The organism is Nocardioides terrae (assembly GCF_900112345.1).
In the GTDB taxonomy this organism is placed as follows: domain Bacteria; phylum Actinomycetota; class Actinomycetes; order Propionibacteriales; family Nocardioidaceae; genus Nocardioides; species Nocardioides terrae.
Genome location: NZ_FOLB01000006.1, coordinates 1 through 115343 on the forward strand (window position 1 = coordinate 1; position 115343 = coordinate 115343).

101 protein-coding genes, 2 tRNA genes and 1 riboswitch (1 of these 104 running past the window's edge) are annotated in these 115343 nt (G+C 71.5%); of the genes, 79 read left to right on the forward strand and 24 right to left on the reverse strand.

Translation table 11 applies throughout. The features are described 5' to 3' along the window. The 4 genes from BM236_RS09375 to tig all read left to right on the forward strand — a co-directional run. The coding region (locus tag BM236_RS09375) for an integrase core domain-containing protein (protein WP_139230071.1) at window positions 1-351 on the forward strand (351 nt) is incomplete at its 5' end. 103 nt (window positions 352-454) lie between these two features. Beyond that, window positions 455-525 (forward strand) — tRNA-Gly (locus tag BM236_RS09380). Between the two features lie 33 nt (window positions 526-558). Then, window positions 559-635, forward strand: a tRNA-Pro gene (locus tag BM236_RS09385). 37 nt (window positions 636-672) lie between these two features. Beyond that, window positions 673-2079, forward strand: coding sequence for a trigger factor (gene tig, locus BM236_RS09390; protein WP_175507626.1), 1407 nt, complete (start codon window positions 673-675; stop codon window positions 2077-2079). Window positions 2080-2154: 75 nt separating this feature from the next. Here tig and BM236_RS09395 read toward each other — a convergent pair whose 3' ends face one another. Beyond that, entirely contained in the window at window positions 2155-2895 is a 741-nt protein-coding gene (locus BM236_RS09395) for a GntR family transcriptional regulator (RefSeq protein ID WP_091123309.1), read from the reverse strand. A gap of 124 nt (window positions 2896-3019) precedes the next feature. Here BM236_RS09395 and BM236_RS09400 point away from each other — a divergent pair, with 124 nt between their 5' ends. The 17 genes from BM236_RS09400 to BM236_RS09480 all read left to right on the forward strand — a co-directional run bounded on the left by BM236_RS09400 (window position 3020) and on the right by BM236_RS09480 (window position 20914). Then, window positions 3020-4024 carry a Gfo/Idh/MocA family oxidoreductase gene (locus BM236_RS09400; RefSeq protein WP_091122893.1) on the forward strand — a complete coding sequence of 335 codons (1005 nt, stop codon included), beginning with the start codon at window positions 3020-3022 and terminating at the stop codon, window positions 4022-4024. Continuing rightward, complete coding sequence (locus BM236_RS09405) at window positions 4021-4905, forward strand: TIM barrel protein (protein WP_245750232.1); 885 nt, start codon at window positions 4021-4023, stop codon at window positions 4903-4905. Before BM236_RS09400 ends, BM236_RS09405 begins: the two co-directional genes overlap by 4 nt. After that, on the forward strand, window positions 4902-5864 hold the full coding sequence (gene iolC, locus BM236_RS09410) for a 5-dehydro-2-deoxygluconokinase (RefSeq protein ID WP_281247639.1): 963 nt from the start codon (window positions 4902-4904) through the stop codon (window positions 5862-5864). Before BM236_RS09405 ends, iolC begins: the two co-directional genes overlap by 4 nt. 68 nt (window positions 5865-5932) lie before the next feature. Further along, window positions 5933-6769: a Cgl0159 family (beta/alpha)8-fold protein gene (locus BM236_RS09415; protein ID WP_091123317.1), complete on the forward strand. Its 837-nt coding sequence runs from the start codon at window positions 5933-5935 to the stop codon at window positions 6767-6769. Then, entirely contained in the window at window positions 6769-7647 is an 879-nt protein-coding gene (gene iolB, locus BM236_RS09420; RefSeq protein WP_091122895.1) for a 5-deoxy-glucuronate isomerase, read from the forward strand. The genes BM236_RS09415 and iolB overlap by 1 nt, the downstream gene beginning before the upstream one ends. Further along, a complete protein-coding gene (gene iolD / locus BM236_RS09425; RefSeq protein ID WP_091122898.1) occupies window positions 7644-9539 on the forward strand; it encodes a 3D-(3,5/4)-trihydroxycyclohexane-1,2-dione acylhydrolase (decyclizing) in 1896 nt (631 codons plus the stop codon). The genes iolB and iolD overlap by 4 nt, the downstream gene beginning before the upstream one ends. 17 nt (window positions 9540-9556) lie before the next feature. Further along, window positions 9557-11050 (forward strand): CoA-acylating methylmalonate-semialdehyde dehydrogenase, encoded by a 1494-nt coding sequence (locus BM236_RS09430; protein WP_091122900.1) that lies wholly within the window; start codon window positions 9557-9559, stop codon window positions 11048-11050. Window positions 11051-11091: 41 nt separating this feature from the next. Next, the gene (locus tag BM236_RS09435) at window positions 11092-12054 is read left to right on the forward strand and encodes a sugar ABC transporter substrate-binding protein (RefSeq protein ID WP_091122902.1); all 963 of its coding nucleotides are present in this window, start codon (window positions 11092-11094) and stop codon (window positions 12052-12054) included. A 68-nt stretch (window positions 12055-12122) separates the two neighbouring features. Next, window positions 12123-13157 (forward strand): ABC transporter permease, encoded by a 1035-nt coding sequence (locus BM236_RS09440; protein WP_091122904.1) that lies wholly within the window; start codon window positions 12123-12125, stop codon window positions 13155-13157. After that, entirely contained in the window at window positions 13154-14182 is a 1029-nt protein-coding gene (locus BM236_RS09445; RefSeq protein ID WP_091122906.1) for an ATP-binding cassette domain-containing protein, read from the forward strand. Before BM236_RS09440 ends, BM236_RS09445 begins: the two co-directional genes overlap by 4 nt. Further along, window positions 14179-15171, forward strand: a complete 993-nt coding sequence (locus tag BM236_RS09450; RefSeq protein ID WP_091122909.1) for a Gfo/Idh/MocA family protein — start codon at window positions 14179-14181, stop codon at window positions 15169-15171. The genes BM236_RS09445 and BM236_RS09450 overlap by 4 nt, the downstream gene beginning before the upstream one ends. A gap of 1 nt (window position 15172) precedes the next feature. Then, window positions 15173-16342 carry a phytanoyl-CoA dioxygenase family protein gene (locus BM236_RS09455; RefSeq protein ID WP_091122912.1) on the forward strand — a complete coding sequence of 390 codons (1170 nt, stop codon included), beginning with the start codon at window positions 15173-15175 and terminating at the stop codon, window positions 16340-16342. Continuing rightward, window positions 16339-17115 carry an SDR family oxidoreductase gene (locus tag BM236_RS09460; RefSeq protein ID WP_091122914.1) on the forward strand — a complete coding sequence of 259 codons (777 nt, stop codon included), beginning with the start codon at window positions 16339-16341 and terminating at the stop codon, window positions 17113-17115. The genes BM236_RS09455 and BM236_RS09460 overlap by 4 nt, the downstream gene beginning before the upstream one ends. A gap of 122 nt (window positions 17116-17237) precedes the next feature. Further along, window positions 17238-17843 (forward strand): ATP-dependent Clp protease proteolytic subunit, encoded by a 606-nt coding sequence (locus BM236_RS09465; RefSeq protein WP_091123319.1) that lies wholly within the window; start codon window positions 17238-17240, stop codon window positions 17841-17843. A 17-nt stretch (window positions 17844-17860) separates the two neighbouring features. Further along, window positions 17861-18466, forward strand: coding sequence for an ATP-dependent Clp protease proteolytic subunit (locus BM236_RS09470; RefSeq protein WP_091122916.1), 606 nt, complete (start codon window positions 17861-17863; stop codon window positions 18464-18466). 146 nt (window positions 18467-18612) lie between these two features. Then, window positions 18613-19905, forward strand: a complete 1293-nt coding sequence (gene clpX / locus BM236_RS09475; RefSeq protein WP_091122919.1) for an ATP-dependent Clp protease ATP-binding subunit ClpX — start codon at window positions 18613-18615, stop codon at window positions 19903-19905. Window positions 19906-20053: 148 nt separating this feature from the next. After that, the gene (locus BM236_RS09480; RefSeq protein ID WP_091122921.1) at window positions 20054-20914 is read left to right on the forward strand and encodes a hypothetical protein; all 861 of its coding nucleotides are present in this window, start codon (window positions 20054-20056) and stop codon (window positions 20912-20914) included. Window positions 20915-21009: 95 nt separating this feature from the next. On the opposite strand, the gene valS is transcribed toward BM236_RS09480, so the two are convergent. Then, window positions 21010-23658, reverse strand: coding sequence for a valine--tRNA ligase (gene valS / locus BM236_RS09485; protein ID WP_091122923.1), 2649 nt, complete (start codon window positions 23656-23658; stop codon window positions 21010-21012). Window positions 23659-23722: 64 nt separating this feature from the next. On the opposite strand from valS, the gene BM236_RS09490 reads away from it, so the two are divergent. The 3 genes from BM236_RS09490 to ndk are packed head-to-tail and all read left to right on the forward strand — an operon-like array spanning window position 23723 to window position 25876. After that, window positions 23723-25078, forward strand: a complete 1356-nt coding sequence (locus tag BM236_RS09490; RefSeq protein WP_091122924.1) for a bifunctional folylpolyglutamate synthase/dihydrofolate synthase — start codon at window positions 23723-23725, stop codon at window positions 25076-25078. Beyond that, window positions 25075-25446 (forward strand): DUF4233 domain-containing protein, encoded by a 372-nt coding sequence (locus BM236_RS09495; RefSeq protein ID WP_245750234.1) that lies wholly within the window; start codon window positions 25075-25077, stop codon window positions 25444-25446. The genes BM236_RS09490 and BM236_RS09495 overlap by 4 nt, the downstream gene beginning before the upstream one ends. A gap of 10 nt (window positions 25447-25456) precedes the next feature. Continuing rightward, a complete protein-coding gene (gene ndk, locus BM236_RS09500) occupies window positions 25457-25876 on the forward strand; it encodes a nucleoside-diphosphate kinase (protein WP_091122928.1) in 420 nt (139 codons plus the stop codon). A 24-nt stretch (window positions 25877-25900) separates the two neighbouring features. Here ndk and BM236_RS09505 read toward each other — a convergent pair whose 3' ends face one another. Together BM236_RS09505 and BM236_RS09510 are read right to left on the reverse strand one after the other, a co-directional pair. Next, window positions 25901-26512: an MBL fold metallo-hydrolase gene (locus tag BM236_RS09505; protein ID WP_091122931.1), complete on the reverse strand. Its 612-nt coding sequence runs from the start codon at window positions 26510-26512 to the stop codon at window positions 25901-25903. Beyond that, window positions 26512-27612, reverse strand: a complete 1101-nt coding sequence (locus BM236_RS09510) for an S-(hydroxymethyl)mycothiol dehydrogenase (protein ID WP_091122932.1) — start codon at window positions 27610-27612, stop codon at window positions 26512-26514. The genes BM236_RS09505 and BM236_RS09510 overlap by 1 nt, the downstream gene beginning before the upstream one ends. A gap of 214 nt (window positions 27613-27826) precedes the next feature. Here BM236_RS09510 and BM236_RS09515 point away from each other — a divergent pair, with 214 nt between their 5' ends. The 6 genes from BM236_RS09515 to BM236_RS09540 are packed head-to-tail and all read left to right on the forward strand — an operon-like array spanning window position 27827 to window position 35279. After that, window positions 27827-28855, forward strand: a complete 1029-nt coding sequence (locus tag BM236_RS09515; RefSeq protein WP_091122935.1) for a rod shape-determining protein — start codon at window positions 27827-27829, stop codon at window positions 28853-28855. A 1-nt stretch (window position 28856) separates the two neighbouring features. Beyond that, window positions 28857-29777, forward strand: coding sequence for a rod shape-determining protein MreC (gene mreC / locus BM236_RS09520; protein ID WP_091122938.1), 921 nt, complete (start codon window positions 28857-28859; stop codon window positions 29775-29777). Next, complete coding sequence (gene mreD, locus BM236_RS09525) at window positions 29774-30292, forward strand: rod shape-determining protein MreD (RefSeq protein WP_245750235.1); 519 nt, start codon at window positions 29774-29776, stop codon at window positions 30290-30292. Before mreC ends, mreD begins: the two co-directional genes overlap by 4 nt. Further along, window positions 30289-32373: a penicillin-binding protein 2 gene (gene mrdA / locus BM236_RS09530; protein ID WP_091122940.1), complete on the forward strand. Its 2085-nt coding sequence runs from the start codon at window positions 30289-30291 to the stop codon at window positions 32371-32373. Before mreD ends, mrdA begins: the two co-directional genes overlap by 4 nt. Next, window positions 32370-33527: a rod shape-determining protein RodA gene (rodA, locus tag BM236_RS09535; protein WP_091122943.1), complete on the forward strand. Its 1158-nt coding sequence runs from the start codon at window positions 32370-32372 to the stop codon at window positions 33525-33527. Before mrdA ends, rodA begins: the two co-directional genes overlap by 4 nt. 51 nt (window positions 33528-33578) lie before the next feature. Then, complete coding sequence (locus BM236_RS09540; RefSeq protein ID WP_091122946.1) at window positions 33579-35279, forward strand: MDR family MFS transporter; 1701 nt, start codon at window positions 33579-33581, stop codon at window positions 35277-35279. Here BM236_RS09540 and BM236_RS09545 read toward each other — a convergent pair. Together BM236_RS09545 and BM236_RS09550 are read right to left on the reverse strand one after the other, a co-directional pair. Then, on the reverse strand, window positions 35276-36670 hold the full coding sequence (locus BM236_RS09545; protein WP_091122948.1) for a glycosyltransferase family 1 protein: 1395 nt from the start codon (window positions 36668-36670) through the stop codon (window positions 35276-35278). The genes BM236_RS09540 and BM236_RS09545 overlap by 4 nt on opposite strands. After that, window positions 36667-37593, reverse strand: coding sequence for a hypothetical protein (locus tag BM236_RS09550; RefSeq protein WP_139230072.1), 927 nt, complete (start codon window positions 37591-37593; stop codon window positions 36667-36669). Before BM236_RS09550 ends, BM236_RS09545 begins: the two co-directional genes overlap by 4 nt. Window positions 37594-37753: 160 nt before the next feature. Between BM236_RS09550 and BM236_RS09555 the strand changes: the two genes are divergently transcribed. After that, window positions 37754-39691, forward strand: coding sequence for a TIGR03960 family B12-binding radical SAM protein (locus tag BM236_RS09555; protein ID WP_091123323.1), 1938 nt, complete (start codon window positions 37754-37756; stop codon window positions 39689-39691). A 44-nt stretch (window positions 39692-39735) separates the two neighbouring features. Here the strand turns inward: BM236_RS09555 and BM236_RS09560 are convergent, their stop codons facing one another. Continuing rightward, on the reverse strand, window positions 39736-40809 hold the full coding sequence (locus BM236_RS09560; protein WP_091122952.1) for an NAD-dependent epimerase/dehydratase family protein: 1074 nt from the start codon (window positions 40807-40809) through the stop codon (window positions 39736-39738). A gap of 90 nt (window positions 40810-40899) precedes the next feature. Here BM236_RS09560 and BM236_RS09565 point away from each other — a divergent pair, with 90 nt between their 5' ends. Further along, window positions 40900-42822: a rhamnan synthesis F family protein gene (locus BM236_RS09565; RefSeq protein ID WP_091122954.1), complete on the forward strand. Its 1923-nt coding sequence runs from the start codon at window positions 40900-40902 to the stop codon at window positions 42820-42822. Beyond that, window positions 42819-44882: an acyltransferase family protein gene (locus tag BM236_RS09570; protein ID WP_091122957.1), complete on the forward strand. Its 2064-nt coding sequence runs from the start codon at window positions 42819-42821 to the stop codon at window positions 44880-44882. Before BM236_RS09565 ends, BM236_RS09570 begins: the two co-directional genes overlap by 4 nt. Here the strand turns inward: BM236_RS09570 and BM236_RS09575 are convergent. Beyond that, complete coding sequence (locus BM236_RS09575; protein WP_091122959.1) at window positions 44863-46599, reverse strand: rhamnan synthesis F family protein; 1737 nt, start codon at window positions 46597-46599, stop codon at window positions 44863-44865. The genes BM236_RS09570 and BM236_RS09575 overlap by 20 nt on opposite strands. 9 nt (window positions 46600-46608) lie before the next feature. Then, on the reverse strand, window positions 46609-46914 hold the full coding sequence (locus tag BM236_RS09580; RefSeq protein ID WP_091122961.1) for a hypothetical protein: 306 nt from the start codon (window positions 46912-46914) through the stop codon (window positions 46609-46611). Window positions 46915-47043: 129 nt separating this feature from the next. Between BM236_RS09580 and BM236_RS09585 the strand changes: the two genes are divergently transcribed. Continuing rightward, window positions 47044-48135 carry a class I SAM-dependent methyltransferase gene (locus BM236_RS09585; protein WP_091122964.1) on the forward strand — a complete coding sequence of 364 codons (1092 nt, stop codon included), beginning with the start codon at window positions 47044-47046 and terminating at the stop codon, window positions 48133-48135. Between the two features lie 33 nt (window positions 48136-48168). On the opposite strand, the gene BM236_RS09590 is transcribed toward BM236_RS09585, so the two are convergent. After that, the gene (locus BM236_RS09590) at window positions 48169-49383 is read right to left on the reverse strand and encodes an MFS transporter (protein WP_245750236.1); all 1215 of its coding nucleotides are present in this window, start codon (window positions 49381-49383) and stop codon (window positions 48169-48171) included. Window positions 49384-49471: 88 nt separating this feature from the next. On the opposite strand from BM236_RS09590, the gene BM236_RS09595 reads away from it, so the two are divergent. The 10 genes from BM236_RS09595 (at window position 49472) to BM236_RS09640 (ending at window position 61301) form a co-directional block, all read left to right on the forward strand. Continuing rightward, window positions 49472-50191: a TIGR03936 family radical SAM-associated protein gene (locus tag BM236_RS09595; protein ID WP_091122966.1), complete on the forward strand. Its 720-nt coding sequence runs from the start codon at window positions 49472-49474 to the stop codon at window positions 50189-50191. A gap of 452 nt (window positions 50192-50643) precedes the next feature. Next, window positions 50644-53694: an Rne/Rng family ribonuclease gene (locus tag BM236_RS09600; RefSeq protein WP_091122969.1), complete on the forward strand. Its 3051-nt coding sequence runs from the start codon at window positions 50644-50646 to the stop codon at window positions 53692-53694. Window positions 53695-53876: 182 nt separating this feature from the next. Next, window positions 53877-54179 carry a 50S ribosomal protein L21 gene (gene rplU, locus BM236_RS09605; protein ID WP_091122971.1) on the forward strand — a complete coding sequence of 101 codons (303 nt, stop codon included), beginning with the start codon at window positions 53877-53879 and terminating at the stop codon, window positions 54177-54179. A gap of 37 nt (window positions 54180-54216) precedes the next feature. Next, a complete protein-coding gene (gene rpmA, locus BM236_RS09610) occupies window positions 54217-54471 on the forward strand; it encodes a 50S ribosomal protein L27 (RefSeq protein WP_091122973.1) in 255 nt (84 codons plus the stop codon). Between the two features lie 130 nt (window positions 54472-54601). Beyond that, window positions 54602-56152, forward strand: coding sequence for a GTPase ObgE (obgE, locus tag BM236_RS09615; protein ID WP_091122975.1), 1551 nt, complete (start codon window positions 54602-54604; stop codon window positions 56150-56152). Next, the gene (gene proB / locus BM236_RS09620) at window positions 56149-57258 is read left to right on the forward strand and encodes a glutamate 5-kinase (protein WP_091122978.1); all 1110 of its coding nucleotides are present in this window, start codon (window positions 56149-56151) and stop codon (window positions 57256-57258) included. Before obgE ends, proB begins: the two co-directional genes overlap by 4 nt. A 73-nt stretch (window positions 57259-57331) precedes the next feature. Then, window positions 57332-58519, forward strand: a complete 1188-nt coding sequence (locus BM236_RS09625) for a cysteine desulfurase family protein (RefSeq protein ID WP_091122980.1) — start codon at window positions 57332-57334, stop codon at window positions 58517-58519. Beyond that, the gene (gene mnmA / locus BM236_RS09630; protein WP_217645285.1) at window positions 58516-59649 is read left to right on the forward strand and encodes a tRNA 2-thiouridine(34) synthase MnmA; all 1134 of its coding nucleotides are present in this window, start codon (window positions 58516-58518) and stop codon (window positions 59647-59649) included. Before BM236_RS09625 ends, mnmA begins: the two co-directional genes overlap by 4 nt. Then, entirely contained in the window at window positions 59646-60659 is a 1014-nt protein-coding gene (locus tag BM236_RS09635; protein WP_091122982.1) for a uroporphyrinogen decarboxylase/cobalamine-independent methonine synthase family protein, read from the forward strand. The genes mnmA and BM236_RS09635 overlap by 4 nt, the downstream gene beginning before the upstream one ends. 93 nt (window positions 60660-60752) lie before the next feature. Beyond that, window positions 60753-61301, forward strand: coding sequence for a type 1 glutamine amidotransferase domain-containing protein (locus BM236_RS09640; protein WP_091122984.1), 549 nt, complete (start codon window positions 60753-60755; stop codon window positions 61299-61301). Window positions 61302-61377: 76 nt separating this feature from the next. Here the strand turns inward: BM236_RS09640 and BM236_RS09645 are convergent, their stop codons facing one another. Both BM236_RS09645 and BM236_RS09650 read right to left on the reverse strand, forming a co-directional pair. Further along, on the reverse strand, window positions 61378-63033 hold the full coding sequence (locus BM236_RS09645) for an MFS transporter (protein ID WP_091122986.1): 1656 nt from the start codon (window positions 63031-63033) through the stop codon (window positions 61378-61380). 32 nt (window positions 63034-63065) lie between these two features. Beyond that, window positions 63066-63689 carry a TetR/AcrR family transcriptional regulator gene (locus tag BM236_RS09650; RefSeq protein ID WP_245750237.1) on the reverse strand — a complete coding sequence of 208 codons (624 nt, stop codon included), beginning with the start codon at window positions 63687-63689 and terminating at the stop codon, window positions 63066-63068. Window positions 63690-63908: 219 nt separating this feature from the next. Between BM236_RS09650 and BM236_RS09655 the strand changes: the two genes are divergently transcribed. The 4 genes from BM236_RS09655 to BM236_RS09670 all read left to right on the forward strand — a co-directional run bounded on the left by BM236_RS09655 (window position 63909) and on the right by BM236_RS09670 (window position 68694). Next, a complete protein-coding gene (locus tag BM236_RS09655; RefSeq protein ID WP_091122991.1) occupies window positions 63909-64355 on the forward strand; it encodes an Hsp20/alpha crystallin family protein in 447 nt (148 codons plus the stop codon). Window positions 64356-64458: 103 nt separating this feature from the next. Further along, on the forward strand, window positions 64459-66693 hold the full coding sequence (gene ligA / locus BM236_RS09660) for an NAD-dependent DNA ligase LigA (RefSeq protein WP_091122993.1): 2235 nt from the start codon (window positions 64459-64461) through the stop codon (window positions 66691-66693). Window positions 66694-66703: 10 nt separating this feature from the next. After that, the gene (gene rffA / locus BM236_RS09665) at window positions 66704-67852 is read left to right on the forward strand and encodes a dTDP-4-amino-4,6-dideoxygalactose transaminase (protein WP_245750238.1); all 1149 of its coding nucleotides are present in this window, start codon (window positions 66704-66706) and stop codon (window positions 67850-67852) included. Next, on the forward strand, window positions 67849-68694 hold the full coding sequence (locus BM236_RS09670) for a GNAT family N-acetyltransferase (RefSeq protein WP_091122995.1): 846 nt from the start codon (window positions 67849-67851) through the stop codon (window positions 68692-68694). The genes rffA and BM236_RS09670 overlap by 4 nt, the downstream gene beginning before the upstream one ends. Here BM236_RS09670 and BM236_RS09675 read toward each other — a convergent pair. Continuing rightward, window positions 68637-69584, reverse strand: a complete 948-nt coding sequence (locus BM236_RS09675; RefSeq protein ID WP_091122998.1) for a glycosyltransferase family 2 protein — start codon at window positions 69582-69584, stop codon at window positions 68637-68639. The two genes, BM236_RS09670 and BM236_RS09675, sit on opposite strands and share 58 nt — an antisense overlap. A 37-nt stretch (window positions 69585-69621) precedes the next feature. Between BM236_RS09675 and BM236_RS09680 the strand changes: the two genes are divergently transcribed. Continuing rightward, on the forward strand, window positions 69622-70338 hold the full coding sequence (locus BM236_RS09680) for a class I SAM-dependent methyltransferase (RefSeq protein ID WP_091123332.1): 717 nt from the start codon (window positions 69622-69624) through the stop codon (window positions 70336-70338). Window positions 70339-70386: 48 nt separating this feature from the next. Here the strand turns inward: BM236_RS09680 and BM236_RS09685 are convergent, their stop codons facing one another. After that, complete coding sequence (locus BM236_RS09685; RefSeq protein WP_091123000.1) at window positions 70387-72624, reverse strand: hypothetical protein; 2238 nt, start codon at window positions 72622-72624, stop codon at window positions 70387-70389. A 225-nt stretch (window positions 72625-72849) separates the two neighbouring features. Here BM236_RS09685 and BM236_RS09690 point away from each other — a divergent pair, with 225 nt between their 5' ends. Next, window positions 72850-73278, forward strand: coding sequence for a CBS domain-containing protein (locus tag BM236_RS09690; RefSeq protein ID WP_091123002.1), 429 nt, complete (start codon window positions 72850-72852; stop codon window positions 73276-73278). Window positions 73279-73355: 77 nt separating this feature from the next. Here BM236_RS09690 and BM236_RS09695 read toward each other — a convergent pair whose 3' ends face one another. The 3 genes from BM236_RS09695 to BM236_RS09705 form a co-directional block, all read right to left on the reverse strand. Further along, complete coding sequence (locus BM236_RS09695) at window positions 73356-74510, reverse strand: hypothetical protein (RefSeq protein ID WP_091123005.1); 1155 nt, start codon at window positions 74508-74510, stop codon at window positions 73356-73358. Then, a complete protein-coding gene (locus BM236_RS09700) occupies window positions 74503-75015 on the reverse strand; it encodes a SigE family RNA polymerase sigma factor (RefSeq protein WP_091123335.1) in 513 nt (170 codons plus the stop codon). Before BM236_RS09700 ends, BM236_RS09695 begins: the two co-directional genes overlap by 8 nt. A 90-nt stretch (window positions 75016-75105) precedes the next feature. Continuing rightward, window positions 75106-75330, reverse strand: a complete 225-nt coding sequence (locus BM236_RS09705; protein WP_091123006.1) for a transcriptional regulator — start codon at window positions 75328-75330, stop codon at window positions 75106-75108. 97 nt (window positions 75331-75427) lie between these two features. Here BM236_RS09705 and gatC point away from each other — a divergent pair, with 97 nt between their 5' ends. From gatC to BM236_RS09750, 9 genes are all read left to right on the forward strand, one after another. Beyond that, a complete protein-coding gene (gene gatC, locus BM236_RS09710) occupies window positions 75428-75727 on the forward strand; it encodes an Asp-tRNA(Asn)/Glu-tRNA(Gln) amidotransferase subunit GatC (protein ID WP_091123008.1) in 300 nt (99 codons plus the stop codon). Beyond that, a complete protein-coding gene (gatA, locus tag BM236_RS09715; RefSeq protein ID WP_091123010.1) occupies window positions 75724-77235 on the forward strand; it encodes an Asp-tRNA(Asn)/Glu-tRNA(Gln) amidotransferase subunit GatA in 1512 nt (503 codons plus the stop codon). Before gatC ends, gatA begins: the two co-directional genes overlap by 4 nt. After that, on the forward strand, window positions 77235-78764 hold the full coding sequence (gene gatB / locus BM236_RS09720) for an Asp-tRNA(Asn)/Glu-tRNA(Gln) amidotransferase subunit GatB (RefSeq protein WP_091123012.1): 1530 nt from the start codon (window positions 77235-77237) through the stop codon (window positions 78762-78764). The genes gatA and gatB overlap by 1 nt, the downstream gene beginning before the upstream one ends. Before the next feature lie 57 nt (window positions 78765-78821). After that, a complete protein-coding gene (locus BM236_RS09725; RefSeq protein ID WP_091123015.1) occupies window positions 78822-79649 on the forward strand; it encodes an NYN domain-containing protein in 828 nt (275 codons plus the stop codon). Window positions 79650-79893: 244 nt separating this feature from the next. Next, window positions 79894-80014: riboswitch (cobalamin riboswitch) on the forward strand. Window positions 80015-80184: 170 nt separating this feature from the next. Further along, window positions 80185-81675, forward strand: a complete 1491-nt coding sequence (locus BM236_RS09730; RefSeq protein ID WP_091123017.1) for a prenyltransferase/squalene oxidase repeat-containing protein — start codon at window positions 80185-80187, stop codon at window positions 81673-81675. Then, window positions 81672-82535, forward strand: coding sequence for a hypothetical protein (locus BM236_RS18690; RefSeq protein ID WP_139230073.1), 864 nt, complete (start codon window positions 81672-81674; stop codon window positions 82533-82535). Before BM236_RS09730 ends, BM236_RS18690 begins: the two co-directional genes overlap by 4 nt. Next, the gene (locus tag BM236_RS09740) at window positions 82532-83650 is read left to right on the forward strand and encodes a CbiQ family ECF transporter T component (protein ID WP_091123022.1); all 1119 of its coding nucleotides are present in this window, start codon (window positions 82532-82534) and stop codon (window positions 83648-83650) included. Before BM236_RS18690 ends, BM236_RS09740 begins: the two co-directional genes overlap by 4 nt. After that, window positions 83647-85251: an ABC transporter ATP-binding protein gene (locus BM236_RS09745; RefSeq protein WP_091123024.1), complete on the forward strand. Its 1605-nt coding sequence runs from the start codon at window positions 83647-83649 to the stop codon at window positions 85249-85251. The genes BM236_RS09740 and BM236_RS09745 overlap by 4 nt, the downstream gene beginning before the upstream one ends. Window positions 85252-85256: 5 nt before the next feature. After that, the gene (locus BM236_RS09750; RefSeq protein WP_245750239.1) at window positions 85257-86105 is read left to right on the forward strand and encodes an ECF transporter S component; all 849 of its coding nucleotides are present in this window, start codon (window positions 85257-85259) and stop codon (window positions 86103-86105) included. Here BM236_RS09750 and BM236_RS09755 read toward each other — a convergent pair. After that, window positions 86092-87096, reverse strand: coding sequence for a LacI family DNA-binding transcriptional regulator (locus tag BM236_RS09755; protein WP_217645286.1), 1005 nt, complete (start codon window positions 87094-87096; stop codon window positions 86092-86094). The two genes, BM236_RS09750 and BM236_RS09755, sit on opposite strands and share 14 nt — an antisense overlap. 80 nt (window positions 87097-87176) lie before the next feature. On the opposite strand from BM236_RS09755, the gene BM236_RS09760 reads away from it, so the two are divergent. After that, window positions 87177-88376 (forward strand): MFS transporter, encoded by a 1200-nt coding sequence (locus BM236_RS09760; protein ID WP_091123029.1) that lies wholly within the window; start codon window positions 87177-87179, stop codon window positions 88374-88376. A gap of 56 nt (window positions 88377-88432) precedes the next feature. On the opposite strand, the gene BM236_RS09765 is transcribed toward BM236_RS09760, so the two are convergent. The 3 genes from BM236_RS09765 to BM236_RS09775 are packed head-to-tail and all read right to left on the reverse strand — an operon-like array spanning window position 88433 to window position 92623. Then, a complete protein-coding gene (locus BM236_RS09765; protein WP_091123032.1) occupies window positions 88433-89284 on the reverse strand; it encodes an EamA family transporter in 852 nt (283 codons plus the stop codon). A gap of 28 nt (window positions 89285-89312) precedes the next feature. Continuing rightward, on the reverse strand, window positions 89313-91883 hold the full coding sequence (locus BM236_RS09770) for a glycoside hydrolase family 65 protein (RefSeq protein ID WP_091123034.1): 2571 nt from the start codon (window positions 91881-91883) through the stop codon (window positions 89313-89315). 2 nt (window positions 91884-91885) lie between these two features. Beyond that, a complete protein-coding gene (locus BM236_RS09775; protein WP_091123037.1) occupies window positions 91886-92623 on the reverse strand; it encodes a beta-phosphoglucomutase family hydrolase in 738 nt (245 codons plus the stop codon). A 54-nt stretch (window positions 92624-92677) separates the two neighbouring features. On the opposite strand from BM236_RS09775, the gene BM236_RS09780 reads away from it, so the two are divergent. Genes BM236_RS09780 through BM236_RS09795 form a run of 4 tightly spaced genes read left to right on the forward strand, consistent with a single transcriptional unit; the run spans window position 92678 to window position 97538 of the window. Further along, window positions 92678-93763 carry a WD40/YVTN/BNR-like repeat-containing protein gene (locus tag BM236_RS09780; RefSeq protein WP_091123039.1) on the forward strand — a complete coding sequence of 362 codons (1086 nt, stop codon included), beginning with the start codon at window positions 92678-92680 and terminating at the stop codon, window positions 93761-93763. A gap of 50 nt (window positions 93764-93813) precedes the next feature. Next, a complete protein-coding gene (ilvD, locus tag BM236_RS09785) occupies window positions 93814-95511 on the forward strand; it encodes a dihydroxy-acid dehydratase (protein WP_091123042.1) in 1698 nt (565 codons plus the stop codon). A gap of 4 nt (window positions 95512-95515) precedes the next feature. Beyond that, a complete protein-coding gene (locus BM236_RS09790) occupies window positions 95516-96517 on the forward strand; it encodes a hypothetical protein (protein WP_091123043.1) in 1002 nt (333 codons plus the stop codon). Between the two features lie 16 nt (window positions 96518-96533). Then, window positions 96534-97538, forward strand: a complete 1005-nt coding sequence (locus tag BM236_RS09795; protein WP_091123339.1) for an FUSC family protein — start codon at window positions 96534-96536, stop codon at window positions 97536-97538. On the opposite strand, the gene BM236_RS09800 is transcribed toward BM236_RS09795, so the two are convergent. Beyond that, the gene (locus BM236_RS09800; RefSeq protein ID WP_091123046.1) at window positions 97535-99223 is read right to left on the reverse strand and encodes an APC family permease; all 1689 of its coding nucleotides are present in this window, start codon (window positions 99221-99223) and stop codon (window positions 97535-97537) included. The two genes, BM236_RS09795 and BM236_RS09800, sit on opposite strands and share 4 nt — an antisense overlap. A 93-nt stretch (window positions 99224-99316) precedes the next feature. Between BM236_RS09800 and BM236_RS09805 the strand changes: the two genes are divergently transcribed. The 10 genes from BM236_RS09805 to efeB all read left to right on the forward strand — a co-directional run bounded on the left by BM236_RS09805 (window position 99317) and on the right by efeB (window position 108975). Continuing rightward, complete coding sequence (locus BM236_RS09805) at window positions 99317-100039, forward strand: GNAT family N-acetyltransferase (protein WP_091123341.1); 723 nt, start codon at window positions 99317-99319, stop codon at window positions 100037-100039. 4 nt (window positions 100040-100043) lie between these two features. Beyond that, a complete protein-coding gene (locus tag BM236_RS09810) occupies window positions 100044-100463 on the forward strand; it encodes a VOC family protein (RefSeq protein WP_091123047.1) in 420 nt (139 codons plus the stop codon). Beyond that, window positions 100460-101134: a 4a-hydroxytetrahydrobiopterin dehydratase gene (locus tag BM236_RS09815; RefSeq protein WP_091123050.1), complete on the forward strand. Its 675-nt coding sequence runs from the start codon at window positions 100460-100462 to the stop codon at window positions 101132-101134. The genes BM236_RS09810 and BM236_RS09815 overlap by 4 nt, the downstream gene beginning before the upstream one ends. A 243-nt stretch (window positions 101135-101377) precedes the next feature. Further along, window positions 101378-103132 (forward strand): acetolactate synthase large subunit, encoded by a 1755-nt coding sequence (locus BM236_RS09820; RefSeq protein ID WP_245750240.1) that lies wholly within the window; start codon window positions 101378-101380, stop codon window positions 103130-103132. Next, window positions 103129-103686: an acetolactate synthase small subunit gene (ilvN, locus tag BM236_RS09825; protein ID WP_425434194.1), complete on the forward strand. Its 558-nt coding sequence runs from the start codon at window positions 103129-103131 to the stop codon at window positions 103684-103686. The genes BM236_RS09820 and ilvN overlap by 4 nt, the downstream gene beginning before the upstream one ends. A gap of 43 nt (window positions 103687-103729) precedes the next feature. After that, entirely contained in the window at window positions 103730-104755 is a 1026-nt protein-coding gene (ilvC, locus tag BM236_RS09830; RefSeq protein ID WP_091123054.1) for a ketol-acid reductoisomerase, read from the forward strand. A gap of 58 nt (window positions 104756-104813) precedes the next feature. Continuing rightward, a complete protein-coding gene (locus BM236_RS09835; RefSeq protein WP_091123345.1) occupies window positions 104814-105515 on the forward strand; it encodes a DsbA family oxidoreductase in 702 nt (233 codons plus the stop codon). Window positions 105516-105593: 78 nt separating this feature from the next. Further along, window positions 105594-106475 carry an iron uptake transporter permease EfeU gene (efeU, locus tag BM236_RS09840; protein WP_091123055.1) on the forward strand — a complete coding sequence of 294 codons (882 nt, stop codon included), beginning with the start codon at window positions 105594-105596 and terminating at the stop codon, window positions 106473-106475. Window positions 106476-106528: 53 nt separating this feature from the next. After that, window positions 106529-107698 carry an iron uptake system protein EfeO gene (gene efeO / locus BM236_RS09845; protein WP_091123058.1) on the forward strand — a complete coding sequence of 390 codons (1170 nt, stop codon included), beginning with the start codon at window positions 106529-106531 and terminating at the stop codon, window positions 107696-107698. Window positions 107699-107703: 5 nt separating this feature from the next. Further along, on the forward strand, window positions 107704-108975 hold the full coding sequence (efeB, locus tag BM236_RS09850) for an iron uptake transporter deferrochelatase/peroxidase subunit (RefSeq protein WP_281247643.1): 1272 nt from the start codon (window positions 107704-107706) through the stop codon (window positions 108973-108975). A 9-nt stretch (window positions 108976-108984) separates the two neighbouring features. Here the strand turns inward: efeB and BM236_RS09855 are convergent, their stop codons facing one another. Continuing rightward, a complete protein-coding gene (locus BM236_RS09855) occupies window positions 108985-109701 on the reverse strand; it encodes an AMP-binding protein (RefSeq protein ID WP_091123061.1) in 717 nt (238 codons plus the stop codon). Window positions 109702-109792: 91 nt separating this feature from the next. Here BM236_RS09855 and BM236_RS09860 point away from each other — a divergent pair, with 91 nt between their 5' ends. Further along, a complete protein-coding gene (locus BM236_RS09860) occupies window positions 109793-110422 on the forward strand; it encodes a TetR/AcrR family transcriptional regulator (protein ID WP_245750241.1) in 630 nt (209 codons plus the stop codon). 25 nt (window positions 110423-110447) lie between these two features. On the opposite strand, the gene BM236_RS09865 is transcribed toward BM236_RS09860, so the two are convergent. Then, window positions 110448-111017: an O-methyltransferase gene (locus BM236_RS09865; protein ID WP_091123067.1), complete on the reverse strand. Its 570-nt coding sequence runs from the start codon at window positions 111015-111017 to the stop codon at window positions 110448-110450. A 261-nt stretch (window positions 111018-111278) separates the two neighbouring features. On the opposite strand from BM236_RS09865, the gene BM236_RS18965 reads away from it, so the two are divergent. The 4 genes from BM236_RS18965 to BM236_RS09880 all read left to right on the forward strand — a co-directional run. Next, window positions 111279-111416, forward strand: a complete 138-nt coding sequence (locus BM236_RS18965) for a hypothetical protein (RefSeq protein ID WP_175507630.1) — start codon at window positions 111279-111281, stop codon at window positions 111414-111416. Window positions 111417-111427: 11 nt separating this feature from the next. Continuing rightward, a complete protein-coding gene (locus tag BM236_RS09870) occupies window positions 111428-112489 on the forward strand; it encodes a 3-isopropylmalate dehydrogenase (RefSeq protein ID WP_245750242.1) in 1062 nt (353 codons plus the stop codon). A gap of 56 nt (window positions 112490-112545) precedes the next feature. Beyond that, window positions 112546-113628: a branched-chain amino acid aminotransferase gene (locus tag BM236_RS09875; RefSeq protein ID WP_091123068.1), complete on the forward strand. Its 1083-nt coding sequence runs from the start codon at window positions 112546-112548 to the stop codon at window positions 113626-113628. Between the two features lie 209 nt (window positions 113629-113837). Next, window positions 113838-115343, forward strand: partial view of a serine/threonine-protein kinase gene (locus BM236_RS09880; RefSeq protein ID WP_091123071.1) — the 5' portion only. The gene runs 96 nt beyond the window's last position; only the first 1506 of its 1602 coding nucleotides appear in the window; its start codon is at window positions 113838-113840; the stop codon falls past the right edge of the window.

The following is a 115343-nucleotide window of genomic DNA, read 5'->3' on the forward strand; positions in this document are numbered from 1 at the left end:
ACCTGTGCAGCGTTCCTCGTCAGGGCGATCGACTACTTCGCTGCTCACGGCATCGCCCGGATCGAACGGTTGATGACCGACAACGCCTGGGCCTACCGCTGGTCGCTTCGAGCTGTCTGCGCCGAGCACGGCATCCAGCAGAAGTTCATCAAGCCCCACTGCCCGTGGCAGAACGGGAAGGTAGAGCGCCTCAACCGCACCCTGGCTACCGAGTGGGCCTACCGCCAGGTCTTCACCAGCAACGCCGACCGGGCAGCAGCCCTTGCACCCTGGCTCGAGCACTACAACACTGAACGTCGCCACAGCGCACTCGGAGGACGACCGCCGATCAGCCGCCTGTCACCAACCTGATGGCCGGGTACATCTAGCCGCTCGTCGCCGGGCCCGGCCGGTTGGGGACTTGCCCGCCCGGTGTGGCACCATTTCGCAGGTTGCCCGCCTGAGCGGGCGGCGCGCGGATGTAGCTCAATGGTAGAGCCTCAGTCTTCCAAACTGATTACGCGGGTTCGATTCCCGTCATCCGCTCGGAGGAGGGCGCTCTCGCGCGTCAGCCCTCATCGGGGCGTGGCCTAGTTTGGTAGGGCGCCTGCTTTGGGAGCAGGAGATCGCAGGTTCAAATCCTGTCGCCCCGACCAAGCTTCATCATGTTCAGTCCAACTAGAGGAGAAACCTGTGAAGAGCGCCGTCGAGACCTTGAGCCCGACCCGGGCCAAGCTGACCGTCGAGGTGCCCTTCGAGGAGCTCAAGCCGAGCCTCGACAAGGCATACCAGCAGATCGCGCAGTCGATCAACGTCCCCGGTTTCCGCAAGGGCAAGGTGCCTGCGGCCGTCATCGAGCGCCAGTACCCCGGCGCCGCCCGTGACCAGGCGCTCAACGACATCCTGAACCTCAAGTACGCCGAGGCGATGCAGGAGAACGACCTGACCCCGCTGGCGCAGCCCGAGGTCGAGGTCACCAAGTACGAGGACAACGGCCCCCTCGAGTTCACCGCCGAGGTCGACATCCGTCCCGAGATCACCGTGCCGGCGTACGACGACCTGACCGCCGAGGTCGACGACCTCGAGGTCACCGACGAGGACGTCGCCGAGCAGGTCCAGGCGCTCCGCGAGCGCTTCGGCACCCTGAAGGACGTCGAGCGCGCGGCCGCCGACGGCGACTTCGTCGTCCTCGACCTGGTCGCCCGTCAGGACGGCGAGACCGTCGAGGGCGCCGAGGTCAGCGGCATGAGCTACCAGGTCGGCAAGGGCGGCATGCTCGACGGGCTCGACGAGGCCATCACCGGTCTCTCGGCCGGCGACGAGGCCACCTTCACCAGCCAGCTCGTCGGTGGCGACCTGATCGGCCAGGAGGTCGAGGTGACCGTCAAGGTGACCCAGGTCCAGGAGCAGGAGCTCCCGGAGGCCGACGACGACTTCGCCCAGCTCGCCAGCGAGTTCGACACCTTCGCCGAGCTCGAGGCCGACGTGCGCGAGCGCCTCGGTCGCGGCAAGCGCCTCGAGCAGGCCGCCGCCGCCCGCGACGCCGTCCTCGAGGCGCTCCTCGAGAAGGTCGAGGTCCCGCTGCCCGACACGCTGGTCACCGACGAGCTCAACGCCCGTCGCGAGAACATCGAGCAGCAGCTCCAGTTCGCCGGCATGACGATGGAGAAGTACCTCGAGGACGAGGGCCAGACCGTCGAGGAGTTCGAGGCCGACCTCGAGCGGCGTGTCCGCGACGCGATCGTCGCCCAGATGCTGCTCGACGAGATCGCCAAGACCCAGGACTTCGAGGTCACCAACGAGGACCTCACCGGCTACATCCTGCGCCAGGCCCAGAGCCAGGGCCAGGACCCGCAGCAGGCGTTCTCCCACATCCAGGAGCACCCGCACCACCTGCAGGAGTACGCCGCCGAGATCGTCCGGGGCAAGGCGCTCGCGCAGATCGTGGAGACCGCCACGGTGAAGGACAAGTCGGGCAACGTCGTGGAGCTGAAGAACCTGCTCCCCGACGGCAGCATCGGTGACCCGGCGGCCCAGGCCGACGACGCCGAGGTCACCGACGAGGCGACCGGCGAGGCCGCCGCCACGGACGCCGAGTGACGCTCCGCTGAGCCCCTCGCCGACGCCCGGTCCCGCAGGGGCCGGGCGTCGTGCCACTTCCGCGCCGGGTCCGGGTCACCGCTCGACGACGGTGACCTCGAAGGAGTAGGAGTCGGGCCGGTAGCAGTGGTCGCCGTACTCGACCGCCCGGCCCGAGTCGGCGTACGCCGTCCGCTGCATGGTCAGCAGGGCGTGGTCGGGCCTGAGGTCGAGCAGGGCCGCCTCGTCGGCGCTCGCGCCGCGCGCGCCGATCCGCTGCCGGGCGATGCGAAGGTGGGTGCCGCGCTGGCGCAGCAGCTCGTAGAGCCCGTGCTCCTCCAGCTCTCCGTCCTCGAGCTCCAGGAGGTCGGCGGGCAGCCAGTTGCGGAGCACCGCGAGCGGGGCGCCGTCGGCGCGGCGCAGCCGCTCCAGCCGGCGTACGTCCGTGCCGGGCGCGACGCCCAGCTCCTCGGCGACCTCGGCGGGCGCGGGCTCGACCCGGTTGAGCAGCACCGCCGTGCGTGGCCGCTTGCCGGCCGCGGACAGGTCGTCGTAGAGACTGGTCAGCTCCAGCTCGCGGCGGACCCGGCCGTGGACGACCTGGGTGCCGACGCCCCTCTTGCGGACGAGGAGGCCCTTGCCGACGAGCTCCTCGATGGCCTTGCGCATGGTCGGCCGGGAGAGCCCGAGCCGGTCCGCCAGCGCGATCTCGTTGTCGAGCTTCGTGCCGGCGGCCAGCGTCCCGGCGTCGATCGCGTCGGCGAGCTGGGTGGCCACCTGGTGGTAGAGCGGGACCGGGCTGCGCCGGTCGACGCTGAGCCTGAGTCCCTCGGTCATGGCGGCATCGTAGGCGGTCACATGTCAAATAGTCAGTATGTCCTGACAAAGCATTGACCACCGCCGGCGCGAGCACTAGAAACATGCCTGTGGTGAGCGTCTCGACGATCGAGCAGGAGAGCTGATGCGGATCGGATTCCTCGGTGTCGGCAGGATCGGCGCCTCGCACGCCGCCGTCGTCGCCCGGCACCCCGAGGTGGAGTCGGTCCTCGTCGCCGACGCGGACCCCGCCCGTGCGCGAGCCGCCGCCGAGCGACTGGGCGTGACGGCCGTCGAGTCGCTTGACGAGGTGCTCCGGACGGGCGTGGACGGGATCGTCATCGCCACGCCGACCGACAGCCACGCCGACCTCATCGTGCGCGGGGCGCAGGCGGGCGCGCCGGTCTTCTGCGAGAAGCCGGTCGCGCTCGACGTCGCGGGGACCCTGCGCGTGCGCGACGCCGTCGCGGCCGCCGGCGTGCCGGTGCAGATCGGGTTCCAGCGCCGCTTCGACGCGGGGTACGCAGCCGCCCGCGACGAGCTGCGCAGCGGCCGGCTCGGGGAGCTGCGGCGGCTGCACGCCCTCACCGCCGACCCGCTGCCGCCGCCGGCCGAGTTCCTCCCGACCAGCGGCGGCATCTACCGCGACTGCCTCATCCACGACTTCGATGCGATCCGCTGGGTTACCGGCCGGGAGATCACCGAGGTGACGGCGCTCGGCGTCAACCGGGGTGCGGCGTTCTTCGCCGCCGCGGGCGACGTCGACGAGACGGTCGTGACGATCCGGCTCGACGACGACACGCTCGGCACCGTCCACGGCTCGCGCTACAACGGCGCCGGCTACGACGTCCGCCTCGAGGTGGCCGGCACGGCCGGGACCGCCGCGGTCGGGCTCGACGATCACGCCGCCCTGTGGTCGGCCGAGCCCGGGGTCGACTTCCCGGCCGGGGCGCCGCACCCCACCTTCTGGGAGCGGTTCGGGCCGGCGTACGCCGCCGAGATCGGTGCGTTCGTGGACCTGGTGCGCGACCGGGGAGCGAGCCCGTGCCCGGTCGAGGAGGCCCTCGAGGCGCTCTACGTCGCCGAGGCGGCGACCCGGTCCCGGACCGAGGGGCGCACCGTGGAGGTGGCGGAGGTGAGGAAGTCGTGAGTCCCGGGACGGGTCTGGAGCGGCGGATCGCCGGCGCACCGATCTCGTGGGGTGTGTGCGAGGTCCCGGGCTGGGGCCACCAGCTGGCGCCCGAGCGGGTGCTCGCCGAGATGGGCGGTCTGGGGCTGGCCGCGACCGAGTTCGGCCCCGACGGCTTCCTCCCGGCCGACCCGGCCGCGGCCGCCGACCTGCTCGCACGACACGGCATGACGGCGGTCGGCGGGTTCGTCCCGGTCGTGCTCGCCGACGACGCCGTCGACCCGGTCCCGCAGGTGGAGCAGGCGCTGGGCCACTTCACCGCGGCGGGCGCGACCACGCTGGTGCTCGCCGCGGCCTCCGGCCAGGACGGGTACGACGCCCGGCCGGTGCTCGACGAGGCCCGGTGGAAGACGCTGCTGGTCAACCTGGACCGGCTCGCGGACGCGGCCGCCGACCGCGGCATCGAGGCCACCCTGCACCCGCACGTCGGCACCCTCGTGGAGACCCGCGGCGAGGTCGAGCGGGTGCTCGAGGGCAGCTCGATCGGGCTCACCCTCGACACCGGTCACCTGATCGTCGGCGGCACCGACCCCGTGGCGCTGGCCAGGGAGGCGGGCGAGCGGGTCCGCCACGTCCACCTCAAGGACGTCGACGCCGCCACCGCGGAGCGCGTCCGCGCCGGCGGGCTGAGCTACCACGACGCCGTCCGGCGGGGGCTCTACCGGCCGCTCGGCCAGGGTGACGTCGACATCGCCGGCATCGTCGGCGCGCTCGAGTCGGCCGGCTACCGCGGCTGGTACGTCATGGAGCAGGACACCGTGCTCGACGGCGCCCCCGAGGGCGAGGGCCCGCTGGCCGACGTACGTGCGTCGCTGGAGTATCTGAGGGCGGTCGCGCCGTGACGGACCTGGACGTGCTCACGATGGGGCGGGTCAGCGCGGACATCTACCCCGAGGAGGTGGGGGTGCCGCTGGAGCGGGTGAAGACCTTCGCCAAGTTCCTCGGCGGCAGCCCGACCAACGTCGCGGTCGCGGCCGCCCGCCACGGCCGGCGCAGTGCGGTGATCACCCGCACGGGGGAGGACCCGTTCGGCCGTTTCGTGCACGAGGCGCTGCGCGGGTTCGGCGTGGACGACCGCTACGTCAGCGCGGTCCCGGACCTGCCGACGCCCGTCGCCTTCTGCGAGATCTTCCCGCCCGACGACTTTCCCCTCTACTTCTACCGGACGCCGACCGCCCCCGACCTGCAGATCCGGGTCGACGAGCTCGACCTGGACGCGGTGGCCGGTGCCGGCGTCTTCTGGGTCACCGTGACCGGCCTGTGCCAGGAACCCAGTCGGAGCGCTACCCTCGCCGCCCTCGAGCACCGGGCCGGGGTCAACCCGGACGGTCTGACCGTCCTCGACCTCGACTACCGCCCGATGTTCTGGACGTCGGAGGCGGAGGCCTCCGCGCAGGTGGACCGCGCCCTCGGGCACGTCACCGTCGCGGTCGGCAACCGCGAGGAGTGCGAGGTCGCCGTCGGCGAGGCCGACCCCGTCCGCGCCGCCGCCGCGTTGAGGGGGCGCGGCGTGCGGGTCGCGGTCGTCAAGCAGGGCCCCCGCGGGGTGCTCGGCGTCGACGACGCGTCGGGGTCGGTCGAGGTCCCGCCCGTGCCCGTCGAGGTCGTCAACGGGCTCGGCGCGGGCGACGCCTTCGGCGGCGCCCTGTGCCACGGCCTGCTGGCGGGCTGGCCGCTCGAGCGCGTCCTCCGCTTCGCCAACGCGGCCGGGGCGTACGTCGCCGGCCAGCTCGCCTGCGCCGACGTCATGCCGACCTCGGCCCAGGTCGAGCAGCTGCTCGGGGAAGGAGCCCCTCGGTGACCGACCTGCCCGCCGGACCGCCGGCCGACAGCACGGGGGAGCTGGTGCGCCGGCTCGTCTCCGTCCGGATGGACGACCCCGGGGCGATCGCCCGGGCCTATGCGGACCGCCGCGCCGCCGAGGGGCTGGTCGGCGCGACCGGGAAGCTCATGCTCATCGCCGCCGACCACACCGCGCGAGGGGTGCTCCGCGTCGGCGCCGACCCGCTCGCGATGGCCGACCGTGGCGAGCTGCTGAGCCGGCTCGTCGTCGCCCTCGGCCGACCCGGGATCGACGGGTTCATGGGCACGCCGGACCTGGTCGAGGACCTGCTCCTCCTCGGGGCGCTGGAGGGCAAGGTCGTCCTCGGGTCGATGAACCGTGGCGGGCTGGCCGGCACCGCCTTCGAGATCGACGACCGGATGACCGGCTACGACGCCGACGCGGTCGCCGCCGCGCGGCTCGACGGCGGCAAGATGCTCCTCCGCATCGACCCCGACGACCTCGCCACGCCGCGGACGCTGGAGTCCTGCGCCGCGGCGGTGAGCGCGCTGGCCCGGCGCGGCCGTCTGGCCATGGTGGAGCCCTTCATCTCCCACCGGGTCGAGGGCCGGGTGAAGAACGACCTGTCCGCGGAGGCGGTGGTCCGGAGCGCGACGGTCGCCGCCGGCCTCGGCGCCACGTCGGCGTACACCTGGCTCAAGCTGCCGGTCATCGAGGAGATGGAGCAGGTGGCCGCGGCGACGACGCTGCCGATCCACCTGCTCGGCGGCGAGACCCGGGTCGACGACGCGGAGGCGATGGCGCGCTGGAAGCGTGCCCTGGCGCTGCCGACGGTGATCGGCATGACCGTCGGCCGGGCGCTGCTCTACCCGCCCGACGGCGACGTCGCGACGGCCGTCGACCGGACCGTGGGGATGATCTGATGGCCACCCGGCAGCCGGGCGCCCGGCACTTCGATGCCCCCGACTCCGTCGGCCCCGAGGAGGCCGGGTGGGACCGCTCCGGCCTGCAGGTCCTCACCCTCGCCCCCGGCGGCTCGGTCTCCTTCACGACCGGCGGCGCCGAGGCCCTCGTCCTGCCGCTGGCCGGCTCGTGCCGGGTCGAGTGCGACGGGGAGGCCTTCGACCTCGAGGGCCGCGACAGCGTCTTCAGCCGGGTGAGCGACTTCGCCTACGTCCCGCGCGACGCCGACGTCGTCGTGACCAGCGCGAGCGGCGGTCGCTTCTCGGTGCCCTCGGCACGGTGCGAGCAGCGGCTCACGGCGCGCTACGGACGCGCGGGCGACGTCCCGGTGGAGCTGCGCGGCGCGGGTTCCTGCAGCCGGCAGGTCAACAACATCGCGGCCGCCGACACCTTCGCTTGCGACCGGCTGATCGTCGTCGAGGTGCTCACGCCGGCCGGCAACTGGTCCTCCTACCCGCCGCACAAGCACGACGAGGACCGCCCCGGCGTGGAGAGCGTGCTGGAGGAGATCTACTACTTCGAGGTCGCGCCCGGACCCGAGGGGCGGCGGGGCATGGCCTACCAGCGGGTCTACGGCACCGAGGAGCGGCCCGAGGACCTCCTGGTCGAGATCCGCAGCGGTGACGTGGTCACCATCCCGCACGGCTGGCACGGCCCCTCGATGGCCGTTCCGGGCCACGACCTCTACTACCTCAACGTGATGGCGGGCCCCGGTGCGCGCGAGTGGCTGATCTGCGACGATCCCGAGCATGCCTGGATCCGGGAGACCTGGGCGGACGCTCCGGTCGACCCGCGCCTGCCGCTCACCGGGCCGGCGGAGAGGAGCGTGACCGGATGATCAGGCTCACCGTGGCCCAGGCCCTGGTGCGCTTCCTGTCCCAGCAGTGGTCCGAGCGCGACGGGGTCGAGCAGCGTCTGGTCGCCGGGTGCTTCGGCATCTTCGGGCACGGCAACGTCGCCGGTGTCGGCCAGGCGCTGCTGGAGGAGGAGGTCCGTGGGTCCGCGGGCGACAGTGCGGGCGGGCTGCCCTACTGGACCGGCCGCAACGAGCAGGGCATGGTCCACGCCGCCGTCGGCTACGCCCGGATGCGCAACCGGCTCTCGACCCTGGCCTGCACCACCTCGATCGGGCCGGGCGCGACGAACATGGTGACCGGCGCCGCCCTCGCGACGATCAACCGGATCCCCGTGCTGCTGCTGCCCGGCGACGTGTTCGCGACCAGGGTCAGCGGCCCGGTCCTGCAGGAGCTCGAGTCGCCGGCGACGTACGACGTCTCCGTGAACGACACGCTGCGTCCGGTGTCGCGCTTCTTCGACCGGGTGTGGCGCCCCGAGCAGCTTCCCCAGGCTCTCCTCGGCGCCATGCGCGTGCTCACCGATCCGGTCGAGACCGGCGCCGTGACGATCGCGCTGCCGCAGGACGTCCAGGCCCAGGCGCACGACTGGCCCGAGGAGCTCTTCGCCCGGCGGGTGTGGCACGTCGCCCGGCCGGCGCCCGAGCGCGAGATGCTCGCGCGCGCCGCCGAGCTGCTGCGCGCGGCGAAGACCCCACTGGTCGTCGCGGGCGGCGGCGTCATCTACAGCGAGGCGACCGACGCGCTGCGCGCCTTCGTCGAGGCCACCGGGATCCCCGTAACCGAGACGCAGGCCGGCAAGGGCGCACTGCCGCACGACCACCCGCTCGCCCTCGGCGCCGTCGGCGCCACCGGCACGACCGCCGCCAACGCAGTCGCCCGCGAGGCCGACGTCGTGCTCGGGATCGGCACCCGGTGGAGCGACTTCACGACCGCCTCGCGCAGCGTCTTCGCCAACGCCGACGTCCGGTTCGTCAACCTCAACGTCGCCGGCCTCGACGCTCACAAGCACGCCGGCCTGGCGCTGGTCGCCGACGCCCGCGAGGGCCTCCTCGGGCTCACCGAGACGCTGGCCGGCCACGACACCGGAGCCGACTACCGCGAGCGCGTCCGCGGCCTGGCCGCCGAGTGGGACGCGGTGGTCGAGGCGGCGTACCACCCGAAGGGCGGCGGCGACGGGCTGCCCGCCCAGACCGAGGTGCTCGGCGCGGTCAACGAGGCGGCCGGGCCGCGCGACGTCGTCGTCAACGCCGCCGGGTCGATGCCCGGCGACCTGCACCGGCTGTGGCGCACGAGGGACCCCAAGGGCTACCACGTCGAGTACGGCTTCTCCTGCATGGGCTACGAGATCGCGGCCGGCCTCGGGGTGCGGATGGCGGCCCCCGACCGCGACGTGTTCGTGCTGGTGGGGGACGGGTCCTACCTGATGCTCGCCTCCGAGCTGGTCACCGCCGTCCAGGAACGGCAGAAGATCATCGTCGTGATCGTGCAGAACCACGGCTTCGCCTCGATCGGCGCGCTCTCGGAGTCGGTCGGCTCGCAGCGGTTCGGGACCCGCTACCGCTACCGTGACCCGGCGACGGGTCGCCTCGACGGGCCCGCACTGCCGGTCGACCTGGCCGCCAACGCCGAGAGCCTGGGTGCCCGCGTGCTGCGCGCGCACGGCATCGCGCAGCTGCGGGAGGCGCTGGCCGAGGCCAAGGCCGGCGACGACGGCCCGGTCGTCGTCCATGTCGAGACCGACCCCGACATCCCGGGTCCGGCCAGCGACGCATGGTGGGATGTGCCGGTCGCCGAGGTCGCGGAGCTGGACACCACCCGCGCCGCCCGGACGACGTACGACGAGAACAAGCTGCGGCAGAGGCCGTACCTGTGAGTGGAGGAAGAGACAACGTGAGGACCATCGAGCACTGGATCGGCGGCACGTCCGTCGGCGGCTCAACGCGCACCGCGCCCGTGTGGAACCCGGCGACCGGCCGGCACGAGGCCGACGTGCTGCTGGCCGAGGCGGCCGAGGTCGACGGGGCCGTCGCCGTCGCGAAGGAGGCGTTCGCCTCCTGGTCGCAGACCTCGCTGAGCGCCCGGACCAAGGTGCTCTTCGAGTTCCGGCACCTGGTGGCCGCCAACGTCGACCGGCTCGCCGAGGCGATCACCGACGAGCACGGCAAGGTCCTCTCCGACGCGCGCGGCGAGGTCCAGCGCGGCCTGGAGGTGGTCGAGTTCGCCTGCGGCATCCCGCACCTGCTCAAGGGCGACTACTCCGACCAGGTCTCGACGGGCGTCGACCTCTTCTCCTTCCGCGAGCCGCTCGGCGTCGTCGCGGGCATCACGCCGTTCAACTTCCCGGCCATGGTCCCGATGTGGATGTTCCCGGTGGCCATCGCCTGCGGCAACACCTTCATCCTCAAGCCGAGCGAGCGCGACCCATCGGCGTCTCTGATCATCGCCGAGCTCTGGCGTGAGGCCGGGCTGCCGGACGGCGTCTTCAACGTCGTGCACGGCGACAAGGTCGCCGTCGACGCGATCCTCGACCACCCCGACATCGCCGCGGTGAGCTTCGTCGGGTCCACGCCGATCGCCCGCTACATCCACACCCGAGCCAGCCAGAGCGGCAAGCGGGTCCAGGCCCTGGGTGGTGCCAAGAACCACGCTGTGATCCTGCCCGACGCCGACCTCGACTACGTCTCCGACCACCTGGTCGCCGCGGCGTTCGGCTCCGCGGGAGAGCGCTGCATGGCGATCTCGGCAGCGGTCGCGGTCGGGCGCAGCGGCGAGGCCCTCGTCGACGCGGTCGCCGAGAAGGCGCGCAAGGTCGTCGTCGGCTCCGGCCGTACGTCGGCCAGCGAGATGGGCCCCGTCGTCACGGCCGCGGCCCGGGACCGGATCGTGGACCTGATCGGCGCCGGCGAGCGGCAGGGCGGTGACGTCGTCGTCGACGGCCGCGAGCTCGTCGTCCCGGGCTTCGAGGAGGGCTTCTTCGTGGGCCCGACGGTGATCGACCGCGTCACCCGGGAGATGGACGTCTACACCGAGGAGATCTTCGGCCCGGTCCTCTCCGTAGTGCGCAGCGACGACGTCGACGAGGCGATCGCGCTGATCAACGCCAACCCCTACGGCAACGGCACCGCGATCTTCACCGCCAGCGGCGAGGCGGCGCGGCGTTTCCAGCGCGGCGTCCACGTGGGGATGATCGGGGTCAACGTCCCGATCCCCGTGCCGATGGCGTACTACTCCTTCGGCGGGTGGAAGGATTCGCTGTTCGGCGACAAGCACGTGCACGGCCCCGAAGGCGTGTCGTTCTACACCAGGGCCAAGGTCGTCACGGCACGCTGGCCCCAGGTGTCGCACCCCGCCGACGCCAGCTTCCACTTCCCGACCAACTCCTAGGCCGGGCCGTCCCGGAAAACCAGAGAAGAAGGAACACACCGATGAAGAAACTGCAGGTCACCGGCGCGATCGCCGTGGCCGCTCTTCTCCTCGCCGCGTGCAGCGGCACCGGCAAGGAGGACTCGGGGGCGACCAAGAAGACCAAGGACCTCACCTACGCGGTGATCACCCACAGCTCCTCCGGCGACGCGTTCTGGGACCGGGTCAAGTCCGGTGCCGAGCGTGCCGGGGACGACTACGGCGTCAAGGTGGAGTACTCCGCCGACCCCGACCCGGCCAAGCAGTCGCAGCTCATCGACGGCGCGGTGGCCGACAAGGTCGACGGCATCGTCGTCTCGATGGCGAACCCCGACGGCCTCGAGACCAGCATCAAGGCCGCCGTCGCCGCCGGCATCCCCGTGGTCAGCATCAACTCGGGCATCGACCGCTGGAAGGAGTTCGGGGCGATCACCCACATCGGGCAGAGCGAGACGATCGCCGGTCAGGCGGTCGGCGCGCGGCTCAAGGACGAGGGCCTCAAGAACGTCCTCTGCGTGATCCAGGAGGCCGGCAACGTCGGCCTCGAGGAGCGCTGCAAGGCGGTCGCGGAGACCGAGGGCGGCAAGGTCACCAACCTCCAGGTCGACGGCACCGACGACAACGCGGTCCAGGCCACGATCACCTCCAAGCTGCAGGCCGACAAGACGGTCGACGGCGTGCTCACCCTCGGCGGGCAGTACGCGATCGACGCGGTCGCGGCGGTCAAGGAGTCCGGCAGCAGCGCGAAGGTGTCGACCTTCGACCTCAGCGAGGACGTCATCAACGACATCAAGGCCGGCTCGATCGACTTCGCCGTCGACCAGCAGCCCTACGTGCAGGGCTTCCTCGGCGTCACGACCCTCTACCTGAAGTCGATCAACGGCAACGACGTGGGTGGCGGCCAGCCGATCAACTCCGGCCCGGCGTTCATCACCGCCGACAACGCCGACCAGGTCCTCACCTTCGCCAAGAACGGCACTCGCTGACACTCGGTGGTCGGGGAGGTCGCGCGGCGACCTCCCCGGCCACCGGATCGGAAGGGATACTTCCCGACATGAGCACCATCGCCGCCGCCGACGAGCGGGTCGCCCGTACGTCGCCCCTCGGCCGTCTGATGAAGCGACCCGAGATCGGCGCGCTGGTCGCCGCGGTCGCCATCTTCGTCTTCTTCGCCGTCACGACCGACGTCTTCGCGACCCTCTCCGGCTCGGCCACGTGGCTGCGCTCCGCCTCGACGATCGGCATCATGGCCGTCGCCGTGGCGATGCTGATGATCGGCGGCGAGTTCGACCTCTCCGCCGGGGCGATGACCGGCTTCGCGGGCCTGGTCGTCGGCATCCTCACCACCGAGTACGGGCTCAACGTCTGGCTCGCCATCCTCGTCTCGCTGGCCCTGGCCCTCGCCGTCGGATTCGTCAACGGGCTGATCGTGATGCGCACCGGGCTGCCCAGCTTCATCGTCACCCTCGGCACGTTCTTCGTGCTGCAGGGCATCGACCTCGCCGGCACCAAGGCGCTCATCGGGCAGGTCGCCATCCAGGGCATGCGCAACGTCCCGTTCTACGACCAGCCGCAGAAGCTGTTCGGCTCGTCGATGGAGATCGGCCGGGGGACCTTCTACGTCTCGATCGTCTGGTGGGTCGCGGTCACCGCGGTGGCCACCTGGGTGCTCATGCGGACCCGCGTCGGCAACTGGGTCTTCGCCGTGGGCGGCGCCCAGCACTCCTCGCGGCAGGTCGGCGTTCCGGTCGCGAAGACCAAGATCGGGCTCTTCATGGGCACCGCGGGCTGCGGCTGGCTGGTCGGCATGCTGCTGCTCTTCACGACCTCGACGGTGCAGAGCAACACCGGCGTCGGACAGGAGTTCGTCTACATCATCTGCGCCGTGGTCGGCGGCTGCCTGATGACGGGCGGCTACGGGTCGGCGATCGGCGCCGCGCTGGGCGCCCTCATCTACGGCATGGCCAACCAGGGCATCGTCTACGCCGGCTGGGACAACAACTGGCTCAAGGCCTTCCTCGGCGTGATGCTGCTGACGGCGGTGCTGCTCAACGAGTGGGTCCGCAAGCGGGCGGAGGAGGCACGATGAGCACGCCGACCAGCGGCGGGACCGACGAGCGGGTGAGCGCGACGGGGAAGCGGGTCGGCAGGGCGGCGCGCGAGTGGGCGACGGCGCAGGCCAGGGCGGAGGCGGAGGCCGCCCGCGGCAACGCGCTGCCCAGTCCCGGCACCCCGATCATCGAGGTGACCGACCTCGGCAAGAGCTACGGCCGGGTGATCGCCCTGCGCGGCGTCACCACGTCGGTGCGAGCCGGCGAGGTCACCTGCGTCCTCGGCGACAACGGCGCGGGCAAGTCCACCTTCATCAAGATCCTGGCCGGGGCGCACCGGCACAGCGAGGGCACCTTCGAGGTGGACGGCGTCGAGCAGCACCTCGACAGCCCGCGCGACGCCCTCACGCTCGGCATCGCGACGGTCTACCAGGACCTGGCCGTCGTCCCCCTGATGCCGGTGTGGCGGAACTTCTTCCTCGGCTCCGAGCCGGTGCGCGGCCGCGGCCCGCTGCGCCGGCTTGACCGCGAGTTCATGAAGCGGACCACGCGCGACGAGCTGCTCAAGATGGGCATCGACCTGCGCGACGTCGACCAGCCGATCGGCACCCTGTCCGGCGGCGAGCGGCAGTGCGTCGCGATCGCTCGGGCGGTCTACTTCGGCGCGCGCGTGCTCATCCTCGACGAGCCCACCGCGGCGCTCGGCGTCAAGCAGTCCGGGGTGGTGCTGAAGTACATCGCCAAGGCGCGCGAGCGCGGCCTCGGGGTCGTCTTCATCACCCACAACCCGCACCACGCCTATCCGGTGGGGGACCGGTTCATGCTGCTGCGGCGCGGCCGGTCGATCGGCGACTACGCCAAGTCCGAGATCACGCTCGACGAGCTGACCTCGATGATGGCCGGCGGCGCTGAGCTGGAGTCGCTCGCCCACGAGCTCGCCCGCGACATGGGCGACTCCTCGCCCGTGGTCGCCGAGCTGAAGGCCGACGTCGAGGGCGACCACGAGGCCGACCGCGAGGCCGACCACGTTGCCGACGCCGAGCCGGACGTGGAGTCGCCGTGACCGGTCGCCTGCGGGTGGGGGTGATCGGCACTGGTGCGATGGGCGCGGCCCACGCCCGCACGCTGTCCACCTCGGTCGCCGAGGTCGACCTGGTCGCCGTCCACGACCTCGACGCGGAGCGCGCCGAGGCGCTCGCCGACGAGCTGGGGGCGGCCGCCTCGCCCTCCCCGGAGGCGCTGGTCGCCGACGTCGACGCCGTCGTCGTCGCGTCCCCCGACGCCACCCACGTCGGCCTGGTGCTCGCCGGCCTCGCCGCCGGCCGGCCGATGCTGTGCGAGAAGCCGCTGGCCCTCGACGCGTCCGGCGCCCGCCGGGTCGTCGACGCGGAGGTCGCAGCCGGCCGGCGCCTGGTCCAGGTCGGCTTCACCAGGCGCTACGACCCGGCCTTCCGCGAGCTCAAGGCGGTCATCGACTCGGGCGACCTCGGCACGGTGCGGCTCGTGCACGCCGTGCACCGCAACGCGACCAACAACACCAGCACCGACGACGCCACCCTGGTGACCGGCTCGATGATCCACGAGCTCGACACGCTGCCGTGGCTGCTCGACCAGCCGATCGCCGCCGTACGCGTCGAGTCCCCGGTCGACGGGCCCTTCCGCGACCCGCAGCTGGCCACCGTGCGGTTCGGCTCCGGAGCGCTCGCGAGCGTCGAGGTCTTCGTCAATGCCCGCTACGGCTACGACGTGCAGACCGAGGTCGTCGGAACGGACGGGACCGCCTCGCTGGAGCCGCGCTCCACGGTCACCGTCCGTCGCGCGGGCGCCGCGGGCACGCCGGTCAGGGACGACTTCGTCGCCCACTTCGCCGACGCCTACCGGCTCGAGCTCGCGGCGTGGGCACGCGCGGCCCGGGCGGGCACCGTCGACGGGCCCGACGCCTGGGACGGCTACCTCGCCAACGTCGCCGCCGAGGCGGGCGTGCGGTCGCTCCGCTCGGGGTCGTGGGAGGCCGTCGTACCCGACGAGCGACCCGAGCTCTACCGGAGGTGACATGGTGCCGCTGACCTCACGCCTGCGCGCGGCGGACTGCCGGCTCGAGGACCTCGTCGAGGTCGTCTCCGAGCCGACGCGCGCCGCTGACTACCCGCACGCCGAGACGATCGAGCAGGGCGTCGTGGTCTACGACTCTGCCCGGCTCCGGGACGGCCTCGCCACCGAGGCCGGCCACGACGCGGTCGCGAGCGAGCTGGTCCACGCGCTCGCCGAGGGGCCGGGGATCGTCGTGCTGCGCGCCGCGTTCCCCGACCACGACGTGGTCGACCGGGCCACCGCGGTCTTCGACCGGATCATCGCCGACGAGCGCGCGGCGGGAGGCGCGCACGGCGACCACTTCGCCGCCCCGGGCGCCAACGACCGGATCTGGAACGCGCTCGAGAAGCTGGCCGTCCGTGACCCCGCGACCTTCGTCGACTACTACGCCAACGAGCTCGTCGCCCTGGTCAGCACGGCCTGGCTAGGCCCCGGCTACCAGGTCACCTCGCAGGTGAACCTCGTGCGCCCCGGCGGGCTCGCGCAGGAGCCGCACCGCGACTACCACCTCGGCTTCCTCGCCGACGACGTCGTCGAGCGCTACCCGGCCCACGCCCACCTGCTCTCGCCCGTCCTGACGCTGCAGGGCGCCGTCGCCCACTGCGACATGCCCGTGGAGAGCGGCCCGACGATGTACCTCCCGCACTCGCAGAAGTACGCCGCCGGCTACCTTGCCTGGCGCCGGCCGGAGTTCCGCGACCACTTCGCGGGCCATCACGTCCAGCTGCCGCTCCGCAAGGGGGACGCCGTCTTCTTCAACCCTGCGGTCCTGCACGGCGCCGGGTCCAACGTCTCCGAGGGCATCCAGCGGATGGCCAACCTGCTCCAGGTCTCCTCGGCGTTCGGCCGGGCGATGGAGAGCGTCGACCGCGACCGGGTCTCGCGGGCCGTCCACCCGGCCCTGCGGCAGCGCCGCGACGCCGGTGTGCCCGACGAGGCGCTCGCCGCTGCCGTCGCGGCGGCTGCGGAGGGCTACCCGTTCCCCACCAACCTCGACCTGGACCAGCCGGTCGGCGCGCTCACGCCGCCGACCCAGGGCGACCTGCTGCGCCGGGCTCTGGCCGAGGACTGGAGCGAGGACCGGCTCGCGGAGTCGCTCGACGCCTACGCCGCCCGGCGGGCGACCCGATGAGCGGGCTCCTCGAGGGCCGGTCGGTGCTGGTCAGCGGGGGCACCCAGGGCGTGGGCGCGGCGATCGCGGGCGCGGCGCTGGCCGAGGGCGCGCGAGTGGTGGTCACCGGCCGCCGGGCGGAGGTCGGTGAGCGGTTCGTGGCCGACCAGGGTCCCGACGCCGAGGTCCGTTTCGTGCACTGCGACGTCGGCGAGCCCGCGCAGGTGCGGTCGGCGGCCCAGGCCACCGTGGCGGCGTACGGCGGCATCGACTGCCTGGTCAACGCCGCCGGTCTCACCACGCGGGGCACGCTGCTCGACACCACGCCCGAGCTCTTCGACGAGCACGTCGCCGTCAACCTGCGCGGCCCGTTCCTGCTGATGCAGGAGGCCGTGCGCGACATGCTCGCCCGCAAAGCGGCGGGCACGATCGTCAACGTCCTCTCGATCTCCGCGCACGGCGGGCAGCCCTACCTCGCTCCCTACGTCGCCAGCAAGGCGGGCCTGGCCGCGCTGACCCGCAACGCCGCCCACGCCCACCGCTTCGACCGGATCCGGATCAACGGCGTCAACATCGGCTGGACGAGCACCGAGGGGGAGGACGTGACCCAGCGCCGCTTCCATGACGCCGGGGACGACTGGCGTGAGCAGGCGGCCGCCCGGCTCCCGATGGGGCGGCTCGCGGAGCCCGAGGACGCAGCCGCGTTGGTGGTCCTGCTGCTCTCCGAGCGCAGCGGTGTCGTGACCGGCTCGGTCATCGACTGGGACCAGACCGTCGTCGGCGCCTACGACTGAACCGAAATCCGCTGTCGGCGAACAGGGCCCGTGAACCCGTGGAACTGTCGGGACGGGCGGCTAGGGTCGGCGACGTGAACCTGAACTCCAGCCACGCCGAGCGCCCGGCCGACTCACACCAGATGGGCGGCGGCCCGGGCCCGGCCGATCTCGACAGCCACATCTACTCGCGGCTGCTCCGCGAGCGGATCGTCTTCCTCGGTTCCGAGGTGCGCGACGCGAACGCGAACGCGATCTGCGCCCAGCTGCTGCTCCTGTCGGCGGAGGACCCCGAGGCCGACATCTTCCTCCACATCAACAGCCCCGGCGGCTCCGTGGACGCCGGCATGGCGATCTACGACACGATGAACTACATCCCCAACGACGTCGCGACCGTGGGCATGGGCCTGGCCGCCTCGATGGGCCAGTTCCTGCTGTGCGCCGGCGCCAAGGGCAAGCGCTACGCCCTGCCGCACGCGCGGATCATGATGCACCAGCCGTCGTCGGGCATGGGCGGCTCCGCCTCGGACATCAAGATCCAGGCGCAGCAGTCGCTGCACATCAAGAAGGTGCTGCTCGACCTCATCTCCCAGCACACCGGTCAGCCGATCGAGCAGGTCATCGCCGACGCCGACCGCGACCGCTGGTTCACCGCCCACGAGGCGCTCGAGTACGGCCTGGTCGACCAGGTCATCACGAGTGCCCGCGAGGCATCCGACGAGGGCCGTCCGGCCCACGCCAACGACTGAACCGGCCGAGGACAGACATGAACTACTACATCCCTCAGTGGGAAGAGCGCACCTCCTACGGCTTCCGACGGATCGACCCGTACGCGAAGCTCTTCGAGGAGCGGATCATCTACCTGGGCACGCCGATCAGCGACGACGTGGCCAACGCGGTCATCGCCCAGCTGCTGTGCCTGCAGTCGATGAACCCGGACCAGGACATCAACATCTACATCAACTCGCCGGGCGGCTCGTTCACCGCGCTGACGGCGATCTACGACACCATCCAGTTCATCAAGCCCGACGTCTCCACGGTGTGCATGGGCCAGGCGGCGTCAGCGGCGGCGATCCTGCTCGCCGCCGGTAAGCACGGCAAGCGGATGGCGCTCCCCAACAGCCGCATCCTCATCCACCAGCCCTACACCGAGGGCACGTTCGGCCAGACCTCCGACATCGAGATCCAGGCCAACGAGATCCTCCGGATGCGCGAGCTGCTGGAGAAGATGATCGCCGACCACAGCGGCCGTTCGCTCGAGGAGGTCAGCCGCGACATCGAGCGCGACAAGATCCTCACCGCTCAGCAGGCGGTCGAGTACGGCCTGATCGACACGGTGCTCGGCTCGCTGAAGACGCCGGCGCTGGCCTGACCATGTCGCTTCGTACCTGAGGCAGAACCCCGTGTCTGGCCCCCGATCGGGCCGGACACGGGGTACCGTCAGGGGGCTGATCGCCGGGAGCCCCATCCGCCATCCCGGCTCGCACGACCGCACCACCCCGGAGAAGGAGACCGCCCGTGGCACGCATCGGTGACGGAGGCGACCTGCTGAAGTGTTCTTTCTGCGGGAAGAGCCAGAAGCAGGTCAAGAAGCTCATCGCCGGCCCCGGCGTCTACATCTGCGACGAGTGCATCGATCTCTGCAACGAGATCATCGAGGAGGAGCTCTCCGAGGGCAGCGAGGTCAGCCTCGACGAGCTGCCGAAGCCCAAGGACATCTTCGAGTTCCTCAACTCCTACGTCATCGGCCAGGAGCAGGCGAAGAAGTCCCTCGCCGTCGCGGTCTACAACCACTACAAGCGCGTGCAGGCCGGTCTGCAGCCGGGAGCGACGGGCCCGGGCAAGCACGCCAAGGACGAGACCGTCGAGGTCGCCAAGTCCAACATCCTCGTCATCGGCCCGACCGGCTGCGGCAAGACCTACCTCGCGCAGACCCTGGCCCGGATGCTCAACGTCCCCTTCGCCATCGCCGACGCCACCGCGCTGACCGAGGCCGGCTACGTCGGCGAGGATGTCGAGAACATCCTCCTCAAGCTGATCCAGGCGGCCGACTACGACGTCAAGAAGGCCGAGACGGGCATCATCTACATCGACGAGATCGACAAGGTCGCGCGCAAGGCGGAGAACCCCTCGATCACGCGAGACGTCTCCGGCGAGGGCGTCCAGCAGGCGCTGCTGAAGATCATCGAGGGCACCACCGCCTCGGTCCCGCCGCAGGGCGGCCGCAAGCACCCGCACCAGGAGTTCATCCAGATCGACACGACGAACATCCTGTTCGTCGTCGGCGGTGCCTTCGCCGGTCTCGAGCACATCATCGAGCAGCGCGTCGGCAAGAAGACGCTGGGCTTCACCGCCGAGCCGCGCGGCCACGCGGAGAAGCAGGCCGAGGACCTGCTCAAGCTCGTCCGCCCCGAGGACCTCACCAAGTTCGGCCTGATCCCCGAGTTCATCGGCCGCCTTCCCCTCATCGCGAGCGTCAGCAAGCTCGACCGTGAGGCGCTGGTGCAGATCCTCACCGAGCCCCGCAACGCGCTGGTCAAGCAGTACCAGAAGCTCTTCGAGCTCGACGGCGTCGAGCTCGAGTTCACCGCCGAGGCGATCGACGCCATCGCCGAGAAGGCGCTCGAGCGGGGCACCGGTGCCCGTGGTCTGCGCGCCATCATCGAGGAGGTCCTCCTCCAGGTGATGTACGACGTGCCGTCGCGGGGCGACATCAGCAAGGTCATGGTGACCCGCGAGGTGGTCGAGGACGAGGCCGCGCCGACCCTGGTGCCGCGCGAGTCCGAGGCGAAGAAGAAGAAGTCCGCCTGAGCGACGACGTTCGGTCGGCCGTTCGCCTGACGAACGTCCGAGGACCTAGTCACTTCGAGTCATTTGTGCCGTTTCCGTTAGGGATGGGGCCGTTCGGCCGCGAGAATGGTTCTGTGTCCACCGTCCTCACCCCCGCAGGCGAGCGTCGATGAGCTCTCAGCACAAGGCGCCGCTCGCTGCGTTCTTCGTCGTCTCGATCGCGTGCATCGTGGTCGTGGTCAACGCGCTGCGCTCTGACGCCCTCGCCGGCATCTTCGTCCGCCCCACGCAGGCGGTCATCGCTGGCGCCCTCCTCGTGCCCGCGCCGCAGGACATCCTGAGCGCCGAGGCCAAGGTCGTCACCAAGGCTCGCACCGCGCTGTCGGTCGCGCGGACGGTCGTCGACGAGCCGGCCCGCGTCGGCGCCGCTGAGGCCCACCGGCACCAGGCAGGGCACGCCACCGCCGGGTCCGCCGAGGTCGGCACCAAGCATGTCGTGGGCAGCGCTCAGCAGGCCACGGCCAGCGCACCGGCAGCGGCCGCCGCTCCGGTGACTGCCGCGGCCCCGGCCGCTCCGGCGCTGGTCCCGGTCAAGCACACCACGCCGGGTCAGACCACGCCCGGCCACACGGTCCGGCCGCCCGTCTTCTCCGTGACGCACCCGATCATCTCGTCGCACCTCCCGGAGGCCCCGGCCGCTCCGGTCAGCGGGCACACGAAGGGCCGCGACGCCGACCAGGGCCGCGGCGACGGCCGGCACGGCCTCGTCAGCGGGCTGCACCCTCACCTCGGTCTGACCGCTCCGTCTGCTCCGGCCGGGTCCGGCATCCGGAGCGGACACTCCTACGGCGTGCACTCCCTCGGCCCGATCGGCTTCGGCCCGTCCTCCGGCCACCCGTCGAGCACCAACAGCGAGTTCGGGCACTCCTGGACCGGCTACGGCCACACCTCCAGCAGCGGCTACGGCAACTACGGCCACTCCTCCAGCAGCCACTCCTCCAGCAGCAACGGCTGGCGCAACCGGCACTGATCCGGCCCGGACCACAGCGACAACGGCCCGTCACCCCTCGGGGTGACGGGCCGTTGCGCTGTCGGTGGTCGGATCAACGAGCGCTCAACGAGCGCTCACTCCGCCGGTCGCTCGGCCAGCTCGGCCGCGACCGTCAGCTCGCCCGCGGCCGGGTCGGGGACGAAGGCGAGCTCGCCGACGATCCGGCTGCTCTTGCGCAGGTCGTCGGCCGCCATCTCCGCGGCCGCGACCAGCGCCTCCGGGCCCGTCACCGTGGCCCGGGACAGCTCGGCCCGCATCGAGACCTTCGCCTGCGACTTCGCGCCGCGCAGGCCGGCGAGCGCAGCGGCGACGCCGTCGAGGATGCCGGGGTCGGCGGCCGCGGCCGAGCCGAGGTCGAGCTCGGTCGGCCAGGCGGCGAGGTGGATCGAGGTGCCCTCGGGGTTCACCGAGCGCCACCACGACCACACCTCCTCGGTGACGTAGGGCAGGAACGGCGCGAGCAGCCGGAGCTGGGTGTGCAGCGCGATCGCCAGCGTCGCCTTGGCCGACGCCTTCGCGGAGCTGTCCTCCTCGGCGTACGCGCGTTCCTTGACCAGCTCGACGTAGTCGTCGCAGAACTCCCAGAAGAACTTCTCCGTCGTCTCCAGCGCCGACGTGTAGTCGTAGGCCTCGAACGCCTCCGTCGCCCGGGTGACGACCGTCTTCAGGCGCGCCAGCAGCGCGCAGTCGACCGGCTCGCTCACCTCGAAGGTGTTGAGCTCGGTGGCCTTCACGCCGTCGAGCACGAACTTGGAGGCGTTGAGCACCTTGACCGCCAGCCGTCGGCCGACCTTCATCTGGGTCTCGTCGAAGGGCGAGTCGAGCCCGGGGCGCGCCATCGCGGCCCGCCAGCGGACGGCGTCGGCGCCGTACTTCTCCAGGATGTCCTGGGGGACGACCACGTTGCCCTTCGACTTCGACATCTTCTTGCGGTCGGGGTCGACCACGAAGCCGGAGATGAGCGCGTGGTGCCAGGGTGAGGTGCCGTTCTCGAAGTGGGAGCGGACGACTCGGGAGAACAGCCAGGTGCGGATGATGTCGTGGGCCTGCGTTGCCAGGTCCATCGGGAAGACCCGGGAGAACAGGTCCGGGTCGCTCTCCCAGCCGCCCGCGATCTGCGGGGTGAGGGAGGAGGTCGCCCAGGTGTCCATCACGTCCGGGTCGCCGATGAAGCCGCCCGGCTTGCCGCGCTGTTCCTCGGTGAAGCCGGCGGGGGCCACGGTTGAGGGGTCGACCGGCAGCTGCTCCTCGGTGGCGAGGATCGGGTCCGCGTAGTCGGGCTCGCCCTCCTCGTCGAGGCGGTACCAGACGGGGAAGGGGATGCCGAAGAACCGCTGGCGCGAGACGAGCCAGTCGCCGTTGAGGCCACCCACCCAGTTGTCGTAGCGATGGTGCATGTGGTCGGGGACCCAGGTGATCTCGCCACCTCGGGCGAGCAGGTCGTCGCGCAGGCCGGCGTCACGGCCGCCGTTGGTGATGTACCACTGGCGGGTGGCGACGATCTCGAGCGGCTTGTCGCCCTTCTCGTAGAAGTTCGCCATCCGCTGCGTGGGCTTCGGCTCGCCGTCGAGGTCGCCGGACTCGCGCAGCTTGGCGACCATCACCTCGCGGGCGCTGTGGGCGGTCTTGCCCTTGAGGTCCTCGTACGCCGACGCCGCCGCCTCCGAGGCGAGCCACTCCGGGGTCTCGCGGCTCATCCGGCCGTCGCGCCCGATCAGGGTGCGGACGGGCAGTTGCAGCTCGCGCCACCACTGGACGTCCGTCAGGTCGCCGAACGTGCAGCACATCGCGATGCCGGCGCCCTTCTCGGGCTCGGCGGCGGGGTGGGCGAGCACCGGGACCTCCACGCCGAAGACCGGGCTGGTCACGGTGGTGCCGAACAGGTCGGCGTACCGCTCGTCGTCGGGATGCGCGATCAGCGCGACGACGGAGGGGATCAGCTCGGGGCGGGTGGTCTCGATGTGGACGGGGGAGCCGTCGCGCCGGTGGAAGGCCACCCGGTGGTAGGCGCCGGGGTACTCCCGCGCCTCCAGCTCGGCCTGGGCGACGGCGGTCTGGAAGGTGACGTCCCAGAGGGTCGGGGCCTCCTGCAGGTAGGCCTCGCCGCGGGCGAGGTTGCGCAGGAACGCACGCTGGCTGACCGTCTGCGCCTTCGGGCCGATGGTCGTGTAGGTCTGCTTCCAGTCCACCGACAGGCCGACGGTGCGCCACAGCTCCTCGAAGACCTTCTCGTCCTCCTCGACGAGCCGCTCGCACAGCTCGACGAAGTTGGGGCGGCTGATCGGGATCTGCTTCTTGGGGTCGGGCTTCTCCGGCGGGGTGAAGTCCGCGTCGTAGGGCAGGCTCGGGTCGCAGCGGACGCCGAAGTAGTTCTGCACCCGCCGCTCGGTCGGCAGGCCGTTGTCGTCCCAGCCCAGCGGGTAGAACACGGTCTTGCCGCGCATGCGCTGGAACCGGGCGATCGTGTCCGGGTGGGTGTAGGAGAAGACGTGCCCGACGTGGAGGCTGCCGCTGACGGTCGGCGGGGGAGTGTCGATCGAGTAGACGCATCCGCGCGGCTGGGTGCGGTCGAAGGCGTAGGTGTCGTCGGCCTTCCACCGCTCGGCCCACTTGGCCTCGAGGCCCTCGAGCGCAGGCTTCTCCGGTACGACGACCGCGCGCTGCTCCGCGCTGGTCGTCTCGGCGCCCGCGGGGTGGGGCTCAGTCTGCTGGGTCTCGGTCATGGGCGAAATCCTAGGGCGCACGCATTCACCGGCGCGAAACGAGTCCACCTAGACTCGGCAGGTCATGTCTGAACTTCCCGTGGGCCGACCCGCCCAGACCTTCGCCGAGGCCGAGGACGCGTTGTTGTCCCGCTGGCCCGAGACCAAGCTCGAGCCGTCGCTCGACCGCATCCGCGCCTTCACCGAGATGCTCGGCGACCCTCAGCACGCCTACTCCGTCATCCACCTGACCGGCACCAACGGGAAGACGTCCACCTCGCGGATGATCGACACGTTGCTGCGGGCGCTCGAGCTGCGCACCGGGCGGTTCACCAGCCCGCACGTGGAGAGGATGAGCGAGCGGATCACCATCGACGGTGAGCCGCTGTCCGACGAGGCGTTCGTGGACGCCTTCAACGAGATCGCTCCCTACCTCCACCTCGTGGACGTCGACCAGCCCCATCCGCTGTCGTTCTTCGAGACGGTCGTCGGCATGGCCTACGCCAAGTTCGCCGAGGCGCCGGTCGACGTCGCGATCGTCGAGGTCGGCATGGGCGGCTCCTGGGACGCCACCAACGTCGCCGACGGCGCCGTCGCCGTCGTCACTCCGATCTCGATCGACCACGTGCAGTACCTCGGCGGCACGCCGGCCGCCATCGCCGTCGAGAAGGCGGGGATCATCAAGGCGGGCGCCGTCGCGGTCCTCGCCGAACAGCCCGACGAGGCCCTCGAGGTCCTGCTCGCCCGCGCGAGCGAGGTCGGCGCCACGGTCGTGCGCGAGGGCGTCGACTTCGGCGTCGTCGCGCGGACGCCGGCTGTCGGCGGCCAGATCGTCACGCTCAAGGGTCTGCGGACGACGTACGACGACGTGTTCCTGCCTCTCTACGGCGCCCACCAGGCGCAGAACGCCGTGGTCGCGCTCGCCGCGGTCGAGGCCTTCGTCGGGGGCGAGGAGCCGCTGGGCGACGAGATCGTCCGCAACGCGCTCGCGGAGGTGACCTCGCCGGGCCGGCTCGAGATCGTCCGGCGGTCCCCGACGATCGTCCTCGACACCGCCCACAACCCGCACGGCGCCGAGGCGACGGCCGCGGCGTTGGAGGACTCCTTCTCGTTCTCGCCGCTCGTCGGCGTCATCGGCGTGATGGGCGACAAGGACGCCGAGGGCGTGCTGGCGGCGTTCGAGCCGCACCTCGAGCACCTGGTCGTCACCGAGAACTCCACCGACCGGGCGATGCGTGCCAGCCGGCTCGCGGAGGTGGCGATCCCGATCTTCGGCGAGGACCGGGTCACGGTGGTGCCGCGACTCGCCGACGCGATCGACGCCGCGGCCGCACTGGCGGAGTCGGGCTCGGGCGACTCCCTCTCGTCGGGGGCCGTGCTCGTGACGGGCTCCGTGGTGACCGTGGGCGAGGCGCGGGTGCTGCTCGGGGGCGTCAAGTGACGGAGGAGCGCGAGAGGTCGCCGCGACGCGGCATGTGCGCCGCCGTGCTCTCCCTCGAGGCGATCGCGCTCGGTCTCACCACGCCGGTGATGATCGCGGTCTCGGACGTCGCGACGGGCACGGCGCTGGGCATCGGGCTCACCCTGATGTGCGCCTGCATCATCGTCGCCGGTCTGCTGCGGCGCCCCTGGGCCTACGGGCTCGGATGGGCGATCCAGGTCGCCGCGATCACGCTCGGGTTCGTCGTCGGGATCATGTGGGTGCTCGGCGGGATCTTCGCGCTGCTGTGGGGGATGGCCGACTTCCTGGGGCGCAAGATCGAGCGCGAGCGGGCGGCCGCCTTCGCGGCGTACGACGCGCAGCACTAGTCTGCGGGCCATGACCCAGCGCACTCTCGTCCTCGTCAAGCCCGACGGCGTCCGCCGTGGACTCACCGGCGAGGTCATCCGCCGGGTCGAGGCCAAGGGCTACTCGCTGGTGTCCCTCGAGCTTCGCACGGCGACCCGCGAGCTGCTCGCGGCGCACTACGCCGAGCACGAGGGCAAGCCGTTCTACGAGCCGCTGGTCGAGTTCATGCTCTCCGGCCCCGTCGTCGCCATGGTCTTCGAGGGCGAGCGCGTGATCGAGGGGTTCCGCTCGCTGGCCGGCGCCACCGACCCGACCGCCGCCGCGCCCGGGACGATCCGCGGCGACCTCGGCCGCGACTGGGGCCTGGCCGTGCAGCAGAACCTCGTGCACGGCTCGGACGCGCCCGAGTCGGCCGAGCGCGAGATCGGGATCTGGTTCCCGAGCCTCTGAGCCCGGTCCGGTCCGGCCGGCTGGTCAACCCGCGTCGCGGGCCTTCTCGGCTCCGACGGTGGTGTCCTCGCCGTGGCCGGTGTGCACCACCGTGTCGTCGGGCAGCGTGAACAGCCGCGCCCGGATCGACTCCACGATGAGGTCCGCGTCGCTGTAGGAGCGGCCGGTCGCGCCGGGCCCGCCGTTGAACAGCGTGTCGCCGGTGAAGACGCGGCCGAGGTCGGGCGCGTGGAGGCAGACCGCGCCGGGCGCGTGCCCGGGCGTGTGGACGACCTCGAGCACGGTGCCGCCGACCTCGATCCGCTGCCCGTCGGACAGGTCCTCGTCCCACCGCTCGGCGCCGTGGGTGAGCTCCCACAGCGGTCGGTCGTCCGGGTGCAGCAGGATCGGCGCGCCGACCCGCTCGCGCAGCTCGGGCGCCACCCGCACGTGGTCGTCGTGGGCGTGGGTGCACACGATGGCCCTGACCGTGCGGTCGCCGACGACGGCGAGGATGGCGTCGACGGAGTGTGGGGCGTCGATGACGATGCACTCGGCGTCGTCGCCGACGACCCAGACGTTGTTGTCGACGTCGAACGTCTGTCCGTCGAGGCTGAAGGTGCCCGACGTGATGCCGTGGTCCACCCGGGCGGCCACTACAGGATCACCACCGAGCGCAGCACGTCGCCGTGGTGCATCCGCTCGAAGGCCGCCTCGACGTCGTCGATGCCGATCTCCTCGGTGACGAAGGCGTCCAGGTCGAGCCGACCCTGCTGGTAGAGGTCGACGAGCATCGGGAAGTCCCGGGACGGCAGGCAGTCGCCGTACCAGCTCGACTTCAGCGCGCCGCCGCGACCGAAGACGTCGATGAGGGGGAGGTCGGGGACCTTCATGTCAGGCGTGGGCACGCCGACCAGCACGACGGTGCCGGCCAGGTCGCGGGCGTAGAACGCCTGCTTCCAGGTCTCGGGCCGGCCGACCGCCTCGATGACCACGTCGGCGCCGTCGGCGCCCTCGTAGGTCTCGGCGGCGATCCGCTTGATCTCGGCGACCGGGTCGACCTGGCTGGAGTCGACGGTGTGGGTGGCGCCGAGCTCGCGCGCCTTGGCCAGCTTCTGGGGGTCGATGTCGACGGCGATGATCGGAGAGGCGCCGGCCAGCGCGGACCCGGCGATGGCGGCCGCTCCGACGCCGCCGCAGCCGATCACCGCGACCGACCGGCCGCGGGTGACCGCGCCGGTGTTGATCGCCGCGCCGATGCCGGCCATGACGCCGCAGCCGAGCAGGCCGACCGCGGCCGGTCGCGCCGACGGGTCGACCTTGGTGCACTGGCCCGCGGCGACCAGCGTCTTCTCGGCGAAGGCGCCGATGCCGAGGGCGGGGGAGAGCTCGGTGCCGTCCTCGAGCGTCATCCGCTGGGTGGCGTTGTGGGTGTTGAAGCAGTAGTGCAGGTCGCCGCGCCGGCACGCGCGGCACTCGCCGCACACGGCGCGCCAGTTGAGGATCACGAAGTCACCGGGCGCGACCTCGGTGACGTCCGGGCCGACCGCCTCCACGACACCAGCGGCCTCGTGGCCGAGCAGGAAGGGGAAGTCGTCGTTGATGCCGCCCTCGCGGTAGTGCAGGTCGGTGTGGCAGACCCCGCAGGCCTGGACCTTCACGACCGCCTCACCCGGGCCCGGGTCCGGGACGTTGATCGTGACGAGCTCGACGGGGAGCCCCTTGCCCTTGGCGACGACCGCCTTCACCTGCTGCATCGACCACTCCTCACACGCTGCCCACGGCTGCTGACCTCCAGCAGCCTAGGGCGGGCGTCCCGGCTCCCGGCACTCAGTCCTTCGGCGTGAGCCCGAGGTGGTCGCCCGGCGTGCCTCACCAGAAACACCAGTAACAGCGCCTAGCCTCGTCGCGGAGCTTGCCTCAGGCGAGTCCGCCGTCATCGCCCCTTCCCCGGCACCAGCGAGGCATCCCATGGCGAACAGCGTCATCGGCCGCGACATGGCGGTCGACCTCGGCACCGCCAACACGCTCGTCTACGTGCGCGGCAAGGGTGTGCTGGTCGACGAGCCGAGCGTCGTCGCGCTCAACCAGTCGACCGGCGAGGTGCTCGCCGTCGGCCACGAGGCCAAGCGGATGCTGGGCCGGACGCCGGACAACATCACCGCGCTGCGCCCGCTGAAGGACGGCGTCATCGCCGACTTCGAGGCGACCGAGCAGATGTTGCGCTGGTTCATCCAGCGGGTGCACCGCCGCCGCTACTTCGCCAAGCCGCGGATGGTCATCTGCGTGCCCAGCGGCATCACCGCCGTCGAGCAGCGCGCGGTCAAGGAGGCCGGCTACCAGGCCGGTGCGAGGCGCGTCTACATCGTCGAGGAGCCGATGGCCGCGGCCATCGGCGCCGGCCTGCCCGTCCACCTGCCGACGGGCAACATGGTCGTCGACGTCGGCGGCGGCACCACCGAGGTCGCCGTGATCTCGCTCGGCGGCATCGTCACGTCGCTCTCCGTGCGCACCGCGGGCGACGACCTCGACAACGCGATCGTGCAGTGGATGAAGAAGGAGCACTCCCTGCTGCTGGGCGAGCGCACCGCGGAGGAGGTCAAGATGACCCTCGGCAACGCGTTCCCGATGAGCAGCGAGCCCGAGGCCGAGATCCGCGGCCGCGACCTGGTCTCCGGGCTGCCGCGCACGGTCACCGTGTCGAGCGCGGAGATCCGCAAGGCCCTCGAGGAGCCGCTCCACGACATCGTCGACGCGGTGCGCGCGACCCTCGACCAGACTCCGCCCGAGCTCGCCGGCGACATCATGGACCGCGGCATCGTCCTGACCGGCGGCGGCGCCCTGCTGCGCGGCCTCGACGAGCGGCTGCGCCACGAGACGGGCATGCCCGTCCACGTCGCCGACTCCCCGCTGACCAGCGTCGCGTTGGGTGCGGGACGCTGCGTGGAGGAGTTCGAGGCGCTGCGCCAGGTGCTGCTCGCCGACCGGCGGGGCTACTGACATGGTCCTTCTCAACCCCGAGCGGATCAATCGACGCGGCGGCCTCGAGCGCCCGGACCCGGGCACGCCCAAGCGCCCGACGGTCGTGGCGCTCCTGCTCGCGTGCGCCGTCCTGCTCGTCCTCGACCTGACCGGCCCGGCGCTGACGCCTGCGCGCCGACTGGTCGGCGAGGTGCTCGGACCGCTCGAGTCCGGTGCGAGCACGCTCGCCCGCCCGGTCACGAGCATCCCCGACCGGTTCCACAGCCAGTCGGCGCTGCGCAGGCAGGTCGGTCGGCTCGAGGACGACAACGCGGCGCTGCGCCAGCAGGTCGCGACGGCCGGGTTCGACCGCAACCGGCTCGCGGAGTACGACGGGCTGACGGCCGCGGCCCAGAACATCGGCTATGCCGTCGTACCCGCGCGCGTGGTCGGGTACGGCGCCAGCCAGTCCTTCTCCCGGACCGTCACCATCGACGCCGGCACCTCGTCGGGCATCGCGCCCGACATGACCGTCGTCAACTCCGCCGGCCTCGTCGGCCGGGTGCTGCGGGTGACCCGGACGACCGCCACCGTGCTGCTCATCGCCGACGCCGACTCCGTCGTCGGAGGACGCGTCGGCTCCAGCATGGAGGTCGGCTTCGTGCACGGCACCGGCAACCTCGGGACCGGCGACCTCGACCTCGAGCTGCTCGACCAGACCGAGATCCCGGCCGAGGGCGACACGGTCGTGACCTGGGGGAGCAGCAAGGGGGCGCCGTACGTCGCCGGGGTGCCCGTCGGCGTCGTCGACTCCGTCTACGCCAACGTGCGCGACTCGACCCAGCACGCGCGGATCACCCCGATGGTCGACTTCACCAGCCTCGACGTGGTCGGCGTCGCCGTCCCGAGCGGCACGAAGAGCGACCGCGCGATCATCGACGCCGACGGGAGGCTGAAGTGAGCGGACCCCGCATCGCGCTGACGGCCGGCCTGATCACCCTGGCCGTCGTCCTCCAGACCAGCGTCCTCGACTCCTTCGCCTGGCGCGGGATCGTGCCCGACCTGGCCCTGCTCGTCGTCGTCGGCGTGGCGCTGGTGCGCGGCGGTGAGTTCGGGATGGTCACCGGCTTCGCGGCCGGACTGGTGCTCGACCTCGCCCCGCCGGCCGACCACCTCGCCGGGCGCTGGGCACTCGCGCTGCTCGTCGTCGGCTACGTCGCCGGTCGGGTCCGTCAGGACGCCCGCCCGGGCGCCGCGCCCACCGCGACGACCGTGATGGCCACCGTGGCCGCCTGCAGCTTCGTCGGGAGCAGCATCTTCGCGCTGACCGGCGTCGTGCTGCGCGACCCGGCCGTCGGGATCGGCGAGCTGCTCCAGGCGATCGCGATCAGCCTGGTCTGGGACCTCCTGCTCGCTCCGCTCGTCCTGCCCGGCGTGATGGCCGCCTTCCGGCGCCTGGAGCCGACGACCAGATGAGCTCCACCGCCAAGACCTCCCGCCTGCGGCTCATCGTGCTGCAGGCGCTCGTCTTCTCGCTCTTCGCGACGCTGCTCGTCCGGCTCTACTACGTGCAGGTCGTCACGGGGGACGCCTACTCCGCAAAGGCCGCCTCCCAGTCGGTGCGCGAGGTCGTACAGCAGCCCGCCCGTGGGCTGATCGTCGACGACATGGGCCGGCCGCTGGTCACCAACCGCAAGGCGTGGGTCGTCGAGATCGACAAGAACGTCCTCGCCCAGCTCGCCGACGCCGACCGCACGGAGCTCCTCCAGCGGGTGGCCAAGGCGACCAAGGTGGCCGTCGGCGACATCGAGAAGGCGCTCGCGGACTGGAACGGCTCGCGCTACCAGCCGGTGCCGATCGCCTCCGACGTCCCCGAGGCCGTCGCGCTGGCGATCCTCGAGCAGCCCGAGGACTACCCGGCCGTCGTGGCCGAGCAGCAGTCGGTGCGCGCCTACCCGCGCCCGTTCGGCGTCAACCTCGCCCACGTGCTGGGCTACCTCAGCCCGATCACGGGGGACGAGTACAAGACCGCCCGCGACCGGGACGACCCCTCGCTCAACGCCACCTCGGCGGTCGGCCGCGCCGGCGTCGAGAAGGAGTACGACGAGTGGCTGCGCGGCCTGCCCGGGCACACGTCGGTCGCCGTCGACTCGCTGGGACGCCCGCTGGGGGACGGCGACAGCGTCGCGGCGCAGCCCGGCGACACGCTGGTGACCAGCATCGACGCCCGGCTGCAGAGCGTGGTCGAGCAGCAGCTGCACGACGCGATCACCACGGCGCGCGGCACCTACGACAAGGTGACCCACAAGAACTACGTCGCCGACTCCGGCGCGGCCGTCGTGATGGAGGCCAGGACCGGCCGGATCGTGGCGATGGCCAGCCAGCCGACGTACGACCCCGACGTGTGGGTGGGCGGCATCACCAAGAAGCAGCTCAAGGCGCTCTACTCCGTGAAGGACGGCAACCCGCTGCTGCAGCGTGCCACCCAAGGGCAGTTCGCGCCCGGCTCGACCTGGAAGCCGATCATGACGACCGGCGCGATCACCGGCGGGATGTCGACCGACACCACGCTGGGTTGCACCAGCGGACTGCAGATCGGCAACCGCTGGTTCAAGAACTACGAGTCGGAGTCCTACGGGCAGATCACCTTCGCCCGGGCGCTCGAGGTCTCCTGCGACACCTTCTTCTACCGCGTCGGCCTGCACTTCTGGGACAAGTTCGGCTCCGATCCCGCCAACGCGAACGCCAAGGACCCGCTGGCGGCGGCCGCGAAGTCGTTCGGCTTCGGCAGCCGGACCGGCATCGACCTGCCCGGTGAGGCGAGCGGCCGGGTGGGCGACCGGAAGTGGCGCGCCGCCTACTTCGACGCGATGCGGGGCTACTACTGCAAGCTGGACAGGTCGGGGAAGGCCGACTCGGCGTTCATGCGGAAGTTCGCCCACGAGTTCTGCCTGGAGGGCAACTACTTCCGCCAGGGCGACGCGGCCAACTTCACGATCGGCCAGGGCGACACCATGGTCACGCCGCTCCAGCTCACCCGCGCGTACGCCGCCATCTCCAACGGCGGCACCCTCTTCGAGCCGACCGTCGGGAAGGCCGTCGTGTCCGAGGACGGCACCGTCCTGAAGAAGATCAAGCCCCAGGTCCAACGGCACGTGAAGGTGTCGAAGAAGGCCATCGACTACGTCGACCAGGCGCTGCTCGGCACCCCGAAGGTCGGCACCCTGGCCTGGAAGTTCCACGACTTCCCGCTCGACCAGGTCAAGATCCGCGGCAAGACCGGGTCGGCCGAGGTCAACGGCAAGCAGTCGACCTCCTGGGTCGCCACCTTCGACGGCGACTACGTCGTCGTCATGATGGTCACCCAGGGCGGAACCGGATCGGGTACGGCGGGTGAGCCGGTGCGTCACATCTGGGAGGCGCTCTACGGCGTCGGCGACGACCACCAGCCGCACGCGAAGGACGCCGCCATCCGCGGCACGACGCCGCCCAAGGGGCTGCCGACGTTCGCCGACGACGGCGCGATCCTGCCGCCCGCCTCCGGGGAGAAGAAGTGAACCCGCGTCGTGTCGACTGGCTGCTGCTCGGTGCGGCCGGCGTCCTCGTCACCGTCTCGTGCCTGCTGGTCTGGTCGGCGACGTCGCACCGGGACGCCCTCACGGGTGGCGACGGAGGCATGTTCCTGCGCAAGCAGCTGGTCAACGTCGTCATCGGGCTGCTGCTGATGGCGGTGGTCTGGGCGACCGACCACCGCTGGCTGCGCATCGTGACGCCACTGGTCTACGTCGGCTCGATCGGCGGCCTGGCGCTGGTGCTGACCAGCGGCGAGACCATCAACGGCTCGCGCTCCTGGATCGACCTCGGCGGGATGTCGCTGCAGCCGTCGGAGTTCGCCAAGCTCGCCGTCGTCATCGCCATGGCCCTGGTCCTGGCGGAGCGCACCGAGGGCCGCTGGCGCTCCCGCGTCGGGGTGGGCGACGTGGTCGCGATGCTGCTCGTCGCCGCCGTCCCGAGCGCGCTGATCGTGCTCCAGCCGGACCTGGGGACCACGCTCGTGCTCTCGGCCACCGTCTTCGGGGTGCTCGCCGCGGCCGGCACCCCCCGCCGCTGGCTCGCGCTGCTCGCCGCCGGCGCGGTGACGCTGGCCGTCACGGCGGTCACGGCGGGCGTGCTGAAGGCGTACCAGATCGACCGCTTCATGGCCTTCACCGATCCTGGCCTCGATCCCAAGGGAGCCGGCTACAACGTCCAGCAGGCCCGCATCGCGATCGGCAACGGCGGGCTGTTCGGCCAGGGCCTCTTCCACGGCAGGTCGACGCAGGGCGGCTTCGTGCCCGAGCAGCACACCGACTTCGTGTTCACCGTCGCGGGCGAGGAGCTCGGCCTGGTCGGCGCCGGACTCCTGGTCGCGCTGCTCGGCGTCGTGCTCTGGCGAGCGCTGCGCATCGCGGCGCGCACCGACGACCTCTTCGGCCGCATCGCGGCCGCGGGGATCGCCTGCTGGTTCGGCTTCCAGGCGTTCCAGAACGTCGGGATGTGCCTGGGGATCATGCCCGTGACCGGCGTACCGCTGCCGTTCCTGTCCTACGGCGGCAGCTCGATGTTCGCCTCGCTGGTGGCGGTCGGGCTCCTGCAGAACATCCACGCGCGGTCGGTGCGCGCCACCGAACGTCGGCCGGTCGACGCGCCGCGCCTGATCGCGGTTCGCTGAGGCGACGGTCCGGTCGAGCCGGTGCTGGTCGGGCCATTACATTGGGAGCCGATGAGCACACCCGATCCCGCCGCCGCCGTCGCCCGCGAGCCCGCCCCCGCGCCCGGCGAGTACTCGCACCAGCAGATCCTGCGGATCATCGGCGGCCTCATGCTGGCGATGTTCCTGGGGGCGCTGGACCAGACGATCGTCTCGACCTCGATCCGGACGATCGCCGACGACCTGCACGGCCTGTCGGCACAGGCCTGGGTGACGACCGCCTACCTCACGACCTCGACGATCACCACGCCGATCTACGGCAAGCTCGGCGACCTGTGGGGCCGCAAGCGGCTCTTCATGTTCGCGATCACGATCTTCATGATCGGCTCGGCGCTGTGCTCGTTCGCCACCTCGATGTACGGCCTCGCCGCGTTCCGCGCCGTCCAGGGCCTGGGCGCGGGCGGCCTCTTCACGCTGGTCCTGGCGATCATCGGCGACATCGTGTCCCCGCGCGAGCGGGCGAAGTACACCGGCTACTTCATGGCCACGTTCGGCTCGTCCAGCGTGCTCGGCCCGGTCATCGGCGGCCTCCTCGCCGGCAGCGACTCGATCCTCGGCATCACCGGCTGGCGGTGGGTGTTCCTGGTCAACGTCCCGATCGGCCTGGTCGCGCTGGTCGTCATCTTCAGGACCCTCCACGTCCACCACGTCCGCCGGCCCTCGCCGATCGACTGGATGGGCGCCCTGGCGCTGTGCGTCTGCCTGGTCCCGCTGCTGACCGTGCTGGAGCAGGGCCGCGAGTGGGGCTGGGGCACCGGCCGCTCGATCGCCTGCTTCGCCATCGCGGCCATCGGCCTGCTCGCCTTCATCGGCGCCGAGGCCAAGATGAAGCAGGCCGCGCTGATCCCGCTGCGGCTCTTCACCATCCGGCCGGCCGTGGTCACCGTGATCGCCAGCGTGATCGTCGGCATGGGGATGTTCGGCGGCATGATGCTGCTGCCGCTCTACATGCAGATCGTGCACGGCGCCACGCCGACCGAGTCCGGCTTCCTGATGCTGCCCATGGTCGCCGGCCTGATGACCGCCTCGATCACGTCCGGCCGCATCATCTCCCGCACCGGCAGGACCCGGATGTTCCCGATCTTCGGCTCGGGCCTGATGGCGCTCGGCATGTTCGCGCTCACCACGATCTCGGCCGACACGCACCTGTGGGTGGTCGGGATCATGATGGCGTGCGTCGGGTACGGCGTCGGCAACTGCATGCAGCCACTGATGCTCACCATGCAGTCCTCGGTGCCGCCGAGCGCGATCGGCATGGCGACGTCCTCGGCGACGTTCTTCCGCCAGATCGGCGGCACGATCGGCGTGGCGATCTTCCTGTCCCTGCTCTTCGGCGGCGTCGGGGCCAACATCCAGCAGGCCTTCGCCGACGCCAAGCCGCAGATCCAGCGGCTCGCCGACGACCCCTCCTTCCGGCCGACCGCGATCGACAAGCAGGTGCTCGCCGGCGACAACAGCGTCTTCGAGCACGTGCAGGACGACTCCTCGATCATCGAGAAGATGAACCCGGTCCTCTCCCACCCGTTCAAGGCCGGCTTCGCCGACTCCATCTCCTCGGTGTTCTGGGTCTCCGGCGGCCTGGGGGTCGTCGCCTTCGTCGTGCTGCTGTTCATGCCGGAGGTGGAGCTGCGCCAGCAGTCCGCGTCGGCGGCCGTCGCGGCCCAGCGCGCGGAGCGCGAGGCGGCCGCCCCAGGGACGGCTTCCGACGACTAGCTGCGGGTCACCGAGCGAAGGGCTCTGCGCAGGACGCTGCTCGCGACCGACCGTGGAGGGATGTCCGGCGCCGTCGGCTCGACGGGTCGAGGTCCGGCGGGCCGGCCGCGGCGCGCGAGGCTGACCATCAGCTCGGCAACGCGAGCGGTGGCGAGGCCGTCCGTCCCGCCGCGGTGGTAGTGGTCGAGCCGGCGGGCGGCCAGGTCGAGCTGGCGCGCTCGGAGGTCATCGTCCTCGAGCAGCGAGGCAAGGCGAGTCGCCAGCTCACCCGGCTCGGCCTCGACGACACCCGAGGCGCCGTCGAAGGGTGGCGGCGCAGGCAGGCTGCCGACCCCGATGAGGTTGACAGCCGGCGTACCCGCCAGCATCGCCTCCACCAGGTAGTTGGAGTCGACGCCGACGAGGATGTCGGAGGCGACGGCCCACTCGGACGTGTCGTCGTTGGCGTAGGTGACGCGCTGGCGGACTCCGCTGTTCTCGAGCAACGCGGTCAGCAGCTCGTCGCCGATGCCGATGTTGCTCATGCGGTCCTTGACGACCGTCTGGAAGGCGACGCCTCGTTGCTCCATCTCCGCCACCGCCGCGAGGAACGCCGCCAGGCTGTCCCGGTGAGCGTTGCCCGTGTCGCTCGCTGTCATCCGGCCCGAATGGGTCGTTCCGAACGTGACGATGGGAAGCCCCGGGTCCAGGTCGTAGCTGTCGACCAGCCGCTCCCGCACGGCGCTGCGCTCGCCCCGTAGCCGGCTGTAGACGTCCCAGGCCGGGTTGCCCGTGGACACGATCCGGTGGGGCTCGATCCCCAGGTCGAGGTAGCCCTCGGCCCCACGGTCGCCGTACACCGCCAGGACGTCGGCGACGAGGTGTGCGTGCACGGTGTAGGGATCGACCAGCGCCAGCGAGTGGGCGACATGGAGACTCGGGATGTGGCGTGCCCGCGCCCAGGCAGTCGCCACCTTCGGCATCGACTGGACGTCCTCGCTGGTGACGAACAGCTTCAGGTCGTAGACCTTGCGGATGGCTCCCAGAGCGTTGAGGAGCATCACCGCCGCAGGAACGTGAACGCCGACCGCCTCGGAGAGCAGCGCGCGCAGGCGGGGGATCTCTCCCGGGCTCGCCACCATTCCCTCGCCGACCCACTCGGTGCCGTCCAGACGGTCGCGCAGGTCCCCGACGGCGGTCAGGGCGGTGTCGCGGAACGCGGCCGTCTCGGCGAACTTCTGCTGCAACGTCACCAGGGTGCAGCCGTGGCGCTCGACGATCCCGTGCAGCCGGTCGTTGAGATGATGTGCGTCGACCACGACGGCGTCGACCGGGTGGGTCACGAGGAAGTCGTCGAGCGCTCCGAGGTGCTTCTCCCACAGGTAGGTGACGATGGCCGTCGGTCGCGTCATGCGTCGCTCCCATCGAACAGCCCGAAGTGCTCGGTCAGCAGCTCCTTCTGGATCGGGTAGTCGACCGCGAGCGTCGTGTCGACGCCGCGGTGCTTGCGGGACGGACATCCCCGGGGCCACGACCTCAGGAACGCCGTCGTCGCTGCGTCGATCCGCGCCGCCCGCTGCCAGGCGTGGAACTCCGCAGCCCGGGCCGGGGTGAGGACGGCCGACTCGTCGAGCCCGCCGAGGCGCCGCAGCGCGACGTCGAGCAGGACGAACCCGAGGTAGCGGGCGCGAACGGGCTCGAGCAGCCGGTCGAGCTCGGACCTGGTCTCCGCGGTCACCAGCCGGGCGAGGCCTGCCGAGGAGTCCCTCGACCATGCCTCCGCCGCGGCGCTCCGGTCGCGCAGCCAGCGGTTGTTACCGGATCGGTCTCGCCGCTTCTCCAGGACGACGAGCATCCGGGGGGCGACCGTGGGGGGCATGTGCTCGACCAGAGCACGCTCGACGAAGAGGATGAGATCGAGCAGGTGAGGGTCCTCGGGGATCCAGGACAACGTGCGCCGCCAGCGGTACGTGGTCGACTCCGGGTCGAGGTGGGACGGGCCCGGCGTGGGCCCGTCGAGCAGGGCGCCGTACGGCACCAGCGAGACCACGTGGAGCCCGGACGCGTTCGCGAGGGCGACCACGTCGGCGGGGGAGAGCAGCTCGGCGAGGTCCGGCCTCGGGTCCGCCCCGTCGACCGCCGCGGCGTAGTCGCGCGACAGCGCACGGAGCAGCAGCCGCTCCCCGGCGGGGAGGTCGGAGACGACCCGGGCGAGGTCCTTGTTGTGCCGACGGCCGCGGCCGATGGCGCGATCTAGGACCACGCCGGTGCTGCGGTGGAGGTCGATGACCTGGCGTTCGATCGCGGCGGCGAGCATGCCCAGTTCCGGAAGCACGCGCAATGGTCGCACAGCAGCGGTGATCCCAGGGCGATAGATGGCAAGAGGACGGCGCGGATCGCCGTCGGGCATCGACGCCCGTCCACGCCGCTGCCTTCTCGATCCCCCCGTCGTCTCGAATCGGATCGGACAGCGCTCCGGACGTACCCTGGTGACCATGTCCGGCGAGTCTGTCTTCCCCCGCCTCGAGCCGCACCTCGGCCGGGTCTCGAAGCCGATCCAGTACGTCGGCGGCGAGCTCAACTCCACCGTCAAGGACTGGGCGACCACCGACGTCCGGTGGGCGCTGATGTATCCCGACGCCTACGAGGTCGGCCTGCCGAACCAGGGCGTCGCGATCCTCTACGAGGTGCTCAACGAGCGCGAGGGGATGCTCGCCGAGCGGACCTACGCGGTCTGGCCGGATCTCGAGAAGATCATGCGCGAGGAGCAGATCCCGCAGTTCACCGTCGACGGTCACCGTCCGGTGGGCGACTTCGACGTGTTCGGCATCAGCTTCTCCACCGAGCTCGGCTACACCAACATGCTGACCGCTCTCGACCTGGCCGGCATCCCCCTGCACGCTGCGGACCGCGGTGACGACCACCCGATCGTCGTCGCGGGTGGCCACGCCGCCTTCAACCCCGAGCCGATCGCCGACTTCATCGACGCGGCCGTGCTCGGCGACGGCGAGGAGGTCGTGCTCGCGATCTCCGAGGTCGTGCGGGAGTGGAAGGGCGAGGGCCGCCCCGGTGGCCGGGACGAGCTGCTCCGCCGGCTCGCCGTCTCCGGCGGCGTCTACGTGCCGCGGTTCTACGACGTGGCGTACGCCGCCGACGGCGCGATCGAGGCCGTCGTACCCAACCGGCCGGGCATCCCGTGGCGGGTCCGGAAGCACACCCTCATGGATCTCGACGCGTGGCCCTACCCGGCCAAGCCGCTGGTGCCGCTCGCCGAGACCGTGCACGAGCGGTTCTCCGTCGAGATCTTCCGCGGCTGCACCCGTGGCTGCCGCTTCTGCCAGGCCGGCATGATCACCCGCCCGGTGCGCGAGCGGTCCATCAACACCATCGGCGCGATGGTCGAGAACGGCATCCGCAAGTCGGGCTTCGAGGAGGTCGGCCTGCTGTCGCTCTCCAGCGCCGACCACACCGAGATCGGCGAGATCGCGACCGGGCTCGCCGACCGCTACGAGGGCTCTAACGTCTCGCTGTCCCTGCCCTCGACGCGCGTGGACGCCTTCAACATCACTCTCGCCAACGAGTTCTCCCGCAACGGTCGCCGATCGGGCCTCACGTTCGCGCCGGAGGGCGGCTCGGAGCGGATGCGGAAGGTGATCAACAAGATGGTCACCGAGGAGGACCTCATCCGCACCGTCGCGACGGCGTACTCGCACGGCTGGCGCCAGGTGAAGCTCTACTTCATGTGCGGACTCCCGACCGAGACCGACGACGACGTGCTGGCCATCGCCGACCTGGCGAAGAAGGTCATCGCCAAGGGACGCGAGGTCTCCGGCCGCAACGACATCCGGTGCACCGTCTCCATCGGCGGCTTCGTGCCGAAGCCGCACACGCCGTTCCAGTGGGCCGCCCAGCTCGACCACGAGACCACCGACGAGCGGCTCCGCAAGCTGCGCGCCGAGGTCCAGTCGGACAAGCGGTTCGGCCGGGCGATCGGCTTCCGCTACCACGACGGCAAGCCGGGCACGGTCGAGGGGCTGCTGTCCCGCGGCGACCGCCGTGTGGGCCGGGTCATCGAGGCGGTCTGGCGCGACGGCGGCCGCTTCGACGGCTGGAGCGAGCACTTCGACTACGAGCGCTGGATCTCCTCGGCTGAGGCCGCGCTCTCGGACAGCGGCGTGGACCTGGACTGGTACACCACCCGCGATCGCTCCTACGACGAGATCCTGCCCTGGGACCATCTCGATTCCGGTCTGGACAAGGACTGGCTGTGGGCCGACTGGGAGGACGCCCTCGCAGCGGCCGCCGGCGAGGACATCGAGATCGAGGACTGCCGCTGGACGCCGTGCTACGACTGCGGCGTGTGTCCCGAGATGGGCACCGAGATCCAGATCGGCCCGACCGGGCAGAAGCTGCTCCCGCTGTCGGTGGTTTGAGGCTCGCCTACCTGTGGCGGAGCCCGGCGCACCCGCGACTGCCGTCAGGAGCGGCCGCTGGTCTTCGCGAGTCGTGCGTCGATCCACGCGCACAGCCGGGTGACGCCCTCGTCGACCATGACGTTCGGCTTCCAGCCGAGGGTCTTGACCGTGCGGCTGATGTCGCAGCTGGCGTGGCGGACGTCGCCGTTGCGGAACATCCCGTTGACCTGGGGTGCCGGGGCGGCGTAGTTGGCGGCGATGAGCTGCGCGAGACGCATGATGCTCGTCGCCTCACCCGAGCCGATGTCGTACGCCGACTCCGTGGCCTCGGAGTGCAGGATGCCCTCCAGCAGGGCCGTGGCGACGTCGTCGATGAAGACGAAGTCGCGGACGATGTCGCCGTCCTCGTAGACCGGGATGACCTCCTTCGCCTTCGCCCGCTGGGCGAAGAACGACACGATGCCGGTGTAGGGGTTCGTCAGCGACTGGCCGGGTCCGTAGACGTTCTGCAGCCGGTAGATCACCGGCGTCACGCCCATGGCGAGGCACCAGGACGTCAGGATGTGCTCCTGGGCGAGCTTGGTCGAGCCGTAGACGCTGGTCGGGGCCGGCGTCACCTGCGAGCTCTCGAACGGGGTGGGACGAAGGCCCGGGAAGTCCCAGACGCCGGACTCGAGCATCGCGGCCGAGCGCTGCCCAGGGTAGTGGAGGCCACCGTCGCCATCGACCCACGCGCCCTCGCCGTAGACGGCTCGCGAGGAGGTCAGCACGATCTTCTCCGGCAGGTTCTCGTGCCGCACGAGCGCGTCGAGCATCTCGGTGGTCCCGACGACGTTCACGGCCGCGTGACGGGTCGCCTCGGTCAGCGACTGCCCCGTGCCGGTCTCGGCCGCGAGGTGGACCACGACAGTGGGGCTCACGCCGCCGAGCACCCGGTCCCAGTCGGCCGCGGAGCAGACGTCGCCGACGATCAGGTCGACGCGCGGGTCGAGCTCGGCCGGGCGGGCCTGCGAGGCGTGGATCTGCGGGTGCAGGTTGTCGAGCGCGACGACGCGATCGAAGTTGTCCGCCAGGTGCGAGGACAGGGCGCAACCGATGAATCCGGCGCCACCGGTCACCAGGACGGTTGAGTACATCGATTCTCCATTACGTTCTTGAGGCCGTCATCATTGCATCACACACGGTCGATCAACCTGCCGGCCGTTGTCAGCCGCACACGAGGACCTATGCGACGGATCGCCTTCTACCACTTCTACGACGCCCGGCCGCAAGTCGATGAGTTCGTCACTCATCACTTGCGGGCGCTGCGGGGCCACGCCGCGCGGATCGTCGTGGTTGCCAACTGCGCGCTGGACCCGGTGAGCCGGGAGAGGCTGGCCGCGGTCGCGGACGACGTGTGGGAGCGGGACAACATCGGCTTCGACGTCTGGGCCTTCAAGGAGGGACTGGCGAAGCTGGGTGCCGAGGCGCTGGCGGAGTACGACGAGCTGCTCCTGACCAACTGCACCTTCTTCGGCCCGCTCGGCTCCTACGAGCCGCTCTTCGCGGAGATGGACGCCGACGCGGACCTGGACTTCTGGGGCATCTCGGAGCACGACGCGGTCGAGCCGCACCCGTTCATCGACGGCGCCCCGCGGATGGAGGCGCATCTGCAGTCCCACTGGATCGCCGTCCGCCGTCGGATGTTCACCTCCGAAGCGTGGCGGCAGTTCTGGGACGAGATGCCCATGACCCCGACCTACCTGGAGGCGGTCAGCCACTACGAGGCGCGCCTCACCCACCACTTCGACCAGGCGGGCTTCCGGCATCGCGTGGCCTTCCCGGCGACGGACTTCCCGTCCCAGCACCCGATCATGGACACGCCCGGCCTGATGATCGACGCGGGCTGCCCCATCGTGAAGCGGCGGGCGCTGTTCCGCGAGCCGCTCTACACCGAGAGCCTCGCACTCGATGGCCGTGAGCTGCGGCGCAAGATCGAGCGCACCGGATATCCGATGGACCACCTCTTCGCCAACCTCGCCCGCACGACGAAGCCGCGGGACCTCGTGACCAACCTCGGGCTGCTGGAGATCCTCCCCGATGTCGACCTCGGCTACGACGCCGAACGGCCGTTGCGGGTGGTCGCTCTCGTCCACATCTTCTACCCGGAGATGACAGACCTCCTGCTCGACCACCTCGACACGCTCCCGAGCGGCTACGACCTCGTGGTCACCACGCCGCTCGAGGAAGCCAGGACCGAGATCGAGGCGGTGCTGAAGCGGCGCGGCGTCGTCGCTGAGGTGCGCCTGGTCGACAACCAGGGTCGGGACATGGCCGCCCTGCTCGTGGGATGCGCCGACATCATCGAGTCCGACGACTACGACGTGATCGTCCGGCTGCACTCGAAGATGAGCCCCCAGGACGCCGCCGGCGTGGGCGAGATGTTCCGCCGCCACCTCCTGCAGAACCTCCTGCCCGGACCGGGCCACGCGGCGAGCCTCCTCAAGCTGTTCCAGGAGAGCCCGACACTCGGAGTCGTGGTCCCGCCGGTCATCCACATCGGATATCCGACGCTCGGCCATGCCTGGTTCACCAACCGCGGGCCGGCCGCCCGCGAGGCCCGACGGCTCCGGATAGACGTCCCCTTCGACGACTCCACGCCGGTGGCTGCGTACGGCAGCATGTTCGTCGCCCGCCCCGCTGCCCTGCGCCCGCTGCTCCGCGGCGGCTACCGCTACTCCGACTTCCCCGACAACGGCGGGTACGCCGACGGGGCGCTGACCCACGTCCTCGAGCGGCTCGTCTGCTACGGAGCGCTGAGCGAGGGCATGCACGTCCACGAGGTGCTCAGCACGGAGCTGGCCTCGCTCAACTACGGCTACCTCGAGTACAAGTACCAGGCCGTCGCCGCCGGGATGCCCGGCACGGCTCGCGAGCAGATCGACTTCCTCCACCGCACGCAGCGTCGGCTCGCCCGCCTGCGCCGGGTCAACCGGCGGCTGCGCGAGGCGCACGGACGGACCGGCGCGAAGAAGTCGGCGTCGAGCAGCGTGGTTCCCGTGGCCCCGCGGCGTCGACCCGGCCCCCGTGCCACGGCTGGGCGCCTGCTGCGTGCCCCCTCCCAGGTCGCCCGCCGGCTCGCGCGGCAAGCGCGGGAGTCGAGGTCGTGACGGCTGAGGCCGTGATGATCCGCGCACCCCATGACCGTGGCCCGGTCGTGGAGGGCAAGCGGAAGGACATCCAGGCGTTGCGGGCGGTCGCTGTCGTGGCCGTCGTGCTCTACCACCTGTGGCCGGGTGTGATGCGCGGCGGCTTCGTTGGCGTCGACATCTTCTTCGTCATCTCCGGCTTCCTCATCACCACCCACCTCATCGGAGCGCCGCCGGCACGGCCCGCCGACCTCGCGAGGTTCTGGTCCCGTCGTGTCCTCCGCCTGCTGCCGGCGGTGGTCGTCGTGGTTCTGGCGACCGTCGGTGCCGCGCTGCTGTGGATGTCCCCGGGTCAGTGGGAGCGGATGGCGCATGAGGCGCTCTCCTCGACCTTCTACGTCGAGAACTGGCGCCTGATCGCGGACACGACCGACTACCTCGACGCCCACCGTGCGCCCTCGCCCTTCCAGCACTTCTGGTCGCTGTCGGTCGAGGAGCAGTACTACGTCGGGTGGCCGCTCCTGATCGGCCTCCTCGTCGTCGTCGCCCGCCGTTGGGTGACCTTCGCCGGCCTCGCCCTGGTGGTGGCCGGATCGCTCGTCTACTCCGTCCTGCTCACCGGGGAGCGCCCGGACGTCGCCTACTTCTCGACCTTCACCCGTATCTGGGAGCTGGGGATCGGCAGCCTGCTGGCGGTCGCCTACCCGGTCGTCCGTCGTGCGCTGGCGCGTGCCGGTGCTCGCGTCGCCGTCCTCTACGCGGGGGCGGCGGCCATCCTGGCCTCTCTCTTGTTCATCGACGCCAGCGCACCCTTCCCGGGCGCGACCGCGCTGGTGCCGACGCTCGGCGCGGCGGCGGTCATCGCCGCCGGCGACCCGGACCACCGGCTCAACCCGCGCTGGCTCGTCCGGGCACGGCCGGTGCAGTTCGTCGGTGACGTCTCCTACTCGATGTACCTGTGGCACTGGCCGCTGATCGTGATGACGCCCTACGTGCTCGGGCACGGACGCCGGCTGCCCGAGTCGGTCGCGATCGTCGTCGTCTCCGTCGTGGCGGCATGGCTGAGCACCCGGTTCGTCGAGAACCCGGTCCGCCGCGCCCGGTTCCTCGCCCAGCACTCCGGTCGCATCCTGCTCGGCGGCGTGGCACTCTCCTTGGTCGTCGTCGCGGCCGCCGCCGGCGTCTCGGCGCGGGTGGCACACGAGGTCGAGCAGTCCCAGGAGCGGGTCGACGCCGCGCTCGGCAGCAGATCCGGATGCGTCGGGGCCGCCGCGCTCGACCCGAGACACCACTGCCCGTCGGACCCGGAGCTCGTGACTACCCCAGCCTTCGCCAAGGCGGACATCACGAACGGCATCCTCGGCTGTCTGAACTGGCCGCCGTTCAAGACGACCCCGATCTCCTGTGAGCTCGGGAAGAAGCAGGCGCCGGAGCGAAAGATCGCGCTGTTCGGCAACTCGCACGCCGGCCAGTGGGTCGAGGCGCTCCAGCGGATCGCGAGGAAGCACGGTTGGCGGGTCGACACGTTCGTCGTCGGCGTCTGCGCGTCGACCGACGTGCGGCGCGACATCGACACGAGCACGGGCACGAGCAGCGAGGAGTGCCAGCGGCTGCAGCACTCGATCGTCCAGCGGATCGCCCAGGGCGGCTACGACGGAGCCATCCTCGCGACGATGGACCGCGATCCGAAGGCCACTCCCCAGATGTACGCCGGGGTGCTGGACCAGATCGCAACGACGACGCCGGTCCTGGTCATCCGTGACACGCCGGCCCCGATGGACCAGAACAACGAGCCGCCCGACTGCGTAGCTGCGCACGAGGACGACCTCGACGCCTGCGGCGCGCCGCCGGAGCAGTGGATCGGGCCCGACCCGCTCGCTGCGGCGGCGAGGGAGCGCGGCTCCGACGACGTCCGCGTGATCGACCTGAACCGCTTCGTGTGCAGCAAGCGGTGCAGCGCCGTCGTCGGTGGCGTCATCGTGTTCTCCGACTTCAACCACCTGTCGAAGACGTTCTCGAGGACGCTGGTGCCCTACCTCGAGCCGGCGGTCGAGAAGCTGGTCAGCCCTTCTTCGCGCTAGCCTTGAGGCCCCGGATCGTCCGCAGCTGGACGTCGGGTCTCGAGCCGACCTCCGCGGCCACGAGCTGGTACTTGTACTCGAGGTACTTGTAGGACAGCGCCGCCGTCGCGGGATGGGCGACCTCGCGCACATGCAGCCCCTGGCCGAGCGACGCGTAGGCGAGCAGGCGCTCGACGACGTTCTCCAGCCGCTCGAAGGCACGGAGGGAGTCGTCCTCGGGATCCGCGAAGTCCTCGAAGCCCCAGTCGGCGGCGAGCAGGGGCCGCAGTGCCTGCGGCCGGGCGACGAACATGCCGCCGTACGGGGCGACGGGGGTGCGCTTGTCGAAGGGCACGTCGATACCGAGGTCGGCGGCCAGCGCCTTCGCGGCGAGCCGCGTGCCGCGCCAGCCGAAGCCCAACGTGGCGCGCGAGATGTGGACCGCGGGAGGGAAGACCATGCCGAGCGAGGGGTGTTCATCGAACAGGGCGGCGACGTTCGCGAAGTAGCCGCTGGAGCGGAGCAGGTTGTCGTGCAGCTGACGTTCCCAGAAGGCGGCTTGGAGGGCCCGCCCCTCGCTGGCGGCGCGGACCGTCCGGAGCCTGACGAGCAGGTCCACGTCGTCGCGGGCGATCACGTCGCGGCAGCCGACCAGAAGCGCGGCGACGTCCTCGCCCCGGCGAGTGCCGAGGACACGGATCTCGGCGTCGTAGGTCCGGTCCTCGACGGCGGCGGAGACGATCTCGCCGGTCGCGTCGTCCGGCACGGTGAGGACGACCTGCGTCCCGGTCGGCAGCTGCTCCAGGCGTCCGAGCAGGCGGCGGGGGTCCGTGCCGGCGGCGACGTGACCGATCGCGACCACGCGGCTGGGCGCGGCGGCGGCCGGCGCCCGGTCGGACAGGATCTCCAGCAGGCCGAGGTTGGTCATCAGCACCCGCGGCTCGCTGGTGCGGGCGAGGTTGCGCAGAGCGATCTCGACCGGGTAGCCGCGCCGCTCCATCTCGTCGGCGATCTCGGTCGTGTCGATGCCGCGCTTGTCGAGGTAGAGCGGGTCGCTGAAGAACGAGCGGCGCTTGACGATCGGACAGCCGTCGGCCAAGAGCTCGACGGTGTTCTCGATGACCGGGTGGGAGGTCGGGTACCTCTCGGCCGGATATGCGACAGCGGCTTCGAAGCCGGCGTCCTTGAAGAACTGCGTGAAGCGCCCCTCGTGGCCGGTGATCGAGCTGACATAGCTGCTCGTCATGGGCAGGTCCCGCCAGTACCGGTGCCAGGTCTCGTGGCTGAACATCCGACGTCGCACGGCGATCCAGTGGGACTGGATGTGCTCCGGCAGCGGCTTGTCCGGAGCGGCCGGATGGACGGTGGCCGCGTGGTCGGTGATGCCCCAGAAGTCCACGTCGCGGGCTTCCATGTCGTCGAAGAGCGGTGCGAAGGAGCCGACGGGACCGAAGAACGTGTAGTTCATCAGCACGAGCTCGTCGTACTCCGCCAAACGCTGTCGCCCGAACCGGTCCAGCGACTCCTTGTAGGCCCAGACGTCGAAGCCGACGTTCTCCCGGACCCAGATCGTGTCGACGAGGCCCTCGAGCCGCTCGCGCGAGGGACCGGACAGCGGGCCGTTCGAGACGAGGAAGATGTGCTCAGCGTGGTCGCGGAGTGAGGCGAGCTTGTGGAGGACGAAGTCGTCGACGACGCCAGCTGGATCGAAGAACAGGTAGAAGACGACGCGACGCACCGGAAGACCCTATCGGCCGGAGTCCCGGCGACCCCGCTCCGGAGCCCCCTTGGCTTCGCCCCGCTTGACCAGTCGCGCGACGCCGCGGTCGGCCCGCCAGAGGTCGTCGGTCCGTCCGGCGAGGCGGCGCACCAGGCCGCGCATCTGCTCGACCGCCTTCAGCACCTTCCCCTGAGAGGTGTGCATCTCGTCCCGGAGGGCGATGATCTCGCCACGGAGCCGCCGGATCTCGGTGGTCAGCTCGAAATGGACCGCGTCGAAGTGTTCACGGGTCAGCTCGTCGCGGTCAGCGGCCTCGGAGTTCGGCGATGTCACCGTGACATCGTAAAGGTGTGACGGGTCCCAGGCCCTTTTCCGGCTCCGCCCCGGCGCCGGCGGAGACGCATCGCCGCCACGCCTGCGTCGGTCTACAGTGACGCCCGTGCAGACGACGGAAGTGTCGAGATGAACAAGCGAGCACTCGGGGGCCAGGCGCAGCGCGAGCGGCGTGCGGCGCGGCGCGCGCAGTTCCTGGAGCTCTACGACTTCAGCCAAGGAACGGGGCTGGAGGTGGGCCCGCTCGACGCCGGGGTGGCCGACGAGACGATCGACGACGTCAGGTACGTCGACGTCTTCGACCAGGACGGTATCCGCGACCACTACCGGGAAGACGCCAGCGTCGTGCTCGAGCTGGTGCCGCACATCGACTTCCCGCTGTACCTCGACGGCGAGGTCCGCACCCTCGCCGAGGCGGCAGCGCCCGGTGGGCCCTACGACTGGGTGATCGCCTCGCACGTGATCGAGCACGTCCCGGACCTCATCGGCTGGCTCAGGCAGCTGGCGGTGGTCACCGCGGACGGTGCGCGCCTGCTCCTCGCCGTGCCGGACCGCCGGTACTGCTTCGATCTCCATCGACCGCCGACGACGGTCGGTCAGATCCTCACCGCGTACGAGGAGAAGCACACCGCTCCGAGCGTGCGCGCGGTCTACGACTTCTTCAGCTCGGTGGTCGGGGTCGACACCGCAGCGCTGTGGCGGCAGCGGCGTCCCGCAGGTCGGGCATCGCGCATCCATGATCGGAGCTACACGATGCGGCAGGTGGAACGCGCGAGGGCCGGCGAGTACGTCGACTGTCACGTCTGGACCTTCACCCCGCAGGCGTTCGCCGAGCAGATCAAGGAGCTGCGCGGCCTCGGTCTCTGCGACTGGTATGTCGAGCGGCTCGAGCCGGTCATCGGCTCAGTGGAGTTCCTCGCGGTCCTGAGGCGGATCCCCGACGGCGCCGATCCGGCGGTCCCGCTGCCGGAGGTCGAGTCCGACGCGGACCTCCCCGACTGGTTGCTCGACACGTGGACCGCGCGGGAGCGGGCCCAGGTCCTACGACGGAAGGTGCGCGCGCTCAAGCAGCGCAACCGGGTGCTCGCCGACACGGTGGCTGACCTCGAGAGCTCAGCGCGGATGCGGGTCGGGACGGTGCTCGTGGCGCCCCTCTCCGGCTTGCGCCGACGCCTGCGGCGGCCTCACGACCGTGAACGGGCGGGTGCCTCCAACGGATAGCCCTCGGGCAGCGCGCAGGCGAGCGGGACCGGATCAGCGACCCTGCGTCGCCTCGTCCGCTCGGGGCACGGCACGGACGAGCTGGTCCTCGACGAAGACCTCCCGGCTGCAGAGCATCCCGACGATCGTCTGCGGGACGCAGACGGCGATGAGCACCCACAGGGGCCAGGTCCACCCGTCGGTCCGGTGGTGCAGGAGGCCGATCGCGAACGGGCCGACGCCGGCGATCAGGTAGCCCAGCGACTGGGTGACGCTCGAGAGGGCGGCGGTCCCGGCCGGCGTGCGGGAACGCATGTTGATCATCACCAGGACCAGCGGGAACGTGACCGCGCCCGTCCCGATCAGCAGCGCGGCGGGCACGGCGAGCCCGTGCGGGGCGATCAGCAGCGCGAGATAGCCGACGGGGTAGCAGAGCATGAAGAAGAGCAGGATGCTCCTCGGGCGGGCGCTGCGCGCCAGGGCGGCCGGCGCCCACAGGGAGAGCGGGATCGAGACCGCGGCGAGCAGCCCGACCAGCAGGCCCGCCTCGGCCGCGGAGAACCCGGCGTCCCGCCACAGCGTCGCGAACCATCCGAAGACGACGTACGCCTGGAGCGACTGCAGGCCGAAGAAGAAGATCATCGCGACGCCGATCGGCGTCCGGACCACCTCGAGGAAGCCGACGTTGTGCGGTCCGACGTCGACCGACTGGTCGTGCGCGACCATCGGCAGCCACGGGATCGCGGCGACAACCGCGACGAGCGCCCAGACACCGAGCCCCGTGCGCCAGCCGCCTCCGGCGTGGGAGACGGGGACGGTGAGCGTCAGCGCCAGCGTCAGGCCGACCGCGAGCAGCGTCGTGTAGAGCGCGGTCACCCGGCCGACCTGGTCAGGGAAGTGCAGCTTGACCAGCGAGGGGAGCAGCACGTTGGCGAGCGCCATGCCGGCGAGGGCGAGCATGGACAGGCCGAGGAAGACGACCTCGTCATCGGCCAGCGCCCTCGCGAACAGCCCGATGGCGACGGCGAAGAGGGCGAGCAGCGTCACCCGGTGGATGCCGAAGCGGCGCGCGAGGAGCGGCGCGACGGACCCGAAGAGCGCGAACGCGAGGACCGGCAGCGAGGTGAGCAGGCCCGTCATCGTCGCCCCCATGTGGAGGCCGTGCTCGACCTCCTCGAGGACCGGCCCGACACTGACGGCGGTGGGCCGCAGGTTGACCGCCAGCAGCAGGATGGCGATGAGTACGACGGCTGACGAGCGGCGAGTCACCCTCGAATCCTGCCACCGGGCCTCCCCGACGTGTCACTGGGTTCTTCCCGAATCGGCCGGGCCGGGAACCGACGCCTAGCCTTTCCATGTGCGACAGCAGCCCGAGCAGCAGGCCCCACCCGTCCAGCGGCTGCGGATCCGCTACGCCAAGCGGGGCCGGCTGCGCTTCACCAGCCACCGCGACTTCTCGCGCGCCTTCGAGCGCGCGCTGGTCCGCGTGCGGTTGCCGATGGCCTACTCGAGCGGCTTCAACCCGCACCCGCGCATCTCCTACGCCGGTGCTGCTCCGACGGGGGCAGCCAGCGAGGCGGAGTACGTCGAGATCGGCCTGGCCGAGGTCGTCGACGCCGACGCGGTGAAGGCCGCGCTGGAGGAGGCCCTGCCCGACGGCCTCGACGTGCTCGAGGTCGTCGAGTCCCCGGGCGGCTCCCTGGCCGACCGGCTCGAGGCCAGCTCGTGGCTCATCGACCTGCAGGCGTCGTACGACGAGGCGGCCGGTGCGGTCGCCGCCTTCCTCGCCGCCGGCGAGGTGCTCGTGGAGCGGATGACGAAGAAGGGCCTGCGCCAGTTCGACGCCCGCGGTGCGGTGGTGTCGCTCGAGGCGGAGGCCAGCGGATCGGGGAGCCGGCTGCGGCTTCTGCTGCGGCACGGGACGCCGGCGGTGCGCCCCGACGACGTGATCGCCGGCCTCACCGCGGCCGGCGGCCTCAAGGTCGGCCCCGAGCACGGTGGCCTCGCCCTCCTGACCCGCCTCGCGCAGGGCCCGTTCGACGAGGCGGCGGCGACGATCGGCGACCCGCTGCACTGACCGACCGCGCCGACCCGTTGGGCACGCCGCCCGCGTGGCCCGAACACGCCGAGGGTCCGCCGCGCCACCCGCGCGCCCTTCGCGCCGTCGCGGGTTTCCGGTGTGTCGTGTGCGATACTCGGCCACGGTCGACCATGAGAGTCGGTGCGTGCACCGGCCGGTGATCGACTCGACGAATCATCCGTCGGACCGGGCTCCCACCCAAGGAGCGGCGGCCCGACACGATGGCGACACTCCTCGTGTCACGCCGCGACGCGGCTCGGTGGTCGGTGACAGCGACCATGCCGGGCGAGCGACCGCGGCAGGCGCGCGGCAGGTGCCGGCATCGACGCACACGCGGGACGAATCGCCGCCACTGACAAGCTTTTGCGTCGGTTGACGACCCGAGAAACGTGGTCGACCGACGTCGGACCTGCCCGCCGCGCACAGTGCGGCCGGCCGAGGAGCAGCACATGGCTGACGAGCCCACCATCGACAACACCCAGAACGCGGCCGAGGCAGCGGGGGACAACCCGGACGCTGCTGCGCGGCCCGCGAAGAAGGCCGCCGCGAGGAAGACCGCAGCGAAGAAGGCCGCTCCGGCCAAGAAGGCCACCGCCACCAAGCGGACGGCCGCCAAGAAGGCCCCCGCGAAGACGGCGAGCGCCGAGGCCGGTGAGACCGGGGCGAGCGCGCCCGAGTCGGGCGAGACCGCGCCCGCCAAGCGGACGACGGCCCGGCGCACCGCCAAGAAGGCCGCTGCGCCCGCCGCCGACGAGGCGCTGCCTCTCGACGCCGTGACGCCCGCTTCCTCGGAGACCACCGAGGGCAGTGAGACCGCAGAGCCGGCGAAGAAGACGGCCGCCAAGCGGACCGCGAAGAAGGCCGCGACCAGGTCCACCCCGCGCAAGACCGCAGCCAAGAAGGCCGCCGCTCCCGCGGAGGAGCCCGCCGGCGAGCCCGAGGCGCCCGCCGCTGGGGCCGGGGCAGAGGCAGAGGCGCCCGCGGCACCCGGCGTCCTCTTCCAGGCACCCCAGGCGGCCCGCACGCCGCGCAAGCGCGCCGCCCGGAAGAAGGCTCCCGCCGCCGAGCCCGTCGAGCCGGTCGAGGAGCCCGCCGACGAGGAGCTCGTCGAGGAGGACCTGGAGGTCCCGGCGACCGACGAGGCGGCCGAGGCCGCCGTCGCGGACGTCGAGCTGGACGAGGACCAGGACCAGGACCAGGACCAGGACTCCGACGAGTCGGAGGACGGTACGCCGTCGCGTCGCCGTCGCCGTCGCGGCGGCCGTCGTCGCCGCAAGTCCGGCGGCAACGAGGACGGCGCCGAGTCCACCGACTCCGACGACGAGGACTCCGACACCGCCGACGAGGCTGACGAGACCGACGAGTCCTCCGCCGAGGGCGGCTCGTCGCGGCGCCGCCGCCGGCGTCGTCGTACGAGCGACGAGGGCGACAACGGCGACAACCCGCCGAACACCGTCACCCGGGTGCGCGAGTCCAAGCCGCTCGAGCAGCAGATCACCGCCGTCTCCGGCTCGACCCGGCTCGAGGCCAAGAAGCAGCGCCGCCGCGAGGGCCGCGAGGCCGGCCGCCGCCGCGCCCCGATCGTGAGCGAGGCCGAGTTCCTGGCCCGTCGCGAGTCGGTCGAGCGGGTCATGGTCATCCGCCAGCGCGAGGACCTCATCCAGATCGGCGTGCTCGAGGACAAGGTCCTCGTCGAGCACTACGTCGCCCGCGAGTCCCAGACGTCACTGATCGGCAACATCTACCTCGGCAGGGTGCAGAACGTCCTGCCGTCGATGGAGGCCGCGTTCATCGACATCGGCAAGGGTCGCAACGCCGTGCTCTACGCCGGCGAGGTCAACTGGGCCGCGCTCGGCCACAAGGAGGGCCAGCAGCGCAAGATCGAGTCGGTCCTGTCCAGCGGCCAGACCGTCCTGGTCCAGGTCACCAAGGACCCCATCGGCCACAAGGGCGCCCGGCTCACGTCGCAGATCTCCCTCGCCGGCCGCTTCCTCGTCTACGTGCCCGACGGCACCACGAGCGGCATCTCGCGCAAGCTGCCCGACACCGAGCGCAACCGGCTCAAGTCGCTGCTCCGCGAGATCGTCCCGGACACGGCCGGCGTCATCGTCCGCACGGCCGCCGAGGGCGCCAGCGAGGACGAGCTGACCCGCGACGTCGAGCGGCTCAAGGCCCGCTGGGAGGACATCGAGGCGAAGTCGAAGGGCAGCGCCCCGCAGCTCCTCTACGGCGAGCCGGACCTCACCCTCAAGGTCGTGCGCGACCTCTTCACCGAGGACTTCGCCAAGCTCGTCGTCCAGGGCGACGAGGCTTGGGACACCGTCAAGTCGTACGTCGACCACGTGGCGCCCGACCTGTCCGATCGCGTCGAGAAGTACGACCCGGCCGGCGGCAAGGACCTGTTCGCGACCTACCGCGTCGAGGAGCAGATCGCCAAGGGCCTCGACCGCAAGGTCTGGCTGCCCTCCGGCGGCTCGCTCATCATCGACCGGACCGAGGCGATGACCGTCGTCGACGTCAACACCGGCAAGTTCACCGGGTCGGGCGGCAACCTCGAGGAGACCGTCACCAAGAACAACCTGGAGGCGGCCGAGGAGATCGTCCGCCAGCTCCGGCTCCGCGACATCGGCGGCATCATCGTCGTCGACTTCATCGACATGGTGCTGGAGTCCAACCGCGACCTCGTCCTGCGTCGCCTGGTCGAGTGCCTGGGCCGTGACCGGACCCGCCACCAGGTCGCCGAGGTCACCTCGCTGGGCCTGGTCCAGATGACCCGCAAGCGGATCGGCACCGGCCTGGTCGAGGCCTTCTCCGAGACCTGCACCCACTGCCAGGGCCGGGGTGTGGTCATCCACGACCACCCCGTCGAGTCCGGCGGCTCCGGTGTGGTCGCTCCCGAGGAGAGCGGCGGTCGCCGCGGTCGCCGGCGTGGCGGTCGAGGCCGCACCAACGACGAGGAGGCCGCCGAGACCCCGAAGTCGGCCGTGCCGTCGCCGAAGGACATCGCCCAGATGCCGCGGCACGAGGCTGAGGACATTGCCGGTGAGCCCACCGAGGCGATCGACGGGACCGACGAGGACCAGGACGAGGACCAGGACGTCGCCCCGGCCATCCAGGCGCCGATCGGCACCGACGTCCAGGTGACCCCGCCGCCCGCGGCCCCCGAGCCGGAGACGCCCAAGGTCGTCACGCGGACCCGTTCGCGCCGCGGCGCCAGCCGTCCGGTCGTCTCGACCGGTGCGGGCACCATCGTCGAGGCCGCCGCGCCGGAGCCCGTCGCAGCACCCGTCGCAGCACCCGTCGCCGTCGCCGAGGCTCCCGAGCCGCCGAAGGTGGTCACCCGGACCCGCCGGGGAGCGAGCCGCACGGTGGTGCACACCGGCGCGGACGCCGTACCAGACTCCGAGGCGACGCCGAGCGGTGAGGCTGCGGAGGCCCACGGCGAGGAGGAGCACATCGACCACGTGCCCGTGAAGAGGAAGGGCGCGCGCAAGCGCTGAGCCTTCCCGGACCCTCCTGCGTCGTGGTTTTGCGCGGGCAGGAGGGGATCCGTAGTATTGACCCTCGGTGTTCACGACTCGCTCGCCGAGCACCGAATCGCCCGGCATCCCACCCCGTCCCGCACGAGGGGTGAGGCGTGCCGCGACCCAGACTCAACGCTTGCAGGATGAAGGAGACCGCGGTGTACGCGATCGTGAAGGCTGGCAGCACCCAGCAGAAGGTTGCCGTCGGCGACGTCATCGAGATCGACCAGATCGCGACCGGCGTCGGCGAGTCCGTCACGCTGCCCGTGGTGCTCGTCGTCGACGGCGAGAACGTCAGCTCGACCGGTCTGGACAAGGCCTCCGTCACCGCCGAGGTCCTCGGTGGCACCAAGGGCCCGAAGATCATCATCCAGAAGTACAAGAACAAGACCGGCTACAAGAAGCGCCAGGGTCACCGTCAGAAGTACACCCAGGTCAAGGTCACCGCGATCAACGCCTGACCGGCGTCGACCCTCATCACACTGAAGGACTGAAGAGATGGCACACAAGAAGGGTGCGGCGTCCACCAAGAACGGCCGCGACTCCAACTCCCAGCGTCTCGGCGTGAAGCGCTTCGGCGGCCAGGTCGTCAACGCGGGTGAGATCATCGTCCGCCAGCGCGGCACGCACTTCCACCCGGGCAACAACGTCGGCCGTGGTGGCGACGACACGCTGTTCGCCCTCGCCGCCGGTGCCGTCGAGTTCGGCACCCGTCGCGGTCGCCGGGTCGTCAACATCGTTCCCGGGGCCTGAGCGCCGAACAGACTGCAGGTCCGTGCTGACGGCAGGTGCCGAGCAGTGCGAGAGCTTCACCGAAGGGCGTCCCTCACCCGGGGCGCCCTTCGACCATTTCCATCTGAGTTCTATCCGAGAGACTGATCCCATGGCAGTGCCCACCTTCGTCGACCGCGTGCGACTGCACGTCCGCGCCGGACGCGGTGGCAACGGCGTCGCGTCGGTGCACCGCGAGAAGTTCAAGCCGCTCGGCGGGCCCGACGGCGGCAACGGCGGCCCGGGCGGATCGGTGATCCTGCGCGTCGACCCCGACATCACCACTCTCATCGACTACCACCACAGCCCCAAGCGTGCGGCCACCAACGGCGGCCAGGGTGCCGGCGCCCACCGCAACGGCGCCCACGGCGCCGACCTCGTCCTGCCGGTGCCGGACGGCACCGTCGTCACGGACGCGCAGGGCAACGTGCTCGCCGACATGGTCGGGCCGGGCACCGAGCTCGTCGTCGCCGAGGGCGGTCGGGGTGGCCTCGGCAACGCGGCGCTGGCGAGCGCCAAGCGGAAGGCGCCCGGCTTCGCCCTCCTCGGCGAGCCCGGCGACGAGCTGGAGATCGGCCTGGAGCTCAAGGTCGTCGCCGACATCGGCCTGGTCGGCTTCCCCAGCGCCGGCAAGTCCTCGCTGATCGCCTCGATCTCGCGGGCGCGGCCGAAGATCGCCGACTACCCCTTCACCACGCTCGTTCCCAACCTCGGCGTCGTCCGCGGCGGCGACATCACGTTCACCGTCGCCGACGTGCCCGGCCTGATCGAGGGTGCGTCCGACGGTCGCGGGCTCGGCCACGAGTTCCTGCGTCACATCGAGCGGTGCGCGGCGATCGTGCACGTCGTCGACACGGCCTCCATCGAGCCCGGCCGCAACCCCGTCGACGACCTCGTGGTCATCGAGCGCGAGCTGGCCCGCTACGGCGGCCTCGAGGACCGGCCGCGTCTGGTGGCGCTCAACAAGGTCGACGTACCCGACGGGCGCGACATCGCCGACATGACCGCCGCCGACATCGAGGCGCAGGGCTACCGCGTCTTCCCGATCTCCGCCGCGAGCGGCGAGGGGACCCGTGAGCTGATCTTCGCGATGGCCGAGCTGGTCAGCGCGGCCCGCAAGGAGAAGCCGGCGGTCGAGGCCAAGAGGATCGTGCTGCGCCCCGGCAGCGCCGACGGCGGCGACGAGTTCACCGTCACCGAGACCAAGGACGGCTACGTCGTCCGCGGCGTCAAGCCCGAGCGCTGGGTGCGACAGACCGACTTCGGCAACGAGGAGGCCGTCGGCTACCTCGCCGACCGGCTCAACCGCCTCGGTGTCGAGCAGCGGCTGGCGAAGCTGGGCGCCGAGGAGGGCGACACCGTCATCATCGGCTCGCCGGAGAACTCGGTCGTCTTCGACTTCCGTCCCTCCATCGAGACCGGCGCCGAGATGCTCGGTCGTCGGGGCGAGGACCAGCGACTGCGCGAGGACCGCCCGGCCGCCCAGCGGCGTCGCGAGATCGACGAGGCGATGGACGATCGCGAGGAGGGGGAGACCCGCGCCGACGTCGCGCGCCGGCTCGACCGCGCCGCGCAGGCACCCAGCGGGCCGATGTCCTACGAGATCGGCTCCAAGGAGGACCCGGACCACTTCGACCTGTCCGAGAGCGACCCGGACTCATGAGGCGGCCGGTCCTCGACGCGAAGCGCATCGTCGTCAAGGTCGGCTCCTCGTCACTGACGACCGCCGCCGGCGGCATCGACCCCGAGCGCGTCTCGGCCCTGGTCGACGCCCTCGGCGAGGCGCGCAAGCGCGGCACCGAGGTCGTCCTGGTCTCCTCCGGCGCCATCGCCGCCGGGCTCGCCCCGCTCGGGCTCACGAAGCGTCCCAGGGCACTCGCCGCGCAGCAGGCGGCGGCCAGCGTCGGGCAGGGGCTGCTCGTCCACCGCTACACCGAGGAGCTGGCCCGGCACGGCCTCACCGCCGGACAGGTCCTGCTCACGGTCGACGACGTGACCCGGCGCAGCCACTACCGCAACGCCCTGGCGACCCTCGGCAAGCTGCTCGAGCTCGGCGTCCTGCCGATCGTCAACGAGAACGACACCGTGGCCACCTCCGAGATCCGGTTCGGCGACAACGACCGGCTCGCCGCGCTCGTCGCGCACCTGGTCCACGCCGACCTGCTGGTCCTGCTCAGCGACGTGGACGGGCTCTACGACGCCCCGCCGACGACCCCGGGCGCTCGCCGGATCGAGGAGGTCACCGCCCTCTCCGAGCTCGACGGCGTCGTCGTCGGCAAGGCCGGCAAGGCAGGTGTCGGCACGGGCGGCATGGTGACCAAGCTCGACGCCGCCCGCATCGCCGTCGAGGCCGGCATCCCGGTCGTGCTGACGTCGGCCGAGGAGGCCGCCGCCGCACTGGCCGGCGAGTCGACCGGGACGCTCTTCCACGCGACCGGGCGACGCCAGCGCACCCGACTCCTGTGGCTCGCGCACGCCACCGAGCCGGCCGGGTCCGTCACCATCGATGCGGGCGCCGTCCGCGCTCTCACGGACCGCGGCGCGTCGCTGCTCGCGGCCGGCGTCACGGGCGCCTCGGGCGGGTTCCACGCCGGGGACCCGGTCGACCTGGTCGGCCCCGACGGCGCTGTGGTCGCACGCGGCCTGGTCGCCTACGACGTCGACGAGATCCCGCAGCTCGTCGGGCGGTCCAGCCAGGAGCTCGAGGCGGACCTCGGGGCGGCGTACGCCCGAGAGGTCGTCCACCGCGACGACCTCGTGCTGCTCTGACGCGACCCTGCGTCGCCGCCCGGGCCGCCTGGTTCGTTGCTCCCGGGTGTGCCGCCGTACCCTGGAGGATGACATGACCGCCTCCGAGACTCCCGTCGTCTACCTCGACCACGCCGCCACCACGCCCATGGCGCCGGCGGCCGTGGAGGCGATGACGACCCACCTGCTCGAGGTCGGCAACGCGTCGTCGCTGCACGCCTCCGGCCGGCGCGCACGCCGCGTGGTCGAGGAGTCCCGCGAGACCATCGCCCAGGCGCTGGACTGCCGGCCCGGCGAGGTGGTCTTCACCTCGGGCGGCACGGAGGCCGACAACCTCGCGGTCAAGGGCGTCTACTGGTCCCGCCGGGCCGAGGACCCGCGCCGCGTGCGCATCCTCGCCACCTCCGTCGAGCACCACGCGGTCCTCGACCCACTGCAGTGGTTGGAGGCGCGCGAGGGCGCGAAGGTCGAGCTCCTGCCGGTCGACGAGGCCGGTCGCCTCGACGTCCACGCGCTGGAGCAGGCCATCGCCCGCGAGCCGGAGTCGGTCGCGCTCGTCTCGGTGATGTGGGCCAACAACGAGGTCGGGGCGCTCCAGCCGGTCGCCGACGTCGTCCGGCTCGCCGGCGAGCACGGCATCCCGGTGCACACCGACGCCGTCCAGGCGGTGGGGACCGTTCCGGTCTCGTTCGCCGGATCGGGCGTCGACGCGCTGTCGCTGACCGGCCACAAGGTCGGCGGCCCCTACGGTGTCGGCGCGCTCGTGGCCCGCCGCGAGCTGCCGGTCACCGCGCTCGTGCACGGCGGCGGGCAGGAGCGCGACATCCGCAGCGGCACCATCGACGCGCCCGCCATCGCCGGCTTCGCGGCGGCGGTCGAGCTGGCGGTCAAGGAGCAGGCGTCGTACGCCGCCCAGGTCGGCGCGCTGCGCGACGAGCTGGTCCGCGGCGTGCTGTCGGTGGTGCCCGACGCGTTCCTCAACGGGCCGCCTGCGGGCGCCGAGCGCCTGCCCGGCAACGCGCACTTCTCCTTCCCCGGCTGCGAGGGCGACTCGCTGCTCATGCTGCTCGACGCCCGCGGGATCGAGTGCTCGACCGGCTCGGCCTGCTCGGCTGGCGTCCCGCAGCCGTCGCACGTCCTGCTCGCCATGGGCCGGACCGACGCGCAGGCGCGCTCGTCGCTCCGGTTCTCGCTGGGTCACACCTCGACCCGGGCCGACGTCGACGCGCTGGTCGAGGCGATCGGGCCGTGCGTCGAGCGGGCCAGGCTGGCGTCCCGGTGAGGGTCATCGCCGCCATGTCCGGCGGCGTGGACTCGGCCGCCGCCGCCGCCCGCGCGGTCGAGGCCGGGCACGACGTGACCGGCATCCACCTGGCGCTCTCGCGCAACCCCGCGTCCTACCGCTCGGGGGCCCGCGGCTGCTGCACGATCGAGGACGCCAACGACGCCCGCCGGGCGGCCGACGTCATCGGCATCCCGTTCTACGTGTGGGACCTCTCCGACCGGTTCCACGAGGACGTCGTCGAGGACTTCATGTCCGAGTACGCATCGGGTCGGACCCCCAACCCCTGCCTGCGCTGCAACGAGAAGATCAAGTTCGCCGCCGTGCTCGACCGCGCGCTCGCGCTCGGCTTCGACGCTGTGGCGACCGGCCACTACGCCGTGCTCCACGACGGTCCCGACGGGGTCGAGCTGCACCGCTCCGCCGACGCCGCGAAGGACCAGTCCTACGTCCTGGGCGTGCTGACCCAGGAGCAGCTGCGGCACTCGCTCTTCCCGCTCGGCGACACCCCGAAGCCGCAGGTGCGCGAGGAGGCGGCGCGGCGCGGGCTGCTCGTCGCCGACAAGCCGGACAGCCACGACATCTGCTTCGTCGCCGACGGCGACAACGCCGGCTGGCTCCGGGAGAAGCTGGGGGACCGGATGCCGAACACCGAGGGCGCGATCGTCGACGAGGCCGGTGTCGAGGTGGGCCGGCATTCGGGGACGACGGCCTTCACGATCGGCCAGCGGCGCGGGCTCCGGCTCGGGCAGCCGGCAGCCGACGGGAGGCCGCGGTTCGTGCTCGACATCGAGCCGGTCTCCGGCACGGTCACCGTCGGCCCGCGCGAGCACCTCGCCGTCACCCACGTCAGCGGCGTCCGCCCGCGCTGGGCCGGCACGGCGCCGACCACGCTCGAGGGCACCGTCCAGCTGCGCGCCCACGGGCAGGAGCACCGCTGCCGGGTCGCGGTGCACCCGGCGGTCGAGGAGGCCGGCCACGGCCGTCGCGAGACCACCGTGGAGATCGAGCTGCTCGAGCCTGCCTACGGCATCGCGCCGGGCCAGGCGGCGGTGCTGTACGACGGCACGCGGGTCGTCGGCTCGGCCACGATCGCGGCGACGCGTCGGGTCGCGGACGCCGCCCGATGATCGCGACGGGGATCGGCTCGCTGCCGGGGGAGTCCGGCCGCGAGGCGTTCAAGGTCGTGCTCGGGGAGGTCCCGGACCTCCCGCACGCGCCGGAGCTGCCCGCGCGCGGCGCGATCGCCGACCTGACCGGCCGGACGCTGGCCGTCGTCACCGGCCTCGACGCCGACCTGCAGCCGGCCGGCTGGCGGCTCACGGGCTCCAGCGGGTCGTCCGGCTTGGACCACCGCCGCGCGCGCAGCCTGCTGGCGCAGGACCTCGACATGGTCGAGGAGCTGACCCAGGGCTACGGCGGGGCTTTCAAGATGCAGGTCGCCGGGCCCTGGACGCTCGCGGCGACCGTCGAGCGGCCGCGCGGCGACCGCATCCTCGCCGACCACGGCGCTCGTCGTGAGCTGGCGCAGGCGCTCGCTGAAGGTGTGCGGGAGCACGTCCGCGACATCCGTCGACGCCTCCCCGCTGTCACTCGGCTGATCGTGCAGGTCGACGAACCGGGGCTGGCTGCCGTCCTGGCCGGCCGCGTCCCGACCGCGTCCGGCTTCGGGCGCCACCGCTCGGTCGACGCCCCCGAGGCCTCCACAGCGCTCGAGTGGGTGCTCTCGGCGGTCGCCGAGGAGGGCGCCGAGCCGTGGGTGCACTCGTGTGCGCCCGGCACTCCGCTGGGGCTGCTGCGCGGCGCCGGCGCGAAGGGCCTCGCCGTCGACCTGGGCCTGCTCGGCGCCGCCGACCACGAGACGCTCGCGGAGGCGCTCGAGGCGGGGGAGACCGTCGCGCTGGGCGTCGTACCGTCCCTGGAGCCGGCTCAGCCGATCACCGACACGGTCGTCGTCGAGCGGGTGCTGCGCTGGCTCGACATGGTGGGCCTCGACCCCGACGACGTCGGCGACCGCCTCGTGGTCACGCCCACCTGCGGTCTGGCCGGCGCCACGTGGGCGTGGGCGCGACAGGCCCTGGCGCTGGCCCGGAGCAGCGCCGCGTCGGTGGGCGGCGGCGTCGCCGAGCGCAGGGACTGACCGCTCGAGCCTCGGGCCGGAGACGACCTCCCGCAGGGATGGGCCGGCCACGGACCGGCTACCGGGCCACCTCCAGCGACCCGAGGAGGAAACGTGTCCGACCTGAGTGGAAAGAACGTCGCGATCATCGCCGGCGACTACTTCGAGGAGCCTGAGCTCGTCGTCCCGCGCGACGAGCTGCGTAGGGCCGGCGCGACGGTCAAGGTCTACAGCGCCGATGGAGAGCCGATCCAGGCGACGCAGGGCGACGTCAACCCGACCCAGAAGGTCGAGGTCGACGGCTCGTACGACGACGTGGAGGTCGACGCCATCGACGCGCTCGTGGTTCCCGGCGGGTCGGTCAACGCGGACCACCTGCGCATGGACGAGACCGCCCAGCGGATCCTGCGCGAGACCGACGAGGCCGGCAAGCCGCTGGCGATCATCTGCCACGGGCCGTGGCTGCTGATCTCGGCGGGCCGCGCCAAGGGCCGTCGCGTCACCAGCTGGCAGAGCCTGGCCGACGACCTGCGCAACGCCGGCGCCGAGTGGGTGGACGAGGACGTCGTGGTCGACGGCCACCTCATCACCAGTCGCAAGCCCGACGACCTGCCCGCGTTCGTCGGCGCTATCGAGAGCGCCCTGGTCGGCGCCGCGGTCTGAGACGCAGGAGCCCCGCGACCCGTTCGGGTCGCGGGGCTCGTGCGCGCCGTCAGGCTGCCGGTGTCACGTCGCCGGGTCAGCCGACGTGGACGGGCGCCTCCGGGCCGTCGGTGGCCAGCTCGGTGTGCTTGACGTTGAGGAAGATCCAGATGATCGCGGAGGTCGCGAGCATCATCAGGCTGCCGGCGAAGAACGCGTGGGTCGCGCCCTCCGTGAAGGTGGCCTGGAAGACCGACCCCTGCAGGTAGGTGACATCGGTCCCGGGCACCGTCGCCGACGGGTCGATGCCCGCCTGCGTGAGGCCCTTCGCGAGTGCCGGCGCCACCTCTGCGGTGCGGCCGTTGGTGAAGTGCAGGGCCACGGTGCTCAGCGTCGCGAGACCGAGCGCACCGCCGACCTGCTGCATCGTGTTGAGCACGCCCGAGCCGACGCCGGAGTCCTCGGCCCGCACGTGGTGGACGGCCGTCAGCATGAGCGACACGAACACCATGCCCATGCCGACCGACATCAGCACGACGAACGGGAAAACCTGGGTCCAGTAGTTGACGTCAGCACCGGCGGTGGAGCCGTTCGCCACCGCCGCCAGCACGCCCGACGGGGAGTCGTCCACCGAGAGACGCGAGAACGCGAAGAGCGCGATCGCGGCGAGCAGCGTCCCGGTGCCCGCGATGTAGCGAGCGTCGATCTTGGCCACCAGCTTGGAGGAGACCGTCGCGCCCGCCACGACGCCCACCGAGAACGGCAGGAACGCGAAGCCGGCCCGCAGCGGGCTGTAGCCCACCAGCTGCTGGATGAACAGGCTCAGGAAGTAGAACATCGCGAACATGGCGGCCGGAGCGATCATCATGGCCACGAAACTGGTCGCACGGGTGCGGTTGGCGAAGATGCGGATCGGCAGCAGCGGGTGCTCCACCCGCGACTCGATGACCGCGAACGCAATCAGCAGGAGCACACCGGCCACGAGGGACCCGATGGTCTGGCCCGCGCCCCAGCCGTAGTCGGCCGAGCCGGCGCGGGTCAGCCCGAAGACGACGCCGAGCAGGCCGAGCGTGCCGGTGATCGCACCGGGGATGTCCATCTGGCCCGGGTGGGACTCGGACTCGGCCAGCACTCGCGGAGCGAGCGCGGCCGCGACCAGACCGATCGGGACGTTGATGAGGAAGGTGAGCCGCCAGCCGTCGACGTCGAGGCCGAGGAAGCTGTCCAGGCCGGTGAGCCAGCCACCGAGGATGAGGCCGACCGCGGCGCCCGCACCGGACATGGCGCCGTACATGGCGAACGCGCGGTTGCGCTGCGGTCCGGCAGGGAACGTCGTGGTGATCAGCGCCAGGGCGGCGGGAGCGGCGAGCGCGGCGCCGAGGCCCTGCAGGCCTCGGGCGCCGAGCAGGAGCGCCTCGTTCTGGGCGATACCGCCCAGCAGGGACGCCACCGCGAAGGTCGCGAGGCCGGTCATGAACATCCTGCGCCGGCCGTAGAGGTCGCCGAGCCGCCCACCGAGCAGCAGCAGCCCGCCGAAGGCGAGCGAGTAGCCGGTGACGATCCAGGTCAGGTTGGCCTGGGAGATCTCCAGGTCCTGGCCGATGTAGGGGAGCGCGATGTTGGCGATGGTGGCGTCGAGCACGACCATCAGCTGCGCGACCAGGATGAGGGTCAGGGCCAGGCCGAGGTTCCGGTGGCCGTTGGTGGTGCCCGCTTCTTCGATGGGCGGGTCTGTCGCTTCGATACTCGTCATGCCGGTTCCTTGCGTCCTTGTGGGGAAAGGGGTCAGTCGCGCGTCGGGTCGACGCCGGCCGCGGGGAGGATGATCTGGTCGAGCACCCTCGTGATCAGGTCCTCGTCGGGCAGCTGGCCCATGACGAAGACGCGGTGGAGGACGATGCCGGCCAAGGCCGGCTCGATGAGGTCGAGGTCGATGTCGTCGCGCAGCTCGCCGCGCGCCTTGGCCCGCTCCCACGGGGCCCGCGAGAGCGCGAGCTTCTCCGCGACGAACCGCGCGCGGAACTGCTCGGCGAACTCCGGGTCACGCTGGATGGCGGTCAGGACGCTGCTGAACACGGCGACCGCGTCGGGGTCGGTGAGCCCGCCCATCCCGCAGAAGCCGGCCTCGAGATCGCCGCGCAGGCTGCCGGTGTCGGGGAACTCGTGCGGACCCTTGGAGTGGGCCAGCGCGTCGACGACGAGGTTGGCCTTGCTCGACCAGCGCCGGTAGAGGGTCGCCTTCGAGGCCTTCGCCCGCGTGGCGACGGCGTCCATGGTGAGCCGGTCGTAGCCGACCTCACCGAGGGTCGCCAGCGTCGCCTCGAGGATCTCGAGCTCGCGGTCGCCCTCGACGCGAGGGCGGTGCTTGCCCAGGGCTCGGGCCAGGTTCATCGGGGGTGCTCCAGTCATCGACTTCGTAGAACGAAACAGTTTCGTTTCACCGTCGAACGATGGTACGCCGTCGTTTCATTCCCGCGAAAGCGAGTTTTCTTCGAGGATCTCCGCGTCCGGTTCCGAGCCCGGCGTACGACGTCTCCAACGACACCTTGAAGCCGGCTGTTCCCGGTGCTAAATGAACAGTTGATGACCCGGACCGGGTCACGACCGAACGACTATCGGAGGTGAACCATGTTGATGCGTACCGACCCCTTCCGCGACTTCGACCGGCTCGCCCAGCAGCTCCTGGGCACCGGCTCCACGTCGCGCCCGGCGATCATGCCGATGGACGCCTGGCGTGAGGGCGACCGCTTCGTCGTCGAGTTCGACCTGCCCGGCGTCGCACCGGACACACTCGACATCGACGTCGAGCGCAACGTCCTCACGGTCAGGGCCGAGCGCCCGGCGAGAAGCGGCGACTGGGAGCCGCTCGCGTCCGAGCGGCCGAAGGGCCTCTTCAGCAGGCAGCTCGTCCTCGGTGACAACCTCGACCTCCAGCAGGTCGACGCGAGCTACGACGCCGGCGTGCTGCGGCTGACGATCCCCGTCGCCGAGCGGGCCAAGCCGCGCAGGATCGAGGTCAGGACCGGTAGCGATCAGCTGTCGGCAGGCAGCAACACCGACGCCATCACCGCCTGATCAGCCCTGAGCAGTCCTGAGCAGCACGGCCGTCCCCCGGCGCGGTCCGGGGGACGGCCGACCTGTGCGCGCGTTGTCGGCGGCTCGCGGCAAGATGTCCTCCATGAGCGACGTGAGCGCCGAGCGCCCTGAGAGCACTGAGAGCACTGAGAGCCCGGCCACCCTCCACGCCGACCTGGCCGCCCGGGTCGAGGCGGCCTCGGACGCCTACTACCGCGACGGCTCCTCCCCGCTCAGCGACGCCGACTACGACGCGCTGTTGCGTCGGCTGCAAGACCTGGAGGCGCAGTTCCCCGAGCTGGTGACGCCCGAGTCGCCGACCCAGCGGGTGATGGGCAAGGCTGCGTACGAGGGCACCACCTTCGCCTCCTACCAGCACCTGCAGCGCATGGAGAGCCTCGACAACGCGTTCTCGGTGGACGAGGTCGAGGCGTGGCACGCGCGCGTGGTCCGCGACGTCGGCGGCGGGTCGCCGGACCTGCTCTGCGAGGTGAAGTTCGACGGCCTCGCGATCAACCTGCTCTACGAAGGGGGTCGGCTCACCCGGGCGCTCACCCGCGGCGACGGGACGACGGGGGAGGACGTCACCCCCAACGTGCTGACGATCGAGTCGATCCCGGCCCGCCTGACGGGGACCAAGGAGTTCCCTGTCCCCGACCGGATCGAGGTGCGCGGCGAGGTCTACCTCCCGACCAAGCGCTTCGAGGAGATCAACGCCGAGCAGGCCGCGGCCGGCAAGCCGCTCTACGCCAACGCCCGCAACACCGCCGCCGGATCGCTGCGCCAGAAGGACCCGTCGGTCACGGCCACCCGCCGGCTGTCGATGACCTGCCACGGCACCGGCGCGCGCGTCGGCTTCGAGCCCAGGTCCCAGTCGGGCTCCTACGCCGCGCTCGCCGCCTGGGGCCTGCCGGTCTCGTCGCTGGTCAAGGTGCTCCCCGACATCACGTCGGTCGAGGACTACATCGCCTACTTCGCCGAGCACCGGCACGACCCGGAGGTGCTCAGCCACGAGATCGACGGCGTCGTAATCAAGGTCGACGACGTGGCGCTGCAGCGGCGGCTCGGGTCGACCTCTCGTGCCCCGCGGTGGGCGATCGCCTACAAGTACCCGCCCGAGGAGGTCAACACACTGCTCCGGTCCATCGAGGTCAACACGGGCCGCACCGGTCGGGTGACGCCATACGGCACGATGGAGCCGGTCAAGGTGGCCGGGTCGACGGTCGAGATGGCGACGCTGCACAACTTCTACGAGGTGGCGCGCAAGGACGTCCGCCCCGGCGACACGGTCGTCCTGCGCAAGGCCGGTGACGTGATCCCGGAGATCCTCGGGCCCGTGCTGGCGCTGCGCCCCGAGGGACTGCCGGAGTGGGTGCCGCCGACCACCTGCCCGGCCTGCGGCACCGAGCTCGTCGAGCAGAAGGCCGGCGACAAGGACCGGCGCTGCCCCAACCACCAGTTCTGCCGGGCCCAGGTCACCGAGCGGGTCAACCACGTCGCCGGGCGCGGCGCCTTCGACATCGAGGGCATGGGATACGAGGCCTGCGTCGCACTGCTGGAGTCGGGCGCGCTGCGCAACGAGGGTGACATCTTCGACCTCGATGCGGACGCCCTGCGTCGTACGCCGCTCTTCACCCGCGCCCCCAAGAGGGGGGAGGAGGGCCCGCAGCTCACCGCCAACGGCGAGAAGCTGCTGGCCAACCTGAAGGAGCGGCTGACCGTCCCCTTCTGGCGCGTCCTCGTGGCGCTCTCCATCCGCCACGTCGGCCCGACGGCGGCGCGGGCGATCGCCACCGAGTTCGGCTCGATGGCCGCCCTGCGCGAGGTCGTCCGGGCGGCCGACGAGGCGGTGTCGGCCGACGTGGACCCCGATGCCGACGAGGCCACGCACGACGCCGGCGACGCTGTGGCCAGCGCCTCGGCGGCCGCTCTGCAGGCCCGTGCCCGGCTGGCCGAGATCGACGGCGTCGGCGGTGTCATCGCCGACTCGCTGATCGCGTGGTTCCGCGAGCCGTGGCACGTCGAGATCGTCGACAGGTGGGCGGCTGCGGGTGTGACGATGGCCGACGAGCGCGACGAGTCGGTCGAGCGGACCCTCGAGGGGCTGACCGTCGTCGTGACCGGGTCGCTGGTCGACTTCTCCCGCGACTCCGCCAAGGAGGAGATCATCCGCCGCGGCGGCAAGGCGGCGGGATCGGTGTCGAAGAAGACGTCCTACGTCGTCATCGGTGACAACGCCGGCTCCAAGGCCGAGAAGGCCGAGGAGCTGGGTGTCCCGATCCTCGACGAGGCGGGGTTCGTGAGGCTGCTCGAGGGCGGTCCGAGTGCCGTCGTCTAAGGTGGGCGCCGTGAGCGCGCGTGGTGTGGTTCCCTTCACGACTCCGTGGGTCGCACCGGCCGAGGAGCTCTACGTGCTGGAGGCGTTGCGGTCCGGTCTGACCAGCGGCGACGGGCCGTTCACGCGGCGAGCGACGAGGCTGGTCGAGGCCCTCGTCGGTGGCGGCAGGGCGCTTCTGACGACGTCGTGCACGCATGCGCTCGAGATGACGGCCCTCCTCCTGGACATCAAGCCTGGCGACGAGGTGATCCTCCCGTCGTTCACCTTCGTCTCGACGGCCAACGCGTTCGTGCTGAGAGGAGCCACGCCGGTCTTCGTCGACATCAGGGAGGACACGTTCAACCTGGACGAGCGCCTGCTGGAGGCGGCCATCACGCCTCGGACCCGAGCGATCGTGGTGGTCCACTACGGCGGCGTGGCGTGTGCGATGGACGAGATCGGGGCGATCGCACAGCGGCACGGCATCACGGTCGTGGAGGACAATGCCCATGGTCTGGGCGGCGCTTACCGCGGTCGCCCGCTCGGCTCGTTGGCGCCGCTGGCGACGCAGAGCTTCCATGCGACCAAGAACGTCTCGTGCGGCGAAGGGGGCGCCCTCGTGCTCAACGACGAGAGCCTCGTGGACCGGGCCGAGATCCTCCGCGAGAAGGGCACCAACCGCAGCCAGTTCTACCGCGGCATGGTGGACAAGTACCGCTGGATGGACGTCGGCTCGAGCTACCTTCCGTCCGACGTCCTGGCCGCGATGCTGACCGCGCAGCTGGAGTCGTTCAACACCATCCAGGAACGGCGCGGACAGATTTGGGACACCTACCACAAGCAGCTGGCCGGTTGGGCCGCCGCCAACGGCGTCCGACTGCCCGTCGTACCCGATGAGTGCGACCATCCGGCTCACGTCTACGCGTTGTTGGCGCCCACCCACGACGACCGCACCCGCTTCATCGAGGCTCTGTCACGCCATGGGATCGTGGCGCCCTTCCACTACGTACCGCTGCACGAGTCGCCGGTCGGCGAGCAGGTGGGGCGGACGGCTGCCGGTGGTTGCCCCGTCACGACCGACGTCAGCTCCCGACTGCTGCGGCTGCCCCTGTTCGCATCGCTGTCCGACGCCGACCTCGAGTACGTCATCGATGCGGTCGTGACCCTCACCGCGGCATGAGCTGGTCCGGCCTGACCAGCGATCGGCCGGTCTCGCTGGTCGAGTCCCCGCTCGAGTCCGCGCGCTTCGGCAGATCGGTCGCCCGACTCCTCGTGTCCACCGGCACAGGCGAGTCCGATGCCGACATCGCCGCCCTCGTGGGCGGTTCAAACGCGGATGTGGTCATCGTCCGCTACCCGGCCTTGCGTGTGCCGCTCTTCGCGCGGCTCGCCGCCACAGGTCGCGTAGCCCTCTTCGCCGACCAGCTCGACTACTGGCGGTTGGGGGTCGGCGAGGGTCGCGCTTCCGAGGCTCCGGCCGGGATGGAGGTCGTGCCGATCGACGCGCTCCCGCCATCGGTCGGACGCCGGCTCGTCGATGACCTGGTCGGAGAGATCTTCGAGGGCTACGGCAATCACTACCTGGCGGATCCGTTGTTCGACCCGGAGCTGGCTCTGCAGGGCTACCGCGAGTGGGCGCAGCGGACGGTGGACGTCGCTGCGGACGGTGACGCTTGCTTGGTCCTGCGCGACGGTGACCAAGCCGTCGGACTGGCGACCACCTCCGGCGACGGTGAGCACCGCGAGATCGAGCTCGCCGGGATCCGGCCCGCGTGGCAGGGACGCGGTCACTACGCACACTTGCTGAGCGGCGTCGAGGAGTGGGCACGCCAGCAGGGCGAGGAGGCGATCGTGATCTCGACGCAGGTGCACAACACCGGCGTACGTCGGGCTTGGACCCGCTACGGCTTCGAGCCGGTCGAGGCCTTCACGACCGTGCACCTGGTCTCGCCAAGGCTGCTGCCTCAGTCCTCGGGGAGCTCGGGATGGGCTGAGACGTCGCTCCGCTCGCGGATGATGTAGGTCGGGCGTCCGGCGTTGGCGTGATGGAGCCGGCCGATGTACTCACCGAGGACCCCGACAGCCACCATCTGCGCGCTCGAGAAGATTGCGATCATCGAGGCCAGCGTGGTGAATCCGGCGACCTGGATGCGGTCGGTGAAGTAGGCGACGAGGATGCTCGCCAGGAGGACGGCGCCGAGCAGCCCGCAAGCGAGCCCGAGGTAGATCACGAACCGCAACGGTGCTGTCGAGTAGCCCAGCACCATGTTCAAGGCGTGCCGGATGAGCAGGCGTGGCGTGTAGTTGGAGGCCCCTTCCTCCCGCTCGGCCATCCGGACGTCCACCCGGGTCGCCCGGTTGGTCGCCCACGAGAGCGCGACGTCGAGGTTGATGTCGGGACCGGTGGCACCGACGAACGCGTCACGGAGGTAGGTGTGGAAGGCACGGAACGCACTGATGTCCCGGGCACCCTCGATCTGAAGGGTCAGGCTGAGAGCCGACTTGACCGACCGGGAGGCGAGGCTCCGGACCCACCCGTGCTCCTCCACCCGTGCGACACCGTAGACCAGCTCGTGCTCGGAGCTCAGGGCGTCGAGCAGCGTCGGAACCTCCTCCGGGAGGTGTTGGAGGTCGTCGTCCATGGTGACGGTCGTCTGATACCTCGCCAACCGGATGCCAGCGAGCAACGCGCTGTGCTGGCCGTAGTTGCGAGAGAGTCGGATCGCGCGAACCGCGCTGTGCATCTCCGAGAGCGCGTGGGCGACGTCCCACGTGTCGTCCGGGCTGCCGTCGACCACGAGCAGGACCTCGAAGGTCGAGCCGCTGCTCTCGAACGTGGCGACAAGGCGCTGGACCAGCCGAGGCAAGGTCGATGCGGACCGATAGCAGGGGACGACAACAGAGACGGACATCGGCGGCAGTCTCCCACACCGGGTAGTGTCGCCAGCCATGACTTCCGTCGACCAGGCGCCGTCGTCGTCCATCGCGCAGCCGGGCTACTGGTGGTACCAGGCTCGCTCGGACCTGCTTCGCACCGTACTGGCCCCACACCTCGGGCCCGACGCACGCCTGCTCGACGTGGGGAGTGCGGACGGACCGAGCGTCGCGTGGATGGAGGAGTTGTGCCGGTGCCGCGTGGCGCTCGACGTCGACCTCGACGCGCTCGCCCCCGGCGACGTGTGCGGATCGGCGCTCCAGCTCCCTTTCACCGACGAGGCCTTCGATGTGGTGGCGGCCTTCGACGTCGTGGAGCACTGCGACCCGGAGTCGACGGCGATGTCCGAGCTCGCCCGGGTGCTCGCTCCTGGCGGCCGGATGCTCCTCGCCGTTCCCGCCTACCAGTGGGCCTGGACCCGGTTCGACGTGGACGCCGGGCATTACCGCCGCTATACGCGTCGCAGACTGGTGTCCGCGGCGACGACCGCGGGGCTCGACGTACGTCGAGCGACGTACATTTTCTCCGGTACGTTCCCGCTCTTCGTCGCCGAAAGGCTCGCTCGTCGGCTGCGACCGGCCCGGGAGGAGCCGGACACCCGTCTTCCGGAGGTCTCGCCGTGGCTCGAGAAGCTCCTCATGGTGCTGTGCCGCTGGGACCAACGGGTGCTTGCCTCGCGCGACCTGCCCTTCGGCTCGTCGGTGGTCCTGGTGGCCGTGAAACCCGGCTGAACCCGCCCACGCTTTCGCGGGAGCCGCAGCCGACGGTGGGGCGTACCGTCAGCTCAGCTGGAGCACGGTGAATCGCCCCGCACTGAACCTTTTCCGGGTGAGGCTGACCAGACCGTCGAGGTCGACGGGGTAGGCCCGATCGACGAGGAGCCAGCGGACCCCACGTTCCCGAAGCGCGTCGAGCCTTTCCTGGGTAGGTGTCTGGAAAGCAGCGTCGTTGGCCGTCAGCAGCGAGTGATCCCAGAACGGGCTGATCACGCTGCTGACCTGTCGTTCGTCCGGGCCGGAGGCTTCGCGCGGCACGTAGGCCCACCCCTCGACCAGGAACTGTCGTTCGCTGTACGCGGCCATCCAGAACTGGCGGGCGTCGCAGGGTTCGGCCCGCGGAACCGCGCAGTGGGCATTGGTCGCGACCAGATCCTGCGGCGCGGCGTGCGCTCGAAGCCACCGGGCGGCAACGATGCCCCCTGCGGCGATCGCGGCGGGCTGGGGTGGCGCCACCGCGCTGTCGCGCCCGGTCGCAAGCTCGAGCGCCCGGGCGGTCGTCGGTGCGAGTCCCGTTCCGACGAAGGCCAGGATCAGCGCGGGCATCAGCAGCTTGGTCGGGTTCGTGAGACCCCTGGCCCGCGCGGCGACGGTGGTGGCGAGCGCGATGCCGCCGACGACCAGCAGGACGAGGGTCATGGGGAACACCTTCGTCTCGACGACGTAGTCGAGGTCGCGGACGGTGGTCGCCGTGGGCACCGCCTCCCTATCGACCGCGATCAGCAGGAGACCCGCGATCAGGCCGACGACGAGCGCGCCCACGAGGAGGCGACCGATCGGGGACGGGAGCCAGCGTGTGATGCGTCCCGTGGCGGTCGGGGGCGGGACTGCGATGAGCGCGGAGAAGGCCGGCCAGACGGCGTGCAGGCCGAGCACGCCGCCGAGCAGCATCGGGAGGAATACGACGTACACGAAGTAGTACTCGCTGAGCCCCTCCTGATGGAACGCCAGTCCGGCGCCGAGGCCGGAAGCGCACAGGACGACGAGGAAGACCCGGTCAGGCTGTCGCCATCCTCCGCGCGCCAGCCAGGCCAGCGCGCCGGCGCCCGTGGAGAGATAGCCGAGGGATGACACGGCTGCGAGCGCCGCTTCACCGCGCGAGAGTGCGCCGAACTCGGAGGTGAAGGTGAACGGGGACCACGCGAGCCCGTGGGTACCGCCACCGCCGAAGAAGAGGTACATCCCGACGACGAACGCCACGACGGACAGCACCGCGAGCCCGGCAGCTGTTATGGCGCGAGACCGGTCGACCATCACAGCGATCAGCGTCGCTGCAACGAGGCCGGCCATCAACGTCGGCAACGACGTGGACTTCGCTCCGATCATGGCGATCATGGACAGAGCCATCGCCAGCCACACTGCCGGTCCGCGCCACTTCCCGCGCAGCATCTCCAGGGCGAGCAGCACTCCGACCACGAGAGCGGCGTTGACGAATCCGGCGCTCGGTGAGGCCATGATCCTGACCACCAGGAACCGCTCACCGGAACCGTCGGACCAATTGCTGAAGTTGACGGGCGCCACCAACAGGCCGGCCATGACGGCGAGCCCGGTCCAGCGGGCATCGCTCAACCGGACGGCGACGAACGCGAGCGCCACGCACACGAAGACGGTCAGGGTGGGCAGGCTGAGCGAACGCAGGAGCACGATCGGCTCGACCCCGCTCGCCCATGAGGCGGCCGCCACGTGGAGGTGGCTGAGCCAGTGATATTCGAGGTGCTCATCCGCGACGTAGGTGATCCGGGGCGGGAAGAACTCCTTCAGCCCCGTGGCGAGCGCGAGGTGGAAGGGCTCGTCGATGTAGGGGCGACGCAGTCCGGAGGTCGTGACCGGACTCACGGCCCACACCTCGTGCGCGAACCAGGTCAGGACATAGGCCGCCCCGGCGGAGATGCCCCACGACCATGCCAGTGGCATGCGTTCCCCGCGGCGGGTCCAGAGCAGCCGACGGCTCGGGTGGGCCAGGCTCAGGGCGATCGCGATCGCGGGCCACAGCAGGTAGAGCCGCGGATGGCCGGCGGCCAGGCAACCGAGGTACACAGGGAACTCGATGACATAGCCGACCAGCGCGCCGATGGCGAGGTCCTCGCCGAGTGGCCGCGCCTCCCTGCGGAGGCCCAGCCAGCGCCAGGCCAGGGTTCCGGGTAGCACGATCCAGCCGGCCAGATAAGCGCCGAACCGGGCGACATCGACCGGAGCGACCTCAGCCTGCGTGATGACCAGGATGGATCCCAGAAGGATCACGAGTGCCGCCGGTATCCAAGCGGAGCGGAGGACGAGCGGCATAGGTCGGCGCGGCTGCTTCCAGGTCGACGGAGCGGACGGGGCCCATCTTCCCCTATGGCCCCCACCTCCGCCCCCGATAGGTCGGCGGCGCGCGACGACGCGGCTGGGGTGAGTGGTTCACCCAGAGGGTTACCGGGGTGGTCCACGAGTGCCGGCGAAGGGCCGGCCGGGAGGAGTGATCCGATGACCACCGCACGCGACATCATGACGCGCGGGGCGGAGTGTGCGAAGCCCTATGAGACCCTGGTCGACGCCGCTCGACGCATGCGCATGCAGGACGTGGGTGCGCTGCCGATCTGCGGCGACGACGGTGAGATCAAGGGCATGATCACCGATCGCGACATCGTCGTGAAGTGCATCGCCGCCGGCGGGAACCCGGCCGAGCACACCGTCGGCGAGCTCGCGCAGGGCTCCGCCGTCACGATCCGGGCCGGCGACAGCGTCGAGGTCGCGCTGCGCACGATGATGGGGGCCAACGTCCGCCGGCTGCCCGTGGTCGAGGGGCGCTCCGTGGTCGGCATGGTCAGCCTCGCCGACCTCGCGATGACCCTGCCGGAGGACGACGTCGGCGAGCTCGTCGGTGTCGTCTCGTCAGCACCCCCGAACAACTGACTGGTTGTTCCACCCACAGACTGCCGCGGGACCCGGGGCTCAACGGAGCGTCGCGGGTCCCGCGGAGCACGTCTCGGTCAGGACTCGTAGGAGTTCCCGCCGACCTTCACCGGCCCCTCGCCGAGGCGGATGCCCGTCGGGTCGCACACCGCGGTGACCGGCGAGCACAGGTCGACGCCCTGGCCGGTGACCCGGATGAGACGCCCGTCGGGGGTCCAGCCGACCTGGTCGCCGAGGTCGACGGTCGCGCTCCGCCCGCCGTCGAGCTGGAGGACCTCGGACGCGGGCTGGTCGTAGACACACGCGTTGTCGTCGTCACACGTGCGCCACGGCACGAGCAGCGCGAAACGGCCGTCGGGGGAGATGCTCACGGCCGCCGGACCCTCGCCCGGCCCTCCGCCAGGACTCAGCTCGGCCACCGAGGCGCCCGTCGAGACCTCGGCGACGCGGACGGGCTGACCGCTCCTGTTCTCCAGGGCGACCCGGCCGCTCGTGCTCTCGGGGAAGCGCGCGGCCGGGAGGTGCGATGCCGTGGACACTGCGCCGGTACGCCAGTCCACGTCCAGGGTGGCGTCGTCGAGCCCGACGTACACGTGGTCGCCGTCGAGGGCGACGGGCGGCGCGTTCCAGCCGCCCCAGGTGAACGAGCCGTCGACCGGGACCGAGACGGCGACGTCCCCGCTCCGCACGTCGCGCAGGACGACGTCCCACGCGTCGTGGCCGGTGTTCCCCCGCCTCTGCGCGTAAGCCAGGTAGGGCAGCCGGGGGTCGGTGCTCGGCGCACGGTCACCGAGCGCGAGGCCGAGGCTGTGCACGCGGCCGTCGTCGCCGACGAGCGCGTAGGCGGAGTCCGGGGCGTCGGTGTAGGCGACGGTGCCGGTTCGCACCACCGTGCCGGCGGAGGTGTAGTAGATCGACTTGACCTTGTCGGGCAGCTGGGCCGTGGCCCCGTTGCCGAGGTAGAGGGTGGACCCGGCGGAGACCGCCCAGCCGGCGGGGTCGAGAGGGCTCGCCGCGGCCGGGTCCGGCGCGAGCCTGAGCCCCGACCCGTCGGACGGCATGAGGCAGACGGCCGCGACGGCCGCCGCCGCGGCCGCCGACACGGCGCCGGCGCCGAGCCGGCGACGGACGCGGGTCCGGCGCCCGCCGGCGATGATCGCCTCGGCGGGCGCGGCCGGCACCGGGACGTCCAGGGCCTCGTCGTGGAGCAGCGCGCTGAGTCGCTCAGTCATGGAGGGCTCCTTCGGGAAGGACGGCGTCGCCCAGCAGGCGGCGCAGCTTGGACAGGGCGGCCGAGGTCTGGCTCTTCACCGTCCCGGGCGAGCAACCGAGCGTGTCGGCCGTCCGCTCGACGTCGAGGTCCTCGTAGAACCGCAGCACGATCACGGCACGCTGACGGGGCGGCAGCAGGCGCAGCGCGTCCAGGACGGCCGGACGATCGCTGGGGTCGGGCTCGTGGGTCTGCTCGGGCAGGTCGTCGGAGGGCAGCTCGCGCCGCCACGACGTACGCCGGAACAGCGACCGCGCCTCGTTGAGCAGGACGGTCCTGGCGTAGCCGTAGGCGGCGTCCGGCTCGCGGACGCGGCCCCAGGCGGCGTACGTCTTGGTCAGCGCGGCCTGGGCGAGGTCCTCCGCGGCACCGTGCTCGCCGAGGAGGAGGTAGGCGCTGCGGTAGAGCGGCCGCCAGGCGTCCTGGACGAACGCCGTGAACTGCGCGTCTCCGGGTCTGCGGATCATCGGGGTCCCCATCTCGTGGTCACCCTGATAGATGCGCGCCGCGGCAGATCGGTTGGTCCGGTTCCGGAGGAATCTTCCGCGGGCTCGGCCTCATCGGCGGCCGTACTTCTTGTGCACCGCCTGCTTGGAGACCTCCAGGGCGAGCGCGATGAGCTGCCAGCTGGCGCCCTGGGCCCGGGCCCGGCGAACGGCCAGCGCCTCCGCCCGGTCGAGCTCCTCGGTCATCGCGGCGCGGGCCAGCCGGATCTCCCGCAGGGCGCGGTAGGGGTCGTCGCCGTCGGCGGAGGCGAGCGCGCTGCGGACGGGGTCGGCCATGACGTCAACCTTAGTTGACGAATGATCGATGTCAACCCTGGTTGACGGCCTCGGGCCGGGATGAGCGGCGCGCCGGCCGACACCTAGACTTGCGCCCATGCCTGAACTCTCCCGTGGCGAGGTGCGCCACCTGGCCGACCTCGCTCGGATCGACCTATCCGATGCCGAGCTCGACCACCTGGCGCCACAGCTCAACGTGATCCTCGAGTCGGTGGCGTCGATCCAGGGCGTGGCCGGTGACGACGTGGTGCCGACGTCCCACCCGATCCCGATGACCAACGTGTTCCGCGAGGACGTCGTGGTCCCGTGCCTCACCCCCGAGCAGGCCCTCGCCGCCGCGCCCGAGCGCGAGGACGACAAGTTCGCCGTCCCGCGGATCCTGGGGGACGAGCAGTGAGCTGGATCCGGAAGACCGCCGCCGAGCAGGCCGACGCCCTCGCCGCCGGCGAGGTCACCAGCGTCGAGCTGGTGCAGGCCCACCTCGACCAGATCGCCGCCACCAACGGCGACCTGAACGCCTTCCTCCACGTCGACGTCCCGGGAGCGCTGGCGCAGGCCGCCGCCTCCGACGAGCGCCGCAGCGCGGGCAGCCCGCTGCACGCGCTCGACGGCGTGCCGATCGCGATCAAGGACGTCCTCACGACCGAGGGCCTGCCGACCACCGCGGGGTCGCGGATCCTCGAGGGCTGGATCCCGCCGTACGACGGCACGGTGACCGCTCGGATCAAGGCCGCCGGTCTGCCGATCCTCGGCAAGACCAACATGGACGAGTTCGCGATGGGGTCGTCGACGGAGAACTCCGCGTACGGTCCGACCAGGAACCCGTGGGACCACGACCGCATCCCCGGCGGCTCCGGCGGCGGCTCGGCCGCGGCCGTGGCGGCCTTCCAGGCGCCGCTCGCGATCGGTTCCGACACCGGCGGCTCGATCCGTCAGCCGGGGGCGATGACCGGGACCGTCGGCGTGAAGCCGACCTACGGCAGCGTCAGCCGCTACGGCGTCATCGCGCTGGCCAACTCGCTCGACCAGCTCGGCCCGGTGACCCGCACGGTGCTCGACTCGGCGCTGCTGCACGAGCTCATCGGCGGCCACGACCCGAAGGACTCGACCTCGGTTCCCACGCCCGTGACCGGGCTGATCGAGGCGGCCCGGGAGGGCGCCAAGGGCGACCTGTCCGGCCTCAGGGTCGGCGTGGTCAAGGAGCTCCAGGGCGACGCGTGGGCGCCGGACGTCGTCGAGCGGTTCGAGGAGTCGGTCGACATCCTCAAGAAGCTCGGCGCCGACGTCGTCGAGGTGAGCCTCCCGAGCTTCGTGCACGCGATGGCCGCCTACTACCTCATCCTCCCGGCCGAGTGCTCCTCTAACCTCGCCAAGTTCGACGCGATGCGCTACGGCCGCCGGGTCACGCCCGAGGGCAGCCCGAGCGCCGAGGAGGTCATGAAGGTCAGCCGCGACGCCGGCTTCGGCGACGAGGTCAAGCGCCGCATCATCATCGGGACCTACGCGCTCTCGAGCGGTTACTACGACGCCTACTACGGCCAGGCGCAGAAGATCCGCACGCTCATCATCGAGGACTTCCGGCGCGCGTTCGAGAGCGTCGACGTCCTGGTCAGCCCCACCGCGCCGACCACCGCCTTCCCGATCGGGGAGAAGGTGGACGACCCGCTGTCGATGTACCTGCAGGACCTGGCGACCATCCCGGCCAACCTCGCCGGCGTGCCGGGCATCTCGGTCCCGTCCGGCACCTCGCGCGAGGACGGGCTCCCGACCGGCGTCCAGTTCCTCGCGCCCGTGCTCGAGGACGCCCGCCTCTACCGCGTCGGCGCCGCCCTCGAGGCGGCCCTGCTCGAGCAGTGGGGCGGACCGATCGTCCCGGCGGCGTACCAGTCGAAGGAGAGCAGCTGATGACCGAAGCGAAGCTGGCGGGGAGCGCCAGCGACCGACGCCCGACCCTCATCGACTTCGACACCGTGCTGGAGTCGTTCGACCCGGCCATGGGTCTGGAGGTCCACGTCGAGCTCAACACCGCGACGAAGATGTTCTGCGGCTGCCCGACCGGCTTCGGCGCGGCGCCGAACACCCAGGTCTGCCCGACCTGCCTCGGCCTGCCCGGCGCGATGCCGGTCGTCAACGGCAAGGCGGTCGAGAGCGCGATGCGGATCGGGCTCGCGCTCAACTGCGAGATCGCCGAGTGGTGCCGCTTCGCGCGGAAGAACTACTTCTACCCGGACATGCCGAAGAACTTCCAGACGTCGCAGTACGACGAGCCGATCGCCTTCGACGGCTACCTCGACGTCGACGTGGACGGCGAGACGTTCCGCATCGAGATCGAGCGCGCCCACATGGAGGAGGACACCGGCAAGGCCACCCACGTGGGCGGCACGACCGGCCGCATCCACGGCGCTGACTACTCGCTGATCGACTACAACCGGGCCGGCATCCCGCTGATCGAGATCGTCACCCGGCCCATCATGGGCGCGGGGGAGAAGGCGCCGCTGGTGGCGAAGGCCTATGTCTCCGCGCTGCGCGACCTGGTCAAGGCCCTCGGCGTCTCCGACGTCCGGATGGACCAGGGCTCGATGCGCTGCGACGTCAACCTCTCGCTCGCGCCGAAGGGCTCGGGGGCGCTGGGCACGCGGTCGGAGACCAAGAACGTCAACAGCCTCCGCTCGGTCGAGCGCGCCGTGCGCTACGAGATGTCGCGGCACGCGGGGATCCTCCTCGCGGGCGGCAAGGTGCTGCAGGAGACCCGTCACTTCCACGAGGACGACGGCTCCACGTCGCCGGGCCGCGAGAAGTCGGACGCCGAGGACTACCGCTACTTCCCGGAGCCCGACCTCGTCCCGGTCGCCCCGTCACGCGAGTGGGTCGAGGAGCTGCGCGGCACGCTGCCCGAGCCGCCGGCCGGCCGGCGTACGCGTCTGCAGGCCGAGTTCGGCTTCTCCGACCTCGAGATGCGCGACGTCGTCGCCGCCGGCGCGCTCGACCTGATCGCCGAGACGGTCGAGGCGGGCACGACGCCGCAGGCGGCCCGCAAGTGGTGGATGTCGGAGCTGGCGCGTCGCGCCAACGACACCGGCGTCGCGCTCGACGAGGTCGGGGTCACCCCGGCCCAGATCGTCGAGGTGCAGCGGCTGATCGACGACAAGACGATCAACGACAAGCTCGCCCGCCAGGTCTTCGAGGGCCTGTACGCCGGGGAGGGCACCCCGGCCGAGATCGTCGCCGCTCGTGGCCTGGCCGTGGTGTCCGACGACGGCGCCCTCACGGCCGCCGTGGATGCCGCCATCGAGGCCCAGCCGGCCGTCGCCGAGAAGATCCGCGGCGGCAACCACGCCGCGGCGGGCGCTCTCATCGGTGCGGTGATGAAGGCGATGGGCGGTCAGGCGAACGCCGCCCGGGTGCGCGAGATCATCATGGAGAAGCTCGCCTGAGCTGACCCGCGAGCCTGCCGCAGACGGCGACCAACGCCGTTGTGGCAGGCTCGCGCCATGACGGATCCCCGCCGCATCGCCCTGCTGATCGACGCCGACAACGCGAGCGCGAAGACGATCGACTTCGTCCTCAACGACCTCGCGGAGTACGGCGAGTGCAACATCCGCCGCGCCTACGGCAACTGGACCAAGGCCGGCCTGAAGCCCTGGGTCGCCGAGCTGCACGACGCGGCGATCAGGCCGATGCAGCAGTTCGACCTGACGGCCCACAAGAACGCCTCGGACATGGCGCTCGCGATCGACGCGGTGGAGCTCCTCCACTCGGCGTCGCCGGACGCCTTCGCCATCCTCTCGAGCGACTCGGACTTCACGCCGCTCGTGCACTACCTGCGCGAGAAGGGGCGCGCGGTCTACGGCTATGGGCGACGGAAGACGCCGGCGCCCTTCAAGAGCGCCTGCACCCGCTTCACCGAGCTCGATCGCGTGGTGCCGGGGGAGGCGAGCGAACCTACGGCGGAGCCGGAGACCTCGGCGGCCGCGTCCGGGGGAACCGGAGCGACCGCGCCGGCAAAGAAGGCAGCCCCCGCCAAGGCGGCCGCGAAGAAGGCGGCCGCGTCGCCGTCGGTCAACGACCTCAAGGGCGACGCTCGGCTCATGAACGTCCTGCGCAGTGCTATCGAGTCGGCAGCCGACGACGACGGCTTCGCCAGGGTCAGCACCGTCGGGCAGCGCATCCGGAACCAGTCCTCCTTCGACCCGCGCAACTACGGCTATGCGACGTGGACCAAGCTTTTCAAGGCGATCGACCTCTTCGAGCTCCGCGACGAGGGTTCGCAGAACGTCGCGGTGCGCGACGTACGGGAGTCCCGGGCCGGTCGGGGCTGACGGTCCGGCACTTCTGGACCTCCCGGAACAGCGGTCACTTCTGTCCCCGGGCGGGCCGCCACCACCACCACCACCGCGTCCACGACCCCCGCTACCTCAGCGAACGACAATTCAACGGCAAGATCTCGATCACCCGCAGGCGCACGTAGGCCGGACACCTCCCAGGGATGTGGGATTCACCATGCGACAGCGGTTCGTGACGTCTGCTCAGCCGGGATAGGCTGCCGTCCGCCCACCTGGGCAACATCTGAACATTCATCACGCTCGCGCGTGGGGGAAGCCGGTGGGATCCCGGCGCTGACCCGCAACCGTGTGCCCTTCCGAGAAGGGCGAGCCGGAGCACCCGCCGCGAAGCGTCCTGACCACCACGCTGTCGAGGAACACGGCGGGGCGTCCTCCTGGGGCTCTCCCGTTCGTTTGCAGCGGGAAGGAAGCCATGCGCATCGCAACACCATTGGTGGCTCTCGCCCTTGCCGCCGGAGGCATGACGGCTGTAACCAGCCCGGCCAAGGCCGCTGAGGCTAAGCCTGTCGCTTTGGGCGACGCCACCGCCTGGCTGAAGTCGCAGACGGACAGCAACGGACTGCTGCCGGGCTTCGGCAGTGCGCCGAGCATCAGTGCGACCGCCGACTTCGCGAAGAGTCTCGATGAGCTTGGGTCCGCGGACGCGGCGAGCGTCGCCATGAGCGTGAAGAACGCGGCCGCTGCCGCGCTGACGGACGATCACCGATCCAGCCAGGAGTCCGCGGAGGGCGCATGGGCTTCCCAGACGCTGGGCTCCCAAGACGACGCCCTCGTCGACGACGTCGACAGCCACATTGCACAGGGCGGTGAGGCGCTCGGCGGACGGACTGCTGACGCCGCTGCTCTGGGAAGGCTCTACGACTCCACGTTCAACGCCTACACCGGCACGGACGCCCAGGCGTGGGCCGTGCTCGCGCTGGCAAAGGCAGCCGCGCCCTCCGCAGGCGAAGCGCTTACCTATCTTCTCGGCCAGCAGTGCACGGACGGCGGCTTCCGTACGAAGTTCAGCGACGTCGACGCAACCGGCCAGACCTGTGCCGCCGATGCGGGTTCGACGGATCCCGACCTAACCTCCTCGAGTCCCGACGCCACGGGCACGGCGGTGATCTTCCTCTCTGCACTGCCGGCCAAGGACGCCACCGTCACCGACGCTCTCGAGCGGGCCGTTGACTGGCTTACGGCACACCAGGACCCCTCCGGCAGCTTCAGCGAGTACTACGGGGTGAGCGGCAACAGCACCGGCATCGCCGGCCGCGCGCTGCGGCTCAGCGACAAGATCGAGGCGGCCACCAAGGCGGCGACGTGGCTCCGTCGCCACCAGGCGGCCCCCGTCGGAGTGTGCGCCTCGCCGCTTGACGGCGACCGTGGCGCCCTCTCCTACGATGACGACACCTACGCAGCGAACCGCACCGACGGCCTGGCCGACGCGTTCGCCCTGGGGTCGGCGATTTCGGTGACCGCCCAGTCCCTCGCCGCGCTCGCGGCGCTCCCGGCCGGCAACCCGGTGCCGACCCTCACGCAGGCGGCACCCGTCGTTCCGGGAGCCCGGGTGTCGATCAACATCGTGGGCGCCAACGCAGGTGACGCTCTTTGCCTCAGTATCGGTGGCGGTCATCAGCTCCTCGCTGCCGGCGCCACGTCCGCAACCGTCACCGCGCCCACGGGCGTTGCGTCGACGCCGTTCTCGGTGCAAACCGCCTCCGGAGCCGCCGCGACCGGCACCCTGCGGATCAACACGGCGACGAGGCTCGGGGTCGCGGCGCCGAAGAAGATCAAGCGTGGCAAGCGCGTCAGGGTCGTCGTCAGGGGCCTTTGGGCGGGCGAGCGGGTGACCGTGAAGCTCGGCAAGAAGCGGCTCGGCAGCGCCGTCGCCAACACTGCTGGCACCGCCACCCTGCGCAAGAAGGTCGCCAAGAAGACCAAGACCGGCAGGAAGGCGATCACCGTGACCGGCCGCTTCACCGACCGGGTTGGCAAGAGGAACATCAGGGTTGTCCGATGACTCGTAGGCTCGGCGGCCTGCTGGCCGCGCTTCTTCTGGCGACGGCGACGTTCGTCGGCCTGAGCGCGCCGCAGGCCCAAGCGGCGTACTGCTCGGGATCCGGCGTCGGCGTTGTGGTCGACTTCGGCGACCTCGGCGGCGGCGTTCGGACGGACTGCGGCTCCGGCTCCAAGGCGTCCACCGCGTTCACGAGCGCGGGCGTCACGCTCGAGAACGACGGCCAGGGCTTCGTCTGCCGAGTCGCGAGCAAGCCGGACCCAGGCAAGGAGTGCATGGCGACCAACGCCTACTGGGCCTTGTTCGTTTCCAAGCAAGGCGGTGCGTGGACCTATGCGAGCCAGGGTGTCTACACCCAGCCGGTCAGCAGCGGCGACAGCGTCGCATTCGTGTGGCAGTCATCGAACTCTCGGAAAACGCCGGGCGCGGATCCTCAGCCACTCCCGCGGCCCTCGGCTCCAGTGACTTCGGAGGCGCCGTCGACCGCACCGACGAAGCGCCCGAGCCCGAAGCCGATGAAGAAGCGGTCCACTGCGCCGGCGGCGCCGACCCCGACCGCCGCGGGCGTCAGCGTGACTCCCTCGGCGGAGGCGAAGGCGACGCCGGGCGCGACCCCGACGGCCGGCACGTCGGCGCCTGCGGCGCCCACCGCTGACCCGGCCTCGACCGAGGCGGCGACCCTGAGCCCGACGACCACGGAGCTGACCGCCACGGAGTCAACCAGCACGGACGTCGACGCCCAGCCGACCGCGGCGGACAGCGATGGCGACGGCGGCGGTCTGCCGGGCTGGGTGCCGCCGGTCATCGTCGTCCTCCTCGCGGCTGCGGCCGGCGGCGTGGCCTGGGTCCGAAGGGCACGATGACCGGACGCGTGGCTCGCGACCTCCACCCGATCGCCTGGTGGCTCTGGGCGATCGGGCTGGCGGCGTACGCCTCGCAGACGACCAACCCGTGGTTGCTCCTGCTGCTGGTCGGGGTGGCCGCGCTCGTGGTGAGCGCGCGCCGCTCCGACCAGCCGTGGGCGCGCTCCTTCCGCCTCTACGTCGCGGCCGGGTTCGTCATCGTCGCGATCCGGGTCGGCTTCCGGATCCTGCTCGGCAGCGGGTACGGCGGCACGGTGCTGTTCGACCTGCCGCAGATCCCGCTGCCCGACTGGGTGCTCGGCATCACCCTGCTCGGGCCGGTGACGCGCGAGTCGCTCCTGGCCGGCCTCTACGACGGTCTGCGGCTGGCCGCGATCGTGATCTGCGTGGGTGCCGCCAACGCCCTGGCGAACCCGAAGCGGCTGCTGCGCACGATGCCCCCCGCGCTCTACGAGATCGGGACCGCCGTCGTGGTCGCCGTGACGGTCCTCCCGCAGCTGGCCGAGAGCGTCCAGCGGGTGCACCGCGCGCAGCGGCTGCGCGCCGGGCACGGCGGGAAGCGGGGGCGGCTGCGCCGCTTCCTCGTCCCCGTCCTCGAGGACGCCCTGGAGCGCTCGCTGGTCCTCGCCGCGGGCATGGACACCCGTGGCTACGGCAGGGCCGGCGACGCGACGCCTCGCGAGCGCCGCGTCACCGGCACGCTGATGGTCACCGGCCTGATCGGCGTCTGCATCGGCGCCTACGCCCTGCTCGACCAGACCTTCCTCGGCGGCTCCTGGGGGCCGGTCAGCCGGGGTGCCGTCGTGATGGTGGCCGGTGTGGCCGTCTGCGTGGCGGGCATGGCGGCGGCCGGGCGACGCGTCAGGCGCACCGTCTACCGCCCGGACCCCTGGCGCTGGCCCGAGACCGCGGTGGTGGTGACCGGCGCGGTGGCCGGTGCCGTCGGCTCGTGGGTCGCGCAGCACGACTACGCGGTGGCGACCCCGGCGCTCGACGCGTCGCCGCAGGTCAGCCTCCTGGCCCTGGCCGGGGTCATCGTCGCGCTCCTCCCTGCCGTGATCGCTCCGGCGCCGCGACTCGTCGCCTCGCGCCGGGACCTGGAGGTCGCGGCATGAAGCACCCGCTGCTCGAGCTGCGAAGCATCACCGTCACGCTCCCCGAACGCGAGCACCCCGTGCTCGACCACGTGGACCTCGCCGTCGAGGAGGGCGAGCTGCTGCTCGTCTCCGGCCCGACCGGATCGGGCAAGTCGACGCTGCTCGGCGTCGTCGCCGGCGTCGTCCCGCGCTTCTCGGGCGGCACCCTCGGCGGCGACCTGCTCCTGGACGGGACGTCGATCGTGCGGATGCCGCCGCGCGAGCGCGCCGCCGCCATCGGCTACGTCGGTCAGGACCCGGCGGCAGGCTTCGTCACCGACACCGTGGAGGAGGAGCTGGCCTACGGGATGGAGCAGCTCGGGCTGCCGCCGGCCACGATGCGCCGTCGCGTGGAGGAGACCCTCGACCTGCTCGGCATCGCAGACCTCCGCGACCGCGACCTGCGCACGCTCTCCGGCGGCCAGCAGCAGCGGGTCGCGATCGGCTCCGTCCTGACCATGCACCCTCGACTGCTCGTCCTGGACGAGCCGACCAGCGCGCTCGACCCGACCGCCGCCGAGGACGTGCTGGCCACGCTCACCCGCCTGGTGCACGACCTCGGCGTCAGCGTGCTGCTCGCCGAGCACCGTCTCGAGCGGGTCATCCCCTTCGCCGACCGCATCGCCCTGCTGACCGGCGACGGATCGGTCCGGGTCGGAGCGCCGGCAAGCGTGCTGGCCGGCTCGCCCGTCGTACCGCCGCTGGTCGAGCTCGGACGCGCCGTCGGTTGGGACCCGCTCCCGTTGACGGTCCGCGACGCCCGCCGGATGGCTCGGAGCCTCGGCCTCGACGACGATCCGCCGGTCGGGCCCGGGCCCGCAGCGGCCGGCGTCGAGACCGTCGCAGCCCGCAAGGTCACGGTCCTGCGTGGCGCCCGTGCGGCTCTCCACGAGGTCGGCCTGACGCTCGCCGAGGGCACCGTCACCGCGCTGATGGGTCGCAACGGCGCCGGCAAGTCGACGCTCCTCTGGACGCTCCAGGGCACCCAGAAGCGCAACGGCGGCACGGTCACGGTGGCCGGCGCGGACCCGGCGAAGGCGAGCCCCGACCAGCGCCGCGCGTACGTCGGCCTGCTGCCCCAGACCGCCGCCGACCTGCTCTACCTCGAGACCGTGGAGGAGGAGTGCCGGGCCGGTGGCCCGCGGACGCGCGAGATCCTCGACCAGCTGGTGCCGGGCATTCCCGGTGACCGCCATCCGCGCGACCTCTCCGAGGGGCAGCGCCTCGCCGTCGCGTTGAGCCTCGTGCTGGCCGCCGACCCGCCCGCGCTGCTCCTGGACGAGCCGACCCGTGGCCTCGACTACGCCGCGAAGCATGCCCTGGCGACGCTGCTGCGCCGGTTCGCCGCGCAGGGACGGACGGTCCTGGTGGCGACCCACGACGTCGAGTTCACCGCCCAGGTCGCCGACGGGGTGGTCGTGCTCGCGGATGGCGAGGTCGTCTCCGCCGGCCCGACGCGGCGGGTCGTCGCCGAGTCGCCGTCCTTCGCACCCCAGGTCACCAAGGTGCTCGGCGCGCCCTGGCTGCGGGTGGACGAGGTCGTCTCCGCCCTCGCGACGCGGGAGGGCAGCATTCGATGATTCGGATGACCCGCCGTTCCGCGCTGATCCTGGCGATCGCCAGCCTGGTCGGGCTGATCACGCTGGCCTGGCCGCTGCTCCTCGACGACCCCTCCAGCACGCAGGTGCAGCCGCCGTTCGTCTTCCTCGCCCTGCTGCCGGTCGTCGTGGCCGTCGTCCTCGCCGAGCTCGCCCAGGGCGGGCTCGACCCTCGGGTGCTCGCGATCCTGGGCGTCCTGACCGCGATCGACGCGGTGCTGCGCGGGGTCTCGGCCGGGACCGGCGGCGTCGAGCTCGTCTTCTTCCTCATCGTCCTGGCCGGGCGGGTCTACGGCCCGGCGTTCGGCTTCGTGCTCGGCTGCACCAGCCTGTTCGTCAGCGCCCTGGTGACCGCGGGCGTCGGCCCCTGGCTGCCCTACCAGATGCTCTGCACGGCGTGGATCGGCCTCGGCGCCGGCCTGCTCCCGCGAGCCCGTGGCAGGGCGGAGATCGCGTTGCTGGCCGGCTACGGCGTGGTGGTCTCCTACCTCTACGGCCTCCTGCTCAACCTGCAGGGTTGGCCCCTCCTCGCCGGGGTGGCGATCCCCGGTCACCACGAGCAGCTCGCCTTCGACCCGGCCGCCGGCCTCGGGGAGAACCTCGCGGTCTTCGCTCGCTACACCCTGGTCACGTCGACGACGAGCTATGACTCCGTCCGCGCGATCACCACGGCGGTCGCCATCGTCGTGCTCGGCGGGGCGGTGCTCACGCCACTGCGCCGGGCGGCCCGCCGGGCCACGGTGACCGGCGAGGTGGGAGCCGGCGACGCCGCAACGGACGCCGACCGCGCGGTGACGGACACAGGCCGTCCGGCGCGCACCGTCAGCCGGGGCTGACGGCGCCGGTCGACCCGCGCACCACGAGCTGCACGGGGACATCGCGGTCGTCCGGATCGGCCCCCGCGATCAGGGCGAGGAGCGCGCGGACGCCGCGCTCGCCGAAGAGCTCGGCGTCGAAGCGGACCGCGGTGAGCTCGGGGTCGACGGCGGTGGCGACCGCGAAGTCGTCGAGCGCGACGACCGACACGTCCTGGGGGACCTGCAGGCCCCGTCGCCGCAGCTCCTTGTAGGCACCCGCCGCGATCCGGTCGTCATCGCACACCAGCGCGGTCGGACGTGGTCCCGCCTCGTCGAGGGCCGCCGCCGTGGCGGCGGCTCCACCGGGCACGGTCAGCGCGGTCGGGACGACGCGGAGCGACGCGTCCGGAACCGACGCGAGCCGTGCCGCCACCGCCCCGGCCCGGACCTCGAAGGTCCACGAGGGCACGTCGGCGGACAGGTGCACGAACCGCCGGTGGCCGTGTCCGAGCAGGTGCTCGACGGCCTGCCGGGCGCCGTCGGCGAGGTCCACGTTGACCGTCGGAGCACCGGCGTCGGGAGAGCTGTCGAGCATCACCAACGGCAACCGGTCTCCCCGGATCGTGCTGAGCGCCTCGGCCGACATCGACGACGCCAGCACCCCGTCGACGGTGCTCTGGGCCGAGGCGAACGGGTCGCGGGCGGGTGCGGTGACCGTCGGCGAGAGGTAGAGGATCACGCCGAAGTCCTGCTCGGCCGCCGCCCGGGCGGCGCCGGCGTAGAGATCGGCGAAGTACTCCGTCGTCAGCGCCGGCACGACGAGCAGCAGCGTCCGCGCGCTGCCCAGTCGCAGCTGGCGGGCCGCGAGGTTGGGCCGGTAGCCGAGCGTCGCGGCCGCCTCGCGGACCCGCGCGGCGGTCGCGGCGGACACCCTGCCCCGCCACTTCTCGCCGAGCACCATCGAGACGGCCGCCTGCGAGACACCCGCGGCCTGGGCCACGTCTCGGCTGGTGGGGCGGGGGCTCGGCACGGGGCATCCGATCTGACTTGTTCGGCGGGACGGAGTGATGTTACGAATGACCCCAGCACGTTATACGTACAACGAAGGGCATGGCGATGGGCTATCTCGAGGTGCTCCGGCACCGCCACGTCGCGCGCCTGCTCACCGGCACGCTCGTCGGCCGGCTGCCCAACGCGATCGCCGCGATCGCCCTGGTGCTGTTCGTGCGCGAGGAGGGCGGCAGCTATGCGCTGGCCGGGGGCCTCGCGGCCGTCTACGGCGTGGGCAACGCGATCGGCCAGCCGCTCCTCGGTCGGCTCGTCGACCTGCAGGGCCAGCCGCGCGTCCAGCTGCCCGCGGCCCTCGTGACCGCGGGTGCCACCGTTGTCTTCGCGCTCGTCGGCATCGACCACCTCGCCGTCGCCTACTCCGCCGTCGCGGCCGCCGGACTCTCCGCCCCGCCGCTCGAGGGCGGCCTCCGGGCGCTCTGGCCCAGCGTGCTCAGCAGGAACGAGCTGGTCCACACCGCCTACGCGATGGATGCCGTGGCGCAGGAGGTCATGTTCACGGTCGGCCCGCTCCTGCTGACCCTGTGCGCGGCCGCCTGGTCGGCCCAGGGGGCGCTCCTGCTGCTCCAGCTGCTCGGCGTCGGCGGCGCGCTGGCCGTCGTCACGTCGCCGCCCTCGGCCGGGTGGCGCTCGGCCCCGCGCACGGCTCACTGGCTCGGCGCACTGCGCTCACCCGCCCTCCTGGTCATGCTCACCGCGTTCCTCTTCGTCGGCGTCGCGCTCGGCTCGATCACGGTCGCCGCGCTGTCCTACTCCGACACGCGCGGTGGCGACGCCACCTACGGCTGGCTGATGGCCGCGCTCGGGCTCGGCTCGCTCATCGGCGGGACGGCGTACGGCGCCCGCCAGTGGGGCGGCGAACCGGAGCCGAGGCTGATGGTCCTCCTCGCGCTGCTGGCCGCGGGCTACGTCCCGCTGATCGCCATGCCGGAGCGCGTCGCGATGACCGCGCTCAGCGTGGTCGCCGGCGTCTTCCTCGCGCCCTGCATCGCGTGCGCTTTCGTGATCATCGACCGCCATGCGCCCGTCGGGACGGTCACCGAGGCGTTCTCCTGGCTCGTCACGGTGTTCACGGTCGGCGCGGCCGTCGGCACCGCGGTCGCCGGGTCGGTGGTCGGCGAGCACGGCGCCCGGGCCGGCTTCGGCGTCCCTGGTGCCGCGGCGGTCGTGGCGGTCCTCGTCGTCACCGGCGGGGCACGGGTGCTCACGAGACCCGCCCGCACGCTCGAGCCGGCCGGCTGACCGGCGCCGCGAACCGGTCGAGAGGTGCGGGAGACCCGAATCGGCTCGACCGGCGGTCAGTCGACGACCGGCACCGCGGGCCGCGCGGTCCGCGTCATCCCGATGCTCGCGATGACCACGCAAGTCAGCGCGACCCACTGCACCGCGCTCAGCAGCTCGCCGACGACGGCCCACCCGGCGAGGGCGGCGGCGGCCGGCTCGAGGCTCATCAGGACCCCGAAGACCGAGGGGGGCAGCGACCGCAGCGCGACCAGCTCGCAGGAGTAGGGGATCACCGAGGACAGCACCCCGACCGCGAGGCCGACGGCCCAGATGTGGCCGCTCCCCAGGTCGCCGGCGTGCGCGCCCAGGGCGAGCGGGCTGAGCAGCACCAGCGCCACGATGCTCGCCGCCGCGAGCCCCTCCAGCCCCTCCCAGCGCCGTCCGGTCCGCGCGCTGAGCAGGATGTACGACGCCCAGGCGGCCCCGGCCAGCAGCGAGAAGGCGACCCCCGCGACCGTCAGGTCGCCGCGCTCGAACCCCAGCAGCAGCACGCCGAGCGCGGCGAGCGCGACCCAGACCAGGTCCCTGGCGCGCCGCGACCCGACGACGGCGAGCGTCAGCGGCCCGATGAACTCGATCGTCACCGCGATGCCCAGCGGGATCCGCGAGAACGCCTGGTAGATCGCCCAGTTCATCGTGCCGAGCGCGACGCCGAAGCCGACGACGACGGCCCAGTCGCCGCGGCTGCGTCCGCGCAGTCGTGGCCGGGCCCAGGCCACGAGCACGACCGCGCTGGTGAACAGCCGGAGCCACACGATCGTGGTCGGGGCGACCTCGTCGAAGAGCGTCTTCGCCAGCGCGGCGCCGAGCTGGACGGACGCGATGCCGACGACGACCAGCAGGACGGGGAAGCGGCTCGTGGACATCGAGCCGCAGCCTATGCGTCGCCGCGGGCTAGAGCTGCTCGGGCTGGTAGAAGGGGATCTGCAGCTCCTCGGTCGTCGGGCCCAGGCTGGGCTCGGGCACCGCGGCGGTGATCGTCGACCCGTCCGGGCGGGTGCCGCCGACCTGCGGGCCCTCGTCCACGTGACCGGAGGCGCGCGGGCCGTGGTGGGCCAGCTCGACGACGAGCGGCTCGTCCTGGCGGACGACGTACGACGTCCCGCGGATCTTGACCGCCACCGGACCCGGACCCTCCTTGATCAGGAGGGCGATCCGCTCCTCCGTGATCCGGACCTCGAGCCGCGTCCCGCGCCAGAGCACCTTGAAGCTCAGCGACCCCCATGGCTGCGGCAGCCGCGGGTCGAAGGAGAGGGTGCCGCCGTCGTTCAGGTTCCCGTGGTCGCGCATCCCGCCGAAGCCGAAGACGAGCGCCGACCAGACGCCGCCCGTGGAGGCGACGTGCATCCCGTCGACGGTGTTGCCGTGCAGGTTCATCAGGTCGACGTAGAGCGCGTCGTGGAAGTAGCGCAGCGCCGCCTCGTGGTAGCCGACCTCCGCCGCGATGATCGACTGCACCACGGCCGAGAGCGTCGAGTCGCCGGTGGTGATCGGGTCGTAGTACTCGAAGTCGGCCCGCTTCTCCTCGAGGCTGAAACGGTCGCCCTGGAGGAAGAGGGCGAGCACCACGTCGGCCTGCTTGAGCACTTGGAACCGGTAGATCACCAGCGGGTGGTAGTGGAGCATCAGCGGCCGCAGCTCCTGCGGTGTGTTGGGGAGGTCCCACACCTCGCGCTCGAGGAAGAAGTCGTCCTGCGGATGGATACCGAGCCCCTCGTCGAAGGGGATGTGCATGCCCTTGGCGCAGCGTGCCCACTCCTCGACCTCGCCGTCGTCGAGCTTGAGCCGGGCGCGCATCTGGGCATAGTCGCGCGGGTGCCGCCGGCGGACCAGGTCGACCGCGGCGACGGCCTGCTCGAGGTTGTAGCGGGCCATCACGTTGGTGAAGAGGTTGTTGTTGACGACGGTCGTGTACTCGTCGGGGCCGGTGACCCCGTGGATGTGGAACGACGGCACGCCGTTGTGGCGCCAGAAGCCGAGGTCGGCCCACATCCGGGCGGTCTCCACGAGGATGTCGATGCCCTCCCGGATGAGGAAGCCCTGGTCGCCGACGGCCTGGACGTACTTCGTGAGGGCGTAGGCGATGTCGGCGTCGATGTGGACCTGCGCCGATCCGGCGGCGTAGTAGGCCGAGGCCTCCTCGCCGTTGATGGTGCGCCAGGGGAAGAGCGCGCCGCTCGCCGCGAGCTCGGCCGCCCGGTCGCGGGCCGCCCCCAGCATCACCGACCGGAAGTGCAGGGTGTTCCGCGCCCGCTGCGGCTGGGTGTAGGTCAGGAACGGGATCACGTAGACCTCCGTGTCCCAGAAGTAGTGGCCCTCGTAGCCCGAGCCGGTCACGCCCTTGGCGGGCACGCCGAGGCCGTCGGCGCGCCCGGTCGCCTGGGCGAGGCTGAAGAGGTTGAACCGGATCGCCTGTTGGAGCGCCGCCGTGGTGGGGTCCTCGTGGACGCCGCCGGCGGCGGTGATCTTGACGTCGGCGGCGTCCCAGAAGGTCCGGAACCACTCCTCCTGCTCCTCGAGCAGCCGGGCGACACCGATCCGGTGCGCCCGGTCGAGGGTCCGGTCGCACCGGTCGGACAGCTCGCGGACGGGGACGCCCCGCGACGAGTGGTAGGTGACGACCTTCTCGATCCGGAGCGGCGTGCCCTCGGTCGCGTCGACGCGGAAGACCATCTTGCACTTGTCGTCCTCGGCCCGGACGACCGTCTCGTAGCTGTCGGTCGTGCTGATCCGGTGGTCGGCCGCGACCGCGAGCGTCATCCCCGAGCGGTTGGTCTGGAAGCCCAGCATCATCCGCTCCTCGGTCGCGTAGCTCATCCGGGGGAGCAGGACCCGGTCCTCGAAGGCCGCCGCCTTGCGGGGGTCCATGCCGACGCCCTGGGCTGTCCGGGTCAGGTTGTACTCGTCCTTCCCGTCCTGCCGGTTGAGCAGCTGGGAGGAGATCACGACCGGTGCGTCGCCATGGAGCATCTCCACCTCCACGCTGAGCAGGGCGAGGTGGCGCTGGGTCATCGACACCACGCGGGTGGTGTTGATGCGGACGCGCTTGCCGGACGGCGTCCGCCAGATCAGGCTGCGGCGCAGCATGCCGTCGCGGAAGTCGATGCTGCGCTCGTACTCCTCCAGGTCGGCGGTGCCGAAGGTGAGCGGCTCGTCGTCGACGTAGATCTTCATGACCTTGGCGTCGGGGACGTTGACGATGGTCTGGCCGGTGCGCGCGAAGCCGAACGCGTTCTCGGCGTGCCGGATCGGCCAGGTCTCGTGGTAGCCGTTGATGAAGGTGCCGTGGACGAACGCGGGGCGTCCCTCCTCGGGGTTGCCACGCATGCCGAGGTAGCCGTTGCCGACCGCGAAGAGCGTCTCCGTCAGCCCCAGGTCGTCGGGGTTGTAGCCGGTCTCGACCAGCCGCCACGGGTCGACGGGGAAGCGGCCGCGGTCCATCGGGTCGGGGCCGACGCCCGACATGTTCATCGGTGGGCCCCCGGCACGAGCTGGGCGAGGTCGGTGACCACGACGTCGGCGCCCGCGTTGACCAGCGCGGTCCGACCCGCACCGCGGTCCACGCCCACGACGAGCCCGAACCGGCCGGCGGCACCGGCCGCGACGCCCGACAGCGCATCCTCCAGTACGACGGCGTCGGCGGCTGCGGCACCGAGCGCCTCCGCGGCGTGGAGGAAGGTGTCCGGGGCAGGCTTGCCGGCCAGCCCGAGCTCGTCGGCGACGGCGCCGTCGACGACCGTCCCGAAGCGGTCGAGCAGCCCGGCGGCCTGGAGCACGTGCCGGGCGTTGGCCGAGGAGGACACCACCCCGAGGCTGATGCCGACCTCGCGCAGGTGGTCGAGCAGCACGACCGAGCCGGGGTAGGCCTCCACGCCGTCGCGGTCGAGGACCTTGTTGAAGGCGTCGTTCTTGCGGTTGCCCAGCCCGCGCACGGTCAGCGCGTCGGGCGGGTCGTCGGAGCTGCCCTCGGGCAGCGAGATGCCGCGGGAGACGAGGAAGTCGCGCACCCCGTCGTAGCGCGGCTTGCCGTCGACGTGGGCGAAGTAGTCCGCATCGGTGTAGGGCGCCTGCTCGGGGTAGTGCTCGGAGAGATAGTCGTTGAACAGGTCCGACCAGGCGGCCATGTGGACGACCGCGGTCGGAGTGATCACCCCGTCCAGGTCGAAGAGGACGGCGGCGTACCGGTTCCAGTCGACGGACTCCATGCCTGCAGGTTATTGCCCTGGCGCGCGCGCGTGCTGCAGGAGCATGGTGATGTCATGGCGACGAGGCTGCTGGTGGGTACGCGCAAGGGGTTGTGGATCGGGACGTCGGACGACGCTCGTGAGGAGTGGAGCTTCTCGGGTCCCCACCACAACATGGAGGAGATCTACTCCTGCATGATCGAGCCGGGCACGGGCCGGATCCTGGCCGGGGCGTCCTCACTCTGGCTGGGCTCGCTGGTCCGGACGAGCGAGGACGGCGGGGAGACCTGGACCGAGGCTTCGGTCAAGTTCCCCGACGACGTCGACGCGAGTGTCGCCCGGATCTGGCAGCTGATGCCCGGCGCTCCCTCCGATGCGACGGCCGGCCGCACCATCTGGGCCGGCACGGAGCCGGGAGCGATCTTCCGCTCCACCGACGGCGGCAGGAGCTTCGAGCTCGAGCGCGGGCTGTGGGACCACCCCCACCGGACCGAGTGGAACGCGGGCTTCGGCGGCCAGGCGTTCCACACCCTCCTGCCGCACCCGACCGACCCGCTATCGCTGACCGCGGCGATCTCCACCGGCGGTGTCTACCAGACCCGGGACGGCGGCGTGTCCTGGCAGCCGAGGAACGACGGGCTGCGGGCGATCTTCCTGCCCGAGGGCATGCAGTTCCCGGAGTTCGGCCAGTGCGTGCACAAGGTCGCCCGGCACCCCTCCCGGCCCGAGCGGCTCTACCTCCAGAACCACGGCGGCGTGTACCGCTCCGACGACGAGGGCGCCACCTGGAAGTCGATCGCCGACGGCCTGCCGACCGACTTCGGGTTCGCCATGGTGGTCCACCCGCACGAGCCCGACACGATCTACACGTTCCCGATCGGGGCCGGCGAGAGCCGCTTCCCGCCCGAGGCGAAGGCGCGGGTGTGGCGCTCGCGGGACGCGGGGGAGACCTGGGAGGCGCTCGACAAGGGCCTGCCCGACCCGTGCTACGTCGCGGTCATGCGCGACGCGATGTGCGTCGACGACCACGAGCAGGCGGGGGTCTATGTGGGCGCTCGCAACGGCACCGTGTGGGCCTCCAACGACGCCGGTGAGTCATGGCGCGAGATCATCAGCGAACTGCCGGACGTCATGGTGGTGCGCGCGGCCGCCCTCAGCTGAGCCGTGGACACCGCGCCGGCCGTGGGCGACGCCGACGCTAATCTTTGCCCATGAGCGAGACCTCCGAGCCCCGTGAAGTCGACATCAAGCCGCGCTCGCGCGCGGTGACCGACGGCCTGGAGGCCACCGCAGCGCGAGGGATGCTCCGCGCGGTGGGCCTCGGGGACGACGATTTCGCCAAGCCGCAGGTCGGCGTCGCCTCGTCCTGGAACGAGATCACCCCCTGCAACCTCTCCCTCGACCGGCTGGCGAAGGCCGTCAAGAACGGCGTCCACGCCGCCGGCGGCTACCCGCTGGAGTTCGGCACCATCTCGGTCTCCGACGGCATCTCGATGGGCCACGAGGGCATGCACTTCTCGCTGGTCTCCCGCGAGGTGATCGCCGACTCCGTCGAGGTCGTGATGAGCGCCGAGCGGCTCGACGGCTCGGTGCTGCTCGCCGGCTGCGACAAGTCGCTCCCCGGGATGCTGATGGCCGCCGCCCGCCTCGACCTGGCCTCGGTGTTCCTGTACGCCGGCTCGACCATGCCCGGACAGGTCGACGGCCGTGACGTCACGATCATCGACGCCTTCGAGGCGGTCGGTGCCTGTCTCGCGGGGAAGATGAGCCGCGACGAGGTCACCCGCATCGAGAAGGCGATCTGCCCCGGCGAGGGCGCCTGCGGCGGCATGTACACCGCCAACACCATGGCCGCGGTCGGTGAGGCGCTCGGCATGTCCCTGCCCGGCTCCGCCGCCCCGCCGGCCGTCGACCGCCGTCGCGACGGCTTCGCGCACCGCTCGGGAGAGGCCGTCGTCAACCTGCTCCGTCAGGGCATCACCGCGCGCCAGATCCTCACGAAGGAGGCGTTCGAGAACGCCATCACGGTCGTCATGGCGCTGGGCGGCTCCACGAACGCCGTCCTCCACCTGCTGGCCATCGCCAACGAGGCCGAGGTCGACCTGACCCTCGACGACTTCACCCGGATCGGTGCGAAGGTGCCGCACCTGGCCGACCTGAAGCCCTACGGCAAGTACGTCATGAACGACGTCGACAAGATCGGCGGCATCCCCGTCGTCATGAAGGCGCTTCTCGACGCCGGCCTGCTGCACGGCGACACGCTGACCGTGACGGGCAGGACGATGGCGGAGAACCTCGCCGAGCTCGCGCCGCCGGCTGTCGACGACGAGGTGATCCACTCCTTCGAGCGGCCCATCCACGCGACCGGCGGCCTCACCATCCTCAAGGGCACGCTCGCGCCCGAGGGCGCTGTCGTCAAGACGGCCGGCTTCGACGACACCGTCTTCCGCGGCACCGCTCGCGTCTTCGACGGCGAGCGCGCCGCGATGGACGCCCTCGAGCAGGGCCGGATCGTCGCCGGCGACGTCGTCGTCATCCGCTACGAGGGCCCCAAGGGCGGCCCGGGCATGCGCGAGATGCTCGCCATCACCGGCGCCATCAAGGGCGCCGGCCTCGGCAAGGACGTGCTGCTCATCACCGACGGCCGCTTCTCCGGCGGCACCACCGGGCTGTGCGTCGGCCACATCGCGCCCGAGGCGGTCGACGCCGGGCCGATCGCCTTCGTCCGCGACGGCGACCCGATCGTCCTCGACGTGCTCAACCAGCGTCTCGACCTCGAGGTCGGCGAGGACGAGATCGAGCAGCGCAAGGCCGGTTGGGAGCCGCTGCCGCCGAGATACACCCGTGGCGTGCTCGGGAAGTACGCCAAGACGGTGAAGTCGGCCGCCCTCGGCGCCGTCACCAGCTGACCACGTGCTGAGGGGACGCCGACTCGGGCACCTCGCCACCGCCGCGCCGGTCCTGACCGGCCTGGTGCTGGTCGCTGCCCTGGTCACCGGTGCCGTCTGGAGCAGTGAGCAGGCAACTGTTCCGACCGGCCGGGGAGCCGAGGGCTCATCGGCGGCCGCGGCACCGGGCGGCCGGTCATCGGCGGCCTCGGCGACACGGACGGTCGCCGACTCGGCGCCAGCCACGCTGCCCGGCGGCCGCACCCGCGTCTTCGCGGACAACCGCTTCCTCGTCGCCTACTACGGCACCGCGGGCAGCGGTGCTCTCGGCGTGCTCGGGGAGGGCACACCCGAGCGGATGCAGCGTCGGCTGACGCGGGCGGCCGCCCCGTTCGCGCGACCCGGGCGTCCGGTCCAGCCGGTCTACGAGCTGATCGTCACGATCGCCGACGCCCACCCGGGCAAGGACGGCGACTACAACCACGACATCAGCCGGCGCCAGGTCCGGTCCTACATCGACGCCGCGCACCGTCACGATGCCCTCGTCGTGCTCGACGTCCAGCCCGGCAAGGCACGGTTCGACTCCGTCGTACGCCGCTGGGCGTGGGCACTGCGCGACCCGTGGGTCGGGCTGGCGCTCGACCCGGAGTGGCGGATGGCGCGCGGCGGCGTGCCCGGTCGTCGCGTCGGCACCGTCGGGGCCGCCGAGGTCGACCGCGTCTCGGCGATGCTGTCCAGGCTCGTGGCGCGGCACCGGCTGCCGCAGAAGCTCTTCCTCCTCCACCAGTTCCGCCGCGACATGGTCGTCCACCCGGAGCGGGTCGTGGCCCGGCCCGGCCTGGCGATGGTGCAGCACGTCGACGGCTTCGGCACCCGCCAGCAGAAGCTCGCGACCTACCGGAACGTCGCCCGGCCGCGGCAGTTCACCATGGGCTTCAAGCTGTTCTACGACGAGGACGTCCACCGCATGGGCGCCGCCGCCGTCGGCAAGGTGCGGCCGCGCGTCAGGTTCGTCAGCTTCCAGTGAGGGCAACGGGATGGCCATGGGTCTGCTGCGCCGGCTGCTGACGCTCGGTCCTCACGCGGGCGCCCACCGGATCGCCCTGCGCTCGGCCGTCTCCGTCCTCGTGCCGCTCCTGGTCCTGTGGACGTCCGACCACCTGGCGTGGTCGATCTACGCCGTGTTCGGTGCCTTCACCTCGCTCTACGGCCGGGATCGCACCGACCGCGCCCGGCTCTCCCTGCAGGTCGAGGCCGGGATCACGCAGGTGGCCGTCGTGACGCTCGGCGTGCTGGTCGGGCTCAGCGACCAGCGGGCCTGGCTGTCGGTGCCGTTCGCCGCCGCGGTGGCGGTGGGGGCCTCCTACGAGTCGACCCGTCGTGGCTGGCACCCGCCCGGCTCGCTCTTCCAGGTCTTCGCCTTCGCCGCCGTCGCCTCGGCGCCGGCCACGTCCGCCGACGTCGCGCCGGCGATCCTGGTCTCGGCCGCGACCGCGCTGTTCGCGGTGCTCGTCGGGATGGCCGGCCCGGCCGTTCGCCGGGTGCGGTCCGCGACGCCGCTCGCGCCCGCCCAGCCGATCGGCGGCGCGGTCGAGGGCGTGACCCGCTATGCGCTGCAGTCCGGCGCCGGTGTGCTCATCGCGGGGACGATCGCCACCTCGGCGGGGATCGGCCGGCCCTACTGGGCGATGGTGTCGGCCGTCGTACCCCTCGTGGCGCGGGACCTGACGACCCAGGTCACCCGCGGCCTGCACCGCGTGGTCGGGACGGGCCTCGGCCTGCTCGTCGGGTGGGCCTTCTTCGCGCTCGACGTCCGCGGTCTCGGCCTCGTCGTGCTCGTCGCCGTGCTCCAGGCGGGCGCCGAGCTGCTCGTCGGCCGCAACTACGCGCTGGCGCTCGTCCTGGTGACGCCGCTGGCGCTGCTGATGGTCCACCTCGTCGCGCCCGTGCCGACCGGCGAGCTGCTTCGCGACCGGGGCGTCGAGACGGTGATCGGGGTGGTCGTGGGCATCGCCGTCGGCTACCTGAGCCGACCGCGCACGAGCTAGCCGAGCTCCGCGTCCTCGACGCGGGCCTCCTCCTCGGTGGCCTCGATGTGCCGGGCGGCCTCCTCCGGGCTGAGCCGGAAGCGGTAGGCCAGCACGTAGACGATGATCGAGAGCAGGCCCATCAGGCCCGCCGACCACTCGAAGTTGAGCATGCCGCGGTTGCCGGCCCCCGGGTCGGGGAAGCTGCCGAGGTAGGAGATCACGGTGACACCGATGAGCCACGGGAACACCCACGCCGCACCTGAGGACAGGGCCAGGTCGGGGAGGTGCACCTGGCCGGTCAGGACGAAGATGCCGAGCAGCGCGAAGCCGATCAGCACCGCCACCATCAGCTTCCAGTCGACGTCCCAGCCCGACCAGTAGACGATCATGTTCGACGCCCAGAACGCCAGCACCGGGATGACGTGGCCACCCGGCAGGCGGAAGGGGCGCTCCCGGTCGGGCTGCTGCTTGCGCATGGCCGCGAGCACCAGGGGACCCGATGCGAAGGACATCACCGTCGCCGAGGAGATGAACCCCACCAGCTGTTGCCAGCTCGGGAAGGGCAGGAAGACGACCAGGCCGACGACGAACGTCACGATCAGGCTGATCATCGGGACACCCCGATCGGTGGTCCGTGCCAGGGCTCGAGGCGCGTTCCCGTTGCGCGCCATCGCGTAGGAGATGCGTGAGGTGATCGTGGTGTAGATCAGACCCGTGTCACCGGGGGAGACGATCGCGTCGATGTAGAGCAGCACGGCCAGCCATCCGAGCCCGAGCAGCGTCGCGACTGCCGCGAGGGGGCCGAAGTCGTCGTCGAAGGAGAGGTTCGACCAGCCGTGGGAGAGCAGGCCCGGCTTGAGGGCGCCGATGAACGCGACCTGCAGCAGCACGTAGATGACACCCGTGATGAGCACCGAGCCGATCACAGCGATCGGCACGTTGCGACGGGGGTTGTCGGTCTCGCCGGCCAGCTCGATGCCCTGGCGGAAGCCGAGGAAGCTGAACACGATCCCGCCGGTCGCGATGGCACTGAAGATGCCGTGGACGCCGGACGGCGCGAAGCCCTCGGAGTGGAAGTTGCTGCCGTGGAACGCGGTGACGAGGAACGCGACGACCACGACGCTGATGATCAACAGCTTCCAGGCAACCAGCACATTGTTGAGCCGCGCGAACCAGCGGATGCCGAAGTAGTTGACGACCACGAACAGCGCCATCAGGACCACCGCGGCGACGTAGCCGATGGCGGTGAGCGTGTGGACGGTGACCTCGCTGTCGGTGCCGCAGCCGGACACGCAGTGCGGCTTGGTGAAGTCGGCGTACTTCGTGGCGTACTGCAGCGCGCCCAGCACCTCGATCGGCGCGGTCGTCGCCACGGCCACCCACGTGATCCACCCGGAGGTGTAGCTCGCGAACGAGCCGAAGGAAAGGTGCGGGTAGCGGACGACGCCGCCGGAAAGGGGGAACATCGTGCCCAGCTCGGCGTACACCAGGGCGATGAGCAGGATCAGGAAGCCGCCCAGCGCCCAGGAGATGGTGGCGGCCGGTCCGGCCTGGGTCGAGGCGTTCAGCGCGCCGAACAGCCAGCCCGACCCGATGATCGAGCCCACGCTGGCGAACAGGAGGCCGACGACGCCGACGTGCCTGCGCAGGTTGGGGTGATCCCCGGAGGGATCCTGGTCGGTGTCATGGGCCACGGACGTCATGGCATCCTTCCCGTCGCGACATGCGGCAGCTCCAACGGCTGGCCGTCGATGCCGGTCCTTTACCCACCCCCGCCTGCGGCTATGTTCGGCGCCGTGCCTGAGATCAACCAGTTCGGCCAGCCCGTCGGGGACCTCGTCGAGGGCTGGGAGCCGCGGCCGCGCCCCGAGCCGGTGACGCTGACCGGTCGCTACGTCCGCGTGGTCCCGCTCACCTCCGCGCACTACTCCGACCTCTTCGGGGCCACCTGCGGGCCGGAGGACGCCGAGCTGTGGACCTACCGGCCCATCGCGCGACCGGCGAGCCTGCCCGACCTGTGGATGCACCTCGCGACGGTCCTCGAGTCACCCGTCGACGTGACGTTCGCGCTCGTCCCGAGCGAGGGGGAGTACGCCGGCCGGGCGGCCGGCCTGGCGTCGTACCTGCGCATCGAGCCGCGCACGGGCCAGGTCGAGGTCGGCGGCGTCCTCTTCGCGAAGGCACTGCAGCGGACCCGGGCGGCGACCGAGGCGATCCACCTGCTCATGAGCCACGCGTTCGACGACCTGGGCTACCGGCGCTTCGAGTGGAAGTGCGACAGCCTCAACGAGCCGTCGCGACGGGCGGCGGCCCGGCTCGGCTTCGTCCACGAGGGACGGTTCCGCCACCACATGGTCACGCAGGGACGCAACCGCGACACCGACTGGTTCTCGGTCACCGACGCCGAGTGGCCGGATGTCCGGGCAGCGCAGGAGCGGTGGCTGGACCCGGCGAATTTCGACGGCGCCGGGCGCCAGCTCACTGCGCTGAGCGCGCTGACGGGAGCGGTGGGAGAGTGATGCCATGGACCAGAGGATCAGCCTCATCAGCATCGCGGTCAGCGATGTGGCGGCCAGCCGGGCGTTCTACTGCGACGGGCTGGGGTGGAGCGAGTTCATGTACGTCGAGGGCGACGTCTGCATGATCCGGACCGGCGAGCACCTGCTGCTCTCGCTCTGGGACCAGACCCACTTCGAGGCCGAGCTGGGCCAGCCGATCCGGCGTGGTGACGGGGTCGCGCCGCTGACCCTGTCGCACAACGTGGCCACCCGGGAGGAGGTCGACGCCGCCCTCAGGACCGCGCGCGACGCGGGCGCCGACCCGGTGGGCGATGCGGTCCAGCGGGAGTGGGGCGGTTACACCGGTTACTTCGCCGATCCCGACGGCTACCGTTGGGAGGTCGCCTTCGTCCCCGGAGAGATCGCAGAGGTGGTGCTGCCATGACGGACCAGCCCGACGGCATCCTGGACGGCCACGGCGTCGCCGCCGCCCGGCTCGACGACTGGCGGCTGCTCTTCGCCGCGCTGCACGCGCGGTTCCGGACGGGCGGTTTCGCCCAGGGCGTCGCGTTCGTCGACCGGATCGCCGAGCAGGCGGAGAAGGCCGACCACCACCCCGACATCGACCTGCGCTACGGCTTCGTCCACGTCCGGCTGTCCAGCCACGACGCCGGCGGGGTGACCGAGCGCGACGTCAGCCTGGCGCGGATCATCAGCGAGCTCGCCGACGGCCTCGACCTGACGCCGGAGACCGGGAGGCTGCAGGTCCCCGAGCTCGCCCTCGACACCGCCGACGTGGAAGCGGTCAAGCCGTTCTGGCGGGCGGTCCTCGGCTACGTCGACAGCGAGCAGGACGACGAGCTGGTCGACCCCGACGGCCGGCTGCCCACGATGTGGTTCCAGGAGACCGAGCCGCACGAGACCCCGCGGCAGCGGTTCCACCTCGACGTACGCGTGCCGCCGGAGTTCGCCCAGCAGCGGATCGCCGCCGCCCTCGAGGCGGGCGGGACGATGGTCAGCGAGGACCGGGCGCCGCGGTTCTGGGTGCTGGCCGACCCCGAGGGCAACAAGGCGTGCGTCACGACCTGGCTGGGCCGCACCCCGCCGCCCGAGTGATTCGCCGCATCCTGGGATTGGCGTCTCATATTCTGGGACGCCCCGCGGGACGGGATGACGGATCGGCGGGTGACGAGTAGCGTGACGGGCATGCGCCTGGAGATTCTCGTACGCACGCGACGCGCCCGCTGAGCCCACTCAGTCGACGCGTCCCCCTCCGCTGCCGTTCCGGCCGGGGGGTTTTTTGTTGCAGCAGCGGATCAGCCGGCGACAGCCACACCACAGATGAGGAACCACAGCGAGATGAGTGACCAGATAACCGGGGCACAGAGCCTGGTCAAGTCGTTGGAGGCGGCGGGCGCCGACAACATCTTCGGGATCCCGGGCGGCGCGATCCTCCCGGCCTACGACCCGCTCATGGACTCCACCAAGGTGCGTCACATCCTCGTCCGGCACGAGCAGGGCGCGGGTCACGCCGCGGAGGGTTACGCCTCGGCGACAGGCCGGGTGGGCGTGTGCATGGCGACCTCCGGTCCGGGCGCGACCAACCTGGTCACCCCGATCGCGGACGCCCACATGGACTCGGTGCCGATGGTGGCGATCACCGGGCAGGTGGCGGAGAGCCTGATCGGCACCGACGCCTTCCAGGAGGCCGACATCCGCGGCATCACGATGCCGATCACCAAGCACAACTTCCTCGTCACCGACGCCGCCGACATCCCACGCCGGATCGCCGAGGCGTTCCACATCGCCTCCACCGGCAGGCCCGGCCCGGTGCTCGTCGACATCGCGAAGAGCGCCCTGCAGGCGTCGACCACCTTCGAGTGGCCCGCCGAGCTGCAGCTTCCCGGCTACCGACCGATCACCAAGCCGCACGCCAAGCAGATCCGCGAGGCGGCCCGGCTCATGCTGGCCAGCCGCAAGCCCGTGCTGTACGTCGGCGGAGGCACCATCCGCTCCCGCGCGCACCGCGAGCTCCGCAGGCTCGCGGAGCTGACCGGCATCCCGGTCGTCACCACGCTGATGGCGCGCGGGGCGTTCCCCGACAGTCACCCACAGCACCTCGGCATGCCCGGCATGCACGGCACCGTCTCCGCCGTCGCCGGCCTGCAGAAGAGCGACCTGATCATCAGCCTGGGCGCGCGCTTCGACGACCGCGTGACCGGCGACCTCTCCACCTTCGCGCCGGGCGCGGCGGTGATCCACGCCGACATCGACCCGGCCGAGATCGGGAAGAACAGGCACGCCGACGTCCCGATCGTGGGCGACATCCGCGAGGTGATCACCGATCTGCTGGTCGTCCTCGAGGCCGAGCAGGCCGCCGGCCGTGTCGGCGACTACGAGTCGTGGGTGGCCTACTGCGCGGGAATCAAGAAGCGCTACCCCCTCGGCTACGACACGCCGGCCGACGGCCTCGCGCCGCAGTACGTCATCGAGCGGCTCGGCGCGATCGCCGGCCCCGAGGCGATCTACGTGGCCGGCGTCGGACAGCACCAGATGTGGGCGGCGCAGTTCATCGGCTACGAGCACCCCAACACGTGGCTCAACTCCGGCGGCGCCGGCACGATGGGCTACTCGGTGCCGGCGGCGATGGGCGCCAAGGTCGGCCGCCCGGACGCGACGGTGTGGTCCATCGACGGCGACGGCTGCTTCCAGATGACCAACCAGGAGCTGGCCACCTGTGCGATCGAGGGCATCCCGATCAAGGTCGCCGTCATCGACAACGGCAACCTCGGCATGGTCCGCCAGTGGCAGACGCTCTTCTACAACGAGCGCTACTCCAACACGAACCTGCAGGACCACGCGGGCGCCGTCCGGATCCCCGACTTCCCCAAGCTCGCCGAGGCCTACGGCTGCGTCGGTCTCTCGTGCGAGTCGGCCGACGACGTCGACGCGACCATCGCCAAGGCGATGGAGATCAACGACGTCCCCGTCGTGGTCGACTTCCGCGTCAACAAGGACGCCATGGTGTGGCCGATGATCGCCGGTGGCGCCAGCAACGACCAGATCCAGTACGCGCGCGACCTCGCGCCCAAGTTCGACGAGGACGACCTGTGAGCACGGAGATCATCGGCGGTCAGCACACCCTCTCGGTCCTGGTCGAGGACCGGCCCGGTGTTCTCGCCCGCATCGCGGGGCTCTTCAGCCGCCGCGGCTTCAACATCGAGTCGCTGGCGGTGGGCCCGACCGAGCACGTCGGCATCTCGCGGATGACGATCGTGGTCAACGTCGAGGAGACCCCGCTCGAGCAGGTGACCAAGCAGCTCAACAAGCTGGTGGAGGTCATCAAGATCGTCGAGCTCGAGCAGGGTCAGGCCGTCCAGCGCGAGCTCCTGCTCGTCAAGGTCGGCGCGACGGTGGAGACGCGCGGCCAGGTGCTCGACGCGGTGCAGCTCTTCCGGGCCAAGGTCGTCGACATCGCCCCGGACGCGGTGACCATCCAGGTGATCGGCAACAGTGGCAAGCTGACCGACTTCCTCCGCGTCCTCGAGCCCTTCGGCATCCGCGAGCTCGTGCAGTCGGGCATGGTCGCGATCGGTCGCGGCGCGCGGTCCATCTCGGAGCGGTCCGGCCGCCCGGTCGCCGTACCCGCTCCTCCCGCAGCATCCTGACCTTCCCGTACCACGACAAGAAATCACAGAAGGAGAGCCCGAAGTGGCTGAGATTTTCTACGACGACGACGCCGACCTGTCCCTGGTCCAGGGCAAGAAGGTCGCCGTCATCGGTTACGGCAGCCAGGGCCACGCGCACGCGCTCAACCTGCGCGACTCCGGCGTCGACGTGCGCGTCGGGCTCCAGCCGGGCTCGAAGAGCATCCAGAAGGCGGAGGACGAGGGCTTCCGCGTCCTCACCCCGGCCGACGCCGCCGCCGAGGCCGACGTCATCGTCATCCTGGCCCCCGACCAGCACCAGCGCGGCCTCTACGCGAACGAGCTCGCCCAGCACGTGACGCCCGGCAAGACCCTCGTGTTCGGACACGGGTTCAACATCCGTTTCGGCTACATCGAGGTCCCCGAGGGCGTCGACGTCATCCTGGTCGCCCCGAAGGCCCCGGGCCACACGGTGCGCCGTGAGTACGTCGCCGGCCGCGGCATCCCGGACATCATCGCGGTCGAGCAGGACGCCTCGGGCCAGGCCTGGGACGTCGCCAAGGCCTACGCCAAGGGCATCGGCGGCACCCGCGCCGGCGTCATCAAGACGACCTTCACCGAGGAGACCGAGACTGACCTGTTCGGTGAGCAGGCCGTCCTGTGCGGTGGCGTCTCGCACCTCGTCCAGGCGGGTTTCGAGACGCTGACCGAGGCGGGCTACCAGCCGGAGATCGCCTACTTCGAGGTCCTCCACGAGCTCAAGCTCATCGTCGACCTGATGTGGGAGGGCGGCATCGCCAAGCAGCGTTGGTCGGTCTCCGACACCGCCGAGTACGGCGACTACGTCTCCGGCCCGCGGATCATCACCCCGGCGGTCAAGGCCGAGATGCGGAAGGTCCTCGACGAGATCCAGGACGGCTCCTTCGCCAAGCGCTTCATCGCCGACCAGGACAACGGCGGCAAGGAGTTCCTCGAGCTGCGCGAGAAGGAGGCCCAGCACTCCATCGAGGCCACCGGCAAGGTGCTCCGCTCGCACTTCTCCTGGAAGCAGCAGGACGCCGACTACACGGACGGATCCGCCGCACGCTGATCCACGTCGCCACGGGCCCGTCGGGAATCTTCCCGGCGGGCCCGTTGCTGTGCTGCCCGTGCGCATCGACATCTGGTCCGACATCGCCTGCCCGTGGTGCTACATCGGCAAGCGCCGCCTCGAGGCGGCGTTGGGAGGGTTCGCCCACGCCGACGACGTCGACGTCGTCTACCGCTCCTTCCAGCTCGACCCGACTGCCCCGACCGTCGCCACCGAGACGGCGCAGGAGATGCTCGCGAACAAGTACGGCGTGAGCCCGACGGAGGCCGCGCAGATGCAGGCCCGGGTCACCGAGCTCGCCGCCGCCGAGGGGATGGCCTGGCGCCACGACGAGACCGTCCACGCCAACACCTTCGACGCGCACCGGCTGCTCCACCTCGCCAAGGAGACCGGCCACCAGGCCGAGCTCAAGGAGGCCCTGATGAGGGCCAACTTCGTCGAGGCGCGCAACCTCGCCGACGCCGCGACCCTGCGGGAGGTCGCGGTCGGCGCCGGGCTGCCTGCGGACCGCGTCGACACGGTGCTCGCCGGTGACGAGTTCGCCGCCGACGTACGCGCCGACATCGAGCAGGCGCGCGCCTACGGCGCGACCGGCGTGCCGTTCTTCGTGGTCGACGAGAAGTACGGCGTCTCGGGCGCCCAGCCCACCGAGCTCTTCAGCCAGCTGCTCGAGCGCGCCTGGAGCGAGACGCACCCCGCGGTCGAGATGGTCGCCGGCGCGGCGGACGGCGCCTGCGGACCCGACGGCTGCCCGATCTGACCACACCGACCACTCGCGCAGTGAGACAGCCGTCACGGGGGTTAGGCAAGCCTAAGCAAATGTCGTAGGCTGCCGTGCGTGGTTGCGAACTATCTGATCGGCCTGCGTGAGGGGCTGGAGGCTGCGCTCGTCGTCAGCATCCTGGTCGCCTACCTCGTCAGGACCGGGCGGACCCACCTGCTGAAGCGGATCTGGGCCGGCGTCGGTCTCGCGGTGGCGGTCGCCCTCGGCTTCGGCGCGCTGCTCACGTGGGGCCCCAACGGGCTCACCTTCGAGGCGCAGGAGGCGATCGGCGGCAGCCTGTCGATCGTCGCCGTCGCCTTCGTGACGTGGATGGTCTTCTGGATGGCCCGGGCCGCCCGCGGCCTGGGCGGCGAGCTGCGCGGCGCCATCGACAAGGCCGCCGAGGGCAGCCGCTGGTCGCTCGTCGTCGTCGCCACCCTGGCGGTCGGCCGTGAAGGGCTCGAAACGGCGCTCTTCCTGTGGGCCGCCACCAAGGCCGGCACCCGCGAGACGGCCGGCTCGATCACCCCCACCTGGGAGCCGCTGCTCGGCGCCGTGCTCGGCCTCGCGACGGCCGTCGTGCTCGGCTACCTGATCTACCGCGGCGCCATCGCGATCAACCTGAGCAAGTTCTTCACCTGGACCGGTGCCTTCCTCATCCTCGTCGCCGCCGGCGTGCTGTCGTACGGCGTCCACGACCTGCAGGAGGCCGGGATCCTGCCCGGCCTGCACACCATCGCGTTCGACGTCTCGCACGTCATCGACCCGAACTCCTGGTACGGCACGATCCTCAAGGGCGTCTTCAACTTCTCGCCCGTGACCACCGTGCTCGAGGCGGTCGTGTGGGCGCTCTACGTCGTCCCCGTGATGTTCCTCTTCTTCCGCCGGAGGAGCGGCGCTCCGCAGGCTCAGCCCCGGGCCGCAGCGCCGTCCGGCAGCGTCGCCGTCCACCACTGACCTCCCCCACGAGCGGCCGCCGGCCGTCGTACCACCCGAGAAGGACCCCGCCCATGCGCAAGCCTGCCCTGACCCTGGCCGCCACGGCACTCGCCACGCTGCCGGTCTTCGCCGCCTGCACCGAGAACGCCTCGTCGGCCGATGGTGACAAGAAGTCCGACCCGCGCGCCCTCACGGTCAGCTCCTCGGCCGACGCGTGCGACGTCTCGGCGAGCAGCGCCCCGGCCGGCACGCTCACCTTCGAGGTCACCAACACCGGCTCGCAGGTGACCGAGTTCTACCTCCTCGGCGCCGACGGCCTGACGATCAAGGCCGAGATCGAGAACATCGGCCCGGGCATCAGCCGCAAGCTGACCGTCAACGCGGCGCCGGGCAAGTACGTCACGGCCTGCAAGCCGGGCATGGAGGGCGACGGCATCCGGGCCGACTTCGCCGTCGAGGCGGCCGCCGACGCGCCCACCGTCTCGGCCGGCGACCAGCAGCTCACCGCCACCGCGCTGGCCAACTACAAGGCCTACGTCAACGACCAGTCCGACCAGCTCGTGACCGCGACGCAGAAGTTCGTCGACCTCTACAAGGCCGGCAAGGACGACGAGGCCCGCGCGCTCTACCCCGAGGCGCGCATGCACTGGGAGCGCATCGAGACGGTCGCGGAGTCCTTCGGCGACCTCGACCCGAAGACCGACGCGCGCGAGGCGGACCTCGAGCCCGGCCAGAAGTGGACCGGCTGGCACCGCATCGAGAAGGACCTGTGGCCGCCGGCCGGCTACCAGGCCCTCAAGCCGCAGCAGCGGGCGACGTACGGCGAGGACCTGATGACCAACATCAAGACGCTGGACTCCCGGATCGCCGGGCTCGACTACACCGTCGACCAGATCGCCAACGGCTCGCGCGGCCTGCTCGAGGAGGTCGCCAACGGCAAGGTCACCGGCGAGGAGGAGGCCTGGTCCCACACCGACCTGTGGGACTTCCAGGCCAACGTCGACGGTGCCCGTGTCGGCTGGGAGGGCGTCAAGCCGATCGTCGAGGGCAAGGACCCCGAGCTGGGCAAGCAGCTCGACGAGCGCTTCCAGGCGCTGCAGGCGCTGCTCGACAAGCAGAAGCAGGGTGACGGTTTCGCCTTCTACGACAAGGTGAGCGATCCTGACAAGAAGGCGCTCTCCGACGCGGTGAACGCCCTGTCCGAGCCACTCTCCCGACTCACTGCGGCGGTGCTGTCCTGACCGGAATCTCACGCCGAGGCCTCCTCGGCGGCGCCACGGCCCTGACCGGTGTTGCGGTCGGGGCCGGTGGCTTCGCCGCCGGACGTGCCACGGCCGACGACGCCGCCCACAACGCCGGCCGGGCCGGCGAGGTGGCGCGGTCCTACGCGTTCCGCGGCACCCACCAGGCCGGCATCGTCACGCCGGCCCAGGACCGCCTGCACTTCGCGGCCTTCGACGTCACCACCGAGTCCCGCGACGACCTGGTCGCGCTGCTCACCGCCTGGACCGAGGCGGCCGAGCGGATGACGAAGGGTGAGGGCGCCGGGCCGATCGGCCCCACGCAGGGGGCGAGCAACCTGCCCCCGGACGACACCGGCGAGGCGATCGGGCTGCCGCCGAGCGGCCTGACCATCACCTTCGGCTTCGGCCCCGGCCTCTTCCGCAGCGAGGACGGCAAGGACCGCTTCGGGCTCGCCGCCAAGCAGCCGGCCGCGCTCAAGACGCTGCCGCACTTCCCGGGCGACATGCTCGAGCCGACCCGCTCCGGCGGCGATCTGTGCGTCCAGGCCTGTGCCGACGACCCGCAGGTCGCGGTGCACGCGATCCGCAACCTGGCCCGGATCGCGTTCGGCACCGCCTCGGTGCGCTGGAGCCAGCTCGGCTTCGGCCGTACGTCGACCACGTCGGTCGACCAGGACACGCCGCGCAACCTCTTCGGCTTCAAGGACGGCACCCAGAACGTCAAGGCCGAGGAGAAGGACGACCTCTCCGAGCACGTCTGGGTGGCCGACGGCGACGACCCGAAGGCCGCGTGGCTGACCGGTGGCTCCTACCTGGTCGCCCGTCGCATCAACATGCGCATCGAGGTGTGGGACCGGCAGGCCCTCGAGGACCAGGAGTCGTTCGTCGGGCGGACCAAGGACACCGGTGCGCCGCTCTCGGGCGGGACGGAGTTCACCAAGCCGGACTTCGACATGCCCGGGCACGACGGTCCCGTGATCCCGGATGACTCCCACGTCCGCCTGGTCCACCCCGACTTCAACGGCGGCGTCCGGATGCTGCGCCGCGGCTACAACTTCGTCGACGGCTCCAACGACCTCGGCGTGCTCAACGCGGGGCTGTTCTTCCTGGCCTACGTCCGCAACCCCGACACCCACTTCGTGCCGCTGCAGACGAAGATGGCCGCGCACGACGCGATGATGGAGTACCTCCAGGTCACCGGGTCGGCACTCTTCGCCGTCCCGCCCGGCACCGGGCCGGGGGAGTACGTCGGCCAGGCGCTGTTCGAGGCCTGACGCCGGGCCCTACCCCTGGCGGACGCGCAGGGCGCTCACGGCGCTCGCCTGCTCACGCCTGCCCACCACGATCCGTCCGCCCCGGGCGAGGACGGGCTCCCAGCGCGCCGCCGTCTCCGGCGAGAGCGGTCGCAGCGCCAGGAAGACCGCCTGGTCCGCGGCCAGGAGGCCGTCCGCCGCCGGTGGCGGTCCCGGCGGCATCGCCGTCGCCCCGGTGAAGCCGGCGGTCAGGAACTGACCCCAGCCCAGGGCGCCGTCGGCGTGGCCGTCCAGGCAGACCATCGTGCGCAGCCGGGGGAGGAGCGGCTGCAGCTGCCGGACGCACTCCGCCTCCGCCGTACGGAAGATCAGGACGGAGCAGTCGGCCAGCTCCTCGGCGAGCTCGGCGACGGACGCCTCCACCGGATCGATCATGGTCCAGGCCGCTCCCGCGCGGCTGGCACCGAAGATGCAGGTGAGCGCTGAGGGGTCGTTGGCCGACAGCAGGCCGACGGTGTCCTCGGCACCCACCTGGTAGGCGCGGAGCGATGCCTCGACGCTGCGGCTGAGCCCTTGCGTCTCGGCATAGCTGAGGGTCGTGGCGTCGGTGACCAAGCAAGGAGCGGTTGGTACCAGCGAGGCCCCGAGGTCCAGGCTGCGTGCGAGTGACAAACAAGCTCTCCGGTGCGAGGGGATCCGGGGCCGGCCGGCCCCTTCCTCTACGAGTGTGCGAAGTTCTTTGGACAAACGTCAAGATAATCCTGGACAACCGTCAAAAGGAATCTGGACAATCGTCAAGACAGGGGATCCGGCTCGGGTGTCCAATGGAGGCATGCACATGGCGAAGTCGCGTCGCCGACCGGCCGACAAGTTCGAGGAGCGCCGGCGCGAGCTCGCCGAGTCGGCGCTGGTCACCCTGGGAGAGCTGGGCTACGCCCGCACCACCCTGCGGGAGATCGCGAGCAACTCCGAGTTCAGCCACGGCGTGCTGCACTACTACTTCTCGGACAAGCTGGACCTCATCGTCTTCTGCGTGCAGCTCTACAAGGCGCGCTGCGTGCACCGCTACGACGCGGTCGTCGAGAGCTCCACGACTCCGGACGAGCTGCTCGACGGCTTCCTCGGCAAGCTCGCCGAGACGATCGTCGAGGAGGCGCCCATGCACCGGCTCTGGTACGACCTGCGCTCCCAGAGCATGTTCGAGGAGGCCCTGCGCGAACCGGTCAGGGTGATCGACCAGACGCTGGAGGACATGGTCTGGCGGGTCGTCTGCCGGTACGCCGAGCTGCTGGACGTGCGGCCGATGATGACCCCGGCCCTGGCCTACGGGCTGCTCGACGGGCTCTTCCAGCTGGCCCTGCACGGCTACACCGCCGGCCGGGAGGACGCCCTCACGACGCTGCAGGACGAGGTCCGCGCCGTCGTGGCCCTGCTCTTCCGCGACGCCCTGGAGACCAGCGCGGTCTAGGTGCTGCGCGGGGTCCTGTCGTGTGTCAGTGCTTGGTGGCGATGAGCGCGGACGCGTCGGACGCCACCATGACGTCCACCGTCGTGAACCGCTCGTCGGTGAGCCACTCCTCACGCAGCGTGTCGACGCGGCCGTAGGAGATCGGCGGCCACGTCTCGCTCGGGGTGAAGTCGTCGAGGACGACGATGCCGCCGGGCTCGACCAGGTCGACGATGCGGTCGACGCCGACCTCTCCCGGCTGTCCGGAGTCGAGGAACAGCAGCGAGAACGGGCCCTTGTCGAGCAGGGTCGACCAGTCCGCGGAGAGCACCTCGACCTGTGGGTCCTCGGTGAAGATCTCGGCCGCAGCCGTGGCCAGCGTGGTGTCGAGCTCGGCCGTGAGGATGCGGACGTCGTCACGACGTACCCCCGACCGGAGCCAGGCCGTCCCGACCCCGGTGCCCGTCCCGAACTCGGCCATCGTCCCGCTCCGGGTGGCGGCCAGGGCCGCGAGCAGCCGGCCGGTCTCGTTGCGGCAGAAGGAGACGTAGCCGGCCCGACGCGACACGTCGAAGGCGCGGGCGACGATCTCGGGAAGGTCGGGCGGTGCGCTCATGCGCCGGAGTCTTTCACGTCGACCCGCGTCTCGGATGACGGAACGTTCCACCGATCTGCGCCGGCGTGGCGGGCGGGGCCGCTACTGTCGATCCATCATGCGTCTCTTCCTCGTAGCCCCCATTGCCGCCGCGCAGGCGATTCTCGTACTGCGCCGCGACGGGGCCGAGCAGCGCATCAGCTGACCGAGAGGCCACCTCGTCGCGGTGGCCCGTTCCCGGCTTCTCGATCCACGTCCCGTGAGTCAAGAAGGAGCACAGCGATGCCGACCACCTATCTGTCCCGAACCCTCGAGTGGGGCCCGGCGAACCATGATCCCGAGAACCCGTTCAGCCTCGACGCGACGGAGGCCGCTCTCGACCGTCGGACGGGCGACGACCCCCTCCCCGAAGACAACTAGAGTCCACTGCCGTGACTGAGCTCCCCACCAGCCCCCTGCGTCTCGCCGTCATCCCCGGCGACGGGATCGGGCCCGAGGTGACCGACGAGGCCCTCAAGGTCCTCGAGGCCGCCTCGCCCGTGAAGTTCGAGCAGAGCCGCTACGACCTCGGCGCCGAGCGCTACCTCGCCACCGGGGAGGTCCTCCCGGACTCGGTCCTGGCCGAGATCAAGGAGCACGACGCGATCCTGCTCGGCGCGGTCGGTGGCAAGCCGAACGACCCGAACCTGCCCCCGGGGATCCTCGAGCGGGGGCTGCTGCTCAAGCTGCGCTTCGAGCTCGACCACTACGTCAACCTGCGGCCGTCCCGGCTCTTCCCCGGCGCGGTCTCGCCGCTGTCCGAGGCCGTGCTCGGCAAGGGCGAGATCGACTTCGTCGTCGTCCGCGAGGGGACCGAGGGGCTGTACGTCGGCAACGGCGGCTCGATGCGCACCGGCACCGCGGCCGAGGTCGCGACGGAGGTGTCCATCAACACGGCCTACGGCGTCGAGCGCGTCGTCCGCGACGCCTTCGCCCGCGCCCAGCGCCGCCGTCGGAAGCTCACCCTGGTCCACAAGACCAACGTGCTGGTCAACGCCGGCGCGCTGTGGTGGCGGATCACCCAGGACGTCGCCCGCGAGTATCCCGACGTCGCGGTCGACTACCTGCACATCGACGCGGTGATGATCTTCATGGCGACCGACCCGGCCCGCTTCGACGTGATCGTCACCGACAACATCTTCGGCGACATCATCACCGACCTCGCCGCCGCGATCACGGGCGGCATCGGGCTGGCCGCCTCGGGCAACGTCAACCCCGACCGCACGTTCCCGTCGATGTTCGAGCCGGTGCACGGCTCGGCGCCCGACATCGCCGGCCAGCAGAAGGCCGACCCGACCGCCGCGATCCTGTCCGCCGCGCTGCTGCTCGACCACCTCGGCCACGCCGACGCGGCCGCCCGCATCGACGCCGCGGTGCTGGCCGACCTCTCCGAGCGCGGCGGCTCGGGTCGTCGTACCGCCGAGGTGGGCGACGCCATCGCCGCCCGCATCTGACCCTTCATCCGACCGGACCACACCCGTTCAGCGGGGCCCGAGGGAGGACTAGCCTCATGTCCATGGACATCCACACTTCGCTCTCGGCCCACAAGGCCAGCGACGAGCGCCTTGCCGAGATCCTCGATGACCCGGGGTTCGGCGTGCACTTCACCGATCACATGTTCACCGTCGAGTGGACCCCGGACAACGGATGGCACGAGGCGCGGATCGAGCCCTACGGCCCGATCTCGCTCGACCCGGCCACCGCCGTCCTCCACTACGCGCAGGAGACCTTCGAGGGCATGAAGGCCTACCGCCACCCGGACGGGTCGGTCTGGTCCTTCCGGCCGGAGGCCAACGCGGCGCGGATGGCGCGCTCGAGCCACCGGCTGGCGCTGCCGGTGCTGCCGGAGGAGGACTTCGTCCAGGCCGCCGACGCCCTGGTGTCCACGGACGCCCGCTGGGTCCCGACCGCGTCGGAGGGCAGCGAGAAGTCGCTCTACCTGCGGCCGTTCATGTTCGCCTCGGAGGCGTTCCTCGGGGTGCGGCCCTCGCAGCACGTGACCTTCATGGTCATCGCCTCGCCGGCCGGCGCCTACTTCAAGGGCGGCGTCAAGCCCGTCCGGATCTGGCTGACCGAGGAGTACACCCGGGCCGGTCGCGGCGGGATGGGTGCGGCGAAGACGGGCGGCAACTACGCCTCGTCCCTGGTCGCCCAGCAGGAGGCCTACGACCACGGCTGCGACCAGGTCGTCTTCCTCGACGCCGCGGAGGGGAAGTACGTCGAGGAGCTCGGCGGCATGAACCTCTACTTCGTCCACGCCGACGGCCACATCGTGACGCCCGCGCTGGGCACGATCCTCGAGGGCATCACCCGCGCGTCGATCATCGAGATCGCCGGAAAGCTCGGCCACCAGGTCGAGGAGCGGCAGTTCTCGATCGACGAGTGGAAGTCAGGCGTCGAGTCCGGCGACATCGTCGAGGTCTTCGCCTGCGGCACCGCCGCCGTCGTCACGCCCGTCGGCGAGCTGGTCTGGGACGGCGGTTCCGTCACCTCGCCCGCCGGCGACGTCGGCGCCACGATCCGCAAGAGCCTCGTCGACATCCAGTTCGGCCGCGCCGACGACACCTTCGGCTGGCTGCACCGCATCGTCTGACCCCGAGGAGTCATTCCCTCAGCGCCGAGGGGTCGTTCCCTCAGCCCCGAGGGGTCGTTCCCTCAGCCCCGAGGGGTCGTTCCCTCAGCCCCGAGGGGTCGTTCCGCTCGCGCCCGTGACCCCTCGATGCTGAGGGATCGACTCCTCGACGCGATCGGGTCGACCCTTCGGTGCGCAGGGATCGACTCCTCGGCGGTTAGTCTCGTCGGGTGTCCACCGCGCCGCGTGAACGGGTCCCGCGCCCGCAGGAGCCTGCCCGTCGACCGGGCAGCCCGCGGGCGATCGGCGACTACACGCTGCTGGCGCCGCTCGGTGAGGGCGGCATGGGTGTCGTCCACCTCGCCCGCCGGGCCGACGGCCAGCGGGTGGCGCTCAAGGTGCTGCGCCCGCACGTGGTCGGCGACGACGAGACCCGCGCCCGGCTGGAGCGCGAGGTGGGCTCCCTGCGTCGCGTCCGCAGCCGCTGGGTCGCCGAGATCATCGACGCCGACCCGTGGGCGTCGGTGCCCTACATCGCCACGCGCTACGTCCCGGGGCTCTCGCTGCACGACGAGGTGGCGCGCGAAGGGCCGGTTCGCGGCGACGACCTGGCCTGGTTCGCCCGGTGCCTGCTGGAGGGCATCGCCGCGGTCCACGAGGCGGGTGTGCTCCACCGCGACGTCAAGCCGTCCAACGTCCTGATGGAGGGCCGCACCCCCGTCCTCATCGACTTCGGGCTGGCCAGGGTCGCGGACGACCCCAAGCTGACGCAGACCGGCTGGCTGCTCGGCACGCCGGGCTACCTCGCTCCCGAGATCCTCTACGGCGACGAGCCGACCCGGGCCGTCGACGTGCACGCGTGGGCGGCGACCGTGGCCTACGCCGCGACCGGCCGGCCGCCCTACGGCCGCGGGCCGTCGATGGCGGTGATGGACCGGGCGCGCCGCGGCGAGCACGACCTGACCGGCGTCCCGTCGCCGTTGCGCGAGGTGCTCGACGCCGCGCTCAGCCCGGAGCCGGCCCGCCGGCCGGCCGTGGCACAGCTGCTCGCGTGGCTGCGCGGCCAGGGGCCTGCGCCCGTCGCCCGGGCGGCGTCGGCGCCGGTGCCGCCGGTCCCCATGAGGCCCGACCCGGTCGAGACGATGCCGCTCTCGCTCTTCTCCGAGGAGTCCCCGGACCCCGAGGAGGACACGCGGGTGGAGCACACCCGGGTGGAGTCCGCGCCGTGGGACCTCCCGACCGCGACCCCAGTGGCTCCCGAGGCGCCCACGATCGGCGAGCGGACCCGGCGCACGGTCCTCCTCGGCGCGACCGGCCTCACGGCCGCCGCCGGCCTGGCGGCGTACCCCTGGGCCGCGCTGACCGTCCTCCTCGTGCTCGTCTGGCTGCTCCGCACCGGCTCGATCGCCGCGTCGACGGTGGGGGAGCGGCGCCAGCTCCGCGGCGCCAGGTGGTACGACGGCCCGCGACTCGTCCTCGGTGCCCCCGTCGACCTGGTGCGCTCCGCGCCGGCCACGGTGCTGCTCGGTCTGTGGGCGTGCGGCCTGGCGGTGGCGGCGATCCTGGTCTGCTACGCGGTCGATGCACCGCTCACGACCACACTCCCCATCGCGGGCGTCGTGCTGGTCGGAGGGCTCTGGTGGGGCCCCGGCGGCGACCGGCTCCGCTCACCGGTCGACCGCGTCGCCCGGCCGCTGTCGCGCGGCGTGCGCGGCTGGCTCGTGGCGCTGTGCGCG

Excerpts from the sequence above, each read along its gene's own strand:
- BM236_RS09395 (WP_091123309.1), bottom strand. The coding sequence starts at position 2,895 with ATGACCGAGGGACTCAGGCTCAGCGTCGACCGGCGCAGCCCGGTCCCG.
- BM236_RS09400 (WP_091122893.1), top strand. The coding sequence starts at position 3,020 with ATGCGGATCGGATTCCTCGGTGTCGGCAGGATCGGCGCCTCGCACGCC.
- BM236_RS09415 (WP_091123317.1), top strand. The coding sequence starts at position 5,933 with ATGGACGACCCCGGGGCGATCGCCCGGGCCTATGCGGACCGCCGCGCC.
- iolB (WP_091122895.1), top strand. The coding sequence starts at position 6,769 with ATGGCCACCCGGCAGCCGGGCGCCCGGCACTTCGATGCCCCCGACTCC.
- iolD (WP_091122898.1), top strand. The coding sequence starts at position 7,644 with ATGATCAGGCTCACCGTGGCCCAGGCCCTGGTGCGCTTCCTGTCCCAG.
- BM236_RS09435 (WP_091122902.1), top strand. The coding sequence starts at position 11,092 with ATGAAGAAACTGCAGGTCACCGGCGCGATCGCCGTGGCCGCTCTTCTC.
- BM236_RS09440 (WP_091122904.1), top strand. The coding sequence starts at position 12,123 with ATGAGCACCATCGCCGCCGCCGACGAGCGGGTCGCCCGTACGTCGCCC.
- BM236_RS09445 (WP_091122906.1), top strand. The coding sequence starts at position 13,154 with ATGAGCACGCCGACCAGCGGCGGGACCGACGAGCGGGTGAGCGCGACG.
- BM236_RS09455 (WP_091122912.1), top strand. The coding sequence starts at position 15,173 with ATGGTGCCGCTGACCTCACGCCTGCGCGCGGCGGACTGCCGGCTCGAG.
- BM236_RS09460 (WP_091122914.1), top strand. The coding sequence starts at position 16,339 with ATGAGCGGGCTCCTCGAGGGCCGGTCGGTGCTGGTCAGCGGGGGCACC.
- BM236_RS09465 (WP_091123319.1), top strand. The coding sequence starts at position 17,238 with ATGGGCGGCGGCCCGGGCCCGGCCGATCTCGACAGCCACATCTACTCG.
- BM236_RS09470 (WP_091122916.1), top strand. The coding sequence starts at position 17,861 with ATGAACTACTACATCCCTCAGTGGGAAGAGCGCACCTCCTACGGCTTC.
- BM236_RS09480 (WP_091122921.1), top strand. The coding sequence starts at position 20,054 with ATGAGCTCTCAGCACAAGGCGCCGCTCGCTGCGTTCTTCGTCGTCTCG.
- valS (WP_091122923.1), bottom strand. The coding sequence starts at position 23,658 with ATGACCGAGACCCAGCAGACTGAGCCCCACCCCGCGGGCGCCGAGACG.
- BM236_RS09490 (WP_091122924.1), top strand. The coding sequence starts at position 23,723 with ATGTCTGAACTTCCCGTGGGCCGACCCGCCCAGACCTTCGCCGAGGCC.
- ndk (WP_091122928.1), top strand. The coding sequence starts at position 25,457 with ATGACCCAGCGCACTCTCGTCCTCGTCAAGCCCGACGGCGTCCGCCGT.
- BM236_RS09510 (WP_091122932.1), bottom strand. The coding sequence starts at position 27,612 with ATGCAGCAGGTGAAGGCGGTCGTCGCCAAGGGCAAGGGGCTCCCCGTC.
- BM236_RS09515 (WP_091122935.1), top strand. The coding sequence starts at position 27,827 with ATGGCGAACAGCGTCATCGGCCGCGACATGGCGGTCGACCTCGGCACC.
- mreC (WP_091122938.1), top strand. The coding sequence starts at position 28,857 with ATGGTCCTTCTCAACCCCGAGCGGATCAATCGACGCGGCGGCCTCGAG.
- mrdA (WP_091122940.1), top strand. The coding sequence starts at position 30,289 with ATGAGCTCCACCGCCAAGACCTCCCGCCTGCGGCTCATCGTGCTGCAG.
- BM236_RS09540 (WP_091122946.1), top strand. The coding sequence starts at position 33,579 with ATGAGCACACCCGATCCCGCCGCCGCCGTCGCCCGCGAGCCCGCCCCC.
- BM236_RS09545 (WP_091122948.1), bottom strand. The coding sequence starts at position 36,670 with ATGACGCGACCGACGGCCATCGTCACCTACCTGTGGGAGAAGCACCTC.
- BM236_RS09555 (WP_091123323.1), top strand. The coding sequence starts at position 37,754 with ATGTCCGGCGAGTCTGTCTTCCCCCGCCTCGAGCCGCACCTCGGCCGG.
- BM236_RS09560 (WP_091122952.1), bottom strand. The coding sequence starts at position 40,809 with ATGTACTCAACCGTCCTGGTGACCGGTGGCGCCGGATTCATCGGTTGC.
- BM236_RS09565 (WP_091122954.1), top strand. The coding sequence starts at position 40,900 with ATGCGACGGATCGCCTTCTACCACTTCTACGACGCCCGGCCGCAAGTC.
- BM236_RS09585 (WP_091122964.1), top strand. The coding sequence starts at position 47,044 with ATGAACAAGCGAGCACTCGGGGGCCAGGCGCAGCGCGAGCGGCGTGCG.
- BM236_RS09600 (WP_091122969.1), top strand. The coding sequence starts at position 50,644 with ATGGCTGACGAGCCCACCATCGACAACACCCAGAACGCGGCCGAGGCA.
- rpmA (WP_091122973.1), top strand. The coding sequence starts at position 54,217 with ATGGCACACAAGAAGGGTGCGGCGTCCACCAAGAACGGCCGCGACTCC.
- obgE (WP_091122975.1), top strand. The coding sequence starts at position 54,602 with ATGGCAGTGCCCACCTTCGTCGACCGCGTGCGACTGCACGTCCGCGCC.
- proB (WP_091122978.1), top strand. The coding sequence starts at position 56,149 with ATGAGGCGGCCGGTCCTCGACGCGAAGCGCATCGTCGTCAAGGTCGGC.
- BM236_RS09625 (WP_091122980.1), top strand. The coding sequence starts at position 57,332 with ATGACCGCCTCCGAGACTCCCGTCGTCTACCTCGACCACGCCGCCACC.
- BM236_RS09635 (WP_091122982.1), top strand. The coding sequence starts at position 59,646 with ATGATCGCGACGGGGATCGGCTCGCTGCCGGGGGAGTCCGGCCGCGAG.
- BM236_RS09645 (WP_091122986.1), bottom strand. The coding sequence starts at position 63,033 with ATGACGAGTATCGAAGCGACAGACCCGCCCATCGAAGAAGCGGGCACC.
- BM236_RS09650 (WP_245750237.1), bottom strand. The coding sequence starts at position 63,689 with ATGACTGGAGCACCCCCGATGAACCTGGCCCGAGCCCTGGGCAAGCAC.
- BM236_RS09655 (WP_091122991.1), top strand. The coding sequence starts at position 63,909 with ATGTTGATGCGTACCGACCCCTTCCGCGACTTCGACCGGCTCGCCCAG.
- ligA (WP_091122993.1), top strand. The coding sequence starts at position 64,459 with ATGAGCGACGTGAGCGCCGAGCGCCCTGAGAGCACTGAGAGCACTGAG.
- BM236_RS09670 (WP_091122995.1), top strand. The coding sequence starts at position 67,849 with ATGAGCTGGTCCGGCCTGACCAGCGATCGGCCGGTCTCGCTGGTCGAG.
- BM236_RS09675 (WP_091122998.1), bottom strand. The coding sequence starts at position 69,584 with ATGTCCGTCTCTGTTGTCGTCCCCTGCTATCGGTCCGCATCGACCTTG.
- BM236_RS09680 (WP_091123332.1), top strand. The coding sequence starts at position 69,622 with ATGACTTCCGTCGACCAGGCGCCGTCGTCGTCCATCGCGCAGCCGGGC.
- BM236_RS09690 (WP_091123002.1), top strand. The coding sequence starts at position 72,850 with ATGACCACCGCACGCGACATCATGACGCGCGGGGCGGAGTGTGCGAAG.
- BM236_RS09695 (WP_091123005.1), bottom strand. The coding sequence starts at position 74,510 with ATGACTGAGCGACTCAGCGCGCTGCTCCACGACGAGGCCCTGGACGTC.
- BM236_RS09700 (WP_091123335.1), bottom strand. The coding sequence starts at position 75,015 with ATGATCCGCAGACCCGGAGACGCGCAGTTCACGGCGTTCGTCCAGGAC.
- BM236_RS09705 (WP_091123006.1), bottom strand. The coding sequence starts at position 75,330 with ATGGCCGACCCCGTCCGCAGCGCGCTCGCCTCCGCCGACGGCGACGAC.
- gatC (WP_091123008.1), top strand. The coding sequence starts at position 75,428 with ATGCCTGAACTCTCCCGTGGCGAGGTGCGCCACCTGGCCGACCTCGCT.
- gatB (WP_091123012.1), top strand. The coding sequence starts at position 77,235 with ATGACCGAAGCGAAGCTGGCGGGGAGCGCCAGCGACCGACGCCCGACC.
- BM236_RS09725 (WP_091123015.1), top strand. The coding sequence starts at position 78,822 with ATGACGGATCCCCGCCGCATCGCCCTGCTGATCGACGCCGACAACGCG.
- BM236_RS18690 (WP_139230073.1), top strand. The coding sequence starts at position 81,672 with ATGACTCGTAGGCTCGGCGGCCTGCTGGCCGCGCTTCTTCTGGCGACG.
- BM236_RS09740 (WP_091123022.1), top strand. The coding sequence starts at position 82,532 with ATGACCGGACGCGTGGCTCGCGACCTCCACCCGATCGCCTGGTGGCTC.
- BM236_RS09745 (WP_091123024.1), top strand. The coding sequence starts at position 83,647 with ATGAAGCACCCGCTGCTCGAGCTGCGAAGCATCACCGTCACGCTCCCC.
- BM236_RS09750 (WP_245750239.1), top strand. The coding sequence starts at position 85,257 with ATGACCCGCCGTTCCGCGCTGATCCTGGCGATCGCCAGCCTGGTCGGG.
- BM236_RS09760 (WP_091123029.1), top strand. The coding sequence starts at position 87,177 with ATGGCGATGGGCTATCTCGAGGTGCTCCGGCACCGCCACGTCGCGCGC.
- BM236_RS09765 (WP_091123032.1), bottom strand. The coding sequence starts at position 89,284 with ATGTCCACGAGCCGCTTCCCCGTCCTGCTGGTCGTCGTCGGCATCGCG.
- BM236_RS09770 (WP_091123034.1), bottom strand. The coding sequence starts at position 91,883 with ATGTCGGGCGTCGGCCCCGACCCGATGGACCGCGGCCGCTTCCCCGTC.
- BM236_RS09775 (WP_091123037.1), bottom strand. The coding sequence starts at position 92,623 with ATGGAGTCCGTCGACTGGAACCGGTACGCCGCCGTCCTCTTCGACCTG.
- BM236_RS09780 (WP_091123039.1), top strand. The coding sequence starts at position 92,678 with ATGGCGACGAGGCTGCTGGTGGGTACGCGCAAGGGGTTGTGGATCGGG.
- ilvD (WP_091123042.1), top strand. The coding sequence starts at position 93,814 with ATGAGCGAGACCTCCGAGCCCCGTGAAGTCGACATCAAGCCGCGCTCG.
- BM236_RS09795 (WP_091123339.1), top strand. The coding sequence starts at position 96,534 with ATGGGTCTGCTGCGCCGGCTGCTGACGCTCGGTCCTCACGCGGGCGCC.
- BM236_RS09800 (WP_091123046.1), bottom strand. The coding sequence starts at position 99,223 with ATGACGTCCGTGGCCCATGACACCGACCAGGATCCCTCCGGGGATCAC.
- BM236_RS09810 (WP_091123047.1), top strand. The coding sequence starts at position 100,044 with ATGGACCAGAGGATCAGCCTCATCAGCATCGCGGTCAGCGATGTGGCG.
- BM236_RS09815 (WP_091123050.1), top strand. The coding sequence starts at position 100,460 with ATGACGGACCAGCCCGACGGCATCCTGGACGGCCACGGCGTCGCCGCC.
- BM236_RS09820 (WP_245750240.1), top strand. The coding sequence starts at position 101,378 with ATGAGTGACCAGATAACCGGGGCACAGAGCCTGGTCAAGTCGTTGGAG.
- efeO (WP_091123058.1), top strand. The coding sequence starts at position 106,529 with ATGCGCAAGCCTGCCCTGACCCTGGCCGCCACGGCACTCGCCACGCTG.
- BM236_RS09860 (WP_245750241.1), top strand. The coding sequence starts at position 109,793 with ATGGCGAAGTCGCGTCGCCGACCGGCCGACAAGTTCGAGGAGCGCCGG.
- BM236_RS09865 (WP_091123067.1), bottom strand. The coding sequence starts at position 111,017 with ATGAGCGCACCGCCCGACCTTCCCGAGATCGTCGCCCGCGCCTTCGAC.
- BM236_RS18965 (WP_175507630.1), top strand. The coding sequence starts at position 111,279 with ATGCCGACCACCTATCTGTCCCGAACCCTCGAGTGGGGCCCGGCGAAC.
- BM236_RS09875 (WP_091123068.1), top strand. The coding sequence starts at position 112,546 with ATGTCCATGGACATCCACACTTCGCTCTCGGCCCACAAGGCCAGCGAC.